Source organism: Pleurocapsa sp. FMAR1 (assembly GCF_963665995.1).
GTDB lineage: Bacteria > Cyanobacteriota > Cyanobacteriia > Cyanobacteriales > Xenococcaceae > Waterburya.
On the sequence record NZ_OY762512.1, the window covers coordinates 806,624 to 921,966 of the forward strand.

At 38.9% G+C, this 115,343-nt stretch carries 102 protein-coding genes, 1 pseudogene and 1 riboswitch (1 of these 104 cut by a window edge); of the genes and pseudogenes, 53 read left to right on the forward strand and 50 right to left on the reverse strand.

The genetic code is table 11. The features are described 5' to 3' along the window. Positions 1–1,682, reverse strand: partial view of an ELWxxDGT repeat protein gene (locus SLP02_RS03995; protein WP_319419358.1) — the 5' portion only. Its footprint begins 265 nt before the window's first position; the window shows 1,682 of its 1,947 coding nt (coding positions 1–1,682); its start codon is at positions 1,680–1,682; its stop codon lies off the left edge, out of view. 384 nt (positions 1,683–2,066) lie between these two features. Between SLP02_RS03995 and SLP02_RS04000 the strand changes: the two genes are divergently transcribed. The 7 genes from SLP02_RS04000 to SLP02_RS04030 all read left to right on the forward strand — a co-directional run bounded on the left by SLP02_RS04000 (position 2,067) and on the right by SLP02_RS04030 (position 7,210). Continuing rightward, a complete protein-coding gene (locus tag SLP02_RS04000; protein WP_319419359.1) occupies positions 2,067–2,597 on the forward strand; it encodes a peroxiredoxin in 531 nt (176 codons plus the stop codon). Positions 2,598–2,648: 51 nt separating this feature from the next. Continuing rightward, positions 2,649–3,422, forward strand: a complete 774-nt coding sequence (locus SLP02_RS04005; protein WP_319419360.1) for a ZIP family metal transporter — start codon at positions 2,649–2,651, stop codon at positions 3,420–3,422. Between the two features lie 92 nt (positions 3,423–3,514). Beyond that, entirely contained in the window at positions 3,515–4,015 is a 501-nt protein-coding gene (gene dps / locus SLP02_RS04010) for a DNA starvation/stationary phase protection protein Dps (protein WP_319419361.1), read from the forward strand. 134 nt (positions 4,016–4,149) lie between these two features. After that, positions 4,150–4,431 carry a small RNA NsiR4-regulated ssr1528 family protein gene (locus SLP02_RS04015; protein WP_319419362.1) on the forward strand — a complete coding sequence of 94 codons (282 nt, stop codon included), beginning with the start codon at positions 4,150–4,152 and terminating at the stop codon, positions 4,429–4,431. A 90-nt stretch (positions 4,432–4,521) separates the two neighbouring features. Further along, entirely contained in the window at positions 4,522–5,931 is a 1,410-nt protein-coding gene (gene gor / locus SLP02_RS04020; protein ID WP_319419363.1) for a glutathione-disulfide reductase, read from the forward strand. Between the two features lie 150 nt (positions 5,932–6,081). After that, positions 6,082–6,396, forward strand: coding sequence for an IS630 transposase-related protein (locus SLP02_RS04025; protein ID WP_319419364.1), 315 nt, complete (start codon positions 6,082–6,084; stop codon positions 6,394–6,396). A gap of 85 nt (positions 6,397–6,481) precedes the next feature. Then, on the forward strand, positions 6,482–7,210 hold the full coding sequence (locus tag SLP02_RS04030; RefSeq protein ID WP_413467326.1) for a type ISP restriction/modification enzyme: 729 nt from the start codon (positions 6,482–6,484) through the stop codon (positions 7,208–7,210). Between the two features lie 112 nt (positions 7,211–7,322). Here SLP02_RS04030 and SLP02_RS04035 read toward each other — a convergent pair whose 3' ends face one another. The 4 genes from SLP02_RS04035 to SLP02_RS04050 all read right to left on the reverse strand — a co-directional run bounded on the left by SLP02_RS04035 (position 7,323) and on the right by SLP02_RS04050 (position 10,145). After that, entirely contained in the window at positions 7,323–7,988 is a 666-nt protein-coding gene (locus tag SLP02_RS04035) for a hypothetical protein (protein ID WP_319419366.1), read from the reverse strand. 303 nt (positions 7,989–8,291) lie between these two features. After that, entirely contained in the window at positions 8,292–8,693 is a 402-nt protein-coding gene (locus SLP02_RS04040; RefSeq protein WP_319419367.1) for a hypothetical protein, read from the reverse strand. A 178-nt stretch (positions 8,694–8,871) separates the two neighbouring features. Next, positions 8,872–9,165, reverse strand: a complete 294-nt coding sequence (locus SLP02_RS04045; RefSeq protein ID WP_319419368.1) for a chaperone modulator CbpM — start codon at positions 9,163–9,165, stop codon at positions 8,872–8,874. Beyond that, entirely contained in the window at positions 9,162–10,145 is a 984-nt protein-coding gene (locus tag SLP02_RS04050; RefSeq protein WP_319419369.1) for a J domain-containing protein, read from the reverse strand. Before SLP02_RS04050 ends, SLP02_RS04045 begins: the two co-directional genes overlap by 4 nt. 290 nt (positions 10,146–10,435) lie before the next feature. Here SLP02_RS04050 and SLP02_RS04055 point away from each other — a divergent pair, with 290 nt between their 5' ends. The 9 genes from SLP02_RS04055 (at position 10,436) to SLP02_RS04095 (ending at position 18,708) form a co-directional block, all read left to right on the forward strand. Beyond that, positions 10,436–11,134, forward strand: a complete 699-nt coding sequence (locus SLP02_RS04055) for an SRPBCC family protein (protein ID WP_319419370.1) — start codon at positions 10,436–10,438, stop codon at positions 11,132–11,134. A gap of 99 nt (positions 11,135–11,233) precedes the next feature. Further along, a complete protein-coding gene (locus tag SLP02_RS04060; protein WP_319419371.1) occupies positions 11,234–12,121 on the forward strand; it encodes a general stress protein in 888 nt (295 codons plus the stop codon). Between the two features lie 361 nt (positions 12,122–12,482). Further along, entirely contained in the window at positions 12,483–13,652 is a 1,170-nt protein-coding gene (locus SLP02_RS04065; protein WP_319419372.1) for a zinc-dependent alcohol dehydrogenase, read from the forward strand. Between the two features lie 149 nt (positions 13,653–13,801). Then, a complete protein-coding gene (locus tag SLP02_RS04070) occupies positions 13,802–14,128 on the forward strand; it encodes a hypothetical protein (RefSeq protein ID WP_319419373.1) in 327 nt (108 codons plus the stop codon). A 304-nt stretch (positions 14,129–14,432) separates the two neighbouring features. Then, positions 14,433–15,284 (forward strand): manganese catalase family protein, encoded by an 852-nt coding sequence (locus SLP02_RS04075; RefSeq protein WP_319419374.1) that lies wholly within the window; start codon positions 14,433–14,435, stop codon positions 15,282–15,284. A gap of 93 nt (positions 15,285–15,377) precedes the next feature. Continuing rightward, complete coding sequence (locus tag SLP02_RS04080; protein ID WP_319419375.1) at positions 15,378–15,824, forward strand: DUF4383 domain-containing protein; 447 nt, start codon at positions 15,378–15,380, stop codon at positions 15,822–15,824. 266 nt (positions 15,825–16,090) lie between these two features. Further along, complete coding sequence (locus SLP02_RS04085) at positions 16,091–17,209, forward strand: acyl-CoA dehydrogenase family protein (protein WP_413467327.1); 1,119 nt, start codon at positions 16,091–16,093, stop codon at positions 17,207–17,209. A gap of 93 nt (positions 17,210–17,302) precedes the next feature. Beyond that, positions 17,303–18,130 (forward strand): PIG-L deacetylase family protein, encoded by an 828-nt coding sequence (locus SLP02_RS04090; protein ID WP_319419376.1) that lies wholly within the window; start codon positions 17,303–17,305, stop codon positions 18,128–18,130. Next, positions 18,127–18,708 carry a class I SAM-dependent DNA methyltransferase gene (locus tag SLP02_RS04095; protein ID WP_319419377.1) on the forward strand — a complete coding sequence of 194 codons (582 nt, stop codon included), beginning with the start codon at positions 18,127–18,129 and terminating at the stop codon, positions 18,706–18,708. Before SLP02_RS04090 ends, SLP02_RS04095 begins: the two co-directional genes overlap by 4 nt. Here SLP02_RS04095 and SLP02_RS04100 read toward each other — a convergent pair. Continuing rightward, a complete protein-coding gene (locus tag SLP02_RS04100; protein ID WP_319419378.1) occupies positions 18,655–19,980 on the reverse strand; it encodes a glycosyltransferase in 1,326 nt (441 codons plus the stop codon). The genes SLP02_RS04095 and SLP02_RS04100 overlap by 54 nt on opposite strands. Positions 19,981–20,548: 568 nt before the next feature. Here SLP02_RS04100 and SLP02_RS04105 point away from each other — a divergent pair. Then, positions 20,549–21,040, forward strand: a complete 492-nt coding sequence (locus SLP02_RS04105) for a DUF2243 domain-containing protein (RefSeq protein WP_319419379.1) — start codon at positions 20,549–20,551, stop codon at positions 21,038–21,040. A 368-nt stretch (positions 21,041–21,408) separates the two neighbouring features. Here SLP02_RS04105 and SLP02_RS04110 read toward each other — a convergent pair whose 3' ends face one another. The 3 genes from SLP02_RS04110 to SLP02_RS04120 form a co-directional block, all read right to left on the reverse strand. Next, positions 21,409–21,678 (reverse strand): hypothetical protein, encoded by a 270-nt coding sequence (locus tag SLP02_RS04110; protein WP_319419380.1) that lies wholly within the window; start codon positions 21,676–21,678, stop codon positions 21,409–21,411. 124 nt (positions 21,679–21,802) lie between these two features. Then, positions 21,803–22,126 (reverse strand): hypothetical protein, encoded by a 324-nt coding sequence (locus tag SLP02_RS04115; RefSeq protein WP_319419381.1) that lies wholly within the window; start codon positions 22,124–22,126, stop codon positions 21,803–21,805. A 402-nt stretch (positions 22,127–22,528) separates the two neighbouring features. Beyond that, the gene (locus SLP02_RS04120; protein ID WP_319419382.1) at positions 22,529–23,029 is read right to left on the reverse strand and encodes a methylmalonic aciduria and homocystinuria type D protein; all 501 of its coding nucleotides are present in this window, start codon (positions 23,027–23,029) and stop codon (positions 22,529–22,531) included. Between the two features lie 77 nt (positions 23,030–23,106). Here SLP02_RS04120 and thiO point away from each other — a divergent pair, with 77 nt between their 5' ends. Together thiO and SLP02_RS04130 are read left to right on the forward strand one after the other, a co-directional pair. Then, the gene (gene thiO / locus SLP02_RS04125; RefSeq protein ID WP_319419383.1) at positions 23,107–25,095 is read left to right on the forward strand and encodes a glycine oxidase ThiO; all 1,989 of its coding nucleotides are present in this window, start codon (positions 23,107–23,109) and stop codon (positions 25,093–25,095) included. A 126-nt stretch (positions 25,096–25,221) separates the two neighbouring features. Then, positions 25,222–26,193 carry a hypothetical protein gene (locus SLP02_RS04130; protein WP_319419384.1) on the forward strand — a complete coding sequence of 324 codons (972 nt, stop codon included), beginning with the start codon at positions 25,222–25,224 and terminating at the stop codon, positions 26,191–26,193. 54 nt (positions 26,194–26,247) lie between these two features. Here SLP02_RS04130 and SLP02_RS04135 read toward each other — a convergent pair whose 3' ends face one another. After that, positions 26,248–27,570, reverse strand: a complete 1,323-nt coding sequence (locus SLP02_RS04135; RefSeq protein WP_319423651.1) for an NAD(P)/FAD-dependent oxidoreductase — start codon at positions 27,568–27,570, stop codon at positions 26,248–26,250. After that, positions 27,507–27,887: a DoxX family protein gene (locus SLP02_RS04140; protein WP_319419385.1), complete on the reverse strand. Its 381-nt coding sequence runs from the start codon at positions 27,885–27,887 to the stop codon at positions 27,507–27,509. The genes SLP02_RS04135 and SLP02_RS04140 overlap by 64 nt, the downstream gene beginning before the upstream one ends. 198 nt (positions 27,888–28,085) lie before the next feature. Between SLP02_RS04140 and SLP02_RS04145 the strand changes: the two genes are divergently transcribed. Continuing rightward, positions 28,086–30,374, forward strand: a complete 2,289-nt coding sequence (locus SLP02_RS04145; RefSeq protein WP_319419386.1) for a fused MFS/spermidine synthase — start codon at positions 28,086–28,088, stop codon at positions 30,372–30,374. Positions 30,375–30,936: 562 nt separating this feature from the next. Next, on the forward strand, positions 30,937–31,278 hold the full coding sequence (locus SLP02_RS04150; RefSeq protein ID WP_319419387.1) for a histidine triad nucleotide-binding protein: 342 nt from the start codon (positions 30,937–30,939) through the stop codon (positions 31,276–31,278). A 35-nt stretch (positions 31,279–31,313) separates the two neighbouring features. Here SLP02_RS04150 and SLP02_RS04155 read toward each other — a convergent pair whose 3' ends face one another. Then, the gene (locus SLP02_RS04155; protein ID WP_319419388.1) at positions 31,314–31,871 is read right to left on the reverse strand and encodes an ExbD/TolR family protein; all 558 of its coding nucleotides are present in this window, start codon (positions 31,869–31,871) and stop codon (positions 31,314–31,316) included. A 102-nt stretch (positions 31,872–31,973) separates the two neighbouring features. Beyond that, complete coding sequence (locus SLP02_RS04160; protein ID WP_319419389.1) at positions 31,974–32,681, reverse strand: MotA/TolQ/ExbB proton channel family protein; 708 nt, start codon at positions 32,679–32,681, stop codon at positions 31,974–31,976. Positions 32,682–33,134: 453 nt separating this feature from the next. Here SLP02_RS04160 and SLP02_RS04165 point away from each other — a divergent pair, with 453 nt between their 5' ends. The 3 genes from SLP02_RS04165 (at position 33,135) to SLP02_RS04175 (ending at position 36,080) form a co-directional block, all read left to right on the forward strand. Then, the gene (locus SLP02_RS04165) at positions 33,135–33,995 is read left to right on the forward strand and encodes a universal stress protein (RefSeq protein ID WP_319419390.1); all 861 of its coding nucleotides are present in this window, start codon (positions 33,135–33,137) and stop codon (positions 33,993–33,995) included. Between the two features lie 285 nt (positions 33,996–34,280). Then, positions 34,281–35,453 (forward strand): cysteine desulfurase family protein, encoded by a 1,173-nt coding sequence (locus SLP02_RS04170; protein WP_319419391.1) that lies wholly within the window; start codon positions 34,281–34,283, stop codon positions 35,451–35,453. 63 nt (positions 35,454–35,516) lie between these two features. Next, complete coding sequence (locus tag SLP02_RS04175; RefSeq protein WP_319419392.1) at positions 35,517–36,080, forward strand: Uma2 family endonuclease; 564 nt, start codon at positions 35,517–35,519, stop codon at positions 36,078–36,080. Positions 36,081–36,218: 138 nt separating this feature from the next. Here the strand turns inward: SLP02_RS04175 and SLP02_RS04180 are convergent, their stop codons facing one another. Next, a complete protein-coding gene (locus SLP02_RS04180) occupies positions 36,219–36,698 on the reverse strand; it encodes a hypothetical protein (protein ID WP_319419393.1) in 480 nt (159 codons plus the stop codon). A gap of 122 nt (positions 36,699–36,820) precedes the next feature. On the opposite strand from SLP02_RS04180, the gene SLP02_RS04185 reads away from it, so the two are divergent. The 4 genes from SLP02_RS04185 (at position 36,821) to SLP02_RS04200 (ending at position 39,989) form a co-directional block, all read left to right on the forward strand. After that, positions 36,821–37,156 carry a hypothetical protein gene (locus SLP02_RS04185; RefSeq protein ID WP_319419394.1) on the forward strand — a complete coding sequence of 112 codons (336 nt, stop codon included), beginning with the start codon at positions 36,821–36,823 and terminating at the stop codon, positions 37,154–37,156. Between the two features lie 108 nt (positions 37,157–37,264). Next, positions 37,265–38,290 carry a biotin synthase BioB gene (gene bioB / locus SLP02_RS04190; protein WP_319419395.1) on the forward strand — a complete coding sequence of 342 codons (1,026 nt, stop codon included), beginning with the start codon at positions 37,265–37,267 and terminating at the stop codon, positions 38,288–38,290. A gap of 108 nt (positions 38,291–38,398) precedes the next feature. After that, positions 38,399–38,542 (forward strand): high light inducible protein, encoded by a 144-nt coding sequence (locus SLP02_RS04195; RefSeq protein WP_319419396.1) that lies wholly within the window; start codon positions 38,399–38,401, stop codon positions 38,540–38,542. Positions 38,543–38,772: 230 nt separating this feature from the next. Further along, positions 38,773–38,972, forward strand: a riboswitch (cobalamin riboswitch). Between the two features lie 24 nt (positions 38,973–38,996). Continuing rightward, positions 38,997–39,989 carry a sirohydrochlorin chelatase gene (locus tag SLP02_RS04200; RefSeq protein WP_319419397.1) on the forward strand — a complete coding sequence of 331 codons (993 nt, stop codon included), beginning with the start codon at positions 38,997–38,999 and terminating at the stop codon, positions 39,987–39,989. A 5-nt stretch (positions 39,990–39,994) separates the two neighbouring features. On the opposite strand, the gene SLP02_RS04205 is transcribed toward SLP02_RS04200, so the two are convergent. The 5 genes and pseudogenes from SLP02_RS04205 to SLP02_RS04225 form a co-directional block, all read right to left on the reverse strand. Further along, positions 39,995–41,257, reverse strand: coding sequence for a HEAT repeat domain-containing protein (locus tag SLP02_RS04205; protein WP_319419398.1), 1,263 nt, complete (start codon positions 41,255–41,257; stop codon positions 39,995–39,997). A gap of 77 nt (positions 41,258–41,334) precedes the next feature. Further along, on the reverse strand, positions 41,335–42,024 hold the full coding sequence (locus tag SLP02_RS04210) for a hypothetical protein (protein WP_319419399.1): 690 nt from the start codon (positions 42,022–42,024) through the stop codon (positions 41,335–41,337). Positions 42,025–42,712: 688 nt separating this feature from the next. Continuing rightward, complete coding sequence (locus SLP02_RS04215) at positions 42,713–43,942, reverse strand: hypothetical protein (protein ID WP_319419400.1); 1,230 nt, start codon at positions 43,940–43,942, stop codon at positions 42,713–42,715. Between the two features lie 72 nt (positions 43,943–44,014). Then, positions 44,015–44,251 (reverse strand): hypothetical protein, encoded by a 237-nt coding sequence (locus SLP02_RS04220; protein WP_319419401.1) that lies wholly within the window; start codon positions 44,249–44,251, stop codon positions 44,015–44,017. Between the two features lie 73 nt (positions 44,252–44,324). Continuing rightward, a pseudogene (locus SLP02_RS04225) lies at positions 44,325–44,402 on the reverse strand (hypothetical protein); the annotation flags it as partial. 240 nt (positions 44,403–44,642) lie between these two features. Here SLP02_RS04225 and SLP02_RS04230 point away from each other — a divergent pair. Continuing rightward, a complete protein-coding gene (locus SLP02_RS04230) occupies positions 44,643–45,329 on the forward strand; it encodes a phosphatase PAP2 family protein (RefSeq protein WP_319419402.1) in 687 nt (228 codons plus the stop codon). A gap of 144 nt (positions 45,330–45,473) precedes the next feature. Here the strand turns inward: SLP02_RS04230 and SLP02_RS04235 are convergent, their stop codons facing one another. The 4 genes from SLP02_RS04235 to csaB form a co-directional block, all read right to left on the reverse strand. Continuing rightward, positions 45,474–46,532, reverse strand: coding sequence for an anthranilate phosphoribosyltransferase family protein (locus SLP02_RS04235; RefSeq protein ID WP_319419403.1), 1,059 nt, complete (start codon positions 46,530–46,532; stop codon positions 45,474–45,476). Positions 46,533–46,614: 82 nt separating this feature from the next. After that, complete coding sequence (locus SLP02_RS04240; RefSeq protein WP_319419404.1) at positions 46,615–47,577, reverse strand: LysR family transcriptional regulator; 963 nt, start codon at positions 47,575–47,577, stop codon at positions 46,615–46,617. 143 nt (positions 47,578–47,720) lie between these two features. Continuing rightward, positions 47,721–48,725, reverse strand: coding sequence for a hypothetical protein (locus SLP02_RS04245; protein WP_319419405.1), 1,005 nt, complete (start codon positions 48,723–48,725; stop codon positions 47,721–47,723). Positions 48,726–48,950: 225 nt separating this feature from the next. Then, the gene (csaB, locus tag SLP02_RS04250; RefSeq protein WP_319419406.1) at positions 48,951–50,003 is read right to left on the reverse strand and encodes a polysaccharide pyruvyl transferase CsaB; all 1,053 of its coding nucleotides are present in this window, start codon (positions 50,001–50,003) and stop codon (positions 48,951–48,953) included. 139 nt (positions 50,004–50,142) lie between these two features. Here csaB and SLP02_RS04255 point away from each other — a divergent pair, with 139 nt between their 5' ends. Beyond that, complete coding sequence (locus SLP02_RS04255) at positions 50,143–51,861, forward strand: dynamin family protein (RefSeq protein ID WP_319419407.1); 1,719 nt, start codon at positions 50,143–50,145, stop codon at positions 51,859–51,861. A 169-nt stretch (positions 51,862–52,030) separates the two neighbouring features. Here the strand turns inward: SLP02_RS04255 and SLP02_RS04260 are convergent, their stop codons facing one another. The 4 genes from SLP02_RS04260 to SLP02_RS04275 form a co-directional block, all read right to left on the reverse strand. Next, positions 52,031–52,915 carry an alpha/beta fold hydrolase gene (locus tag SLP02_RS04260; protein WP_319419408.1) on the reverse strand — a complete coding sequence of 295 codons (885 nt, stop codon included), beginning with the start codon at positions 52,913–52,915 and terminating at the stop codon, positions 52,031–52,033. A 144-nt stretch (positions 52,916–53,059) separates the two neighbouring features. Next, complete coding sequence (locus SLP02_RS04265) at positions 53,060–55,819, reverse strand: type ISP restriction/modification enzyme (RefSeq protein WP_319419409.1); 2,760 nt, start codon at positions 55,817–55,819, stop codon at positions 53,060–53,062. Between the two features lie 404 nt (positions 55,820–56,223). Next, positions 56,224–57,309 carry a Gfo/Idh/MocA family protein gene (locus tag SLP02_RS04270; protein WP_319419410.1) on the reverse strand — a complete coding sequence of 362 codons (1,086 nt, stop codon included), beginning with the start codon at positions 57,307–57,309 and terminating at the stop codon, positions 56,224–56,226. Positions 57,310–57,359: 50 nt separating this feature from the next. After that, entirely contained in the window at positions 57,360–58,508 is a 1,149-nt protein-coding gene (locus tag SLP02_RS04275) for a Gfo/Idh/MocA family protein (RefSeq protein WP_319419411.1), read from the reverse strand. A 281-nt stretch (positions 58,509–58,789) separates the two neighbouring features. On the opposite strand from SLP02_RS04275, the gene SLP02_RS04280 reads away from it, so the two are divergent. From SLP02_RS04280 to rlmN, 4 genes are all read left to right on the forward strand, one after another. Next, positions 58,790–58,885 carry a cytochrome b6-f complex subunit PetL gene (locus tag SLP02_RS04280; RefSeq protein WP_319419412.1) on the forward strand — a complete coding sequence of 32 codons (96 nt, stop codon included), beginning with the start codon at positions 58,790–58,792 and terminating at the stop codon, positions 58,883–58,885. 290 nt (positions 58,886–59,175) lie between these two features. Then, positions 59,176–59,958, forward strand: a complete 783-nt coding sequence (locus tag SLP02_RS04285; protein WP_319419413.1) for a DUF1868 domain-containing protein — start codon at positions 59,176–59,178, stop codon at positions 59,956–59,958. 35 nt (positions 59,959–59,993) lie between these two features. Continuing rightward, on the forward strand, positions 59,994–60,617 hold the full coding sequence (locus SLP02_RS04290; protein ID WP_319419414.1) for a cobalt-precorrin-8X methylmutase: 624 nt from the start codon (positions 59,994–59,996) through the stop codon (positions 60,615–60,617). A 217-nt stretch (positions 60,618–60,834) separates the two neighbouring features. Next, entirely contained in the window at positions 60,835–61,878 is a 1,044-nt protein-coding gene (gene rlmN, locus SLP02_RS04295; protein WP_319419415.1) for a 23S rRNA (adenine(2503)-C(2))-methyltransferase RlmN, read from the forward strand. On the opposite strand, the gene SLP02_RS04300 is transcribed toward rlmN, so the two are convergent. Continuing rightward, on the reverse strand, positions 61,875–62,075 hold the full coding sequence (locus SLP02_RS04300) for a hypothetical protein (protein WP_319419416.1): 201 nt from the start codon (positions 62,073–62,075) through the stop codon (positions 61,875–61,877). The genes rlmN and SLP02_RS04300 overlap by 4 nt on opposite strands. Before the next feature lie 344 nt (positions 62,076–62,419). Here SLP02_RS04300 and menB point away from each other — a divergent pair, with 344 nt between their 5' ends. Continuing rightward, positions 62,420–63,253, forward strand: coding sequence for a 1,4-dihydroxy-2-naphthoyl-CoA synthase (gene menB, locus SLP02_RS04305; protein ID WP_319419417.1), 834 nt, complete (start codon positions 62,420–62,422; stop codon positions 63,251–63,253). Positions 63,254–63,338: 85 nt separating this feature from the next. Here the strand turns inward: menB and SLP02_RS04310 are convergent, their stop codons facing one another. The 3 genes from SLP02_RS04310 to yidD form a co-directional block, all read right to left on the reverse strand. Next, a complete protein-coding gene (locus SLP02_RS04310) occupies positions 63,339–63,638 on the reverse strand; it encodes a hypothetical protein (protein ID WP_319419418.1) in 300 nt (99 codons plus the stop codon). A gap of 290 nt (positions 63,639–63,928) precedes the next feature. Then, complete coding sequence (locus SLP02_RS04315; protein WP_319419419.1) at positions 63,929–64,531, reverse strand: DUF721 domain-containing protein; 603 nt, start codon at positions 64,529–64,531, stop codon at positions 63,929–63,931. A gap of 92 nt (positions 64,532–64,623) precedes the next feature. Continuing rightward, positions 64,624–64,854 (reverse strand): membrane protein insertion efficiency factor YidD, encoded by a 231-nt coding sequence (gene yidD / locus SLP02_RS04320; RefSeq protein ID WP_319419420.1) that lies wholly within the window; start codon positions 64,852–64,854, stop codon positions 64,624–64,626. 71 nt (positions 64,855–64,925) lie between these two features. On the opposite strand from yidD, the gene SLP02_RS04325 reads away from it, so the two are divergent. From SLP02_RS04325 to SLP02_RS04350, 6 genes are all read left to right on the forward strand, one after another. After that, positions 64,926–65,636, forward strand: a complete 711-nt coding sequence (locus SLP02_RS04325) for a diacylglycerol/polyprenol kinase family protein (RefSeq protein ID WP_319419421.1) — start codon at positions 64,926–64,928, stop codon at positions 65,634–65,636. Between the two features lie 47 nt (positions 65,637–65,683). Next, on the forward strand, positions 65,684–65,914 hold the full coding sequence (locus SLP02_RS04330) for a DUF3285 domain-containing protein (RefSeq protein WP_319419422.1): 231 nt from the start codon (positions 65,684–65,686) through the stop codon (positions 65,912–65,914). Positions 65,915–65,927: 13 nt separating this feature from the next. Continuing rightward, entirely contained in the window at positions 65,928–66,449 is a 522-nt protein-coding gene (gene ybeY, locus SLP02_RS04335) for an rRNA maturation RNase YbeY (RefSeq protein WP_319419423.1), read from the forward strand. A 110-nt stretch (positions 66,450–66,559) separates the two neighbouring features. Next, positions 66,560–67,069: a diacylglycerol kinase family protein gene (locus tag SLP02_RS04340; RefSeq protein WP_319419424.1), complete on the forward strand. Its 510-nt coding sequence runs from the start codon at positions 66,560–66,562 to the stop codon at positions 67,067–67,069. A gap of 12 nt (positions 67,070–67,081) precedes the next feature. Next, a complete protein-coding gene (locus SLP02_RS04345) occupies positions 67,082–67,678 on the forward strand; it encodes an anthranilate synthase component II (RefSeq protein ID WP_319419425.1) in 597 nt (198 codons plus the stop codon). Between the two features lie 4 nt (positions 67,679–67,682). Next, positions 67,683–68,465 carry an MBL fold metallo-hydrolase gene (locus tag SLP02_RS04350; protein WP_319419426.1) on the forward strand — a complete coding sequence of 261 codons (783 nt, stop codon included), beginning with the start codon at positions 67,683–67,685 and terminating at the stop codon, positions 68,463–68,465. A 210-nt stretch (positions 68,466–68,675) separates the two neighbouring features. Here the strand turns inward: SLP02_RS04350 and SLP02_RS04355 are convergent, their stop codons facing one another. Continuing rightward, positions 68,676–69,278, reverse strand: a complete 603-nt coding sequence (locus SLP02_RS04355; protein ID WP_319419427.1) for a hypothetical protein — start codon at positions 69,276–69,278, stop codon at positions 68,676–68,678. Between the two features lie 623 nt (positions 69,279–69,901). Between SLP02_RS04355 and SLP02_RS04360 the strand changes: the two genes are divergently transcribed. Then, positions 69,902–71,113, forward strand: coding sequence for a ketopantoate reductase family protein (locus SLP02_RS04360; protein ID WP_319419428.1), 1,212 nt, complete (start codon positions 69,902–69,904; stop codon positions 71,111–71,113). A 39-nt stretch (positions 71,114–71,152) separates the two neighbouring features. On the opposite strand, the gene recJ is transcribed toward SLP02_RS04360, so the two are convergent. The 3 genes from recJ to SLP02_RS04375 all read right to left on the reverse strand — a co-directional run bounded on the left by recJ (position 71,153) and on the right by SLP02_RS04375 (position 75,493). After that, positions 71,153–73,258, reverse strand: coding sequence for a single-stranded-DNA-specific exonuclease RecJ (gene recJ, locus SLP02_RS04365; protein ID WP_319419429.1), 2,106 nt, complete (start codon positions 73,256–73,258; stop codon positions 71,153–71,155). Positions 73,259–73,353: 95 nt separating this feature from the next. Beyond that, positions 73,354–74,865 (reverse strand): LCP family protein, encoded by a 1,512-nt coding sequence (locus SLP02_RS04370; protein ID WP_319419430.1) that lies wholly within the window; start codon positions 74,863–74,865, stop codon positions 73,354–73,356. 238 nt (positions 74,866–75,103) lie between these two features. Beyond that, on the reverse strand, positions 75,104–75,493 hold the full coding sequence (locus SLP02_RS04375) for a hypothetical protein (RefSeq protein WP_319419431.1): 390 nt from the start codon (positions 75,491–75,493) through the stop codon (positions 75,104–75,106). A gap of 30 nt (positions 75,494–75,523) precedes the next feature. Between SLP02_RS04375 and SLP02_RS04380 the strand changes: the two genes are divergently transcribed. Beyond that, positions 75,524–76,150: a molybdenum cofactor guanylyltransferase gene (locus tag SLP02_RS04380; protein WP_319419432.1), complete on the forward strand. Its 627-nt coding sequence runs from the start codon at positions 75,524–75,526 to the stop codon at positions 76,148–76,150. Positions 76,151–76,242: 92 nt separating this feature from the next. Beyond that, complete coding sequence (rodA, locus tag SLP02_RS04385; RefSeq protein ID WP_319419433.1) at positions 76,243–77,544, forward strand: rod shape-determining protein RodA; 1,302 nt, start codon at positions 76,243–76,245, stop codon at positions 77,542–77,544. 113 nt (positions 77,545–77,657) lie between these two features. On the opposite strand, the gene SLP02_RS04390 is transcribed toward rodA, so the two are convergent. Further along, on the reverse strand, positions 77,658–81,314 hold the full coding sequence (locus SLP02_RS04390) for a GAF domain-containing protein (protein WP_319419434.1): 3,657 nt from the start codon (positions 81,312–81,314) through the stop codon (positions 77,658–77,660). Between the two features lie 291 nt (positions 81,315–81,605). On the opposite strand from SLP02_RS04390, the gene SLP02_RS04395 reads away from it, so the two are divergent. Next, on the forward strand, positions 81,606–82,646 hold the full coding sequence (locus SLP02_RS04395; protein WP_319419435.1) for a PstS family phosphate ABC transporter substrate-binding protein: 1,041 nt from the start codon (positions 81,606–81,608) through the stop codon (positions 82,644–82,646). Between the two features lie 7 nt (positions 82,647–82,653). On the opposite strand, the gene SLP02_RS04400 is transcribed toward SLP02_RS04395, so the two are convergent. Together SLP02_RS04400 and SLP02_RS04405 are read right to left on the reverse strand one after the other, a co-directional pair. After that, positions 82,654–85,917, reverse strand: coding sequence for a GAF domain-containing protein (locus tag SLP02_RS04400; protein ID WP_319419436.1), 3,264 nt, complete (start codon positions 85,915–85,917; stop codon positions 82,654–82,656). 698 nt (positions 85,918–86,615) lie between these two features. Continuing rightward, positions 86,616–87,392: a DUF928 domain-containing protein gene (locus SLP02_RS04405; protein WP_319419437.1), complete on the reverse strand. Its 777-nt coding sequence runs from the start codon at positions 87,390–87,392 to the stop codon at positions 86,616–86,618. Between the two features lie 237 nt (positions 87,393–87,629). On the opposite strand from SLP02_RS04405, the gene SLP02_RS04410 reads away from it, so the two are divergent. From SLP02_RS04410 to pstA, 3 genes are all read left to right on the forward strand, one after another. Continuing rightward, the gene (locus SLP02_RS04410) at positions 87,630–90,158 is read left to right on the forward strand and encodes an EAL domain-containing protein (protein ID WP_319419438.1); all 2,529 of its coding nucleotides are present in this window, start codon (positions 87,630–87,632) and stop codon (positions 90,156–90,158) included. Positions 90,159–90,319: 161 nt separating this feature from the next. Further along, positions 90,320–91,216 (forward strand): phosphate ABC transporter permease subunit PstC, encoded by an 897-nt coding sequence (gene pstC / locus SLP02_RS04415; RefSeq protein WP_319419439.1) that lies wholly within the window; start codon positions 90,320–90,322, stop codon positions 91,214–91,216. 40 nt (positions 91,217–91,256) lie between these two features. Continuing rightward, a complete protein-coding gene (gene pstA / locus SLP02_RS04420) occupies positions 91,257–92,150 on the forward strand; it encodes a phosphate ABC transporter permease PstA (RefSeq protein ID WP_319419440.1) in 894 nt (297 codons plus the stop codon). Positions 92,151–92,208: 58 nt separating this feature from the next. Here pstA and SLP02_RS04425 read toward each other — a convergent pair whose 3' ends face one another. The 4 genes from SLP02_RS04425 to SLP02_RS04440 form a co-directional block, all read right to left on the reverse strand. Then, positions 92,209–92,796: a hypothetical protein gene (locus SLP02_RS04425; protein ID WP_319419441.1), complete on the reverse strand. Its 588-nt coding sequence runs from the start codon at positions 92,794–92,796 to the stop codon at positions 92,209–92,211. A 233-nt stretch (positions 92,797–93,029) separates the two neighbouring features. Beyond that, complete coding sequence (locus SLP02_RS04430; protein WP_319419442.1) at positions 93,030–93,533, reverse strand: hypothetical protein; 504 nt, start codon at positions 93,531–93,533, stop codon at positions 93,030–93,032. Positions 93,534–93,565: 32 nt separating this feature from the next. Beyond that, the gene (locus SLP02_RS04435) at positions 93,566–94,459 is read right to left on the reverse strand and encodes a glycosyltransferase (RefSeq protein WP_319419443.1); all 894 of its coding nucleotides are present in this window, start codon (positions 94,457–94,459) and stop codon (positions 93,566–93,568) included. Between the two features lie 296 nt (positions 94,460–94,755). Next, positions 94,756–96,396 carry a hypothetical protein gene (locus SLP02_RS04440; protein ID WP_319419444.1) on the reverse strand — a complete coding sequence of 547 codons (1,641 nt, stop codon included), beginning with the start codon at positions 96,394–96,396 and terminating at the stop codon, positions 94,756–94,758. Positions 96,397–96,498: 102 nt separating this feature from the next. Here SLP02_RS04440 and SLP02_RS04445 point away from each other — a divergent pair, with 102 nt between their 5' ends. Beyond that, complete coding sequence (locus SLP02_RS04445; RefSeq protein WP_319419445.1) at positions 96,499–96,636, forward strand: hypothetical protein; 138 nt, start codon at positions 96,499–96,501, stop codon at positions 96,634–96,636. 1 nt (position 96,637) lies between these two features. On the opposite strand, the gene SLP02_RS04450 is transcribed toward SLP02_RS04445, so the two are convergent. The 5 genes from SLP02_RS04450 to SLP02_RS04470 all read right to left on the reverse strand — a co-directional run bounded on the left by SLP02_RS04450 (position 96,638) and on the right by SLP02_RS04470 (position 103,064). Continuing rightward, positions 96,638–98,173, reverse strand: a complete 1,536-nt coding sequence (locus SLP02_RS04450) for a lipopolysaccharide biosynthesis protein (RefSeq protein WP_319419446.1) — start codon at positions 98,171–98,173, stop codon at positions 96,638–96,640. 16 nt (positions 98,174–98,189) lie between these two features. Then, positions 98,190–99,182, reverse strand: a complete 993-nt coding sequence (locus tag SLP02_RS04455) for a sulfotransferase domain-containing protein (RefSeq protein ID WP_319419447.1) — start codon at positions 99,180–99,182, stop codon at positions 98,190–98,192. A gap of 51 nt (positions 99,183–99,233) precedes the next feature. After that, positions 99,234–100,457, reverse strand: a complete 1,224-nt coding sequence (locus SLP02_RS04460) for a glycosyltransferase family 4 protein (protein ID WP_319419448.1) — start codon at positions 100,455–100,457, stop codon at positions 99,234–99,236. A gap of 3 nt (positions 100,458–100,460) precedes the next feature. Then, positions 100,461–101,510 (reverse strand): glycosyltransferase family 2 protein, encoded by a 1,050-nt coding sequence (locus SLP02_RS04465; RefSeq protein WP_319419449.1) that lies wholly within the window; start codon positions 101,508–101,510, stop codon positions 100,461–100,463. Between the two features lie 96 nt (positions 101,511–101,606). Continuing rightward, entirely contained in the window at positions 101,607–103,064 is a 1,458-nt protein-coding gene (locus SLP02_RS04470; RefSeq protein WP_413467328.1) for an NAD(P)/FAD-dependent oxidoreductase, read from the reverse strand. Positions 103,065–103,546: 482 nt separating this feature from the next. Between SLP02_RS04470 and SLP02_RS04475 the strand changes: the two genes are divergently transcribed. Both SLP02_RS04475 and SLP02_RS04480 read left to right on the forward strand, forming a co-directional pair. Continuing rightward, positions 103,547–105,133, forward strand: coding sequence for a glycosyltransferase family 39 protein (locus SLP02_RS04475; protein WP_319419451.1), 1,587 nt, complete (start codon positions 103,547–103,549; stop codon positions 105,131–105,133). A gap of 64 nt (positions 105,134–105,197) precedes the next feature. Continuing rightward, positions 105,198–106,232 carry a glycosyltransferase family 2 protein gene (locus SLP02_RS04480; RefSeq protein WP_319419452.1) on the forward strand — a complete coding sequence of 345 codons (1,035 nt, stop codon included), beginning with the start codon at positions 105,198–105,200 and terminating at the stop codon, positions 106,230–106,232. An 18-nt stretch (positions 106,233–106,250) separates the two neighbouring features. Here SLP02_RS04480 and aroA read toward each other — a convergent pair whose 3' ends face one another. Together aroA and ribBA are read right to left on the reverse strand one after the other, a co-directional pair. Continuing rightward, on the reverse strand, positions 106,251–107,600 hold the full coding sequence (gene aroA / locus SLP02_RS04485; protein ID WP_319419453.1) for a 3-phosphoshikimate 1-carboxyvinyltransferase: 1,350 nt from the start codon (positions 107,598–107,600) through the stop codon (positions 106,251–106,253). Positions 107,601–107,757: 157 nt separating this feature from the next. After that, the gene (gene ribBA / locus SLP02_RS04490) at positions 107,758–109,416 is read right to left on the reverse strand and encodes a bifunctional 3,4-dihydroxy-2-butanone-4-phosphate synthase/GTP cyclohydrolase II (protein ID WP_319419454.1); all 1,659 of its coding nucleotides are present in this window, start codon (positions 109,414–109,416) and stop codon (positions 107,758–107,760) included. Between the two features lie 340 nt (positions 109,417–109,756). Here ribBA and SLP02_RS04495 point away from each other — a divergent pair, with 340 nt between their 5' ends. Further along, positions 109,757–112,327: a DUF3536 domain-containing protein gene (locus tag SLP02_RS04495; RefSeq protein WP_319419455.1), complete on the forward strand. Its 2,571-nt coding sequence runs from the start codon at positions 109,757–109,759 to the stop codon at positions 112,325–112,327. Positions 112,328–112,441: 114 nt separating this feature from the next. Here SLP02_RS04495 and SLP02_RS04500 read toward each other — a convergent pair whose 3' ends face one another. Then, positions 112,442–114,067 carry a mechanosensitive ion channel family protein gene (locus SLP02_RS04500; RefSeq protein WP_319419456.1) on the reverse strand — a complete coding sequence of 542 codons (1,626 nt, stop codon included), beginning with the start codon at positions 114,065–114,067 and terminating at the stop codon, positions 112,442–112,444. A gap of 213 nt (positions 114,068–114,280) precedes the next feature. Between SLP02_RS04500 and SLP02_RS04505 the strand changes: the two genes are divergently transcribed. Continuing rightward, complete coding sequence (locus SLP02_RS04505) at positions 114,281–115,162, forward strand: phosphatidate cytidylyltransferase (protein WP_319419457.1); 882 nt, start codon at positions 114,281–114,283, stop codon at positions 115,160–115,162. The last annotated feature ends 181 nt before the right edge of the window (positions 115,163–115,343 follow it).

The window sequence follows — 115,343 nt, forward strand, 5'->3', positions numbered from 1 at the left end:
CCGCCATCTAGGAGATCGTTACCAGCACCTCCAGTCAAGATATCTTTACCATTACCGCCAAGGAGAGTATCATTTCCAGCACATCCAGTCAAAATATCTTTACCGTTACCTCCATCTAAGAGATCGTTGCCAGCACCTCCAGTTAAGATATCTTTGCCATTACCGCCAAGGAGAGTATCATTTCCCCCACTGCCGTCTAAAGTATCCTTACCGTTACCGCCTTCAATTTGGTCTGCACCATCTGTACCAACAAGGTTGTCAGAGCCATTCGTACCAGTAATGATATTAGTAGTAGTTGAATCATCAACAACTAGCTTAAATAGTTCCCTGCCATTTTCACCATCGTCAGCACTAAAATACAGCTGGTCGTTAAACTCTCTCAAGTCTAAGGGACCAAAACCGTTACTACCAGGATTAATATCTTCAACTAATTGAGTACCTTCTGTTGTGCCGTCGCTGACCCATAGCTCGTAGCCATTTTCACCATCTCTAGCCGTAAAATACAGCTTATCGTTAAACTCTCTCAAGTTATTGGGATAAGAACTGTTACTACCAGGATTAATATCTGCAACTAATTGAGTACCCTCTGCTGTACCGTCGCTGACCCATAGCTCGTAGCCATTTTCACCATCGTCAGCGGTGAAATATAGCTGGTTGTTAAACTCGGTAAAGTCAGAGGGAAAAGAACTATCACTACCAGGATTAATATCTGCAACTAATTGAGTACCTTCTGTTGTGCCATCGCTGACCCATAACTCTTTGCCATTTTCACCATCGTCAGCGGTGAAATATAGCTGGTTGTTAAACTCGGTCACCTTAGACGGATTAGAACCATCACTACCAGGATTAATATCTTTAACTAATTGAGTACCCTCTGCTGTGCCATCGCTGACCCAGAGTTCTGCGCCATTTTCACCATCTCTAGCCGTAAAATACAGCTGGTTGTTGAACTCGGTTAAGTAGCTGGGAAAAGAATCACCATAAGGACCACTACCAGGATTAATATCTTTAACTAATTGAGTACCCTCTGCTGTGCCGTCGCTGACCCATAGCTCGTCGCCATTTTCACCATCATCAGCCGTAAAATATAGCTGGTTGTTGAACTCGGTTAAGTTACCGGGATAAGAATACTTAGGATAACCGTAAGCAGTACTATATTCATAATAACCAAAAGGACCACGACCAGGATAAATATCTTTAACTAATTGAGTACCTTCGGTTGTGCCATCGCTGACCCAGAGTTCGTTGCCATTTTTTTCATCGAAAGCCGTGAAATACAGCTGGTCGTTTGACTCGGTAAAGTTATCAGGACCAGAACTGTTACTACCAGGATTAATATCTTTAACCAATTGAGTACCATCGCTTGTGCCGTCGCTGACCCAGAGTTCTGCGCCATTTTCACCATCGAAAGGCGTAAAATATAACTTGTTGTTAAACTCGCTCAAGTCATAAGGAGAAGAACCAATACTACCAGGAAAAACATCTTTAACTAATTGAGTCCCAGTAGCTGTGCCGTCGCTGACCCAGAGTTCTCTGCCATTTTCACCATCGTTTGCCGAAAAATACAGCTGGTTGTTAAACTCGGTCAAGTTCCTGGGATAAGAACTATTAGCACTACCGTAATCACCAATACCAGGATAAATATCTTTAACTAGTACAACTTGACTTGAATTGTTTTCCATCGATCTAATCTATGCCTCTGCGATATGTATAGTTGTTAACTGTTTGAGTTGTATCAAATAAGCTCATCGAAACGATAAGTCTTTCCCGCCAAGAACAGTTGTTTTAATTTAAATTTTCTTTACCCTGTTCGGTTAACAAGTCGAGATTATGTATATGTGATGTCCAAATCTGAGGGAATTTATCAGCAAATTGTCATAACTTCTTTTGAAACCATTTTTAGGCTAAATTTCGCTCAAAACTAATACATTACTTATTTATAATTATCATATTTTTGTCACGAGATCGCTCATATTAGTAGAAAAATTTACTTGACAACTCATAGTCGTTATGAGTATGATTTATTTATAAGAAATTTAAACTCACAATTAGGAGCAAGTTAAACAATGAGAGATACAGTACCAAGCGTAATCTTCAAAACTAGAGTTCGTGATGAATCCGTTGAAGGATCAAATCCTTTCCGCTGGCAAGATGTAAACACAGAAGAGATTTTCAAAGGTAAAAAAGTAATTGTATTTTCTCTTCCTGGTGCATTCACTCCTACCTGTTCTTCGACTCATTTACCTGGATACGAAAAGTACTACGATGAATTTAAGTCATTGGGTGTAGATCAAATTGTCTGTATTTCAGTTAATGATGCTTTTGTAATGTTCCAGTGGGGTAAACAGCAAGGAGTCGAAAACGTATTCTTGCTTCCTGATGGCAATGGCGAATTTACGCGCAAGATGGGAATGTTGGTTAGTAAAGATAATCTTGGCTTTGGTTCGCGTTCCTGGCGTTATTCTATGATAGTTAACGACATGAAACTTGAAAAAATCTTTATCGAACCAGATTTTGGTGATAACTGTCCTACTGACCCCTTTGAAGTTTCTGATGCCGATACTATGTTGGCGTATCTCAAGGGAGAAAAAAATTAGCCTAATCAAGGTAGGAACATTTAAATATTATGTTCCTACTCACAAAAAAACATGGGAACAATATATCTCGGTACTATAGCTAGCTTACTAGCAGGTTTAGCCACTGCCGTCGGCGCACTACCCATCTTATTTACTGCCAACATAAGCAAGAAATCGCAAGGAGTTATGTTGGGACTTGGTGGGGGTGTAATGCTAGCTGCAACCGCATTTTCTTTGATTATCCCAGGACAAGAAGCTGCCGTAGATTTAGGTTATTCTCGGACAAATTCTGCTTTAATCGTCAGTGTCGGCATGGCTTTAGGTGCTATTTTGCTGTTGTTAATGCACAATTACTTTCCCCACGAACATTTTAATAAAGGTGCAGAAGGAAAGATTACCGAGAACTTTGAACGTATTTGGTTATTTGTAATTGCGATTACAATACACAACTTTCCTGAAGGTTTAGCGGTTGGTGTTGGCTTTGGTGATGGAAGTATTAGTCATGGACTACCTCTAGCATTGGGTATTGCTTTACAAAATATGCCCGAAGGTTTGATAGTTGCTTTAGCATTAAGAGAGTTAGATTATTCCATCAAGTATGCTTTAGGAATTTCTTTGCTAACTGGCTTAGTTGAGCCTATTGGAGGTTTTGTTGGGGCAAGCATCGTCAATTTTGGACAAGCTTTTTTACCTTGGGGAATGGCGATCGCAGCAGGTTCAATGCTATTTGTAATTGTTGATGAGATTATTCCCGAAATAGATAGAGAAAGCAATGCCCAAGAAGGCACGCTAGGAGTTATGACTGGTTTTGTGGCAATGATGTTTTTAGATATTGCCTTTGGGTGAATCAATAAACAATTATCAATTATCAGTAACAATTGCTTAAATCTTAAAGGCTGAATTTTTTAAACTTAGTAAACGTCAAGGAGAACTAAATTATGATTTCTACTATTTCTCAAGAAAAGCTATACACTACTCGGATCGATTTATCAGAAGATGTTCGAGTTAAAGTAATCGAGACTTTGAATCAAACTCTCGCGGCAACACTAGACCTAAAAACCCAGACTAAACAGGCGCACTGGAACGTTAAGGGGATGGATTTCTATCAGCTACACCTACTGTTTGATGAAATGGCAGGGGAATTAGAAGAATATGTTGATATGGTTGCCGAGAGAGTCACTGCTTTAGGTGGTGTGGCTATGGGAACAGCCCGTATTGCTGCTAGCGATTCTATTTTGCCTGAATATGACTTAAATGCGGTTACAGGAATTGAACACGTAACGGCTTTAGCCGATCGCTTTAGTGCTTATGCTAAACACGTCCGTGAAGCAATTGATAGTACCGATAAATTAGGCGATCTTGATACAGCAGATTTATATACTGAAATTTCTCGCACTATCGATAAGCGTCTTTGGTTCTTAGAAGCACATTTGGTTTAAATTGTCTGCTAGTCATTGTTGATATTTCGGTGATGACTGGCTTTTAGCTATCAGCTTACCTTCGGTACAAATTATAGTTTTATACTTGGTTCAAGCTGCAAGATAAGCATTGCATATTTCAAGAGAGCAAAATTATGACAGATACAAAAGGTGCAGACGCGGTAGACAAGGCGATCGCCCAAGGCAAAGATCTAGATGGTTCTCCCATTCCTGAGCATAAATTGTCACTATATAACAAGGTAATGGGATTTGAAGCAGGAAGACAAAGAAGCGGAGTTACTAATACCATGCGATCGCGCATCGTCAGAATAGGTGCAAAGCATCTTTCCCAAGCTGAACTAAATCAGATGTTATTAGATGCAGAGTTTCCGCCTTTAAAAGACAAGGAAATTGCTTTTTATTACGGTGGAAAGTAGAAAAATCACTGAATTGAGGGGAAAGTTATCCCTTCAATTGCGAAGCTTCAAGCTTAATGCTTAAAGCTATAAAAAAGGAGTATAAGAAAAATGAGTTATGATTTTGATTTATTTGTGATTGGTGCGGGTTCAGGCGGTATTGCTACTGCTAGACGTGCTGCTCAATATGGAGCAAAAGTAGGAATTGTCGAAAGCGATCGCCTGGGAGGAACTTGCGTTAACCGTGGTTGTGTACCCAAAAAGCTGATGGTATATGCTTCTCACTTCCCTGCTGGATTTGAAGAGTCGGCAGGATATGGCTGGACAGTGGGAGAAAGTAGCTTTGATTGGTTAAAAATGATTACTGCTGTCAACGACGAGGTGACTCGACTTAACGGTATTTATCAGCGAATGCTGGATACTTCTGAAGTAAAGCTATACGAGGGTTATGGTAAATTTATTGACGCGCACACTATCGAAATCGGCGATAACCTCGACAGTCCCTACAACGCGGGGAACCCGCGCAACGGGCTGTCTCGCAAAGTTACCGCCGAGAAAATTTTAATTGCTGTAGGTGGTAAACCTGTCAAGCCAAAAAATATTAAGGGAATCGAACACGCCATCACTTCTAGAGAAATTTTTAATGTCAAAGAACAGCCAAAGCGTATGGTGATTATCGGCGGTGGTTATATTGGTGTAGAGTTTGCCTGTATCTTGAACGGTTTAGGCACAGAAGTCACCGTAGTTATTCGGGGAGACAAAATCTTGCGTGGTTTTGACGAAGATATCCGCGACGAGATCCAGACTGGAATGCAGAATCACGGCATTAAGTTTGTTACTGGTTGCAATTGCGATCGCATGGTGATTGACAAAACCGATTCTGGCTTAAAAATTACCGTACCTACTAATGACGGCAAAGAAGAAACTATCGTCGCTGATGCTGCTAGTTTAGCTGCTACAGGAAGAAAACCTGATTTAGCTAATTTAGGCTTAGAAAATACGCAAGTAGAAGTAGTAAAGGGTGCAGTAGCAGTAGATGAATATAATAAAACTGCGGAAGATAATATTTATGCAGTAGGTGACTGTACAGATCGCATTAATCTGACTCCTGTAGCCATTAACGAAGGTAGAGCTTTTGCCGACACCCATTTTGGCGGACAATCTCGACAAATGAGCTATGAAAACGTTCCTTCGGCTGTATTTACTACCCCTGAAGCAGCTACAGTTGGCTTGAGCGAAGCCGAAGCCAAGGAAAAATATGGTGATGCTGTTAAAGTCTATCGTAGTAAATTCCGTCCCATGTACTATACTCTGCCAGACAAACAGGAAAAAACTATGATGAAGTTAATTGTGGATACCAACACCGATAAGGTAGTTGGCGCACATATGGTAGGGGATGGCGCAGCCGAAATTATTCAAGGTGTGGCGGTAGCCGTTAAAATGGGCGCAACTAAAGCCAACTTTGATGCCACCGTGGGTATTCATCCTAGTTCTGCGGAGGAGTTTGTGACTATGCGATAATCTGATTATCTAATAGTAAAAGAGCGATCGCTCTTAAGAGAAAGGCGATCGCTTACTATATAAATCATGGAAGAAATACTAGAATTATAGTCATTCTAAATAGGAAACATATGGAATAATAGGATTGAGTTGAAAAATCAATCCTATTAGATGACTTATAGTGTAGATTTACGAAAACGAGTAGTTGACTTTGTAGCGACGGGAGGCTCAAAGGCAGAAGCATCAAGAAGATATGAGGTAAGTTTGTGGTGTGTGAATGATTGGTGTCAAAGAAAGAATTTAACTCCAACACCACAACTAGGAAGAAAGCGAAAACTAGATTGGAAAGCACTTATCCAACATATTCAAGAAAATCCAGACGCTCTTTTGAGAGAGCGGGCGCAACATTTTGGAGTCCATACGAGTGCGATTGGATCTGCTCAAAAACAAATGAAATTGACTCGTAAAAAAAACTCTGAAATATAGTGAACGTAAGCATGGTCAACGAATCGCTTTTCTGAGAAATTTGCGTGAGATTGTTGTTTTAGATGGTTCAAATAACTTAGTTTACTTGGATGAATCGGGCTTTGAAGAATATGTTTATCGCCCATATGGATGGTCAAAACGAGGACAAAAAACCTATGGCGAGCGCAATGGCAAAAGAGGAACGAGAACAAGCTTAATAGCAGGAAAAAGAGGCAAAGAATTATTATTCCATAATCATTATTGTAAGGGCGATTCGCGTTGTAAGGGCGAACGGCCGTTCACCCCTACGAAATTGGATATCTTTCATTACACCTACGCTGTTTTACACAACCCTGCATATAGAGAAAAATACGAACTTAATCTAAAACGAGAATTTCCGCGTATTCCTTTTTATGATAACTTCCGCCAGTGGACGGCTTGGGGAAAACAGCTAATGGATTTGCATATTAACTACGAAACTATCGAACCCTATACCTTGAAACGAATTGATATTCCTACTGCCGATAAAAATGCTAAATTTCCCAAAGTAAAACTACAGGCAGATAAAGATAAAGGAGTTATTACCCTAGACACCGATACGAGTCTACATAATATTCCCCCTGAAGCTTGGGAGTATAAACTAGGCAACCGTAGTGCATTGGAATGGATTTTAGATCAATACAAAGAAAAGAAACCTAAAGATCAAACAATTGCCGAGAAATTTAATACCTATCGCTTTGCTGACTACAAAGAACAAGTAACTGATTTACTTCAGCGTGTCTGTACTGTCAGTGTGGAAACAATGAAAATTATTGAAGCAATGGAAAAATACTAAGTTCTCTTTTTATAAGTTAATTGATGCTGATTTATACCATTAGGTTTTTAAGTTATAACATCGGGTTTATGTAGAGGCTGTTGGTCAACAGCCCTACAATATCTATCTAGATTTATCTAGCGAGATTTTCAGGTGTTTGAGGTTCAGGAACTGTTCCTGTACGAACAGGTCTAGGTTTTTTCGCTCCAACAGAAGCACCAATCAAAGATGCAGCTAGCCCTAGCAGCGAACCAATAATGAAAGACCAAGCTGCTTTGGCAGAATTTCCTGCTACCTCCTGTAACTTGTCCATTGGCACGCTGGGGACTTGGTTAGGAACGTCTGGTCCACCTGGTTTCTGTACCTGACTTAAAACGTCTCCTGCATTGGAAGCTGCCAGCCCAAAAGCTCCCGATACGCCACTAGCAAGTAACCAAGCACTAAGAGCTAAAGTTGTCGCCCAAAGAATTAGTCCGTGCAGCATTGCTGTTTTACCGTTCATAGGACTACAGCCAGAAGCAGTTACCCAACTACCAATAAATAAGGAAATTAATAAACTAACCACCGCCCAAATACCCACGCCAATGCCAACTGCACCAGCCTCGCTTCCTGATGCGCCGACAGTCAGACCGATCGCAGCACCCAAGGCACTAAGAATCAACTGCGTGGCGATCGCTACAAAAATCCCCGCAATAATTGGTCCCCACCTAATTCGATCTCGATCGTCCGCCATAGTAAATGTTTCTAATACTGTGTTTCTGTTTCCGGCTCTGTTTCCGACTGGATCTGTATAAGCCATAATAATTTGTTCCTTACGTTGAATTTTGTTTGGTTAAGTATAGTTAAAAGGCATTCCCACACCAGTTAAAAATTGTTAATTATCTGCTTTTCTAATTACCCTTATTTAACTACAAAAGGTTTTTGTGTATGTATTAAAGATTAAGTAGTAATAAGAAAGTTAAATAATCTTTTTGAAGATTAAAGCTGTAAATATGGCAGTTTAAATATTAAAGCAATTTTCATCGCCATAATTTTATGAGTGATGAGTACGGCGATCGACAATAATCACTTCGGGATGATCCGAAACAATTTTGTAAATAACCTACTCTCGAACACCACAGCCAGTTAAGATCTTCTCAGCACCTAATAGATCGGCTGTGTTACCTTCAACCATGAGCAGATACTCACCATGAGCAACCAAATCGTTATAGATCCGTGCAGTATCAACAGGAATATCTAGGTGAATTAAGGCATTAGCCAGACTCATTACAGTTTCATCTCCAGTAATATTCGAGTCTTGAGCAACGCTGCTAATACGAGTATTAAAGCGAGCGCGCAATGATTCGCATAGTTGAGTATCTACTATTTTCTCTTCTTTCTCTGTATTGCGAGCAATCACAAAAACTTGCTCTAGAGAAAAGTGTGACTTGTCTAGCTTTTTTAGTGCAGCTTCAGTATCTAAAGCATTCTCAAAGATGCCAATTGCCCTTTGCTGTTCTGTCATATTTATTTCTGCCCAATCTTAAAACATTCATCCAAAATGAGAATGATGAAGATGATGACTGTATCTTCTTCATTTTTTAAGCTTTTTCTATCCAGCAAAGGACAGATCTTTATTTATGGTCAAAAACCTAGATTGCTTACCGCACAAGGCATTTGGCTGTTTTAATCATAAATACTTCTCAAGGCTGACGTAAAGCATTTAATTGCGATCGCAAGCGGTGATTTTCTTCTGTAAGCTCTAATACCATTGCTGCACCTATTAAATTTAAGCCTAAGTCTCTTCGCAGACGCATAATTTTTATTACTCGCAAAGTATCTTCTTGTCTTAACATTGAGCCTTCTGGTTCAATTACTCCCAGCCGAATAAAACACTGAATTGTAGTAACCGAAGTTTGGGTAATAGTAGCGACGCGCTCAAAACTAATTAAATCGTCGCCTTGTTGGGAAATTACATCGCGGGACAAACTACTCATAATTTAATATTCTCCAAACTTTTGCGGGGTTTATAGCTACTAGCTTGCTGAATCTTCTGATAATATTCTCTTTCTGTATCGCTGATATCTTTGGGAGTAACAATTTTTAATTTCACCAGCAAATCGCTACGCTGTTGGTTAAGTTTGCGCCAGCCTTTACCTTTCAACTTCAGAGATTGTCCTGAATTTACTCCCGCAGGAACTTTCATCGTTACTTTGCCATCTGGAGTCGGAACAATAATATCTGTACCCAATACAGCTTCTTCTGGGGTAATGGGGATTTCGGCAACTAAGTTATCGCCCTTAAACTTAAACAAGGAATGAGGTTGCAGTTCAATATTAAGATATAAGTCTCCTCGCTGTCCTGAAAAAGAACTAGGTTGTCCTTTACCTTTAATTCGTAAACGACTGCCTGTTTTAGCCCCAGCAGGAATGCGAACTTTGACTGTTTCGTTGCCAATGCGAAACTGTTTCTGTGTCCCATTAAAGGCTTCCGAAAAAGTAAGGACAATTCCAGCTTCACTATCTTGGGCGGGCATATCACTGTAGCCATCAGCAAAACCACCAAAGCCACCAGGAGAAGTACGATAATTATAGCTGTTGCTACTTTTGCTGCCAGCAGTGCGACCTAATATATCATTAACAAAGTCTTCAAAGTTTCCATATTGACCAAAATCAAAACCTCCTACATCTACATTAACTCCAGCACCAGTATTTCCTGGCGGTGGAGTGCCTCCTTGTCCCATCTGTTGCGAATATTGTCCGTATCGATCGTATTTGGAACGTTTTTCAGAATTTGATAATACCTCTTGCGCTTCATTAATCTCTTTAAAACGATCTTCGGCTTTTTTATCTCCAGGGTTAAGATCGGGATGATATTTTCGCGCCAGTTTACGATAGGCTTTTTTAATCTCCTCAGCAGAAGCGTCTTTACTTATACCCAGTACTTGGTAATAGTCTTTAAAGTCGGTTGCAGCCATTTTTTAAATTGAACAATAAACATTTATCATTGAGCATTGTCCAGTCACTTCTTTAATTGTGTAACTAGAGTTAATACTGCCGAATCAATCTCTTCTACTAGGATAATTAAAAAGATCAATCGAGTGCATCTATATTTAGCTATAAAATTTCAGCGATTAACAATTTAATTGAGCTTGATTTTCCGTTTAACTGTATAAATCCTAAGCTCTGTCTTTAGATTGAAGCTAAATTAATCAAATTGTCGAAAGATAATTCTATAGCTATTGCGATCTTATTAAGATAAGTGGGTTTGGGTACATTTTTAGCACAGATAAATATTATGGAAAGAGTCGAGCGGACAAACTCAGTGAATGAAGCAATTACTAGCAAGGAAATTATCAATAGTTCATTGGTAATTAGAAATTTGCAGCAGCAGTCTTTAAAAGAGGTTTTAGCTGATTATAGCGATCGCCATCAGCTTTCAGAGACAAGTTTAATCGATCGCGCTACAGAGGCCATTGGTCTAACACCCAATCTTCAGGTAGAAAAAACCGTAACAATCGATCGCCCTGCATCTGAACTATACAGTTACTGGCGTAACTTAACCAACTTACCCAACTTTATGGGACATTTAAAGTCGGTAACCAATAAAGATGAAGAAGGTAAAATAACTCACTGGGTAGCTGATGCACCTTTAGGTCTTTGGGTTGAATGGGATGCCGAAATTATCAAAGATGAACCCGAGCGCTTAATTGCTTGGAATGCTCTTGAAAATGCAGACATCGATAACTGTGGTTTTGTGCGTTTTCAACCCGCTACGGGCGATCGCGGTACTCAAGTCAAGGTAGTTTTAGAATATCAGCCACCAGGAGGCGCATTAACTAATGCGCTCGCTAAACTTTTTGGTGAGTCACCCCAAGAGCAAATTGGCGATGAGCTAAATCGTTTTAAACAGCTAATGGAAACTGGTGAAATTGCTACCACAAAAGGACAGCCAAAAGGTTCTTGATTATAAAAATCAAATATCACTCGACACCTACAACTTTTGGGTGATGAATAAATATGAGATGGATCGAAGAATGTAGATGTCGTTTATCAAGAGGAAATAATGAATAATTATAAGCGTTCAGTAGGTTTATTTTATAGTCGTGAGGAAGCAGAAAAAGCTTTGCGCGCTCTTAAAGATGACGGTTTTGACATGAACCGAGTCAACGTCATTGCTAAAGATGCAGACCAAGTAACACAATCGGCTGGGGTAGATACAGCTTACGATGAAGGTAACAACGCAGCCGAGGGTGCTGGTGCTGGTGCAAGTTCTGGTGCTGTATTGGGCGGTATCGGTGGTTTATTAGTCGGTTTAGGTACTTTAGCCATTCCTGGCATTGGTCCGATTATTGTGGCGGGACAGGCTGCAACTACTATTGCAACTACCCTGGCTGGTGCGGGTATTGGTGCAGTAGCAGGGGGAATTATTGGCGGTTTGGTAGGTTTGGGTATTCCTGAAGACAAAGCCAAAATCTATAGCGATCGCGTTAGTGGCGGAAGTTATTTAGTTATGGTCAATGGTACGGATAATGACATTAGCCGTGCAGAGAGAATCTTGCACGACAATGGTATTGAAGAGTATGGCGTATACGATGCTCATGACATTGGCGATGACACGTATAATACAGCCCCTAGTACCAATCGCGTAAATACTAACCAGTCTGTAACTAGTATGGGAGATATAGATCGCTCTATGGTGCTTGAACCTAATACTACAGGTAAGGTTATGGATACTCGTACTGATGCTATTGACCCAACTACCCGTACAAGCGATCGCACTACTACTACAGATAGCGATGCTGATGTAATTGTGCTCGAGCCTAATACTACAGGTAAGGTTATGGATACTCGTACCGATGCTATTGACCCAACTACCCGTACAAGCGATCGCACTGCTACTACAGACAGCGATGCTGATGTAATTGTGGTCGAACCGCGAGACAATGTATAAAGTAATTCTCCCGCGTTTCTAACCAATCTATTTCTAGTTAGTCACATTAGCCGAACAACTAACACTAATTAGAAATATAAAAATAAATGTAGCAGCAATTGGATTTTATTTGGCAAAAATTAGCACACGATTTATAGTTGCTGCTACATTTGAAATTTAAAGCAAATTTGCTCAACTAAAACATTAGTAAATCAGATTTTACAACTGTCTATCGCTTTCTCTTCACCGAAAAATCAGTTCTAAAATTTAGTTCAGTTCAGCTATTTCAGGCTATCTAATAACTAACCTTGTTATTGGACATCAACAATAAAGTCATCAATAGCACAGAACAAATCTCCACACCTTAAAAACAAAATTAATTATGAAAGCTGTATGTTGGCATAGTGCCCAAGATGTACGAGTTGAAACCGTACCAGATCCAAAAATTCTCAATCCTCGCGATGCCATTATCAAAGTGACTTCCACGGCGATCTGTGGTTCAGATTTGCACCTATACGAAGGTAATATCCCGACAATGGAGTCTGGAGACATCCTAGGTCACGAATTTATGGGGGAAATAGTTGAAACTGGCAAGGAAGTAAAGAATCTGCAAAAAGGCGATCGCGTTGTTGTTCCCTTTACCATTGCCTGTGGTGGCTGTTTCTTTTGTCAAAAAGATTTGTGGTCGCTGTGCGATAATTCTAACCCTAATAGTTGGATGGCAGAGAAATTCTATGGACATTCCCCATCAGGTATTTATGGTTATTCCCATCTGCTTGGAGGCTATGCAGGAGGACAAGCTGAATACGTCCGCATTCCCTATGCTGATGTTGGTCCTTTAAAAGTACCTGATGGTTTAGAAGACGATAAGGTTTTATTTCTCACTGATATTTTCCCCACAGGCTATATGGCTGCGGAAAATGCTGATATCGAACCAGGAGACACCGTAGCAGTTTGGGGTTGTGGTCCAGTAGGTCAGTTTGCCATTAAAAGTGCCTATATGCTGGGTGCAGAACGAGTAATTGCCATCGATCGCTTTCCCGAACGCTTACAGATGGCAAAAGAACAGGGGAATGCGGAAATAATCAACTATGAAGAAATCGATCCAGGTGAAGCATTAAAAGAAATGACTGGCGGTAGAGGACCAGATCGCTGTATTGATGCCGTTGGCATGGAGGCACATGGTACAGATGCGATGGCAGCCTACGATAAGGTCAAACAGGGAGTCAAGCTAGAAACAGGTAGACCTACAGCTTTAAGACAGGCTATAGTTGCTTGTCGCAAGGGGGGAACGGTTTCTATTCCTGGGGTTTATGGCGGTTTTGTCGATAAAGTACCGTTAGGCGCAATTGTCAATAAAGCATTGACCTTGCGATCGGGACAAACTCACGTCCATAAATATTTGCAACCTTTACTCGAACGTATTCAACAAGGAGAAATCGATCCTTCTTATGTCATTTCCCACCACATGAGTATTGACGATGCACCCAAAGGCTACAAAATGTTCCGCAATAAAGAAGACAACTGCACCAAAGTTGTTCTTAAACCTTAGAGGGAATGCGCGAGGGAAGCAGTTGAAAATATACTCCAAAAGATTGAAGGAATATCTAACTGTTAGCCGAGACATCAATTTAAGCGATTTGGCAAGCTAGGAGTAAGAACCAATAAATTTTCAAATTTATTTTAGAAAGGAGAATTGAAATGGGAATAGATGATATTTTCAAAGGTGTTAAACGCGATATAGAACAAAGGGTTAGTGGCGATCGCTATAATGATGACGAACGCCGTTACCGTGATGATGATGAACGCCGTTACCGCAATCGCGATGATGACCGAGAGTATCGTAGACGTGACGATGATGACGATGACGATAAAAGACGCAGCTACCGTGATGACGATGAACGGCGCAGCTACCGCAGACGCGATGACGATGACGATGATGAACGCCGTAATTATCGTGACCGTGATTATGAAGAACGTAGCTACCGCGATCGCGATGACGATGACGATGACGACGATGATGATTAAAAGCTTAAATAAATCTTTTTGAAGTAGTTTGGCGTTAGTTCTAATCGCTAACGCCTTTCTTACCTAAATTATTAATCTTTTACTGCTTGTTTCTTATCAGACTAGCCAAAGCAGTTAATTAATACTCCATCAAAAAAAATTTGCTAACCTTTCTAGTTTGATAAGAGCAGCACTATATAACGTCGAACATTTGTTCAATGATTATTGAAAAAAGTGTTCCTCTTATCAAACTTGGGAGGATAGGAGTCTGGACAACCACTATTTCCTACCCAAGATCAAGATTTTTCAATCTCAAAAGAATTATATGTTTTATCACAAAAAAAGGCTACAGTATTTCACCAAACCAGAAAAACCCGATCCGATTCTGGCAAAAAAAATGCAGGAATTAATCGGTGGTCCTTTCGGGGAAATGACTGTCATGATGCAGTATTTCTTCCAAGGCTGGAACTGTCGTGGCCCTGCTAAATATAAAGACATGATGCTCGATATTGCCACCGAAGAAATCGGACATATTGAGATGCTAGCAACTACCATGGCTTATCTATTAGATAATGCACCAGTAGAACAAAAAGAAGAAGCAGTCAAAGACCCCATTATGCAGGGTGTTATGGGCGGTATGAAAGCCGAAGATATCATCATGTCAAGCATGAATCCGCAACACGCTACCGTTACTGGTGGGGGCGCACTACCTGCCGATAGTACGGGTTATCCTTGGAATGGTCGCTATGTAATCGCTTCTGGCAATTTGATGGCTGATTTTTATTCTAATGTTCAGGCAGAAGCACAAGGACGCTTACAGGCAGTCAGAATCTATGAAATGGCAAAAGATCCTGGGGTTAAAGATACTCTAGCTTATATGATTGCCCGCGATACCATGCACCAAAATCAATGGTTAGCTGCAATTGAAGAATTAAAAGCTGATGGTTTAGAAGATTTACCTATTCCTAGTTCTTTCCCTCAAGAACAAGAAAAACAACACGCTTCCTATCAATTCTGGAACTTATCTGAAGGAACAGAGAGTAAAGAAGGCCGCTGGGCGAAAGGACCTGCCCCCGATGGGAAAGGAGAATTTGAATATCTGGAAAATCCTGAAGGCGAGTCGGAAATGCCCGATCCTCCAGCACCCGATCCAAGATTTCACAGTACAGGGAAGTAAATAAACCTTTGGGACGAAAACCATTCGTCCTAATCTCAACTTTCAAAATCAAACAAACAAATTAACCATCAACACAATAGAGGTAACAAAATTATGCAACGTAACTGTGCATTAGCTTTAGGTATCATTTTTCTATTATTAGGCATAGCTGGCTTTATTCCTGGCTTTACTACCTTGCCTGGAGAAAGTTTCAATTCTGGTGTTCCTTTGAATGCCGACACTATTTATGCCAAAGGATTTAGCTTGCTGTTTGGTGCCTTTCCCACCAATTTTATCCATAATCTCGTTCATCTTTCTGTTGGAATTTTAGGTATTGCTGCTGCTACCACTGGCAATGCCAAGCTTTATAACCGAGGTTTTGCAATTAGCTATGCTTTGATTTTTGCAATGGGTTTGATACCCTTCAGCAAAACTGTCTTTGGGATTATGCCCATTTTTGGTAATAACATTTGGTTTAATGGATTAAGCGGTGCGATCGCAGGTTACTATGGTTTCTTTGGTAAAGGCGAGACAACTTCGACAGACCGAATTAATGCTTAACAACTTATATCAGTCTTTAGTAATCTGTAATCAATTTACGGGCTGCTAAAGACTGTTTTATAACTTGCGCGATCGCTCTTCTTTGCTTTTGATTCTTTAGATAGAAGCACTAACATAGCTTTGATTGCGACAATATAATTGAATTTAATTATTAAAGGAGAAGGGACATTACTACCCAACTATTCTCTAAAGCAGCACCGAATCAGAATTTATCCTTAGAAGCGATTGCGAAGCTAGTCGAAGACATCGCGCTTGAAGCTAAAAAAATAGCAGATTTTGCAGCAATTAATGCAGATCTGCTAGATAAGCAAGGGGTTTTTCCCGTCGAAGAGTTTCAGCAGATTGCAGCAGCAGGTTTATTGACTGCCCCTTTAAGTCGTCCCTTGGATGGGCTGGGGTTGGGTTTTGAAACGGGTTATACGGAGGAGTTATTGATGCTTCTTCAAGAAATTGGACGTGGAAATTTAGTTATTGGGCGTATTTATGAAGGTCATGTTAATGCTCTGCAACTGATACAAACCTTTGGCACTTCTGAACAAATCGAGGCTTATGCTACCGATGCCAAAGAAAATAAGATATTTGGGGTATGGAATGCCGAAGCGGAAGATGGAGTAAAGATTATCCCTTTAAATAATGGCAGGTATCGATTAGAAGGTAGTAAAACTTTTTGTACGGGCTGCGGTTATGTAAAGCGTCCCTTTGTAAATGGTAAATTACCTGACGGTAGTTGGCAAATGTGCATCGTGCCAATGGATGAAGTCGAAACGGTAGTAGATCCTGACTGGTGGCAACCCGCAGGAATGCGGGCTACGGTAAGTTATAAAGTAGACTTTACGGGCGTAGAAGTAGAAGCAAAATCTTTGATTGGTAAACCTGGAGACTATTTTCGTCAGCCTTGGTTGAGTGGTGGTGTAATTCGCTTTGCTGCGGTACAGCTAGGTGGTGCAGAAGCTCTATTCAACGCTAGTCGTCGATATTTACAGAAACTCGATCGCTGTGGACATCCTCAACAGCAAGAACGTTTTGGTAAAATGGCGATCGCCATTGAAAGCGGTAAGCTTTGGCTTCAAGGTGCAGCGCAGCTAGTAGACAACTATGCCCCCGTTTTTGGCGGTTATCCTCAAGATAACCAAGAACAAGCCCTAAAACTAGTAGCTTATGCCAACATGGTGCGAACGGCGATTGAACAAATTTGCGTAGATACGATTCAACTAAGTCAACGCTCTATCGGTACTTTAGGATTGCTACCACCCGAACCAATGGAACGTCTAATTAGGGATCTAAGTTTGTATCTGCGTCAACCTGCTTTTGATGCAGCCCTTACTGATGTCGGAAAATATGTTCTTACCGAAACAGCATCTGCCAGTCAACTTTGGTCATTTTAGTAGCAATAGACAACAGTTTATGTAAGGGCGAATAGCTATTCGTCCCTGCGTATTGCCTGACTCTATTCAAACAAAAATTATTGCTTGCTGTATATGACTGCTACAAGAGATCGCTCTTTTTTTAATACTCCAGAGTCTATACCTCTATTGCTAATAGAGGATCTGGTAAATAAGAATTCTTCTATATTAATAGTCGCACCTCATCCCGATGATGAAACCTTGGGTTGCGGGGGCGCGATCGCTTTATTACGCCAATTAAATATAGTGGTAAAAGTATTAGTTGTTAGTGACGGAACAAAATCTCATCCTAATTCTAAAACCTATCCACCTCCAACACTGAAGAAATTACGAGAACAAGAAAGTTTGGCTGCTTTGGCTGTTTTAGGAGTTGCACCCGAAGCAGTTACTTTTTTAGGTATGCCTGATGGTGCAGTTCCGTCTGTAAATTTGAATAGCAATGAAATAGTAGAGATAGACAAGGGGATAGGGAGACAGGGGGACAAGGAGACAAAAGAAAGAGGACAGGAATATCAAGATGCAATTTCACTTTGTCATCAGTATTTAAAAAACACGACACCTTCAATTGTCTTGCTTCCTTGGCGTAGAGATCCTCACCCAGATCACCGCGCTAGTTGGCAATTGTTTACAGCAGCTATTAAGAATTTAATTAACCTTCCGCGTCTGATCGAGTATCCTATTTGGGATTGGGACACTAAACAAAGGCAAGATTTTTCTGAGTCTGTAGATGCTTGGCGATTAGATATTAGTAGTGTCTTAGAATTAAAACGACAGGCGATCGCTCAATATCGTTCCCAAATTAGCGATTTAATCGACGATGACCCCGAAGGTTTCCGTTTAACACCCGAAATGCTATTAAATTTTACTCAGCCTTGGGAAATATATTTAGAAGTTAAATTATGAATAAGCCTAAAAATTCTTTACCGCCGAGTTATTTTGAAGATATGTATCGAGAAAATCCCGATCCTTGGGATTTTGAAACTAGTGATTATGAAGCTCAAAAATATCAGACGACTATAGCAACCTTACCCCAGTCTCGTTACGCTAACGCTTTAGAAATAGGTGGTTCGATTGGAGTGCTAACGGCTTTGTTGGCTCAACGCTGCGACTCTTTGCTTTCGATTGATGTTTCGGAAATAGCTCAAAAAAAGGCGATCGCTCGTTGTCAAGATTTACCCCAGGTACGCTTTAAAATTGCTCAAGTGCCACAAGACTATCCTGATGAAATGTTCGATCTAACGTTGGTATCAGAAGTTGGCTATTACCTGAGTTGGGACGATCTCAAAAAAACTCAGCAATTGATTCTCAAGCATCTCCAGATAGGAGGACATCTTCTGCTGGTTCACTGGACGCTATTTGCCAAAGATTATCCCCTTACAGGCGATGAAGTTCACGATTCTTTTCTACAACTTACTGGTTTAAAACATTTAAACAGACTGCGGGAGGAGCGATATCGGCTCGATTTGTTCGAGCGAGTTTAGACTTGAATAATAATTAGTTTGTTTTCTTAAATGATGGCGATCAATGTAAGTTTGGTTAATTAAAGCCTGTAAATCCACAATTGCCTGTTGAATCGTGACTTTTTGTGCGTATTTACTGTATAAATCGGCATTTTGTTCTTGATATTGTCCAATCTGCTCGACAACCAATCCAAAACTAGGCGATAAGCCTATCGACATGGCTTGGCTACGCCAGATAATTTCTGTTAGTAAGTCTTTATTTATGCCCAGCTTTTGAGCCACAATTGCCATTTTAACTGCCGAAGTTTTACCCGTTAAAGTTGTGTGCCACAAATAACGTAGCTGACGACGTAGACGAAAACGGGCTTCGGTGGTCAAAGCCGACTCGACCCACAAACACTGTTGCTGTTGACCTATAGTCTTTAACTGAGACAATCGATCTGCTAGCCCAGCTTTTGCTCTTCCTAAATCTCTAGCACTAGTAACTACCCGCACTGTTGGACTGTGGCGAAAACAAGCATCTACACGCATCAAAGCATTGTAAAGAGCCAAATCTTCAGAGGAAGGTAAGGGGGGTAAACCGCCAACTTTAGCGTACATTCGCGCAGTTATGGCAAAACTTGCGCCGTAATGATGATGATGTCGGGGAAGCGGATCGAAATAGGGATCGAGAAAAGCTTCTAGCTGTGAGGTTAAATAGCCATAACGCAGGTAGCGTAAAAAATATAGTCTGGTAGTCTTGTCTAGTTTACTTCTTTCTCTACTGTTGGTAATAATGCGACCGCCAACAGCATCAGCCCCAGCCTTAATTTCCGCTAAAGTTGCAGCAATCCATGTAGAAGAAACTCGCGTATCTCCATCGGTAGAGGCAATTACGCCAAAGTCGCGCTCAATCGATTTTAATCGTCTGTATGCCTCATCCATCAAGAGCTTTCGCACCCAGCCAATGTGAGCGCGATCGCTTTCTATAGTCATTTCTACAATATGAAGTATCAAACTTGGGTAAGTTCGCGCAAAACGCCTAGCTACTTCTGCGGAATTATCAGTGCAGTTATTAGCCAAAACGATAATTTCGTAGCGGTTTTTGTCTAAAGGCTTACCTGTTAAATCTACTTGATTTGTCAAAGCCAAAAGCGTAGCTTCAATATTGTCCGCTTCATCCCGCACGGGAACGATTACGCAAACTTCACAGCTAATTAAAGGCGATCGACTGATTAATGGTTGTAAATCGGCATCATAGTCTGTTTGTCCTGCTATAGGCTGAAGCAGATTTACAGCAGCAATTTGTAGCATTAATTTTTTTTATTATGTAGTGAGGTAGTTACATTTTTGCTTACTTATATCTTGCTTTGCTTCTTCACAAAGATAGACTTATATCATTAATCAGAACTTTAATTTATCTCTAAAAAAGTAGATGTTTTTGGCGATCTTTTTAATTTTTAATGTTGATAGCAAACAAGTATTAATATCTCTCTAATGGCTGAATACTTTTTAGCTAGGATGTAGATAGTTTTATTGGTATTAACTACCACACAGTAATTATAGTTAATAAGTATGTAAATGTAGTATGTGTTTACATCTAGTCAATTGTTTTTTTCGCATCTTAAAAGCGGATTATAAAATTTTAACTCACGCGATCGCTATTTATCTTTAGCCAAACTTATAGCATTAAACAGCTATTAAAATCTTAATTTTTTATTATAAAATGCTTCATCTTGCTGGCTATAAAAATTGTTTTCCTGACTTGTATAAAAACAATTTGCTATCTTTAGAATTAAGGTAGAATAGCTTTTTCTGTATTAAATAAAAGCTCGAATTTTATTACCAAAAAATAGTCATTGCAACCTTAAAACACTTACTCATGTCAACAACTAATACTATTAACAACAATCGCCCTTTAATTATTGCTGGAATCCTACTCGGTTTAGGACAAGCTGGTTTTTTTGACGGGATCTTTTTTCACCAACTGCTACAGTGGCATCATATGTTTACCAATATTGAAAGTGGCAATACTGTTGCAGGTTTAGAATTAAATACTTTAGGCGATGGTTTATTTCATGTTTTTGACTGGATAATGACCCTGGCTGGCATAATAACCCTATGGCTAGCAGTTAAGCGCAATGACGTATTACTATCTACATCGGTTTTAATTGGTGCTTTTTGTATCGGTGCGGGTATGTTTAATGTAGTCGAAGGTATCCTCAGCCATCATATTTTTCAGATTCACCATGTCAAGCCAGGAGCGCATCAGCTTGCTTGGGATTTAAGCTTTATCGGTGCGGGTATTCTATCCATAGCAGTTGGCTGGTTTATTTTGAATCGCAATAAGCCATCTAATATAGTAAGTGATTGAAATTTATAACAACATTAAGCTGACAGCTATAGTAATTCCAATTAATTTCCGCAGGTTTATTTGTAGTGAAAGGCAGAGGGCAGAGGGCAGAGGGCAGAAGGCAGAAGGTTTACGCTTAACTGCTACAGCTTTCATTATCCATCTGGTGTCTATTTGAAATAACTATATCTAAAAAATAAATTAGATAATTATCTCGTGCAAAGCGGTGAGACCCCGCGTCGGCGAAAGACGCAAGACAAAGGGCTTGCCCGCATGTACGCTCACAAAGACAGAGGCAGAGAGATTAATAAATATAAATGTCCTGACCTATAAATTCGATTGCTGTACCTAAAGATTTAGCTTTCTAACGGTAGGTCTTTTGATGTTGCCTAAGATTTATTTGAGCCTATTTTAAACCAGTTAAATCGATTTTTTGGTTGATAAACAGTATTGCTTCTTTGCAAACGCCGTAAATAAAACTGAGTTGGTAATTGAACCACGTAAGTCATAAAACTGACAACATTAATTAGAGTTTGTCGCTTACTTTGATATTTCAGAAACAAAGGTAAAATATCTTGTTCTTGAAAGCCAAACTCATTTTTAATCGAAGCATGAAGCAAAGTTTCTTTGAAAATAATAGAGCGATCGCTTTTGAGCATGATAAATTCTCTAGTGTTGTCTGACTAATGATTACTAAGGCGATCGATTAGCCAGACAATTTTATTTAATAAAGCGCGTTGCACGGTTAACATAAATGCTATTAACTATGCAATGTCCAGATGATTAACTAGCTGCTGCTTGAGAATCAGTTTCGACATCAACATTGTCGGCTGATGGCTCACCTGAACCGTGGGTGTCCAGTTGTTCTTTGGCAGAAACATCCGAGGTACCGCCTTCTTTTGATTGTGATTTAGAGTTGCCAGAATCATCGGGTACAGTATTAACGTTTTCTGGTGACTTACCTGTCTCATTGGTGTTCAATACATCTTTGACATCAACCTGAGAACTACCACCTGTAGTACTAGTTTCACCACCACTACTAGATTCGCGAGAACCTGGTTGTGCTTTGGAACTGATGTCATCTTGCTGAGTGTTATTAGAAGTCATGATTAGTTTAATATTCTTGTTGTTTGATTTTTGAACGTTGCTGAATTGTAATGCTATGAAGCATTCTTTCTTAGTCTTTAAAGTTTTATAAAACAGTATTTCAAAAGGCTGCTCCAAACATAACTATTCATTTTAGGGATCTCTTATTAAGAGAGACTTAAACGAATAAACTATTTAAGAAATGCCACTTATATAGCGCGTCAAATTATTAAATAGTTATCAGGCTTATAAATAAAATTTATCAGCCAACAATGTTGATTTAATCTTTCTTTGGTCTGATAAAAAATCAAAGTAAAAGTCTATACTTTGGCTAGTTGCTGTTATGGATTTTATATATTGTCAAAATATATTCTGTAAATAAAAGATGCGATCGCAAAAACTTACCACAATGGCGATCGCGGTTTAGGCATTAATTATGGACTCTATTAAACTGTGAGGGGCAGAAGAAACTATCGTCGAAGGGTAAATACAATTACCCCAAAGCGGATGAACGATTAAAGAGCAATTTTTATAGCTAATTACGGGATAATTTAGTAGTGCTTTGACTACCGCATTGTCATCTAGCTTTAATGCCCCTGGACGAGTCAACAGAGGATAACCAGTACGAGGATCGAAAAGATCGCTTTTGTATCCTCGATCCTGTAAAGCAAAAATTAAATTGCAGCCAAAACGAATAAACTCCTGTCTTAAAATATCTTTTTCCTGAGCAACTTCTGGGCTAGATTCTTGGAGAGAAATAGACGATCGCTGTAAAAATAGAATTAAGTTGGCTGGGGAGAGATCCCAATCAGGTAAAAGCTGCTGATGATGAGCGATTATAAACTGATGAGGAACACAAATGTAAACCTGTACTTCTTTACCTGCTTGTTTTTGCCAAGTTTTAAGGTTGATTGGCGATCGCATACTTTTTTTTAGGGATATATTCCATACTAAAGTTAAGGGGGTTTCGCGGTAAAGTTATAGGGATGGGGGTTAAGGAGATGAAAACAACCAAAAATATTCTGATTATTGGCGGCGGCATAATAAGTCTATCGATCGCTATTGAGTTAAAACGTCAGGGAGCCAAAGTTACTGTAGTTAGCAAAGATTTTATGCAGGCAGCTTCTCATGCAGCAGCAGGAATGTTAGCACCAATGGCAGAAAAACTAACTTCTGCTGCCATGTTTGACTTATGCTCTAGATCCCGTTGGCTATATCCTGAGTGGACGCAAAAGTTGGAAGAGTTAACAGGAGTAGACACTGGCTATCTATCCTGTGGTATTCTTGCCCCTGTTTACGCTCAACCAGAATCAATCGCCGAAGACAACAGCGCAGTTTGGTTAGATAAACAGGCAATTCACCTCTATCAACCAGGATTGAGCGATCGCGTGATGGGCGGTTGGTGGTATCCTGAAGACGGTCAGGTAGATAATCGCTGTTTAATGCGATCGCTGTTGCAGGCTGCTCAAACTTTAGGAGTAGAGATTAAAGAAGGAGTTGCAGTCAAAGCAATACAGCAAAAGCAGGGCAGGGTAAACGGGGTTTTAACCGATATAGGACAGCTAGAAGCAGAGGAATACGTTCTGGCTGCGGGTTCATGGTCTAGTCAACTATTACCATTGCCAGTGCGTCCAGTTAAAGGACAAATGTTGTCTCTGAGGATGCCTCAAAAGCCACATCAGCCTTTTCCTCTCCAGCGAGTCTTATACGGGGAGGATATTTACCTTGTACCGAGACAAGACGGTAGACTGGTTATCGGTGCAACGGTAGAAGAAGTAGAATGGACTCCTTTTAATACTCCTTCTGGTATACAAAGTTTGTTAGATCGAGCTACTGAACTATATCCTGCGATCGCCGATTGGCAGATTGAAGAATTTTGGTGGGGTTTTCGTCCTGGTACTCCTGATGAATTGCCCATTTTGGGTCGTAGTGCCTGTGATAATCTATATTTGGCAACAGGACATTATCGCAATGGTATTTTGCTTGCTCCCGTCACCGCTTCTCTGCTTAGCGATTTAATTCTCGAACAAAAATCTGACCCTCTCTTGGCAGAATTTAGCTATCAACGTTTTTACAATTCAACCAGCATGACTTCTTTTAGCAACTTAAGCAATAGTCCTCAAAAATCTTTTCAGATAGCATCACCTCAAGCTCCCTTGCCTCCTGCTTCTGCTTTACCCAATCAAACAATTGTTGAAGATCTAAACCAGCTAACTATCGCTGGACGAACCTTCAATTCTCGTTTAATGACTGGTACAGGCAAATATTCTAGCATCGAAGCGATGCAGCAAAGCGTAGCTGCTAGCGGTTGTCAAATAGTTACCGTAGCGGTGAGAAGAGTCCAAACCAAAGCTCCAGGACATGAAGGTTTAGCTGAAGCTTTAGACTGGGATAAAATCTGGATGCTACCTAATACCGCAGGCTGTAAAACTGCGGAAGAAGCCGTGCGAGTTGCTCGGCTTGGTAGAGAGATGGCGAAATTACTAGGACAAGAAGACAATAATTTTATTAAGTTAGAGGTCATTCCCGATGCTAAATACCTGTTACCCGATCCTATCGGTACTCTAGAAGCAGCAGAACAGTTAGTTAAAGAAGGCTTTGCTGTTTTACCCTATATCAATGCCGATCCGCTTTTAGCCAAACGTTTAGAAGAAGTTGGCTGTGCCACAGTTATGCCTCTAGGTTCACCAATTGGTTCAGGACAAGGAATTAATAACGCAGCTAATATCGCTATTATCATCGAAGAAGCCAGTGTTCCAGTGGTGGTCGATGCGGGTATAGGCACACCTAGCGAAGCTGCCCTAGCAATGGAAATGGGTGCAGATGCTTTGCTAGTTAATAGTGCGATCGCCCTAGCACAAAACCCCGCAGCCATGGGACGAGCAATGGGTTTGGCAGCAGAAGCAGGAAGGCTAGCTTATCTATCAGGTAGAATTCCTGTCAAGCAATATGCTACTGCTAGTTCTCCTTTGACTGGCACAATTAGCTAGTTATAAAAAACAACTTAATTTTTAAGAATACTGACACTAATTTGACACGAAGCCGACATGAGTGCTGCTTATATTGTGATCGTTAAATCAAAGAAAACAATTTTTACCTAAATAGGAGAAAGATTGATGACTAAGCAATATCAAGCATCAGGTGTTTTTGCCAATCGTAGAGAAACCGAAACAGCATTGAGAGAACTAATCAAAAAACATAGTTTTTCAGCAGACCAAATATCCGTTGTCGCCCAAAATCGAGAACAATCTGATATCAATGATTTGGATTATCAAAGAACAGAATATGCTAATGAAGCTCCAGTAGGTGCTGCCACAACTGGTAGTTTAACTGGCGGTACTTTAGGCGGATTAACTGGATTACTTGTTGGTCTGGGTACTATTGCTATTCCTGGAATTGGACCAATAATGTTAGCAGGAGCAACTGCTACCGCGATCGCCACTACTATCGCTGGCGGGGCAATTGGTGCAGCTACAGGGACTTTAGTAGGTGGATTAGTTGGCTTGGGTATTCCCCAGTCAAAAGTCAAAACCCATCGTGCCAAAGTAGCCGAGGGCGATTATCTAATTATCCTCGAAGGTACGCTAGATGAAATTCAATTGGCAGAAGAAATCCTAAGCCAGCACAGTATAGATGAGTGGGAAGTTTATGATGCTTTTGAAACCGAGGCAATTAAACCAAATGAAGATCATTACCTGCACATCATGGGAACTTTTCCTCATCTGAGTGAAGCCAAAACTGCTCTGATTGAACTAATTGATATAGGTTATCCTTTAAATCAAGTAACTCTATTTATCAGTGATGACGATCGCCATGACTGGTTTCCTAATTTAAAAGTTGGCGATAGTCTCGATCGCATCTTTGCTCTATTACCAGAAGATAGAAAACTATATTTCCAAGATAGTTTCGCTCTCGGTCAATACATCGTGATGGTTACAGGGAATGAATCAGAAATGCATCGTGCCGAAACTGTTTTAAGACTTAGAGGAATGCAGGGATTCTATACTTACGCTCCTCACAATCAAGAAATCTATACAAATAGTATTCTCTCTACTGCATCCCGTCCATTGGTCGAAATTAGCAATTAGGCTTGGCAAGAGCGATCGCCGTATTTAATTAAATCAAAGGTAATTTTATCGAACTCACATTTTGTCTGGAGAATTTGTCGCCGTAAAAACTTGTTGTACAGAGCGATCGCGCCAGATATAATCTTTTAACCAAGCACCCAAAAGTTTAACGCGGTTTGACAATCCTGGTAAATAGTAAACATGGATGCCCAACCACAAAAGCCAAGCCAAAAAACCGCTCAAGGGAATCTTGCCCAGTAGATAGATTACTCCTGCATTACGAGCAATAATAGCTGCTCTGCCCTTATTAAAGTAGTTAAATGCTGTTGGGGCTTTCCCTCTTAGCTGTAGCTTGATATTTTTGGCGATCGCTCCTCCTAACTGTAAAGCTTCTGGGGCAACTCCAATTAAGGGTTTACCGTTTTGTTCGACATAAGCTGCATCTCCCGCAACATAAACATGAGGATATTTTGGTAGCTGTAGTGTAGTTAAAACTTCAATCTTATTTTTACTAGCTGTAGCCACAGCTTCTTTTGGTTCGGGAAAATTGGCTTCTACTCCTGCTGTCCAGATGATAGTAGAAGTAGCAATCCTGGTGTTATCTTCTAGAACTACCTCTGTCGGGGAAACTGCCTTAACTCGGTTATTAAAATGTACCTTCACACCGCGATCGCGTAATTGACGCAAGGTATATTTAGATAGACTTTGTGGATAGGTACTAAGTAAACTCGACCCTGACTGTAATAGAATCACTTTGGCTTGGCGCAAGTCTAATTGAGGATAATCTTTAATTAAACAATCGTGGATTAATTCCTGCAACGCTCCCGCCATCTCTACCCCAGTCGGGCCGCCGCCAACGATTATAAAAGTCAGCTTTTGAGCCATATCTTCACCGCTTTGTTTTACAGCCTGCTCAAAACAGTAAATAATATGGTTGCGTAAAGTTACAGCATTTTCCAAGGTTCTCAAAGGAAAAGTGTGCTGCGGTGCGCCAGACACTTGCAAAAAGTTAGCTTGGCTTCCTGTAGCAATAACCAAATAATCGTAGGTTATCGAACAACCGTCTGTAATTAACGTCTTGCTTTCTAAGTCAATTTGTTTAACCTCTGCCATCAAAAAATCAACGTTACTAAAATTTCGTAACGCTTTACGCAGAGGGTAAGCGATTAATTCTGGTTCAATAAAACCTGTAGCTACCTGATAGAGAAGAGGAATAAAAGTATGATAATTATGGCGATCGATTAATAGTATTTCTGCTTTAGCATCTGCTAAATGTCTGACGGCTCTTAAACCCGCAAAACCTGCTCCAACAACTACAACTTTTGGAATAGCGGTTATCTCTTTTTTTTTCCATCGATACTCAATGCACCAGAACCAGCATAAATAAGCATCAATAATCCACCAATTAAACCAATATTCTTGAGAAAGTCATTGATCTGACTCGGATCGGCAATAGGGTTATGAAATACCAAAGAAGCAGGAATCAGAAAAATAATTAATAAAATTGAACCAATCTCGATTTTATAACCGATTAATAAAGAAACTGCTCCCAAAAGCTGAAAAAACACTGTTCCTGCTGCCAATACACTAGCCAGAGGTAATCCTTGACTACTTATAGTCTTGATCAACCCGCTAAAACCCGTAATGTGGCTGATGCCTGCCTTAAAAAAAATCAAACAAAGACAAATACGGGCAGCTAATGCTATATATTCCATAAAAATAATTATTTGCTTATTCGATATTAGTTATTACTATTTCCCAATTATAGAGAATCCTTTGACTGCGTTGAGAACTAAACCTCATCTACAGCGCGATCGCGCTCTGATTACGTAAATTCTTCAACGCTAAAGATGCTTTAGTTAGAATATTATTTAAGCTAACAACAATACTACTTTATAAGTTAATTAATAAAATTGATAGAAAAAAAGATTATAGATAATACAAATAAAACCACTACTGTCAAAGGGATGGAGCGACCCTGGGCAATCACTGTCGTGTTTAGCCTATTTTTTATTTCGGGCTTTACAGCACTGCTTTATCAGGTAGCTTGGCAGCGGATGTTGGGATTATTTTCAGGTTCGGATGTTCGCTCAGTGACGGTGGTAATTGCTTCGTATTTACTTGGATTAGGATTGGGAAATCTAATTAGTAGTTACAATTGCGATCGCCTAAATAATCGCCAGTGTGTTCAAGTTTATGGCTTGTGTAATTTGGGCATTGCTATTTTTGCTGTTTTAAGTCGTTTCTTATTTTATGATCTACTATTTCTCAGGTTGCAATATTTAGCTCAATCTGGTCTATTGATGCTAGCGATCGTGTTTGTGAGCCTTTTGATACCCACTACCCTAATGGGTTTATCTCTGCCTTTGTTATCCAAAGCAATCAATCGTGGTGTAGAAAACGCAGCTTCTCGAATTGGTTGGCTATACGGCGTAAATACTTTAGGTTCGGGATTAGGTACTTTAGTTTCTGGCTGGTATCTAATTGGAACTTTTGGCTATGAAAAAACGGTGTATTTGGGAGCGACATTTAGTAGTTTAGTTTGTTTAACTGCCCTAATTATTGCTCGACAATTTAAAAATACAAATCTTAGTCGGCAAAAAGATAGGGCGGATTTTGCTACTTCAGTACCAAAGCAGCAAAAATCTATTCGAGAATGGTATTTACTGGTTTTTCTCTCAGGTTTTACGGCGATCTCTTGGGAAATTATTTGGTTTCGGATTTTAGATATTGCTTTACAGTCAAATGCCTATACCTACGGTCATTTGTTGGCTTTTGTACTCGTTAGTAATGGTTTGGGCAGTATGTTGGGGTCAAAAACAATCCAGCATATTCGTCGCCCCAAAAAAACGTTTTTATTAATTCAAGGTATGGTAGCGATTTACTCAGCGATCGCTATTTGGGTTATTGCTCTTGTTTGGCAAACTTATCCTAATTTACGCTCAGATGGTGGCTATATCAACCTTGATAACATTGACTTTCCTTTAGTTTTTAAATATTTAATTGTACCTTCGGTGATGATGATAGTGCCTAATCTGCTGCTGGGCTTTTATTTTCCTTTGGTACAAAAAGCAGTTCAAAGCCAAGAACAGTCTATCGGCAAACGAGTTGGTTCGATTTTGGTTGCCAATATTCTTGGTAACGTCATGGGAAGTCTATTGACGGGTTTGGTTTTATTAAATTTATTAGGAACTTCAGGCTCGATTAAACTACTCTGTTGTCTAGGATTAGGTTTTCTGGTGGCAATTCGCCCCCGCTGGATTAAAGCTAAATTTACCAGTATTTTAGCGGTTATTGCTCTGGTGGTAATTATTGCTTTTCCTCAAAACAGCCAGTTTTGGGCAGCCTTGCAAGGAATTAACAAAAACGCCTATTTTATTGTGGCAGAAGATTCTACTAGCGTCGCTGCCATCACACAAGCAAATAAAAAGGGACGACTATTAGCCAGTGGACAGGTGCAGGCTAATTTTCCCTATCTGCACATTCATGGGCTTTTAGGGAGCATTCCTGCTTTGCTTCATCCCCATCCCACCAACGTCATGATTATTGGACTGGGTTCGGGAGGAACACCCCATAGCATCGGTGCAAATCCTCTGACTAAACAAATTAAAGTTGTTGAACTTTTGGGTGCAGAGTTAAGCGTACTCAAAAAATATGCTCAAACCCCTGTAGGCAAACCATTAAAAAACTTATTTGCCGATCCTCGTTACCAAATTATTGTTGGTGATGGACGTAGAGAATTAGCCCTCTCCGACCAAAAGTTTGACATTATTGAAGCAGATGCTATTCAGCCTTGGCGATCGCGTGCGGGAATGCTTTATTCCCAAGAATTTTTTCGAGAAGTACGGCAAAAACTCAAGCCAAGCGGTTTTTTTGTGGAGTGGAACGTTGGTTCGGGTACACAGAAAACCATGCTTAGTGTATTTCCTCACGTTACCAGTGTCGGTCTTGGCAAAAACAAAAATCTTTGGATTTTGATTGGTAGCGATCGCCCTGTTGAATTTGACCGACAGAAACTACTTGCCAAGCTAGATTTACCGCCAGTCATTAATTTTCTCTCAGAAAAAGTAGGTCTTGATGTGGCAAAAGTTCGTAACGATGTCCGAACAGCCAAGGTACAAATGTATTCTCAGGTATCAAAAGGTATACCCAAGCAGGTAAATACAGATTTATTCCCGCGAGGTGAATATTATCTCAATTGATAATTGCAAGACAGTTACGTTGCGGAGGGGCTGTGGGCGTGATTGCATCGCGCCCAGGCAAGACTTGCGTATGCTGAAATAAATTCGTGCCGAGCTTCCTTGCCCTTTACAAAGGGCTTGCCCGCATATAGCCCCGTGGTCTGTGACCCGTTGCGAGACAAAACTGTTGCGGTGAGGCAGTTGCGTTGGGCGGGTTCCCCGACTTGAGCAAAGGCACGAACCCGAAGGGGGGTTTCCCCCGTTGCGAGAAAGGACGCTTCGTCCGCATCTGAGTCCGTTGCGCGGGTTCCCCGCGTTGAAGGAACTGTCGAGGGCGAGGTACCTGCGGGGGGTACCTCTTGGTTGTCGAGGGTGAGTAAACTGTCGAGGTTGTTAATTGTTGAATGCTTTTGTCACTGTTAATTGATCGATTGCCAACTCCGTAAAACCTCGGCAACACTGCAAGTCTGAGAAAAACAACCTCTAGATAGAAATAAAAATAAATAGTATTAAGAAAAAAGGATAATAATATTACAATAATGGTTATTGTAAAAATTTGACAATTTTAATTGGCATTAAGCTTATGACAGATACTATTTTCGGTAAGATTATTCGTCGTGAGATTCCTGCCGATATTGTCTACGAAGATGATTTAACTTTGGCGTTTAAAGACGTTAGCCCTCAAGCACCAACTCATATTTTAGTAATTCCCAAAAAGCCTATCCCTCGACTGTCAGAAGCGAGTCCAGAAGATGCAGCACTGATGGGACATTTGTTAATGACGGTTAAAAAGATTGCTGAACAGGTAAAGCTTAGTAATGGCTATCGGGTAGTAATTAATAATGGTGTAGATGCAAGACAAAGCGTAGATCATCTGCATCTGCATATTCTAGGCGATCGCACTATGAACTGGCCACCTGGATAAGTAGGAAGTAAAATTCTATCTTTATCCCCGATCCTTTAAGGATTTGGGGGTGTTGGGGGATTGGGGAAAGGATCGACGGCACCAGGTAATCCTGGTAAGGCGGGATTGACTCCTGGAGTGGGTGCGACTTTGGGTGCTTCTGAACCTTCGGGTAAAGTTGCTAAAGCAACGCGATCGCCTCCTACTTCACGGAGTGTGTCTAATACCTCTACTACCTCTCTATAGGTTGAATTTTTAGCTGCATAGAGAGTCATCAAGCCATCGGGATTAGCCTGATTATATTTTTTGATTTCCCAGGCTAAATCACTACGACTAACGAGGTCTTTATCGACATATAGCTGACCAAGATCATCGATGGTCACAATTAAAATATTTTGTAGCTGAGGCGCACCTGTTTTGGCTTTAGGTAAATCTAAGCTGATTGCTTGTTGGCGGGAAAAACTGACCGCTGCCAAGATAAAAAAGGTTAAAATGCAGAATATAACGTCAATTAACGGCAGAATTTGAATATTTGCATCACTGGTTTCACTATCGTCTTCCCAGAGCTTAAAAGGTTGTAAAGGCTTTGGCTGATAGTTTCTTTTACGACTCATAAAAATATGATTATTAATATTAATTAGTGAATACTTTTGGTGGGCATTATTAGGGATTTTTTCAAATTAAGAACATAACTGTTTTTCTGCCCACCCTACAATTCATTGTTCATTGAGTGGTGGTTTAATATTAACAAAAGTATATCCTTCATTATCCACTACAATATTTTTGGGTTGATCATCGTCTTCCTGCATCCAGCGATCGCGATACATTACTTCTAAACGACTACCAGTACGGCGCAATACTCTAATTTGATTTGACCAAAAAGCCTGAAACAAACGATAAAAACTCAAGCTAATGATGGCAATCAAAAGTCCCACAGCAGTAGAAATCAAAGATTCACCAATACCTAAAGTTACTCCAGAAGTATCGGCTGTGCCTAAATCGCTAATTTTAATCGAACTCAACGCTTGAATTAGACCCCAAACCGTACCAAATAAGCCAAGTAGAGGCGAAAGAGCAATAATTGCCTCTAAGGTCTTATCTCCCTTACGCATCCGCGCTAGCTGTTCTTCTGCTGCGGATTCTAAAGCAATATGAAACATATCAGGGTCAGGATTAGATAATCTAAAAGGAGAATAAACAAAATTTCCTAAAGGATGGTTAATATGTTCCTGAGCAATTTTGCCGACTAGATCCCAATTGCGATCGGCAGCTTCCATCAGGCGATTAAATATTTTTCTCTCTTTAAAAACTACCCTAGACCAAAACCAAAGTCGCTCTAGAATTGTCGCAATAGATAACACTGACAACAAAAGCAAGGGATACATAGACGGACCACCCTTATCAATAATCTCTAGAAAGTTCACGGTAGCTAATTACCTCCAATAGAATTTTTAATTAAAATTAACTTACAAACAGCTTCGGTTATTTTGGTTTCAATATATAGATATAGATAACACAGGTTCGAGCAAAATCTAAGTCAATAAAATTTTTCTAACACGGGTTTGAATTGATGTCTAAAATTAGCAAGTTACTATAGTTTGTTCAAGGAAACACTTTTTAAAGTTTCGCAATAACGATATGATTATTGCTAGTAGTTGAGTTACTTTTCTTGGTAATCTATTCTGATTTTTGACTCTGTTTTTTAACTTTTCCTGGCATAATACGGGCTAATATGTCCTAAGAACTATTATATTTAGGTTGATGGAAACAGAGAATAGTAGTGACTCTAGCTTAAATCACGGGTTTTGTTAATCAAGTAGGTGACGATCTACACTCTCTAAGGTACGAGGTTGGGTAAACCAAAAACGAAGTGCGACATGAAAAAAATTCTTTTATGCACCGATGGTTCTGCGTATTCTCAAGTAAGCTATGAGTATGCAGCATGGCTGGCACAACGCAAGCCATTTGCTATTGAAATCCTTTATGTAACCGATCACCGTGGAGAACAAGCGACCCAGGCTGCCGATTTCTCTGGTAGTATCGGTGTTGATTCCTATCAGCAGCTTTTAAGTGAGTTGGTAGAGTTAGAATCAGCTAAAGCTAAGGTTAATCATCAAAGAGCGAAAATTATCCTCGAAGAAGCCAAGCAGTTTTTTAGCGATCGCCATATAGATGAGGTTAAACTGACTCACGAAACAGGTTTTTTGGTTGATTTATTTCACAAGCTAGAAACTAATAGTGATTTAATCATCTTAGGCAAGCGGGGAGAAAACGCTAACTTTGCCACCGAACATCTAGGCGCAAACATGGAACGTATTGTGCGCGCTAGTCATAAACCCTGCTTAGTTACTCCTAAAAAATTTAAACCAATCAAGCGCATTTTATTAGCTTACGACGGAGGTCAAAGCTGTCAAAAAGCTTTAGATTATTTGGCTAAAATGTCTGAGTTTAGCGACTTAGAATTACATATAATTTGTGTGACTAAGCGCGACCAAGAAACCGCCAGAAAACACTTATCAACCGCCTCAGAAATAGTAAAGGCAGGCGGATTTAATCCTATATGTGAAGTGCTACAGGGCAACCCAGAACCAGAAATGGAAAAGTATGTCGCCGAGAAAAACATTGATTTTCTCTTAATGGGTGCTTATGGTCATAGTCGTATTCGTCATTTAGTTATTGGCAGCACTACGGCTCAAATGCTTCGCAGTTCCCATATACCTGTTGTTTTATTTAGGTAGTTCTTAAGAAACAAATTAATCATCTTTTAGGACTGGTTAAAGAGTAAAAGATTAATTTGTTTATCATTGCAGTTCGTTGAAACTAATGATTTTTCGTCTTGCTGCGTAAGGTCAGTTAGATAACATAAAAATATTTACCCTGCTTGATGCTCTAAAAATATATCTGAGTGGGTAGTGTAAAATCGCCTTGACAAGAGAAAATAAGATTAAGCCAACAACTTAAATAGCATAACTCAGCAAAATTAAGAGTAGATCTAAAGATTTAAAGATAAAAACTATAACTGTATGCAGATTTATTTAGACAACAGCGCGACAACTAAACCGCGTCCAGAAGCGATCGCCCTAGCCCAAACTGTATTGCAGCAGCAATGGGGTAATCCTTCTAGTCTGCATAATTGGGGACAAAGAGCCGCTACAGTTATCGAAACGGCTAGATTACAGGTAGCTAGCTTACTTAATGCTCGTGATCCAGAATCGATTGTTTTTACCTCTGGAGGAACTGAAGCCAATAATTTAGCTATCTTAGGAGTTGCTAGGCAATATTCTACTCCCCAGCATCTAATAATTTCTAGCGTTGAGCATTCAGCAATTAACGAACCTGCCAAGCTTCTAGAGAAATGGGGTTGGCAGATAACAAGATTGCCCGTTAACCAATATGGTAGAGTCAATCCTCTAGATTTACAGGCTTCTCTGCAAAAAAATACAGTTTTAGTCTCAATTATCTATGGACAAAGTGAAGTTGGTACGCTGCAACCGATAGAACGATTAGCCAAAATAACGAGAGATCACGGTAGCTTGTTTCATACTGATGCAGTGCAGGTTGCAGGGCGTTTGCCTATTGACGTAGAGCGGTTGGGAGTAGATTTATTATCTCTTTCCTCTCACAAAATTTATGGTATCCAGGGCGCAGGGGCGTTATATATTCGTCGTGGTATTCAGCTTGTACCTTTATTGGGTGGCGGTGGACAAGAAAAGAATATTCGTTCGGGAACTCAGGCTTTACCTGCGATCGCCGCTTTAGGAATTGCAGCAGAATTAGCAGCAGCAGAAATGTCCGTAGAAATTTCTCGTTTGCAGAGATTACGCGATCGCCTATTTGACTTATTGGCTGACTATCCTTGCCTAGAAATTACAGGCGATAGACTATACAGGCTGCCTCACCATGTCAGTTTAATTTTAAGCGATCGCTTTGCTGCCAAAGCCAAAGACGTGACGGGAAAAACAATTGTGCGTCAGCTAAACATGGCAGGAATTGGCATTAGTGCAGGTTCTGCTTGTCATAGTGGCAAACTTAATCCCAGTCCCATTTTATTAGCAATGGGTTATGATGCTGCTGCTGCTAAAAGAGGCATCCGTTTAACCTTGGGCAAAGATACCACCGAGGCAGACATCGACTGGACAGCCATGGTTCTAAAACAAGTTATTTGCCGTCTGATGCCGCCTTTAGTGTGCTGCTAATATACGTAAAATTTAGCTGCGATCGCCTTATTATCAAACTCAATTTGATTAGGAAATGACGTTATGGTTACAACTCCCTCTAAACTCATCACTTTAGAAAATTTTTTGGCATTACCAGAAACTAAACCTGCCAGAGAATATATCGACGGCAAAATTATTCAAAAACCAATGCCTCAAGGCGAACATAGTACGATACAAGCAGAATTAATTATTGCTCTTAATGGCACGCTTAAACCCCAAAAGATTGCTAGAGCCTTTCCCGAGTTAAGATGTACATTTGCTGGGCGTTCTACTGTACCTGATGTCACTATATTTACTTGGGATCGAATTCCACGCCAGGACAATGGCAAAATAGCAAATGTTTTTAACTTGGAACCAGATTGGACAATCGAAATTTTATCTCCTGGTCAAAGTCATACAAAAGTAGTCAAAAATATTCTTCATTGTTTGGATAACGGTACACAGTTAGGCTGGTTAATCGATCCTGACGAGCAGTTAATCTTAGTCTATTTTCCCCAGCAAAAGCCCGCGTTTTTTGAAGCAGCAACAGACGTTTTACCCGTACCAGATTTTGCCAAAGCTTTTGAGCTAACTTTAGGAGAATTATTTGGCTGGCTAATGGAATAGGGTACAAGTATCGCAGTACGTTGATCGGTTAGGACAGAAAATTTGATTGCTCGTAAGTAAAAAGTAATAAGTGTCCTAATATAAATGCGTATTGCTATATTTTGCCAGCCAGATTTTTTGTCAAAGCTGTTAAAGTGATTAACAATGCTGATTTAATAAAGATGTGACTAAGGCAAAACCATTAGACTGAGTTTGGACTGCATAAGCTTCTTTTTCTACAGCTTGACTATAAGTATCAACATATCTTTTAAAAAAAGGTTGAGCTTGTTTGATGGGTTCAATATCCAAGCCGATAGGTTGTATGTTGCTATTTCCCGCGCAAAATTGTGCTGCATGAGTAGCTTCGTGAATCAAAACCCGATTGCTAATGCCTAAGTCAAAAACAATTGGGTTAATCCAAATAGATTTATTAGCAGCATTTAATACACCATAAGGTTTTCTCAGTCTTCGCCTCTGAAAGTCTATTTGCTGATTGGGTAGCCTGAAACTGGGTGGAATAGCTAGATTAACTTTAAATCCATAGCTTTCTAACTGAGTTTTTAGCTGGGTAAATTGAGGATCGGGTTTTGGTAACTGAGCAATGAGAATTGTAGAACTAAGTAATATAGATTCAAGCATTAACAATTATAATTTACGTCTAGTGTGTGAATTGAAAATTTCTTTTAACTTTGCGCTGCTGTGACCATTGGTCAATACAAAAAATTGAGGTTATCTTTTATAAAAAACAATTAATTTAACTGATGAGCATCAGTAGCTTAGAATTTGAGTTCGATCTCTTATGGTCAGAATTATTTCCCGATTTAGATTTGGAAACAGAAGTACGGCTAATTCCCAAGCGTCGCTTTAAGTTTGATTATGTTAATTTCTCTGCCAAGGTAGCAATCGAAATTAATGGACAAATTTGGCATCAAGGTGGACACACTACAGGCAAAAGCCTTATGCGAGATTATGAAAAGCTCAATTTAGCGCAGCAACAAGGCTATTGTGTATTTCAACTATCAAAGGAAATGATTACCGAAACTTGGCTACAGGCGATCGCTGATACCATTCGCGATCGCCTTAGTCAGCCAGCCTGATATTTTTTAGCTAACTCTACTAAGCTATGGCAAGGAATGATAACTAGTAATTAATCACTGATTTTCGTGGTAAAACAATAAAGTTCTCTGCAATAAAGTTTAATTGCCATGACTAAAATTGACTACGATGCCATCGCTAAACTTTCTTTGGCAGGAGAGTTAATCGATCGCACCACTGCCAAAAGCATTCTAACAGCCCCAGATTTGGTTTTATTAGAGCAATTAGCAGCAGCTTACAAGGTTCGTTATCATTATTGGTCAAATCGCGTCAGACTTCACTTTTTACTCAATGCTCAAAGTGGCTTATGTCCCGAAGACTGCAACTATTGTTCTCAATCAAAAATTTCAACCGCCGAGATTGAGAAATATCCTTTGATAGCCCAAGCAAGAATTGTCCAGGCAGCAGATAAGGCAGCAGATTTAAAAGCAGGTACGTTTTGCATGGCTATTTCAGGGCGATCGCCTTCGGAATCTGTCTTTAACAACGTATTAGATGCCTTTAAAGCCGTCAAAGAGAAACACGACTTAAAGATCTGTGCCTGTTTGGGGTTACTCAATGAATCTCAAACCCAACGTTTAGCTGAAGTGGGAGTAGATCGAGTTAACCATAATCTCAATACTTCAGAAAATCACCACGAGAATATTTGTAGCACTCATACTTTTCGCGATCGCGTGGCAACAATTAAAAACGTCCAAAAAGCAGGTATTACGACTTGTTCAGGGGGAATTCTGGGCATGAATGAAACCGATGAAGATATTATCGACTTGGCTTATTCTTTGCGAGAGTTAGACGTTACCAGCGTGCCAGTTAACTTTCTAATTCCCATTGCTGGCACACCTTTAAGCGACGTTAATCAGCTAAATCCCCGTCGCTGTTTACGAATCTTAAGCCTATTTAGATTTATTCTGCCTAAGCAAGAAATCAGAATTGCGGGGGGGAGAGAAGTCCACTTGCGATCGCTACAGGTAATGGGTTTATATCCTGCTAACTCTATTTTTGTCGGCGACTATCTTACCACCACTGGACAATCAGAAGACGCTGATTTAGCTATGATTCGCGATGGGGGATTTGTCTTAGAAAACCCCGATGGTTCAATTTTAAACGTAGAAGACAATATCATCTTAACCCGTTAACCCGAACTGACGTTCAAAACTATTAGAAAGTTATTTTGTAAATCTATTGCAACAAAAATTTATATTAATTACAATAGTAAGTGATATATCTTAACAAGGTCACAACTAATGGAAAACCAAGGAAATAAATTCGGCTTTACTAAATTCGCAGAAGACTGGAATGGTCGCCTAGCTATGTTAGGCTTTGTCATTGGTGTTGCTGTAGAGTACTTTACTGGTCAGGGAATTCTTAGCCAAATTGGAATCATGTAGTTCTCTCCAGAGACTATCAACTGCAATCATACATAAATCAAATAGATTCTAATCACTAAAGGAGTTTGGTACAACAAGCAATTGTTGTACCAAACTCCTTTATTTTGGTGTCTGAAGCCAAGTTTATGTTTAGACATCGCCAGAAACTTCGATTTTTGGTTAACAGCTTATTTTGGCTATACAAGTCTTAATTTAAGCTAAATTCCTGATTTACTTGAATATGACTAAGAGTATGATCGAGATAAGTCGGTTCTAATGGGAAACAGTCATTAGAAGTAATGGGGAAAGACTGGTGTAAATCCAACACTGTCCCGCAACTGTGATGAGGTTGACGAGCGACCCCGCGTCGCCGTTAGGCGCAAGGGAATGCGCAAGTTAAATAGTCAACAATCTCTAAGTCAGAATACCCGCCGCTCAAAATAGTTAACCTAATTAACAAATCTGCGAGGTACAGATGGTTTTTGTCAATTCTTCTCTGCAATCGAGTATTAATCAACTTAAATTACAGCCATTGCCTTATCAAAGACCTTTATTAATGATTGGTCATGGTACAAAAAATGAACGAGGTAGACAAACCTTTATTGATTTTGTCGAAGCTTATAAAAAATTGGATACTTCTCGTCCTGTTATTCCTGGCTTTTTAGAGCTTACTCAGCCGACAATTCAAGAAGCTGTAATAGCTTGCGTTGAACAAGGCTATACAGAAATTACAGCTTTGCCAATTTTGTTGTTTGCTGCCAGACACAATAAATTTGATGTTACCAACGAGCTAGACCGATCGCGATCGCCCTATCCTCAGTTAAGCTTTAATTATGGTCGCCATTTTGGGATTACTCCTAAAATTATCGAGCTATGGCGCGATCGCTTGGCAGAGTTGGACAAGCCAGAATATAACCCCCGTAATATTGACCGCGAAGATACTGTACTGCTATTTGTCGGCAGGGGTTCGAGCGATCCTGATGCTAATGGTGATGTGTACAAACTAGCTCGCATAATCTGGGAAGGTAGTGGCTACAAAACAGTAGAAACCTGCTTTATTGGTATTACTCATCCTCGTTTAGAACCAGGTTTTAGTCGGGCATATTTGCATCAGGCTAAACGGGTAATTGTCCTGCCCTATTTCATGTTTACAGGCACGTTAATGGAAAAAATTTTTGATATTACTGCCCAACAAGAAGAACGACATCCTGAGATTGATTTTGCTTGCTTACCAGAAATGGGAATTGCCCCTCAGCTATTGGAGGTAATTAGAGAAAGAGAAATTGAGGCGCAGCTAGGTCAAGTGGCGATGAACTGTGAAATGTGTAAGTTTCGTCTGGCAGCAGTAGATGAACATGGACATGGACACGGACACGGACATGAACATGGACATCACCATCATCACGACAATAGCGATCCTTATGCCAAGGTAAAAGATTATCATCAACGTATCTGGAAAACACCCTAGATTAGTTATTGTTTGTTAGCTTTAGCTTTGATTAGCGGATTTGAATCATCAGCTACCATTGACCAGCAAGGAGCTTTTAGCTGTTCTAAGGCTAACAGACAAGCATATTTAAGCTCAAAAATTGGCGTATTTAAAGTTTCTTTTAGTAAGGAAATTGCTTGAGTTGCTTGAAGATTTGCTAAAGCGATCGCTGCTGCTGCGCGGGATTTTTGAAACTGAGGCGAGGTATTGTGTAGGGCTTCTACAATTAGCTCGTAACTAGGCTGGTAATTAAGTAAACCCAACAGCTTAACCACATGGAAATGTGCGCCATAGTCGTTATGCGCTTCTTCTTGGTAGGTTTGCAATAAAGCTTGGGGTGCAAGCTCAGGGTAAACTTCTAAAAGGGTTTTTCCTGCCAGATAGCACCTGCCAAAATCGGTATGGTAAAGTTCTCTAATTAAAAACTCTATCGATGGTGGCTGATCGTACTCGTGTACCATTTCAATGTCTTGAGGGCGATCGCGGATTACTCGATCTAAGCTAGGTTCAATTTCAGCAAAAGTTATTTTACCCGCAGCTATACCCGCAGCAGCAAGTAATCTCATGCCTCGTAAGCGAAATGCTATAGAGATAGGTGCAAAAGCGATCGCGGAAATTGCCTGATAGTATTCTGTATCAATTAAATCTTGAATGCAGGCGCGTCTGGCGTTAATATCATCGTGTTGCAAAAACTCGACAACCCGATCCATCTGGCTATAGTCATTAGTCAAACGAGCTAAAGTAGCGATCGCAGCACTGGCGGTTGGTGGATCGTCGCTGCTAGTAAATGGTTTAATTCTATCTATAGCTGGCTGGTAATTAAACTTAGCTAAGGTGTGCAGAATAACGCGATAGGTTTGATTAGGCTTAGTTAGTAGTTGGGCGATCGCTTCGAGGATAGATCGATCTTCTGTGCCAATTTCGCCAATTGCCCACACCGCATTTTCTACCGTTAGGACATCTGCATCGTCTAAACAAGATGTTAGGGTTGGTAAAGCTGTTTCAGCTTTTAAACGTCCTAAACTCTCAGCTGCTTTACGCCTGGCAATACGATTTTCCAAAACAGGATCGCGATCTTCTATGGCTTCAACTAGAGCTTGAATCGATCTTTCGGTGGGAAAATTAATTAGATGTGCTGCACCAACATAACGCTCTGATGTGCCATCTTCTGTATTTAAGGGCTTTTTTAATAAGGCGATCGCCTGGTCTTCAGTTAAATTAAATATATTAGAAAATCTATTATCCATTACTCAAACTATCTTTTTTATATTCAATAGTTTATAACTTTCTGGGCTACATCTAATTTTATAGTCAAGTAGCCACACTAATCATTTATAGCATCTAAGATTTCATCAGCAGTAGGATTATAGTTAGGCTCAGACAACTGTATATTCTCTTTCCAAATATAGTAAACTTCTTCTAATGTTCCATCGTGATGACTCCAAGATCCTGTATAGTCCTTAAAATTTAGCTTTACTAATAGCCATTCTTGCTGGGAAGTATCTAATGGTTTGGTTGTAAAAATAAATCCAGCTTCATCACCATGATATTCATATAATTCTAGAGAATACAAAGATCCTTGCCAGCCATATTCTCCTGAAACTGTTGCTTCAATTGCTGCTTTTTCTGTATCATTTTTAGGAGTAAAAATAAAAGCTTCTTTAGGTCTGACAGAGTAAATCATAGGCGACCAGCTAAACTTATTAAGCATAAATTCAGATAATTTTTCTAGGGCTTGCCTATCGGTAGTCATCAGCCAAATTTCATCTTCAGTTTGACTACTAATTGTCCATTTAATTTTGCTTTTAAATTTATGTGCAACTCCAGCAAAGGCATTGTCATAAGCTAATTTATGATCTATGCCTACATATCCTTCTTCTAAAAGTTCGTCAATAGTTTTTTGTGAAGGAAAAGGCTTTTTGTAAGAAAAATCATAGTGTCTCGGTCTTGCCTGAAGACAAGACTTGACGTAGTTTTGGCTACGCTTTAGATTAACAGCTTGGTTATTTTGCATGATTAACACTATTTTCCAGAGAACTTGTACTTATTGTTCCCTAAAAAATTACTAAACGTATAGTTATGCTCTATAAAAGATGAGATCGCTTACTAGGACATAATTACATTTATTTTTTTAGGTTCTATTAGCTTCTATCAAGTTTAAATAAGTAGTTAATGAGATTTATTAGCCAAGCAAGTTAAGCGTTTTCGCGGAAAGTAATGTAAAAGCAATTTATATATAGATATAAACTATATGCTTAACTATAAAAGTTGATTTTAAACTGTTTTTTCTTACCACCAGCGTAGTTATTATTTTCTTATCAAGTGTGCTATTGTACAAAAAAAATATTTTTATTAAACATATTAATTTTTACTAAGACAACTGAGACTAAATCAATCAAAAAAATGCTGTTATGTAAAACATCATCTTTTAAACCTTCCTGGAATTTAGAGTCAATCAGGATTACTATCTTTACCTATATGCGTGTTAGCCCTTTGTACTGTCTTTTAATTTTGTCGAACCCACGTTATTCCAAGTTATTAGCAGGTAAGAGAAAGATACTCTAAAAATTATGGTCTTTTAAAGCATCTTTTCTTGATAATAGGCTAAACACTCAAATTGCGATCGCAATAGTACCAGACGGCGAAAGTGGTCAAAGGAAGTATGTAGAATATCTTTGTCAAGCTCGCGTAGATAAATTGTTTTACTTTTTAAGTTTCTGACCAATTTCTAACAAATTACCCTTAAATAAGGTTCTATCAAGACGTTTAATCATGCCTTTCAAATCTTGTTCATGGTATCGCTTGCTAATTTGCTTAATGCCATCAACTAAATCTAGGCGATTTATGTCGGTTAAAGGTTTAATCAATTCACGATAACAATTTTCTTCATAGTTATCGCTGAGATAACAAGTATTAACTAACTTTTCTTTGGAGACATCTTTTTCTTTAAAGGTAGAAATTTGCTCTAGCAATCCTAAAGATAAAAATGCCGTCATTGTCCTGACGCACTTTTCACATTTGCCACAGTTATAGTTACCCTGGCTATAGCTCTGTTTTTCATTACAAACTCTCAGATGTTTTAAAGCTACATCCCATTCTCCAACTAGCTTTGTTTTTTCTAACCTAGATAAAGCAGCATTTTCATGGCGTATTTGTAAACTAGTAGTGCTATATAAAGGATCGAGCAGAGGATGAGAACCCCAAGGTTCTAGGTTGGCAAAGTCATAGGTAGAGGCAATTGAAGCAACGCTTAGTCGAGTCACAAAGGCATGAGCGATCGCCGCGAGAAAAGAACCATGATATTCAAATCGCCAAAAGCTAAAGTCAGGATCTAAATCGCGAAAATGAGCATAGGCATTGGTATAAACTTGAATGAGTTTAATCCCTGCATCTTCTGCCATTGCGCTTACGGCATTAATTACGTTTTGAAAACTAGGATCTTGCTCGTTTTCTCCTTGCAAAACCCCATAAACTAAGATGCCATCTTTAATGTGTCGGGGGTGATCTTTGGCAAAATTGAGATGATTATCTCTTACCATCGCTAAAGCATCAATGCCACCCGAAAATAATGCGCCTGCTCTAGGTGGCTTATCGGTAAACAAAACTTCTGTTTCAATAGGAGCTTCGATCTCGATTACCTGACGACCTTGACCGTGCCAATCGATCAGGCACTTCATTGAGTTTATTAAACCATCTTTAATCTCAGGAGAAATCGGCGCATCAATGGCAATTCGCTTTTCTCCATAGCGCATGGCAGGTAGAGCGCAGGCTAGTAAAAAAGAGTTGGGATTAAGAAAAAGAGCGTCACCAAATTCACTGGTCGTTTCAAAATAAACATCTTGACTAGGGCGATCGCAATTTTCCCAAATTACCTTGGCGATTATTCTGACTCGATCTGCGTTATTCTCTTTTCTAAGATTTTCAATTTTCATAAGTTTATGTTTCCAATAAAATTAGGAGTTAGATAAGTCTGCTATATAGTGTTCCCTTTTTTTAATTGTTTATTAGTTGGTATAGTCATTAACTAGCAAACCTTGGGCAAAAATTTCTAATTGCTCTATTACAGCCCTATCTGCATCCCTATGATCATGATTACTTTTTGCTACTTGAGTGTCCTTGGCACGTTGAGAGGCAACCCAATTGGCTTGAGAAGTCTTAATTGATGCTCGTGCTACTAATCCACCTAAGCTAAAGATATTAATCAGGAACGTAGCTAAAATAGCTTTATCTAAAAAGTTCATAAGTGTTCAATTTTTGTTGGACAACTTACTTTAGAAATAAAATATCAGGAACTTTATAAGATTTAAGCAAAAATTACTCCTTCATGTTTTTGAGAGTGGCAACGGATGAAGGAGAGATTCGATTAAGGTATCTGAAGATCCAATATTTTAAATATATTTACGTAATTTTCTTGCAAACTTCTTGACATTTTTTACTTATTTTGAAAAGTAGATTAGATAAGTAGCCTTGGTACATATCTAATCTACATTTTATATTTTAAGTAAAAGAAACCCATCATGCTTAAACCAATAATTACAACTGTTGCGATCGCGCTTTTAACTCTACCAGTTAGCGCACTGCTTATGTCAGCATAGAAGTTCAATTTTTTGTGTAGAGTAGTTTACTTTCATTATGCAACCATGGTTACACAAGCTAGCTAGTTTTTGGCTTCAAAAAGTCAACCCTCAAATAGTTTCTTTAATTGCCACGATTGGCACGCTGGGACTGTTGATCTGCTTGGCAATTATTTATATATTAGCCAAACTGTCCGAAGATGTATTAGAACGAGAAGCTTTTGGTTTTGATAAAGCTATTCTGCTCTGGATACATCAATTTGCCAATCCAACATTAGATAGGATAATGCTAAACGTTACACGCTTGGGCAATCCAGGTACAGTGGTATTTATTGCCTTACTTACTTTGGGGATATTATGGTGGCGACGTTACCATCAAGAAGCTAAAATTTTCTTGCTCAACTGTTTGGGTGGTGCAGTTCTCAGTTACGGATTAAAGTTAGCTTTTAGCAGACCTCGCCCTCAACTTTGGAAGTTGCTAATATCCGAAACTTCTTATAGTTATCCCAGCGGTCATGCCTTGGGTTCGATTGTGCTGTATGGTTTTTTAGCTTATCTGCTAGGAATCCATTATCCGCGATATGTCAAAGTCTTCTACTGTATGGCTGCAATATTAATAGTCGCGATTGGTTTGAGTAGACTTTACTTAGGTGTACATTGGCCGACAGATGTGGTTGCTGGCTACAGCGTAGGATTTTTATGGATTACTTTCAACATTACAATGCTGAAATTACAAAAAGCTTAATAAGCATACATTATTTTGCCAGCACACTAAGTACACTACTTTAATACTTTCAAGCGATCGCTCTATCAAAAAGCACCTTGAGAATCCAAAAATAAAACCTGTACACTGAAAGCTTTTGAAATGATTGTGTCAAACAGCCAGCATTTAAATAAGTGTTGCAGTTTTTGCACCCATTTGTAGCTGAGTAAGTTTGGCTGCAACTTCTCCTGTAGACAATATTTTTTCGGCTAACTCAAAAGCAGATTCTAAACTAGAAGCTTGTTTAAAACGCCATAAATAAAAACCACCGTTGAGGATGGCAGCAGGAAATAGTTTACTGTTATCTCCTTGAATAACTGCTTTAATTAAAGCGATCGCCTGCTCTGTGGATTCTAAGGGAATATCAGAACCATTCAAGTCGTAGTCTTTTGGGTCAAGTAAAAGGCGTTCAAAGCTTTTTTCTGAGCTACTCATAGCAATAATTCCTGTACGACTACAAGCAAGATCGCAGCTACCTTCTAAACCCTTAACTAAAGTAAAGTCTTTAGTCTGACGAAGCTTAAAAGTTGAGCGAAAACGCTCTTCGGTTGGTGGATGGACAAACCCAGCTACCAAATGACAATCTCCCGTTACAGGACTCCAGACTAATTCCGCAGTGGCGAAAGGAGGACGCTTGCCGATTTGTTCACGAAAGGTCACAAAATCATGAGCAGCCTGGAAGTGTTGTGGCAGGTAAATAAAGCCCACGTTGCTTTGGTTATAGATCTTCTGAGCTTGAGCTAGGTTGAACTCAGAAAAATCTACTCCTAGCTGTTGCCAAATTTCGCTCAGGGGAATGCCATATTTGGTGGGCATACAGTCTCCTCCGTGCATGACGACAGGGATGTCCGCAGCAGCTAAAATTAAGGCGGTAATTGTGGTAACTGGCACAGTTCGCGATCGCCCATCATAAGGAGTGCCTAACACCACTGGCTTATAAGAGTGTTTTGGGTTGATTTCTATCTTTGAACTTAATGGATCGAAAGCGTCGAGGATTCCCGCTAATTCTTCTGGAGTTGGACGCTTGATTCGATGAGCAATCATAAAAGCTCCAATTTGCGCAGGAGTCGCTTCTTGCAACAACATCATCTTAGTAGCTTTTGCGGCTTCAGCACGAGTAAGATTTTTGCTCGTATGAGTACCGCTACCAACTCTTTTTAATAATTCTCGAAACTCATCGCTCATGATCTGTCTGGGTTCATTTTTAAATTGAGAATGATTTTGTTTTAAGCTCTAAGCTATAAGCTTTTTGACCCTGTTAGTTTAATTACTTACTGATTAGCTGCATAGTAGACTGGTTGGCAGATTTTGCCATATCTTTGACTAGTTGGTAAAAGTGAGCAATGGGAGGAATCATCAGGCGATCGCGAGTTGTCACCATCACTACCTGGCGGGTTAAAACTGCATCTATTTCTCCAGTGATGCTTGTGGCTATATCAGGTTGAGAAATAGGTCTGATGGCTAGGGTGGGGTCATTATAGGAATCGATCAGAGCTTTGTTGGGCAAAAGAGCAATCATTTCTCCCTGGCGAATTACTCCTCGAAAAGCATCAAGAGTATTTAACTCCATAGCAGTTTTAACTTGCACATTTTGCTCTTTAAACCAGTCTTGAACTAATCTTTGCATACCATAGCCATCTTTAAACACGATCTGGGGGTACTTAACTAATTCCAAAAGGGGAATAGTTGTTAGCTTGCTCAAAGGATGGTCGGCAGCCATCAAAACATCTATCTCTTCTTCGTAAAGTACAGTCAATTCAACTTCAGCAGAAGCAGTGAGAAAACGATTGTTCATCACAATTGCCAAATCAATCAAGCCATCCCGCAAAACCTTTAAAGCGCGATCGCTACCTAGAGCCGTAACTCTCAACTGGACTTCAGGGTAGTCTTGACAAAATTGTTGCAGAATTGGCGGTAAATAATGAGCGCAAACCGAATGAATAGCTGCAACACAGAGTTCAGGCTGCTTACCAGCAATTAAATCTGCACATTCATTAGTAGCTTTGCTCCATTCCTGGCAAATTTTTTGCGCCCTAGGCAACAACTTTTCCCCGCCTAAGGTTAACTTGGCTTGGGTGCTACGGTGAAATAAGGATAAACCCAAATCTTGTTCTAATGACTGTATTTGACGGCTAATAGTAGACTGGGTAATGCCACATCTTTTAGCTGCATGCCCAAAATTTCCTGTTTCTGTAATCGCAATAAATGCTTGCAACTGCTCAATTCGCATACTTATCTAAACGCAAGCAACCATACTTTACTGTTGACTTACCACTCTAAATGAAGATAGCTGATTTGCTCAGCAACTTTTCGTATAAAAGACGACATTAATTGATTACAGATTATATTGGGAATTTCTAAGCATGAACAGATTTATGTACGTCGAGGAAAAGTAGGTAAATCAACCGCTGCTAAAGACTGTGGTTTTTTGCTTAAAGAAGACTTAGCTGCTGTTTTGGGTTTAGCTACTTGCTGCGAGGTTGATGCTGACCAAGTTGCAATTTCTGCTGCCGTCTTAACGGTTTGATTAGCTATTACCGAAGGCTTAGTTTGAGGTAAAGAAAGTTTCGTTTCTGAGGTAGCGTAAGCTGTCCAAGGCTTGATGGATTTACGATGCAAATCAGTTTGATTAGAATCAACTACTGGATTTTGATCGACGCTCTGATTAGACTCAGCAACTTTTTCGGTATAGTGTTTTAGTTCGGCTTTATGCTGAATTGTATGACGCTGTTGCTGACTAAGTTTTGCCTTTAAATCTTTTATTTCTTCATCTTTAGCAGTTAATTCATAGGCTTGATTATTGCAGCTTTCCTGTAACAAAGTACATTCTCTTTCTAACTGAGCAGTTTGTTGTTGAAATAATTCATTTTGCTGAACTAAATTATCAATAACAGCTTTTTTCTTTTCTGTTGTTTGTAGAAATCCCGATAATTTCTGGGTAATTTGTTGATTTAAATCGGCTATCTTTACCTGATAGGTTTCAATTTCTTCCGCCTGTTGGGCTACAAGTAAATCGCTACTACGAGCTTTTTCAATCTGTTTACTAAACTTATTATTTATATCTGCTAATTCTTGTTCAAGTCGAAATACGTTTTTTAATAAATTACGAGAATATTCTCGTAATTTGTGAGCAACTTTTTGCCAGTTCATTTTTGTTTGCGAAGATTTCTGCTGCTCTACAGAGTTGCTCTTGAGTGGATAATGCTCGTCCTGGTTAAAATTACTATCAGATGAATTAGAATCATTTTCGATAGCTTGGCTACTGTCTATTTGCCTTACTTTATTGCGATCCTCTGCTGGATAATCATCTGTAAAGTAAATAAATTCAACATCAGATTCTGAGTTGACTGAAGCAGCATTATTGTTAACTTCGCTCATAATATTTATATCTAGGTTGGTCAAAATATTGCAGCCATAAAATCTAAATAACCTAAGCAATTACTCATAGATGAGTATGCCATAATTGTTGGCTAGACAATCATTGCTGTTTTGTTATTTTCTAAACTTTAGTATAAATGTCAATTAATGATGTTTATTGGTTTACTTAGCTTTAGATTTAGCTAAATATAGCTTAAACGTTGCGCTAAAAAATGCCAAGGTTCGTTAACTATTAGTAATCACTTGACTCAACAATTGCTGATGAATTAATGAGCGATCGATTATCGATTGAATTTGAACCCTATCTAAAGCTTCTCCATGATCATAGTGTTCTTGCCAAGTACGGCTAATTTCTTGAGGATCGTCAGGTAGATTAGTTAACTCATATCCTGGTAAATCGATCTCAGACATTAAGTAGCTGACTTTGGGATCATAGCTGAGGGCAAAACAGTTACAGCCTTCTGCTGCTGCCATGATTAAACTATGTAAGCGCATACCGATCGCCATTTTTACTTGCTTAAATAATCCTTTTAATTCTTGAGGATCGGCAATTGACATTACTGTATAATTTTGCTCTAGCTGTGTTGCAATTTTATCGGCGATCGCCCGATCTTGAACAGGCTGGAAGGGAATTAGTAATATAAAGCTATTAGTTTGCTTCTGAAAGTCTCCCAAAGCCTCGATTAAAGTTTGTAAACGGTTGGCTGTCAGTAGAGGATGCGATCGCAAAACAACTGCTACTTTTGGCTGGGATACATCTTTTAAACTGGTTACTGGCTTACTTTGCAATGCCCATACAGGATCGGGGGCGATTACAGAATTTATTTGCCAACTGCTGAGTAATTTTGCAGAAGCTGTATCCCGAACGCTAATCGCATCACAGCCCAATAATGTTTGTTTTGTCAGCCAGCGAGTCAAGGACTTATTTAATGGCCCAATTCCTTGCGCCCAGGCGATCGTTTTTAAGCCTTTTTGTTGAGCTAGAGCCATTAAGCCTGCATAATATATGGGGCTAGCAATACTAGTAGAGTCCTGCATCAGACTGCCACCACCCCAAATAAAGATATCAGATTGTTTTAGAATATTAAGAATCGCCAAGGTTGACTTACGACGATAGCTAAGAACTCCGTATTGTTTTTTGGTTGCCTGGGGATTTCCTGATAAGACAATAGGCTCAACTGATTTGGGCAGCATTTGTAACAAAGACATTAGTAATGCTTCGTCTCCCGCATTACCCATGCCATAATATCCACACAATACTGCTCTAGTCTGATTCATTATTTTTAGCTAATGTTACTGTTTTAGATATAGTTGATTTTGACATAGCTAATTTTAAATGTACTGAATTGAAAATGTTCAGTTTTAGTAGATTATAAAAGATTAATACTTATTATTTATTACTTATTACTTCTGCAAAATGGACGATCTTATTGTTAATCAGGAATTGGCTCAATATCAATCAGGCTTAGATAGTTTATTAAGTCAGCTACAGGTTTTTGCCACAGATATAAATAATCAGCGATTACAAATAACGGTTCGTAATCTACAGGCAAACATCAACGAGCCATTTTTGTTTGTGGTGGTGGGAGAAGTTAAGGCGGGAAAAAGCAGTTTTATTAACGCCTTACTTCAGTCAGATATCTGTAAAACCGCAGCCGATCCCTGTACGGATATTATTCAGCAGATTATCTATAGTGAAAAGAGGTTTGAGCAGCCGATTAATCAATATCTACGTAAAATTGGCTTACCTAACGAAATTCTAAAAACCTTATCTGTTGTAGATACTCCTGGGACAAATACTGTTGTTGATAATCATCAGGAGATTACTCAGGAATTTATTCCTAATAGCGATCTAATCTTTTTTGTTTTCTTTGCCAAAAATCCTTATACTCGCAGCGCGTGGGAATTGTTAGATTATGTTAATACCGAGTGGCGCAAAAAAGTCGTGTTTGTACTGCAACAGGCGGATTTAGCTAAACCCGAAGAATTAGCCAAGAACAAAGAAAAGCTGACAGAGTTGGCATTGCAAAAGGGTATTAGATACCCGATGGTCTTTGCTACTTCAGTCGAGTTGGAAGTAAATGGAGATCAGCAGCATAGTGGCTTTACAGAAGTAAGAAACTATATTCAGCAGACGCTTCAAGATGGCGGGACTAAAAGGCTTAAGCTACAGGGAGTAGCAAAAACTAGCGATAAAATTATTGATTTACTAGGAAAAGACTTGTTAGCGATTGAGCAGCAATTAGTTAAAGATCGACTAGTAGTCGGCAAAATCAAAGCCAAATTACAGCAAAATAAAAGACAGTCAGGTTTTGAACTGGAATCTTTAATCAATCGTCTACTGACTAAATACGATTCAATCACCGCCAAAGTAAAAGCAGACTTCCGTGAAAAACTATCTCTATTAACGATGGTTAAAGGTTCTTTTGCTGTTTTGTTTCGGACTAAAAAATCTGCGCCAAGCTGGATGGATGAATTAAAACAAAGCTGCGAAAACGAGCTAAAAGTTTCTTTAGGAGAAATATCCCAAGATGGCATCAAGCATTTTGTCGGCGGAATCAAAAGACTTTTGCAAAGCCTAGTCAATGATTTACATGATATAAAAGTCAATCAGATTAGCACCAATACGATTAATGTTAGTACTCTTGAAAGTCGTCAAGAGATTGTTGAGGAAGTACAGCAAAAAGTAGCTACCTTACTTAATGACAAAACCTTTCTTTATTCAATCGAATCACTTAATGCTTGTGTTGCTCCTAGGCTTGTGGGTGCTGGTGCAGCTACGGTTGCGGGTACGGCGATCGCAGCTTTAACCGAGATTGTATTATTAGATATCATTGGCACGGCTTTTGCAGGGGTGGGTATTCTCTTTGCTGGCGGAACATTGGTGTTCAAAAAACGCAAAATGATTCGTCGATTTGAAGACCAACTCGATCGGGAAAAGGCTCGTTTTAAAAGGGAATTATCGGCTAAATTGAATTCTAAATTGGATATTATTTATGAAGAAATTGAGCGTAATTTTGCCAACATTTATGATTATGTGGAAAATGAAGAACAAAAGATATCGCCTTTAATTAATCGGTTTGAACAAATTGAACTAAAACAAAAGCAATTGGCGGATAACAAAGCTATCAAATAAGCGTTGTCTTTTTGCAGTCTGATTTTAGGTTATCTGCTGGGCAACCCCGTTATACTAAATCTTGTTCGTATAGGTAAGTTATTTATTTTAGAGGTCAGGGGTCAGAGGTCAGAGGTCAGAGGTCAGAGGTCAGAAAGTTGATAACTACCTTTGTCAATCGGATTTAGCATTATCTGGCTAGCTTCAAGATTTCCTCAGCCGTAATTTGGGGCTGTTCTAAATGGGGAACATGACCACAATTATCAATCCAGATAAGCTGGCTGTCAGGAATAGCCTGGGCAAACTTAGCAGCGTCTTTTGTACCCAAGATTTTGTCTTGCTTACCCCATAAAATCAAAGTTGGCTGCTGTATCTGGGATATTCGAGTTGCAAATGAACCATAGCCACCGTTTTTAGTAAAGGCAATTAAAGACTTATTCCAGTTAGCGCATTTTAAATGAAGTGCAGCACACGCTTGAGCATCTAAACTGGCAAAGTTTTTATCAAAATAAGCTGCACGACTAATGCTTTGACGAATTTTGGGATTACGCAGAAACTCGGTGGCAAAATAATCTAGAGGAGAAAACATAAACTTGCCCATAGCTGGCTGCTTGGCTAAACCTGCACTGTCTATCAAGACCAGTTTTTTTACCGCTTCAGGATAGGTCAGGGTAAAATCTATTGCTGCTGCACCACCCATAGATGCACCTACCAAGATAACAGGCTGCTTGATAAAAGTCTGCCAGAAGTGATATAAATGGATTTTAATGTTTTGGGGATTGAGGGGAATATCTAAATTTCGTTGGGTAAAGCCAAATCCTAATAAATCTACCGCCCAAGTTGACTGTTGTTTTGCTAGCAAAGGTAGTAAGCGGCGAAACTCGAATAAAGAGCTATCAAAGCCGTGGATTAATAATATTGGTGTGCCACCCTGTCCTAGATTTGTATACGTAGTTGCAATACTATCTTTGGATAAAGGTGTGGAGATAGAGTCTTGTTGAATCTGTTTTGCCAAAGCGATCGAGGTTGATTCAGTTAAACTACTAGCGTTAGAAGGTAACCAACTGGGAAACATGAACAAGAGATAATTGAATGGTAAATGCAATGCTCTACTCTAATTATCGCAGTACGTTGACTGGTTAGGACAGAAAAATGAACTGCTCGTAAGCAACGGCGGCGAACTCCAGTTCGCGTAGCAAGTGTCCCAATATAAGTATAGTCATTCTAAATAATTTGCGTATGATTTAAGGATGTCATCCAAAGAAGTACCAGGAGCGGAATAAATACGTCTTTTTTTGAGGATGGCAAAGTCTTGTTCGATACGATTAAAATCGGCTGAATAGGGCGGTAAAAACAAAACTTTATGACCCGCTTGTTCGGCAATACGAAATACATCATTTTGCCGATGAAATGCTGCATTATCAAGAATAAGAGTAGAGTTCGGATTCAATTCGGGAATGAGATGCTCTTCAAGCCACTGATTAAACCATAAAGCGTTAGTACTTCCTTTAAAAAGAACTGGTGCTTGTTGTAATCCCCAGTCAGTGATGTTTTCAATGCGATTTCCTAAGTCATCGTAGCTGTAAAGAGGAAGGCATTGAGTTTTTTCAAGAGTGTCTAAGCCAATTAGTAGATTTGATACTAGGCAATGAAAAGGTTTATTAGAGTTTATACCTGAAAACGCAATAACCAAATTGTTCTTTCTAAGATTTTTTGAAAACATTTCGTAATGGTTATTTGTAAGTCTGTGATTAAATAACTTTTCAGTATAGTGATTTAATTTCACATAAGGTCTATAAAGCGATTTTAAGATTAAATCGTTATTGCAATCAGCTTTTATTCCTTTCTTAAAATAAGATTCTAAAGAAGAACTCCACTTTATTGAATAATCTTTTTTCTTATCTTTTACAGAAGAATTATAAATTTTGGTAAAATATGAAATTTTGTCTAATAAAAATAGCCTATCAAAATCATATATCCATTCATCTCTATTTGTAGTTACACCTAATGAGTACAACTTTAATATTGATTTCTCAGATTTACCAGCTTTAACATCTTTATCAATCAACGGTAACAGTTCATCAAAATCATTATCAGTTTGATTAATCCAATTATTTTGTTTATCGGGTATCGTATGAATAAAATCTACATCAGTAAATTTAGTGGTAGACAGAAACTCTAATTTATCCCTTGCAACTTCCAATTCTGGACGACGAGAATAAAATATTTTACAAGGCGAAGTATTTTTATTTTCTTTCTTGACCATAAAGAAAATAGCGACACCTGTTTGAATACCAAAAACATTATGAGTAGTCCCTGATAATTTAGGATTAGCTCGTACATCTCCACCTAAATCTAGTATATAAAGATCGCTAAATTCATCTGCAACAACTTTTCTGAATCCGTCGTAAATTCTTTTATCTATATACGATCTATTGACAATATAAGCTACAATTCCATCATTATTAAGCCTATCTAAAGCCCAACGAAGAAATCGAGTACAAGGATCGTAAACGCTATTCTGATTCTGTGCTGTACCGTGTTTAATATACGTCTCTTTTATTCTTTTATCTATGCCGTCTTTATAGCTACGATTGGCATTATCATCATTAAAATTTTCCTGTTTTGCATTATATGGTGGATTGCCAAGTACTACCGATATATAATTCTTATTTTGTCTGTCAATTCTTTCGGTATTTTCAACACTTAAATGAAATAAATTACCCTGCTTACCTTCAAAGTAAGTATGCTCAAGAGTATCAACTAAACATATATTATTAAACTCTTCATACTCACCCATTTTTTGCTTATAAGTATATTCAATATTAAGGTTGGCAATATAGTAAGGAAGAATTGAAATTTCATTACAGTTAATTTCATTTTGATATTTATGCTTGAGTTTGTGTTTAGGAATATGCTCAATTAGTTCAGTAATGAAAGTGCCTGTACCGACTGCTGGTTCAATTATATGAACGTCTTTATCTTCAAGTAATTTTCCAAAGTGTTTATGAGTTAAATAATCAACACTATTTACCATAAAGCGAACAATTTCATTAGGAGTATAAACTATTCCTAATCTATCCGCAGCCTTTGGATTATAAGCCTGATAAAAATTCTCGTATATAGCTTTTAAAAATTTTTGCTTTTCGTGATGGTTAGCAATATTTGCTGCGGTGCGTTTAATTACTTCGTAGTAGCTATTTATTTTAGAAAACGTATTTCTTTTAACATTGCCAGTGAAAAAAGTATTAACTACTAAATGCAATTCTCTGGCTATATTATTCTCTCTATGAAATTGCGTCTCATTAAAAATGCTAATAAAAATATCTTCAGTCAGAATATGCTGAATAATCATTTCTCTTATATCGAGTAAACCGATCTCAGGATTAATCGACTGTCGGCAAATAGCTAAAAATTTATCTCTAGCATCGCTAAATTGCTGATTTGTTTCTGTTTGTATATCAATTAAATTTCGTAACGCAACTAAAATTTTGGGTATATCTTCCCGAAATGATGCGATCGCCTGACGGAAATTAGTTACTTCTGGGGGAACATAGTTGACAAATTCACCGATTAAACCATCTAAACCAGACGTATCTTTCATGTCAATACGACCTGTTTCAGATCCATGCTGAATTAAAACGGCAGTTAGAGAATCTTCAAACAGAATATTTTTGTCGGGATATCCTTTGGCAAATTTCTTTTCTATTTCTCGGTCTAAATTGTCATATTTATCTTTCGCTTCCCAATAACCATAATCAAGTCTGATAGCGTCTTTAACTGTGCCATCAGGTCGTATTGTTGTTCCTGTTTTGGTTTTATAATCTAGTTCGGGAATTAATAGATAGTCTTTAGGTTTACAATACCCGTTGAGCAAATTTTGAAAAGCCGATCTAGTTGCAGTTTCTTTGCTTTTTCCACCGTACTGAATTAGTTTTTCTACTTCTTGATGATATTGCGAAACTAAAAGCTTAGACATAATTATCAAAGAAAGAATATAAAACAGTTTTTATAAACTTATTCTTCCCTTAACAATTGTCTTTACTGCCCAGCAATTATCCGTAAATGGATGAAGTTTAGGTGAAGATTTACAGATTCAGTTAAATAGTATCAGATTATCAATGATTTTTTATTCAACTCCAGATGTAGCGTAAATAATTAAAACGAATACTTTTGCAAATGTTCTCAGTTAATAAAGACGTTAAATCTACCTATATAAATATCAGTAAGCTGATGCTCATAAGATAAAAAATGCAGTATTATAACTTACGTTTTTTTATTTAAAATACGCTTTGCTCGGTATAATTATTGATTAAAATAGATTGATAATTTGCTTTGTGTTGATTAAGTAACTGTATTTTTCAAGCTCAATGGCATTGCTCACTACCACTGGCTACGAATGCGATCGACTGCTTCCATAATTTTGAGAGTTTCATTTAAAGGCATGACTTCACTTTCTAATTGCCCATTTTTAAGGCAGTTCATAACTTCTAATGCTTCATAGTTATAACCATTGCCTGTTATGAGTTCGACTGTTGTTTGGTCAGACACAAGCAGGCTGGAAATAAACATATACCCGCGCTTAATTAGTCTGTTTTGTTTGGCAGCGGCAACCAACCTCTGTTTAAAATTGGGAGGTATCAAAGGAGAAGGATAAGATTGAGTCAATTGCGAAAACTTGCTGACAGATATTTTTTCAGGTTTAATAAAGAGTTCGTGAATAATAATTTTGCCCTTAGTACCCATAATTACTGCTTGGTTAGAACTATAGGTACAAAGGGATTGAGATAAGGTAGCTAGTTTTCCTTGAGGATAATTTAATAAAATTGTAGACTGTTCATCTACACCAGAAGGAGCGATCGCCCCCTGAGCGACTATCTGTGAAGGCTCTCCAAAAAGATAATAAGCCAAAGACAGTCCATAAACACCGCGATCTAATAATGCTCCACCTCCAAATTCTGGTTTAAAAAAGCGACTATCAGGATCGTAAGCAAAAGGATAGCCAAAATCAGCACTCAGCATTTTAAGATCGCCTATTTCACCTGATTCAATTTTTCTTTTTACTGCTTGAATCAAAGGCATAAAACGCATCCACATTGCTTCCATGCAAAACAGCTTTTGGCTGCGCGCTACTTGAATTATCTCTTGAGTCTCTTGGGCATTAAGAGCAAAAGGCTTTTCACAGAGAACGGGCTTGCCAGCTTTTAAAGCTAAAATACACAAATCCTTATGGGTATGATTTGGGGTAGCAACATAAACAACATCAAGATCGGGGTCATTGACTAATTGTTCATAGCTTTCATAAGCTCGTGGTATACCTAATATTTGTGCAAAAGCTTGAGCTTTAGCCTGTTTTCTAGAAGCTACACCTAATAATTGTGCATTTGGGACAGATCTTAACCCTTTGGCAAATTCTCCTGCTATAAAACCTGTACCTAATATTCCCCAGCGTATAAATTGTGATGACATTACTCAGATTTAAATTGCTTTGTTCAATGCTTTATTTAAAAACTGTTGCTTTATTTAGCCCAAGGCATGGGTTTAATAGGTTCAAAAGAAGACTTGATTTTGTAAGTGCCATTGGTTTGTCTAGCATCATGTATTGCTAAAGCTAACTCGTTAACATGAAGAGAATATCGAGCCGAAAGGCGACAAGGACGATTCTCTCTAATTGCATTGGCTATTTCAGCAATGCCTCTAGCAAAATCCATTTGAAAAGCACCGCGATAGTTGAATTTTTTGGATTTGTGACTATTTTTAAGCTTGTATTTCTGCTTAATAGGACTTATAAATCTCTTGCGTCGCAGATTAAACATTCGCCTGATATACACAGGAGAATTATAAAACCAACAGTCTTTAATGCTGATTATTCCCTCCTCTCCAAAAATTCGCAAACTATGGTCGTGAGGGGCAATAATACTACAGGTCAACCTAACCACTACTCCTGAAGCAAATTTGATGCAGGCTACAGAAAAATCGGGGGAGTCTATCTCCAAGGATACATCTGTTCTCTTGTCCTTAATTTGAGTAGAACCAAAGGCAGTAACGCTTTCTGCTCGTCCAAAAAAGGCAGGAAACCAAGAAAGATAGTAACCAACGTGTTCTAAAGTGCAGCCTACTTCAAATTCGTCTATGTATGGCCAAGGAATACCCGACTCACTAACCCAAGATTTGTAGGGCATCTTGTGAATTAATCCATCATCCATCTCAGCATAAACTAAGAAAACTTCCCCTACTACTTCTTCTCGTAGTGCCTTCCACATTGTTTGTGCGGTTTCGCTTAAAAGATTGCACGGGGCTGAGGCTAAATATAGTCCTTGTCGTTCGGCGAAATCAACCAATTCTTCTGCTTGCTCCATTTCCATTGCCAAAGGTTTTTCTGAGTAAACGTGCTTATTCGCCTTCAGACAAGCAAGGGTTATTTCATAGTGACTTTTGGGGTTTGTTAAATTGACAACCAGCGTTACATCTTGGTCTTCAAGCAATTCTTCTAATGAGGCGTAAACCCGAAGGCGATGGTATTGAGCAAAATGTTCCGCTTTGGTTTGCTTCCAATCATATACTCCTGCTATTCTCAATTCTGAATAGTTTTGCAAGGTTTTTAGGTAATAATCAGCTACAAAACCGCATCCAACAATGGCAATATTAATGGTATTAGTATCAGGCATTTTTGAGTTAGTTTCAAATTCTCAGCCTGATTTTAGCTTACAATTGAGAAATTTAGTTCATAATTATATAAAATGATGTTAATCTCTTTAAAATGCTCTTTCAATGCTGATTTTTAGAAATTACATTACCAAATTTAGGCGTATCAATCTTTGCTCAATTTTTAGTAATGTATGATTTCTTTCAAATTGGCACAAAATAGACTTAACTCATAAGAGCCTTAGACAATCAGGTAAAATAATCAGTAGTTATAAATTTTAAAAAATCTTAAAGGAGATATTCAATGGGTGGCGTAATTGCTTTTGTATTAATTATTGGCTTGTATACAGGAATTGCTTTAGGTCTATACTTTGGTTTGCGCAAATTTAAAATTATTTAATCTACTCATCAACTGACACATTCAAAGCATCGCCAACCATGACGATGCTTTGAAATTTAGCTCGAATTCTTTAATTATGACAATGTTGACCATACAGCTAGTTATTTTGCTAGCCGATAGGCTAAATTTAACCAAGTCAACCGTTTTCCGCCTTCGGTGGTTACAATTGCACATGGTTTTGTGATCTCATTCTGCTATTTAAACGGCACAATAAATATATATGAGACTTAATGGTAATAACAGCAATGCTAGTTATTTAACCAAAATAATTGAATCAGAGGTAAGTTAGATTGGACGAATCATATCAAGACTATATCAACCGAGTTGCTAGGTTAACCTTACCCAGCGCTTGTTCGATGCAATTACAAACTGTTCAACACTCTCCCAAGTATATCGACGGCAAGCCAGTATCATTTCCTGGGTACAGTGTAATTACTCCTCCTGCGAAAGAAGATACAGCCAACGAAGGTTTTTATAAGCAGGTAAAAAACCTACAGCAGCAATTATCTCAGCAACTAGAGCCTGGCTTTTTTATTCCTTTGCCGTCAACAAGTTTCCATTTTACTTTGGCAGACTTAGTTTGGGATGATAATTATCGGCAAATAGCAGCAGCAAATCCTAGTTTCGATCAAGAGTTACGCAATCAAGTAGCTGTTAGTTTTGAGCAGTATAAAGATTCTATATCGGCTAATCAATCTCTTTCCTGGCAATTATGGGGAATTATCACCAGACCTAGAGCAATTATGGCTTGTTTAGTCCCTAAAGACCAAGAAAGCTATCAGTTGGTAGTTAAATTGCGACGCTCTCTTTATCAGAATTCAGGATTGATTGGTTTGGGAATTGAACAGCAGTATGACTTAACGGCTCATATTACTTTAGGATATTTTGGTGATATACCTTCTAGTTTAAACCGCGATCGCCTTTGTATTGTTCTATCGCAAATTAACGATTATTTAGTGGAAAGTGAACTACCCGAATTTGTGATTGAACAGGCACAGCTAAGGAAGTTTGAAGACATGGTTCATTATCATCGTGAACCTGATTGGGCTGCCGTTCAATTCAATGAACAATAACTGTATTAAACAATATTTACAATAGTTGAGCAGTATTGAGTTTTAAAATTAAAGAGTTAAATCATCCAATTGTTGAACAAAGTTTTGCCATCATCGACCAGGAGGTAGGAGAGCATAATCTTAGTCTAGAAGAATATGCGATCGCTCGTCGGGTAATTCATGCTACTGCGGACTTTGAATATTTGAACCTGTTGCAGTTTAGTCCCAAGGCGATCGCTTCTGGGATTTCTGCACTCAAAGAAGGTGCGCCAATTGTGACAGATGTAACGATGGTGCAGCGGGGAATTACTAGTTTAGTGGCAAAAACTTTTAAAAACCCAGTTATTGCTGCTATTGAACAGGTGCAGATAGCCGAATCAGGAAAAACTCGCACCGAAACAGGCTTGCTTAAATGTTGGTCAAAGTATCCCCAGGCTGTGTATGTTATTGGCAACGCGCCCACCGCCCTGCTTGCTCTTTGTCAGCAGATTGCTAATTCTGCCTCAAAAACCATACCAGCATTAATTATCGGTGTTCCTGTAGGTTTTGTCTCGGTAATTGAATCTAAACAAGCCCTAACAGAGATAAACGTACCGCAAATTTTAATAAAAGGTAGAAAAGGAGGCTCTCCCGCAGCGGCTTCTATTTTAAATGCGTTATTGATTTTAGCATCTGAGTAAAAGAGTAGGCTTTAGCGATCGCCCTAAACGATCTAATTTCTAAATCACAATCAGGTCATTTGGACGAGCATTCTTTAACATTTCATCTAGATTAGGACGACTCGGTAAAGCTAAACTAAAAATATCGGCAAAAAATATTGCGCATCCATGCGAATGCAGAAAATCAACTTGTAAATTTAATCATCCCCTTTCTACTCAGGCACTTAGTAAAGACATAATGACACTTCAAACAATAAAAAAATCAGACAATTCTAAAGTTCTCTTGGGCAAATCTTTGGCTGAGTTAACCGCTTGGGTAGAAGAACATGGGCAACCTGCCTATAGGGGAAAGCAACTATACCAATGGTTATACCAAAAAGGAGCGCGATCGCTTTTGGATATTTCTGTATTCCCTAAAAAATGGCGCGAAGAGATGGCTGATTATCCTTTGGGACGCTCTACAATTCATTATCGTAGCGTTGCTGCCGATGCTACCCGTAAATATCTGCTGCGTCTTGGAGATGGGTTGATTATTGAAGCAGTTGGCATTCCCACCTCTAAACGTTTGACTGTGTGTGTTTCTTCTCAGGTTGGCTGTCCGATGGACTGCGATTTTTGCGCCACAGGTAAAGGCGGTTTTACTCGCAATCTCAAGGCTTATGAAATCGTCGATCAGGTGCTGACGGTGCAAGAAGATTTCCAACAGAGAGTAAGTAACGTGGTGTTTATGGGTATGGGAGAACCTATGGCAAATATTGATGAGGTTGTAGCTGCGGTTAAATCTCTCAATCAAGATGTCGGAATTGGAGCGCGATCGCTTACTGTCTCTACAGTGGGTATTCCTGGTAAAATCCAACAGTTAGCTCAACATCAACTACAGATTGTACTAGCGGTCAGTCTTCATGCCTCTAATCAAGCTTTGCGAGAACAATTAATCCCTAGTGCTAAGAAATACACTTTAGATAATCTATTGGATGAATGTCGCGATTATGTTCAGGTTACGGGGAGAAGAGTAACCTTTGAATATGTTCTACTGGCAGGAGTTAATGACCTATCAGAAAATGCCAGGGAATTGGTTCAGTGTCTTAAAGGCTTCCAAGCCCACGTCAACCTTATTCCTTATAATCCCATTTCTGAAGTTGATTATCAAAGACCAGATAAACGCCGCATTCAAGCATTTACTGATATTCTAGAAGAGGCAAATATAGCCGTTAGCGTTCGCTATTCTCGTGGCTTGGAAGCAGATGCAGCCTGCGGACAGCTAAGAGCCTCAAAAATTTAGGCTGAAACAGAAAAAGAAGAATTGACGCGGTGACATTCGACACCTGGAGCGTAAGCTTCAATCACTTTGCCAGTTTTAGCGCATTGAACTAGCAGATAGTCACAGCTACGACACGAAATGCGCTTAATCGAATCATTGATAGTTTTTACAGCGCGATCGCCACAGTTAGAGCAAGGAATTATTTGTGTCTTAGTCATTTTTACTTCCCAGAACCTTGAGACTTAAATGATCGAGTCTGAAATTCTGTTTGCAGGTAAAGTTTTAATTTTAGTTTACATAAATAAGTGTAATTACCTTTTAAGTATTACTCTTCAGTCTTTAGATATATTTTATATCTTTCTATATTGATCCCTGATGACCATAAGTCTAATTCAATCTATATGTTCTGTCTCGAAGGTATTTTTAGCTTATTTTCAAATATTAATTATAAAAACACAATTTATCTTTATCTCTTTCTAAGCTTTTATTTTTTCTGCGTCATTATGCTAAATAATGATTTAATTTTAGAAAACAATTATTTTGCTTTATATGGCAATAATCTATGCAAGTTGAATGGCAGACAGTTAAAAGTTACGAAGATATTTTTTATCAAAAATGGAATGGTATTGCCAAAATCACCATTAATCGTCCTCACAAGCGCAATGCGTTTCGACCCAAAACTATATTTGAAATGTATGATGCTTTTATCGACGCTCGCGAAGACAATACTGTAGGGGTAGTCTTGCTTACAGGTGCAGGACCTCATACAGACGGTAAATATGCTTTTTGTGCTGGTGGCGATCAAAGCATTAGAGGAAAAGCAGGATATATAGATGAACAAGGCACACCAAGATTAAATGTCTTAGACTTACAGCGTTTGATTCGCTCATTGCCAAAAGTAACCATCGCTTTAGTAGCTGGTTATGCGATCGGTGGAGGTCATGTACTTCATGTTTTATGCGACTTGACTATTGCAGCAGATAACGCCATTTTTGGACAAACAGGACCAAAAGTAGGTAGTTTTGACGGTGGATTTGGCTCTAGCTATTTAGCAAGAATTGTCGGTCAAAAAAAAGCTAGAGAAATTTGGTTTTTATGTCGCCAATATAACGCTACAGAAGCTAGGGAAATGGGCTTAGTTAACTGCGTTGTACCGATAGATCGCCTAGAAGCCGAGGGGATTAAGTGGTCACAAGAGATTCTATCCAAAAGCCCCATTGCCATTCGCTGTCTAAAAGCTGCCTTTAATGCTGACTGTGATGGACAAGCAGGTTTACAAGAATTGGCTGGCAACGCTACTATGCTCTACTATATGACAGAAGAAGGAGCAGAAGGAAAACAAGCCTTCTTAGAAAAGCGATCGCCAAATTTTCAACAGTATCCTTGGCTACCTTGAAAAACAAAAGTGCGTCCCCATAATCTTAGGACGCACTTTTTTGGTAGGCAAAAAAACATAAATATACCAAATTGCCAAGTTTTAATTAACTCAAAGCTTCATCTTTATTTTTTACAAATTGTGTCCTGCGCGTAGCTACGATCTCGATTTCGGATACTTTTGAGGTCAATTGACTGGTTGATATCGGTTCTACAGAACTTGAATAGTGAAAAATATCTTCTAATTTTTTTAAAGTTGTTTTAAAAGGATGAGAAGCAAGTGTACAAGCTTTCCAACTGCCTTGAACAGGTACTCCTAACCTTTGGCAAGAACCACCTCTACGCCCCTCTGGCTTATATGAATGACAGAAGCGACAGGCTGAAGTTGAAAAATTTATTTCTTCCATTTAGGTTATGTAGGACTTCGGTTTAATTCCATCTCCGTTACTTCTATTTTGTGCTTACTTCATAAACCGCTAAATTCAATTGCAGCCATTATCTATTAAGGCTTAGAGTGATCCCCAAGCATTATTAAGCCTTAACAATCTCTTTATAATTGAGTAACGAATGGAAACAATAACTTTATAAAACGGTATCAAAAATAGATTTATTCTCAGTAATTTACCTAAAATTACTGAAAAACCTACAGGGATCGTGAATAAGAAGCAGATAAACCTTTATAGTTTTTTCATTAAAACTAGGAAGAAGTTGAGGGAATATATTCTGAACACCATTTTTGAGCAATGCAGTGATAACATGAATTCCACCGTTCAATCTCCTCTATTGGTGTAGAAGCATTACATTGAGGACAACAAGAAAAAGATGATGATTTCTTTTTGATAGTTTCTAACCAGCGTCTAGCTGCAAGTTTTGCATCTGTAGAAGAATATATACGATCTTCCTTACTCTTGAAATTTGAGGCTTTATATTCAACAGAATGATGTTTGAATTTCGGCTGCTCACTAATACTAAATAAGTTGGTATTAATAGTATTTTGAACAGTTGCTTGATGCCATTGGGAAGATGAAAAGCGGACATCTTTAAGTACAAAAGGCAGTTGATTGTTAAGCTTTTTGAGTAGAGTGTAACGTTGAAAAGAAAGCTCTTGCGCTCTTGCTGCACTCGATGTTGCCACCCAAAGCACTTGCCTACTAATGTAAAGAGGGCGGGTATGTTGAGCCGTATTTTGACTGACGGTATCGTGCCAGCATTTTAAGAGTTGACGATGTTCACGAAGTTTCTCCCAACCTGGCTGTTGCTCAAGTTGAGCTAGTATTTGTTCTACTGAATCAAAAAACAAAAAATCTAGGGATCTTTAGATCATAAATTTACCATTATTATCAGCATAACCTTTAAATTTGCCTAAACTAACTTAACCCGATCTGGCGTAAATTAGTCAGAGTTCTTTTTGGGTGCAGGTACAGGATCGTAGCCACCTGGATGAAAAGGATGACAGCGTAATATACGATTAACCGCCAGCCAACTCCCTTTAATAGTTCCATAGAGAGCGATCGCCTCAATGGCATATTGTGAACAGGTGGGTTGAAAGCGACAGGTGGGAGGAAAAAGAGGAGAAATAAAGCGACGATAACCTTTAATTAGCCACAGCAGTAAAGTTTTCATGATTTCTTACTCCACAAATGTTCTAATCAACAGACAATAAAATAAATTCAAGCACATATCTTATTTTATATATGGGTAATTTAGAATCATCTTCTGCACAAGACGCTATCGCCCTTTTTTTGTATCCCTTAGGAACTGTTTTTGCTTACTTAGCAATGTTAGTTATTGTAGCTGACGTTCTTAGTCGCTTCATTGTCGATGATCCCGAATTAACCCGCAAAGTTGTTCATATTGGCAGTGGCAACGTCATCCTTTTAGCTTGGTGGCTGGATATATCCTCGGCGGTAATTATTGGTGCTGCCATAATTGCTGCGGCGATCGCCATTACATCTTATCTTATTCCTATTCTTCCCAGTATTGAAAGCGTTGGGCGCAAAAGCTTTGGTACGTTATTTTATGCCGTCAGCATTGGTGTCTTGGCTGCCTGTTTCTGGCAAGATAGCCCTCAATATACAACAATTGGCATTTTAATTATGGCTTGGGGAGATGGCATGGCAGCCATTATTGGTCAGCGTTTTGGCAAACATCCCTATCATGTCGGTGGGATAACTAAAAGCTGGGAAGGCTCTTTGGCGATGCTAGGGGCAGCTTTTACCGTTACTGGGGCTATTTTATTATTTGTAGAGGGGAATAGTTGGCAGGTATGGTCAATTTCTCTAGTGGTTGCTGTAGTTGCCACAATATTAGAAGCTTTCTCTAAGCTAGGTGTAGATAATTTAACTGTCCCTATAAGCAGTGGATTTTTGTGTTTTTTTTGTGTTCAGGTACTATCATTTAGTTAAATGTTATTTAACCATACAAATTCAAAATTAATTAATAACTCTAGATAATGACTAATTCTGCGCCTAAACAAGCACCAGAAACCACTATAACCCCTGAAGCTACGTCAGACGGGACTAGAGATAATATCTCAGAAAGTTCCAAGCCCAAAGATAGCTACGTTAAGTTAGCAATGCGGAACATGGTTCGCAAAGGAGGACAATCTTTGTGGCACTTTTTTCTGACTACTGCTGGTTTAGTGGGGGTTTTGATTGGTCTAGCTTACCTGACAAAACCATAAATCAAGCAAGTCTATGGACATAAATGTTAAGCAGCCTATAAATGCTCTAATCTACGTCGAAAATGTATATGAAGGGAACTTATCCCCAAATAGTTTAAAAGCTATTGAATCTATTCCTTGGGACGACTGGATTAAAGCTTGGTTTGACTCACTTGAGTCTATAAGTAATTTAAAGCAAGACTGCGAAATTGGGTTGAGATTAACAGGCGATCTCCAAATTCAGGCTCTTAACTGTCAGTATCGCTCAATAGACAGCCCTACAGATGTTTTAGCTTTTGCAGCTACCGAGGCTGATATACCTTTACCTTTAGATATTGCTGAACCTCTTTATTTAGGAGATGTTATTATTTCACTTGACACTGCTAAAAAACAAGCACAGGAGCAAAATCATTTATTAACAACGGAGTTGGCTTGGTTGGCTAGTCATGGCGTGTTACATCTGTTAGGTTGGGATCATCCCGATGAGATTAGTCTAGAGAAAATGTTGAAGCAACAGTCTAAACTGGTTCATTTATCAAAAGTTCGGCAAAATTAGTGAGTAATGTTAAGTGGTTATACTGTTTTATTTGAACATAGTTGTATGTAATTGTTGAGTTACTATTACATTATAAATAAGTAAATATACGGATCGAGTTTGATATCAATATGATTGAACCAAACAAGACAAATAATCCGACCTTACCTTTATTAGATATAAATATGAAATCCTCTATTATTGCTTCTACTCCTAACGAAGCTTCTACAGCCAGTAAGAAAATAATTCGTGATTTAGCTTGGCAGGTAGCACCAAATTTATTTTTGAGCTTTAAATATGCCTGGGCGGGAGTGCGTTACTCATTTGTTACCCAGAGAAATTTTCGTATTCATACTATTATTGGTACCCTGGCGGTTTGCTTGGGTATTTTTTTAAAAATTCAGGCTATGGAAATGGCAGTAATCGTCATGACCTGCGCTATGGTAATGGTTCTAGAATTAATTAATACGGCTCTTGAGGCAGTGGTCGATCTGACGGTTAAGCAAACTTATCATGAGCTAGCCAAAATAGCTAAAGATTGCGCTGCTGGTGCAGTTTTAATTAGTGCGATCGCTGCGGTGATGGTAGCATCTCTTATTCTGCTTCCCAATCTGTTAAAACTGATTGTACCTATGTTGTAATGGAGATTTGACTTGATTTTAGTTATTGATAACTATGATAGTTTCACCTATAACTTGGTGCAGTATTTAGGGGAGTTGGGTCAACAACTGCCTATAGCATCAGACATTCGCGTCTACAGAAACGATGCAATCGATCTTAAGACGATAAATCAGCTTAAGCCAGACGGTATTGTAATTTCTCCTGGTCCTGGTCGCCCTGAAGATGCGGGAATATCACTACAGTTAATTGAAAAACTTGGTTCTCAAATCCCTATTTTGGGGGTTTGCCTCGGTCATCAAAGTATTGGACAAGTTTTTGGCGGTCAAGTTGTCTCTGCACCAGTTTTAATGCACGGCAAAACATCCCCAGTTCATCATCACAATACGGGAATATTTGCTGGGCTAGAATCTCCTTTTACCGCCACCAGATATCATAGTTTAGTGATTGAGCGTCAAACTATTCCTGATACCTTAGAAATAACGGCTTGGGTAGAAGACGGCACAATTATGGGAGTCCGTCATCGCGATTATCATCATCTTCAAGGAGTGCAGTTTCATCCTGAAAGCATTTTGACGGATAATGGAAAATTATTGTTACGCAATTTTTTAAATTCTTTAGGTAGTAAATAAATATATGAAACGGCGACAGTTAATCCGCTATGGTGGAGTAGGTTTGACAACGGCGATCGCCACAAGTTTAATTCCCCGTCAGTTTTCCTTGGCTCAGGAAGTTACCGATGGAGTGACTGTTCAATATCTGGGACATACCTGCTTTTTATTTACGGGTGATGGTTTAAAAGTTTTGGTTAATCCCTATGATTCGGCTGGCTGTACCGCTGGCTTGAGTCTGCCTGACGTGCAGCCAGACGTAGTGCTAGTTAGTAGCTTTCTTTTAGATGAAGGAGCAGTAGACAAAGTACAGGGCAATCCTCAAGTTATTACAGAGCAAGGTGTTCATCAGTTTAAAAGTATTAAGTTTCAAGGATTTTCTATGCCTCACGATCTTCAAGGAGGTAAACGCTTTGGCAATAATATCGCCTGGCGATGGACTCAAGGAGGGGTAAATATTCTGCATCTTGGCGGTGCTGCTGCGCCTCTAACTACAGAAGATAAAATATTGCTAGGTGGTGCAGATATACTGCTTGCTCCAGTGGGAGGTGGTCCAAAAGCCTATGATGCGTCCGAGGCAAATCGGGTAGTAAAAGTTCTCAATCCAAAAATGGTGATTCCTACCCAATATCGAGTTGCCACAGCCGACAAAGCAAGCTGCGATCTTGCTCCTGTGGGTGACTTTTTGGCTTTGGTAAAGAGTGAGAATATGGAAGTCGCCCAGGTAGGCACAGATCGCTTTGAAGTCAAAAAATCTTATTTAAGGGGCGATCGCACTTTAGTCAGAGTTCTAGACTATACCTCATGAGCTTTGTAGTTTTTTGGGGATTAGGATTAGGCGCGATATCTTAGTATCGTTTCGCTTAAGTAAGAAGTAGTAAGTAGCAAGCAGCAAGCTAGATATTATCGAGTTTTCAAGTTAAATAAATGGTTACTTTATTTACGCCCACTCGAAGAGCTAAAAGCTAGAAACCAGTTAATTTGAACGGAAGCTAATTCACACGCTTGCGGTGAATAGTTAATTGCTGTTTTTCTTTTCCGCTTGAGGATCGACACCTTGTTCAAGCTGCCAGGCGATCGCATTTAGAACTAAGCTACCATTACCTGTACAAGTCTCTTGGTATTCTTCCTGTGCTGCGACAATAGAGCCTAATTTTTCGATGGTTTTACCGTACTTTTTATCTTTAGCTAGTTCTTTTTCTTCAGCAGTCAAAGGACGCGATCGCTCTAAAACAACTTTGATAATCGGTATATATTGCTCTGCTTCTTCTGATGCCTCTTGCACATCTAATTGCAGCTTAGTAAGCTCAATAATTTCTTTTGCTCCCTGAACAATGGGCAATAATTCCTGGTTATCTGACACGGTTTGAGTGGATTTTACTGGAGGACTAACCGATGGTACATAAAAAATGTGGTCTGGTGTTAAACCATCAGGAAAACGATTAACATCAATCTCTTCTTTTTCCCACATTTCTTGCACCATCTCTAAAGCTTTGGCACGATTTTTTTTGGTATCCCCTGTTGTACCAGACACCTCTACCAAAATTCCTTCTTGCTCTTGAACTGGTTTAGAAAGATCGCTGACTGCAACAAAATGAGAGACTGCTGGGGTTTTTGTCATCTTGAGAAAGATTTGAATTTTTCAATATTATTGTACTATTTTTACTTTATCAAGAATTTATTAATTTAAGAACAAGGTATCACTGTCATTTAAAGCGCGATCGCCTTTAACCAACTGATGCCGAATTTTTAATCCTTGAAGATAGATGTAGAAAGCTTGAAAAAGATAAAGTATAAAGGCTGAAGAATTAACTGCTATTTATTTTACCAAAAAATTTAACAACAAATTAATCTATAAAAATTTAATTAACTATCCAGAAAACTGTCAAATACGCAGCCTTAAATCATAACAAGATTGATATTATATTGCTAGCTTAAGTTGGTCTTAATATAACAATTATCTTGTTTAAGACGGTTAATAATTTTCTCTTATAAGCTCAAGTTTAACCAGTTTAAGTTACTTATTATATAGCTGTGAATAAATTAGTTCGTAAGGCAACTAGTAAAAGAGATATCTATATATTGTTAGACATAAAAATAGACTAATAGCACGCCAGGGGAATAACAGTAAAAATATTAATTTTTTGACTTTTGGAAAAGCTGTTAACTTAAAATGTTTTCTCAGCTAAATCTTAGTAGTATAGCGGTTAATAGCTACTGAAATATATAAGAAATAAATTAATTATGAATAATATTTTAGTTATAGGTGCTGGCTCTGTTGGCGCACTGATGGGAGCTTCCTTGTTTAAAGCGGGTTTAAAGATAACTTTTGCGGGAAAGCCAAATAGTGATTATACAAAACAGCTTAAAAATAAAGGCTTACAATTATCTTGTGCTAATAGTGAAAGCTTGTGGATTTCCCCATCACATCCACGAGTTAAATTTGTTGATACCGCAACAGATTTGAGCGAAAAATTTGAGATAATTATAGTTGCCGTCAAGAGCAATAATTTAAGCAAAGTTGCCTTTTATATCAAAGCTCATTCAAACCCAGACACAATTCTAATTCATGCCCAAAATGGTATTCCCTACTGGTGGTTTAATAATGATAATTACCTCTCGACTCTTGACGAAAATCTGTTTGATAAATTAAGTTCTCATCGTTATTTAAATACTGTTGATAGTAATGGTATTTTGCAGAAAAATTTAGGCGATCGCACTATAGTAGGATGTGTAGTTAAAGCTCCTTGTCAACGAACAAAACAAGGAAAAATTCAAGTTAACAAACCGCCTCGATTAATTTTGGGTTTAACCAAAAGCGATCGTCACAACTTAAAACAACAGACTATACAAAGCCTATGTGATACATTTTCTCAACATGGTATAGCTGCTACCTACACTGATAAGATACGCGCCGCCGTATGTAATAAGCTAGCCCTTAATATAATTACCAATGTTCTTTCAGCTTTGACTGGGAGGGTAATTGGCGATTTAACCACAAACTACCATACCAACAGTCTAATTGAAACCGTTATTGCCGAGGCTAATCATATTTTTTGCTGTTATGGCATCAAGCCTGAAGATTTACCAACCGAACAAGCAATTTATGCTTATATCAAAACTCCAGGCAGCCAAAGCCATCTACCTTCTCTGGCTCAAGATTTTTCTCAGCGCAAACCTGGAGAAGTAAGTTTAATTACCGCGCCTGTAGAAATGGCAGAAATTGCCCAGCTTAAAGTACCAACTTTATTTAGCCTGAGTGAGTTACTAAAAATATGTCAGACTTATAGCCTCAAAAATCATAACGGCAAACCCTATATTCTTACCATAGATCATTCTGCAAATTGCTATATGTTGACCGATGATCTTTGCCAGAGCAATTTAGTAGATAAATGGCAAATATCTAATCTACAGGCTCATCTAGCTCAAGTTAACGTATCGGCTTTAAATAATTAACTGGCAGCTAATTTGTGATCCTTCTGCCCTCTGCCTTTTTCAATTCTTATATTCATCTTCAATTGCCTGTAGCGCAGCTTTAATCAATTGGAAATAGGGTGATTGAGTTACATTAACCTGTTTAGCGACTTCTCTACTTTTACCTAGTAACCCTACCGAATTTCCTTGACTGACGGCTAAAACATTACCGCGATCGTTCCTAATCCGTAGTTCGGTAAGAGTTTTACTACACACATAAATTCTGCCACTGTGGGTAAACACAGCTTTTTGAACCTTATCGTTAATTCTTTTATTTAAAACAGCAATATTATTACTGGATTGAGTTTGAGATAACTTGACACCAACTATTTCTAGCTCAATATTGGTGCTGCCTTGCCAATGGTTTTCTTTTAGTTTGTAGGCGATATCCAAATGTTCTGGTAGAGGGCAATATTCTCCCCATCGCCATGCCAGGGCTTTTATTTGAGTAAATGTATCGGCTTCTTGAATAGTTAATTTTAAATGAGCCTGGCTTTTACCGATCGCTCTTTGTTCAATCACTCGCACATTGGGAGTCCAGAATACGGGGGTACTATTACCAATTCCCCAAGGCTGTAAACCTTCTAGCTGTTCGTAGAGGGTAAAATCTACCTGTCCTAAACTGGCTTGAGCATCTATTTTGACTAGAGGTTTAAGATGTTCTACTTCTAAACATTTATGGGCAAACTCACTCAATCTTTGCTTTATTTGTTCCAAATTAGCTGCCAGGAAGCTAAATCCCCCTGCTGCACGATGTCCACCAAATTTACCTAATAAATCGCTGCAATAGTTAAGAGCATCAAAGACATTAAATTCATCAATACTTCTGGCAGAGCCACGAATCATGGGCGGAGAAGTGGCATCGGAGGATTCTGACTGCTCCTCTTCATAAGTACCAATAAACACAGGTACACCATAGCGTTCGACTAAACGGGATGCCACAATGCCAATTACGCCGTGATGCCAACCAGCAGAGACAACAACTAAAATGCGATCGCCTTGCCAGGGAATTGGCGTAGATTCTACTAAATTAATTGCCTCTTTTTCTATCTGTTCGCAAAGTAAGCGACGATGTTGATTTATTTGTTCACACTGCATTGCTCTTTCTAGAGCCACCCCAGGATCGTCGGTGGTTAATAGTTCAATCACCATTTGCGGATCGCCAATCCGTCCTACCGCATTGATGCGAGGACCTAAGCGAAAGCCAATATCATCGGGCTTTAATTGTTTTTGTGCTTCGTCAATTCCTGCCACCTGCATCAATGCCTGAATGCCCACTAACTGAGAATTAGGTAAGGCTCTTAGTCCGCGCTTGAGCCAACGACGATTTACGCCAATCAAAGGAGCAAGATCGGCAATTGTTCCCAGGGTAAATAATTCTAAAATAGGGTTGGTTAAACCTTTGAGTTGTCCCAGACTTTGAGCCGTAGCGATCGCCAATATATATGCCACTCCTACCCCTGCAAGTCCTTTATAGGGAGAAGTGTCTGCCAATAATTTAGGATTTAAAATAGCGTCCGCTGGAGGAAGTTGGGCTGGCAAGTCGTGGTGGTCAGTGATAATCACGCTCAAGCCCAATTCTACCGCTCTAACAATGGGTTCATAAGCAGAAATACCGTTATCTACCGTAAGAATTAAACCGACCCCGTTTGACGCAAATTCTTCAACGATGCGTGTATTAATACCATAGCCATCCTTCATACGGCTAGGGATAGCATAATCTACCTTGGCACCTAGGTGTTTTAACGCCCTTAATAATAAGGCAGTACTAGTCATGCCGTCGGCATCATAATCGCCACAGATGGCAATTTGTTCTTCTTCGGCGATCGCTTTTTTAATTAGTTCGACGCTTATCCATAAATCCTCAAACTCATCTAGAGGCGAGGGCAAATCCTGAGATTCTGGTTCAATATAGGTATGAGCCTGTTGGGCAGTAGCAATATTCCGATTAATAATTACCTGAGCTACCAAGGGCAATAAGCCTGTAGAGATACTCAACTCCTGGACTGCTTCTGGCTGAGATGGTGCAATGTGCCATCTTTGATTGGGCAATCGTTTGCGGGTAGAGCGATTATTGTCTATAGAAGCTTGGCAATTACGCTGTGCGTAGCCTTTGGGGTCGCTCATACTAGAATTAAATATCTATAAATGTGGGCAACCAAAAGTATATCAGCACCTAAATTAAAACATCAATCGGCAGTGGGCATCTAACCCTTTACTTACTAGTTACTACTTATCCCTGGCGACTCTTTTGATTCAATTAATCTCCTAACTTGTTTTTCCCAGTCTCTACCAATTTGGATGGTAATGTCAGATCCTAAAACTCCAGTGCTTTCTACCACAACATCTCCCACACCCAAAATCGAGCGTACTTCTTTAGCAGCATCATCATCTCCTGACTGAGCAATTACTCTAGTTTGCCCTAAGGGTTCTTGCCAATTCTTACTGGCAGATACTCTTGTATAACCTGCTTCTCTAAGGGTATCCAAAGCAGACTGCAATGCCTTTTGGTTGCCGATACTATCCTGTACATAAATTCTTAGGCGAGGATTAAGGATGGTAAGAGTATTAGTATTGTTTAGACTAGCGTAGCGATTATTGGAAAGTGCATTATCTTCTTCATTCTTCGGCAGATTAAAATGCTGAGTCATCAACTTGTGGATACTTCGATCATTAGGCAACCAATAGCTAACGGGTTCATTTGCACTATTAAAATCTCCTGGTAACATCATCATTTTGATGTTATGTCTGTCAATTTTGGAAGCAAAATTAGATAGAGCCATTAGTTCTCTAACGCTGAGGTTAGTATCCAAATGGGATTGGACTACAGAAAGTAGTTTGGGTATCTTGATTACTGTAGCAGGCTTAAGAGTTTGCTCAACCGCAGCGCGCATCAGCATTTGCTGACGCTGTACCCGAGAAATATCGCCAAACTCATCATAGCGAAAACGTAAAAACTGCATCGCCTTATCGCCGTCTAAATGCTGAACTCCTTTTTTTAAATTGATATAAAGATGCTGGCTAAAGTCTGTATACTTCATGTCTTTAGGCACATCAACCGTTACGCCACCCAAAGCATCAATTAATTTTTCTACTCCCTGAACATTAACCCGTACATAGCGATCGATCTTAATTCCACCTAGCAAGTCACTAGCAACCGCAGCAGTTAAGGCAGGACCACCATACTTATTGGCGTCGTTTATTTTTCTGACTCCATGACCATCGATATAAACGCGAGTATCTCTGGGAATAGAAAGTACAGAAACCTTTTCTTTCTTAGGGTCAAATCTTACCAGTAACATACTGTCACTCAGACCGTCAAAAGAGTTAACCAGATGAAGATAGCCAACATTTTTTTTATCGTATTTTATGCCTTGATCATCAAGATCAGAGGTAATTACCTTAATACCCATAACCAAAATATTTACAGGGCGAGATAATTCTGGCAGGTTAAGATTTTCGGCAGTTACGGTTTCTTCTTTACCAAAAACCTTTTGCTCTTCGTTGCTCAATTGTGCTTGTTGTAGTGGCGAAGCAGTAGATAAAGCAACAGCTAAAAACGCCCCTACGGCTGCTGAAACCATAGAAACACCAGCTAAACCAAGTCCAACTAAAATCGCTCTTCCTTTATTCAATTTTCTTTTATGGCTTTTAGAGTGGTAACTAACAGAACTGACCTGACCAGTAGGCTCTCCTCCTGAAGGATTAGACCGATAAGCTTTTCTAACTGACACTGAATACCCTCACACTAAATAAAGAAATATAGAATACACTACCAAAAAATTCAAATATATATAAATATAATTCGATCAATGTTAACAGGTATTTGCTATAAAAAAACTTGTTACAGAATTGCCTTTAGTTAGTTACCTAATCTTATTTGTCCCACTACTTACTATTTTAGAAAAACTTTTTGGTTTCAGCTTCCTCATTAGGGTAACGATAGTTTAGATAAGTGGCAATTTTTAGGATTTATTTTCTAAAGATGGGGCTGAAATTCATTTCCTTAATTTCAGCCGTTAGTGACAAACTTTTTTTACTAAGACGAGTCATTAAGAAAGTACAGGTTACAAAATATCCCGTAGTCAGAATGGCGTTGGTATAAAAAAAACGAAAGGACATAAGATCTACAGCATTAGCTGCACCCAAAGAAAGTAAAGAATAAGAACTTAACCAAACTAAAATTAAAGAAATAGCTAGACGACTAACTTTTTGTTGTTCACGATTTACTCTGCTTTGTATCTGGTTTTGAGGGTGGTATATAGTCCAAAGAGCAGGAATTACCCCCACAATGGGTAATAAATAAATCCATAGTTTAAGATGCCGCTCTATTTGTCCTGGGGAAGGATGTGGATGATTCATAATTGTCTTTCCATATATAATCAAAATTTGGTGAAAAGATCGATTAAAGACGAGATTACAGCACTTGTTTTGGCTGGAGGCGAAAGTTCTCGTATGGGACAAGACAAAGCCTTGCTAGCTATCAAAAACAGAACTTTACTGTCTCAAATTTGTTTAATTGCTGGTGAATGTGTTGCTCAAGTTTATGTAGTCACACCCTGGATTGAAAAATATCAGGGAATTTTACCTCCAGGCTGTCAGCTAATTGAGGAAAAGCTAGTTTTAAATGCTAAATCCAACACGCCTTTAATTGGCTTTGCTCAAGGATTAAAGATGGTTAATACAGAATGGGTATTGTTATTAGCTTGTGACTTACCTCAGTTGTCTTCGTCTCAAGTAAAACAGTGGTCGCAAATTTTGGCAACAGTATTACCCACAGAAATTGCTTTGTTACCCCGCCACTCCAAAGGTTGGGAGCCTTTGTGTGGTTTTTATCGTTCTAGTTGTTTGTCGTTGTTAGAATCTTATCTTGAGGATGGTGGTCGATCTTTTCAATCCTGGCTTAATAAGTATCCTGTTGGAGAATTACCGATTGGCGATCGCACTTGTTTATTTAACTGCAATACTCCTGATGACTGGGAATTATTTAAAGAAAAGGATCGAGATATTTTATTCTAGTCAAGGTTGCAAAAGTTAAAATAGTCGATAGAATCGGGAATAATATTTTTCTGATGAGATATTCTCTTTATTCTTAATTCTTACCAACCAAAGTGATTAAATCTCGCTCCCAACTTAGAACAACTAATTCCCCTAAATTTAAGCTCAAATATTTGGGACGGCAAATATTAGATTCGCTTTATGACTGGCGACGGCTAGACTGGCTTTTACTCTTATCAGTAGTTAGTCTAGCTATTTTTGGTGGTTTTACTATTTATAGTACAGAATCTTCAACTCATAGCTATAGTTATCAACATTGGACAATTAGCCTCTTAGGTTTGGGATTAGTATTGTTTTTGTCCCGTTGGCGTTATCAGTCTCTATTGCGCTGGCATTGGCTGATCTATGTCCTGACTAATCTTTCTTTGATTGGGGTAATGGTTACTGGGGTAAGTGCAAAAGGAGCGCAGCGTTGGATTACGGTAGGGGGATTTAATGTTCAGCCCTCAGAGTTCGCCAAAATCGGTATGGTAATTACTCTTGCTGCCCTGTTACATAATCAAGATAGAGCTAACTTAAAAACGGTTTTACGTACCTTAGCAATTACGGCTATTCCCTGGGGACTAGTTTTTTTACAGCCAGATTTAGGTACTTCTTTGGTGTTTGGCGTAATTGTATTAACCATGCTGTACTGGGCTAATGTTAATATAGGTTGGTTGATTTTAATGATTTCTCCCTTAGTTTCAGCTATCCTATATCATCTTTACCTGCCTGGATGGCTGATTTGGGTTCTAGCTGTAGGAGGAGTTGCCTGGCTAACGTTACCAGCAAAAATTGTTTCTACCCTCAGTGCGATCGCTATAAATTTGGGCGCGGTAGAATTGGGCAACGTTTTCTGGGGACTGCTTAAGGATTATCAACAAGCTAGACTGATCATGTTTCTCGATCCCGAACAAGATCCTTTGGGCAATGGCTATCATCTGATTCAGTCTCGAATTGCGATCGGCGCAGGTAAACTTTGGGGACAGGGATGGCATCAAGGAACACAAACAAACCTTAATTTTATTCCCGAACAGCATACTGATTTTATTTTTTCGGCTGTAGGAGAACAGTTTGGTTTTATTGGTAGTATTCTATTGCTAGCAGTGTTTTGGTTTATCTGTATGCGTCTAATGTGGATTGCTTCTACCGCTAAAGATAATTTTGGTTCTTTATTAGCCATAGGTATTCTCAGTATTATCGCTTTTCAGACCGTAATTAATATTAGTATGACTATCGGACTTGCACCCATTACAGGAATTCCTTTGCCCTGGATGAGCTATGGACGATCCTCTTTGTTATCTAGTTTTATTAGTATTGGCTTGGCAGAGTCAGTAGCTAATCATCGAGAAGGCAAAACCAGAAAATCTTACTAGAAAATCGACGGGAGTGGTATATTCCACTCCCGTGTTGACCAATTATTATCAGTTTGATAGAAACTCAGATCTACTCTTACAGTTGTATTATATCTGGCTAAATTTGAATCTCATTATAGTTTTTGTACTAATACTACTAATTGATTAAAAGATTGAGTTATAGTCATAGACTGTGCCGAAATCCGCTCGGCGATGCTTGCCACTTCCTGTACAGAATCTTTGGCAAAGGTTGAACTCTGCGTCTGATTTTCTACAGACCTAGAAATATTTTCAATCAGAGAATTCACCTTGTTGTATAAGGTAACAACTCGATCTAACTTTTGACGAACCGCTTGAAACTCTCCCACGCCATTAATTAACTGCTGTGTTCCTGAGTCTAGAGTAATTGTCTTTTCTCTTATCTCTGTCTGAATATTGACAAACAGTGGTTCGACTTTAGCGGAGGCTTCATATAGCTGCTGCATTAAAGAGAAAATAGTATCAGACAAATCCATAACTGAGTTTTGACTACTTGCTTCAATCTGACTACGATTTACTGCTCTAGTTATACTCATTGAATGCTGAACTATTTGCTTACTCAAATCTCTGATCGTATTAACTGTCTCAGCCAGCTTCTCAGAAGAATTACTGAGATTGTCAAATCCAACTGCGACACCTTGAACTTTGCGTTGAATATTAGAAATGCTGTCTACAGCACGATCTAAACTTGCTTGGGTATCATGTACCGCTAATTCATTTTGCTGTTCTTGGAATTTAACCTGCTGCACATTTAACGCTATGCCGTTGAATGAATCAGCAACCTTTTGGATTTGATGGAGAACGTTAATTGTAGTCTCTGATTGACGCATAGCCTCCTGAGAAAGAGTTTGATAAGCGTCTCCATTGTCTACAAGGATCTCAACTACCTGATTTTTAAGAGTTTCTGTTTGCTCGTATTGCTGATGGGATATTTGCTTGTTTGTTTGAGTAGATTCTTGAAGCTGTTCTAGGAGTTTAGCGTTATCAAGAGCAAAACCAACTTGCATGGCAATTTGAGCTATCCAACGAATTTCAGCTTGCTGCCACTCACGGATATCAGAACATTGATGAGCCACCAACAAGCCAAACAGTTTGCCTTCATTGATGATTGGCGTTACAAGACTAGCCTTAACCTCTAATTTTTTGAGCTGTTCGATATAGCATTTAGTCATGCCCGCTTCATAAATATTGTTCCAAGCGCGGACGCGACCATTAAGATATTTGTCTCGATAAGTAGGTTCAAAGCAAGGATCGTCTATTTTTTGACCTAAAGCTCGTGTCCATCCAGGGGCAACGGATTCAGCTAGTACCGTACCATAGCGCAAATCCTGGTTTAGACTATAAACTACTACGCGATCGCATTCTAAGATTCGGCGCACTTCTTGGACGCTGCTTTTGAGTATATCTTCGGTTTTAAGGGATTCTCTAATGTGCCCGATGGCATCGGTGAAGTACTCTGTCCATTTGTTTTCGTCCTCTACCTGCTGCTGTAGACGTTTGGCTTCAGCTAACGATTTGGCATTATCAAGGGCAAAAGCCACTTGAGTGGCAATTTGAGTCACCCAGCGAATTTCAGGCTGCTGCCAATTACGAAAGTCCGAACACTGATGAGCTACCAATAAGCCAAACAGCTTACCTTCGTTGACAATCGGCGTTACTAAGTTAGCTTTTACCTGTAGATCTTCTAGCTGTTCGATATAGCATTTAGTCATGCCTGCTTCATAAATGTTGCTCCAGGCCCTAACTCTACCGTTACGATACTTTTCTCGATAAGTGGGTTCAAAACAAGGATCGTCTATCTGTTTGTTCAAAGCTCTCGTCCAACCAGCCGCAACGGATTCGGCAATTACTGCACCATAGCGAAGCTTTTGATTAAGACTATATACGACCACGCGATCGCAGTTCAAAACGCGACGTACTTCTTCTACACTAACTTCGAGGATATCTTCTTGGTGCAAAGATTCTCGAATATAGCGGACAGCATCGGTGAAATACTGCGTCATTTTGGCTTCATTTTCTAACTGATGTTGAAGTTGTTTAGCATCAGCTAGTAATTTGGCATTATCTAGAGCGAAACCGACTTGAGTGGCAATTTGAGCTACCCAACGAACTTCAGGCTGTTGCCAAGTACGAAAGTCCGAACACTGGTGAGCTACCAATAAACCAAATAGTTTGCCTTCATTAATAATAGGGGCTACGAGATTAGCTTTAACTTCTAACTCTTCTAACTGCTCGACATAGCATTTAGTCATGCCCGTTTCATAAATGTTGTTCCATGCCCTAACTCTACCGTTACGATACTTGTCTCGATAGGTAGGTTCAAAACAGGGGTCGTCTATCTGTTTGTTTAAAGCCCTTGTCCAACCAGGAGCAACAGATTCGGCAATTACTGCACCATAGCGGAGATCTCGGTTCAGACTATAGACTACCACGCGATCGCATTCTAAAACCCGGCGTACTTCTTTGACGCTGGCTTTCAAAATATCTTCTTGGTTTAGAGACTGACGAATATATTGAATTGCATCGGTGAAATGGTGATTCCATTTATTTTCACTTGCAGCTAATAATTTTTGTGATTCAGAGTCATTATCGGCAATTGTTTCAGTATATTCGAGCATCAGACCTACCTGATCACCGATTTCAGTTATCCAGTTAATTTCTTGTTCTTGCCAATGGCGGGGGTTGGAACAATGATGGGCAATTAATAGACCAAATAATTGATCCTCACTGACAATTGGTGCAACTAAGTTGGCTTTTACCTGTAGTTCTTCTAGCTGTTCGAGATAACAAGGGGTAATACTCGCGCTATGAATATCATCTATAGCGCGGACTCGACCATTTTTATATTCTTCGATATATCTAACCGCCAAACAGGGGTCATCTATCACTCTGCCCTTAGCTTTGTTCCATTGGGGCGCAACGGATTCGGCTGCTACCACTCCATAATTATCTTTATCTAAACTGTAAACCACCACGCGATCGCACTCAAGCAGATAACGTAGTTCATTAACTGTAGTGTTAAAGATATTTTCTTGTCCCAATTGAGCGGCTATTCTGTCATTAATATCAGAAAACAATTTAGTTTTGTTCTCCTGAATCTTTGTCTGTTGTTCTGAAGGTAGAATATTTTCGTGACCGTTTTTTTCTCGATCCATTCTTAAAGAAGAGTTGTTGTTTTGGTTTTTTATTTGTTGTGCTGCTTCTAAAACTTCATTGTTAGAAGACGGACTAAGGGGTATACTTTTATTTTCGCTTGACTCAGACTTTTGAGCTTTGACAATATTAGAGAGAGCAAAGCCTGTCATATTAGCTTTCTCGGTCAAAAATTTGCTAGTTTCAGAATTCCAAGCGCGAAATTCAGAGCATTGATGAGCGACTAAAAAAGCTAATAATTTTTGATTGACAGAAATTGGTGCAACTAGTAGACTTTTAATCTTAAGTCTTTCTAAGTCTTCCAATTTGCTTTTGCTTATATGTGTGTCATAAATATTATCTATAGCTACAACTTGACCATAGCAATACAGTTCTAGATAATCTCCTGCTAAGAACGGGTTGATGATCGTTTTTCCGACAATAGAAGCATATTGAGAATCAACAGACTCGGCTATTACTTTTGATTTGAGCAGTTCACTAGCATCATAAATAATGACGCGATCGCATTTGAGAGTTTTTCTAGTTGTCTCAACAGTAAGCTGGACAATTTCTTCAAGATGCTGGTAATTATTTGTTTTTAGATTAGGAGATTGAGTCATTGATTGCCTGGGTAGATAGCTTTTAAAATATTTGAATAAATCGACAATTAAAATTAAAAAACTCGTTTAGCTGTCTAAAATAAAATTTCAGCGGCAGAAATAACATTCTAAAACAATTATTTAGGTAAGATTACTTAATATTATATAAATATAGCTTATATAAATCGCTAAAATAGCCTGAAAATTTTTTAGGCACAATTTTAGACGACTTTCCCTGGCACAATCTTTGGTCAGCATTTTCACTTAATATGAGTAGAAAGTAAACACATCACTGACTTTAAAATTGATTTTATGGGCGCTCCGCATGAGAAAAGTTATGAGAAGTTAACTTTAGTTGCTGTAGGTATAGCAGCCTTTGTTTCTCTAGCATGGTCAGTAGGATTAGTCGGCAAAGGAATTTGGCAATTGTCCCAATCCAGAATTGAAGCTGGGTCAAACAGCAAAAATATTCCTGATTTTTCTCGTGTGCCAAACGTAACTACTGGAGTCTTCAATTATGGCGGTAGCACTGCTTGGGCTTCTCTTCGTTTAGCCGTAGACTCAGTTATTCAGTCAGAACGACCTGAAATACAATTTCGCTATGTTCAACCCCAAAATGAGCCACCAGGTTCTAGCCCAGGAATTAGAATGCTGCTCAAAGGTCAAGTAGATTTTGTCCAATCTTCTCGTTCTCTACGTCCAGAAGAATATCAGCTAGCTAAACAAAAAGGCATAAAGCTCAAACAAGTGCCAGTGGCTGTCGATAGTATCGCTGTGGCAGTAAACCCCAAGCTTGACATTCGGGGTTTAACTCTTAGCCAACTCCAAGCAATCTACACAGGAAAAATAATCTCAAATTGGCAAGAAATAGGTGGACCAGATCTACCAATTACCGTCTATTCTCGTCCTGCCAGTGCGGGAGAAAGAGTCGATTTTATTAATTCTAAAATCTTTCAAAATAGGGAAATGGGTTCAAACGTTAAATTTATGCCGACGGCTACTCAAGCTCTTCGCCAATTAGCTAATAATCCAGGAGGCATTTACTATGATTCTACGGCAACAATTGTGCCTCAATGTACTGTCAAACCGTTGCCTCTAGGGAAGCAAATGAATGACTTGGTTGCTCCTTATCAACAGCCTTTAGTACCTGCTTCTGAATGCCCACAAAGGCGCAACAGACTAAATGTTAAAGCTCTACGTACTGCGAAATATCCATTGACTCATTATTTATATGTGGTATTTCGACAAAGTGAAAACGGTAAGTCACAAATTGGTCAGGCGTATGCTAATTTCCTGCTTACTCCTCAAGGTCAAAAGCTGATAACCAAGGCTGGCTTTGTTCCTCTTGACTAGTTGGGTTTTAAAGTTCTTTAGGTTCTGATAGCTGTTGAGCAAACTCAGCTAACTTCCGAAAAGAATCAGTGACAATTAAAGATTGCTGGGAGATCTTATCTGACAAGTCAGTAATATCGCCGATAAATTGATTCGTTAAAAGCAAACTTGGTGCTGATTCTGAGTCTTTAGTTAGCTGCCCTGTAATCACATCTAAATCGTAATCATAGCTATCCATTGTCTCTAAAGTTACTTCCCTAGCTTCTATGGTGATTTCTCCCATTGGTAAGGCTGGTTGATTCGATGCTGATAAGAGATCGCTCTTTTCTTTCATGTCATTGATTGGATTTACCATTTGGTAAAAATATTGGTGCGACTGATTTAGTATTTCAACTTTTTTGGCAGCATTAACATCATTTTCTATTTGAGTATTTTTTGATTTACTAACCTTTCCTTGTGTTGCTGAGTGGTGGCTAATTTTTGCTCCGAGATCCTGCAATGCAGCTTGGTTTTTTGTCAGTAGCTTGGAGATCTTTTGATTAAGACTTTGTTGTTCTAAGTGTTGTTTGTCAGTCTCATTTCTTTGGACATTTTTCGCTGCATTTAATGCCTCTCTTAACCCGACTCTATCTAAAGCTAATCCCAATTGCAGAGCTAGTTGAGCAAACAGATCTATTTCCGACTGTGACCACAGGCGAGGCTGTTGGCATTGATGTCCAATAAGTAAACCAAACAATTGCTCGTCCTGTACAATTGGTACTATCACGCTTGCTTTGACTGATAAAGATTCAAGCTGTTCTAAATGATAGGCTGTTAGATTAGCCTGATGAATATTAGCGATCGCCTCTGTTCTACCTTGACGATATTTTTCGCCATATTCTTTAGCAAAGCAGGGATCTTGGCTCTGGGAATTTAAAGCTTTAGGATAACCAGGGACAACTGATTCGGCAACAATATTTCCGTTTAAATTGTCATCAAATTGATAAAGGATTACGCGATCGAGCTTAATTACTTTACGAGCTTGTTCGACGGCAATTTTTAGCAGTTGCGATCTGTTAACTTTTTCACTGATACCAAAACTGAAATTGTTTAACAGTTGCATTGGCAGACCGTCATTTTTTAATTTTTTCAGCAGTGTGGCATTATCGAGAGCAAAACCTACTTGTGTGGCAATCTGTGTCATCCAGCGAATTTCATAGTCCTGCCAGTTGCGAGGTTCACTACACTGATGAGCTACCAGTAAACCAAACAGCTTTCCTTCATTAAGGATCGGCGTAACTAAATTGGCTTTTACCTCTAGGTTTTCTAGCTGTTCGATATAGCATTTACTCATGCCTGCTTCATAAATATTATTAATGGCTCTGACCCTGCCATCACGGTATTTGTCGAGATATTTGGCTTCAAAACAGGGATCTTTAATGGTTTTATTTAATGCCCTAGGATATCCTGCCGATACGGATTCGGCGATTACTACGCCGTACTTGTCTTGATTAAGACTATAAACCACTACGCGATCGCATTCTAAGACTCTTCTAACTTCTTCGACGCTGGTATCTAGGACATCTTCTTGTTTGATTGAGGCGCGAATGTACTTAGTGGCATCGGTAAAGTAATTAGTCCATTTGCGTTCTTTTTCTACTTGAATCTGAGCAATCGCTGATGCTGCTAATACCTTGGCATTATCGAGGGCAAAACCTACTTGTGTGGCAATCTGTGTTACCCAGCGAATTTCATAATCCTGCCAGTTGCGAGGTTCTCTACACTGATGAGCTACTAGTAAACCAAACAGCTTTCCTTCATTAAGGATCGGCGTGACTAAATTGGCTTTTACCTCTAGGTTTTCTAGATGTTCGATGTAGCATTTAGTCATGCCTGCTTCATAAATATCATTAATGGCTCTGATCTCACCATCACGGTACTTGTCGAGATATCTGGCTTCAAAATAGGGTTCTTCAATGGTTTTATTCAATGCCCTAGGATATCCTGCCGATACCGATTCGGCGATTACCACACCGTACTTGTCTTGATTAAGACTATAAACCACTACGCGATCGCATTCTAAGACTCTTCTAACTTCTTCGACGCTGATATCTAGGACATCTTCTTGTTTAATTGAGGAGCGAATGTACTTAGTGGCATCGGTAAAGTAGTTAGTCCATTTGCGTTCTCTTTCTGCTTGAGTTTGGAGATTAACCATATCATCTAATAACTTAGCGTTTTCCAAAGCCAAACCAGTTTTTTTAGCTAGCTGGTGTAAAAACTCAATGTCCCCCTGCTGCCAATGTCTCGGTTTATCACACTGATGAGCTACTAGTAGACCAAATAACTTTCCTTCAATAATAATAGGCGTAACTAAATTGGCTTTTACCTCTAGCTTTTCTAACTGTTCTCTATGGGAAGGGGTCATTTTTGTCTTATAGATATTGTCTATGGCTCTGACTTTGCCATCACGGTATTTATCCAGATATCGAGCTTCAAAACAGGGATCTTCGATTGCTATACCCAACCATTGAGTATAGCCAAGAGCAACTGATTCTGCTATGATTTCGCCGTATCTATCTTGGTCAAGGCTGTAGACTACAGTGCGAGCGCAATTCAAATAGTTGCGTGCCTCTTCGACAATGGCTTTAAGAGTATCTTTTTGTGAAACAGACTGGCTTAAATTATCAATAAACTCTCTATATACTTGAGTGTTCGCTTCTTCAGCGATTCCTGAGCTTGACGTTTGAGACATCGAATCCAAAAGCCGTTTTGTCCCCAAGGCCGCGATCGCACCAGCCAGTAAAGCTGTTATTCCACTACCAATTAATAGAGCAGCCAGTAGTTCTTGTTGTCGTGCTAACTCTGTTTCAGCCAGATCTATATTATCAGATCGTTTTGCTAAGATTGCCTGTTTATTAACAGCTTGGCTACCAAAATAGTAGGTTGCAGTTCCTATTGCGAGTATAGGTAACATTATCGCACTACCTACCAATGCTGCTGCTGTTTTGGCTTTCAGCCTTTGAAAAATTGATTTGCTTAGGTTTTTGCTCGGTGATTTTGTCTCTACCCTGATTAGTTCACCTCTCTTGTCAACATTCTGTGTATGGGAATTAGCTTGCTCTTTTGCTGGTTTAAAGACAAGTGATTTAGAGGCTTTAACTGATGTAAGTTTGCCTTCTGCGTTATTCGATAAGACGGAACTCTGAGAAATATCAGTTAAATTAGCTTGGCGATTAATATCAGTTTTAAGTACCTGAGAACTAATTTTATCTTTGCCGTTATTGGTTTTACTGCTAGGCGTTTTAGTCATTATTAATCCAATAAAAAATGGAATAAATTCTTTTTTAATCAGGTGTTGAAAGCAAAATATTCTGAAAATAAGAGAATCTATGACAAGCAAATAACTTTTGATATAAAAATACCAAAACTTTACGTATTTTTACTTAATTTATAATACTACATTAACTCAAGAAAACTATCGGCTTAGTTATGTCATCTGAAGGGTTAAATTGAAAAATGCGGTTAGCACCACAAAGATAAAATTTATAGATTTTACAGCCATAGATATTCAAACTTCACTACAAAATATCAAGACTGAATAATTCCATTGTCTATTTTGCTGACGCTTTCTGAATATTGTCTGGCTACATAATCATACTAATTGCTGTTCGTATAGGTGAGTTATCTATTTCAGAGGTCAGAGGTCAATTCGAGCATTATATGCGGACAAGCGCGAAAAGCGAAGCGAGGCGGTCTTGGGGGTTTCCCCGCAGGGCTGGGTACAGCCCAGAGCGTCGCTGGACGCGACTCAACGCTTCGCGTTGTGCAGCCATCGCTTCAAGAAGCCGTTGCGGGGGTTTCCCCCGTTGCGAAGCAAAGCGTTGCGGAGGTTCCCTCCGAGTAGCGCTATTGCTGAGGGCGAGGCTCCATAAGCAAGAAAGGGCTAGATGCGGACAAGTCCTTTCTTGCATCTAGTCCTTTCCTGCATCTAGTTCTTAGATCGCTAATTCATCGAGAATTTGCAGATGTTTTAATCATTTTACTTTTGATAAAAGGTTCAGAAGCCAAGTCCTCTAAACCAACCGTCCCTAATAATTCTGACCATTTCTTTCTAACTGTAGATTGTTTAGCATTAAAGTCTTGCTCGTGAGCTAGTGTAGCTATAGCATCATACCAAAAACCTTGTTCACTATATAATTCAGCCTTTTCTACGGAGGTAGCAAATTGAAGTTTTTGTTTAATAGCCCGATCGATTTCCTTCTGATGCAGCCAGCCTTCAACCACTACATCACGTGAACGCTCTTGAGGATTACAAATCATTGATAGATACCAATGATAATTTTGCTCGGTTTCGGGTTGATTTGAATTAATTACAGCAGGAATTTTGACGCTCATAATCCCTTTTCCTGGAGTAGTCAAAAATGCTTCATATATCAATTCATCCTGTTCATTACGCAGCACAAACTCAATAGTTTTTTGCTGGCTAACTTCTGGGACGTAAAAGAAAAGTGTAGGAGAGGCAGAATTCTTGATTCCTACGGTTTCATTAGGAATCAAGGCGATTAAATTGCTATTACTAACATTTGCTAAACAATTATCACCACTTCTACTTCCGCCATCTCGACGATTAGTAGGTAAACCATAATTAGAATTGGCGGACTTACTTTTTTCTGATTTTTGTTCGGCTGTAGCTGGATTAACTAAACTTAGCTGTAACAAATTTACAATAATTAATAAGCCAAATAATCTATTGAATTTACTTAGTATGAATTTAATATTTAACATTATTTATTTGTTGACAAATTAATTGATAATATATAAATATATTAATCTTATTTGTCAACAAATGTCCATGTTTGTAAACTTTAACTATACTTATTTAAAACAATATTTTATTGGCTAATAAATTAACTGGTTTTACTGAATATTTTGCTAATTGTGCTTTTCTATTAGTAAATTTACTTAATTAATAATATATTTTTTACTCTTTAAACTCTCGATTATGTAGGAATTAACTAGTCAATGAATAATGATAATGCCAAAACGGTTTATAAATACTTTAATTTTAAAAAAGCCAAAAATTGGATTGGGGCATATAGTTTTTCTTTATTGTTATTAACGAGTTTTGTTACCTTAATAGTATTAGGAGCTAGGCAATTTAGTGGGTTACAGGGATTAGAATTATTGGCTTACGACTGGATGATCAATTTTAAAAGCAAAAACGAAATTGATCCAAGATTATTAGTAGTTGAAATTACGGACAAAGATATTGACTCACAAAATAGCTGGCCAATCACTGATGAAACGATTGCTCAGTTGCTTAAAAATATACAGCAGTATCAGCCAAAGGTAGTTGGCTTTGACCTTTATCGAGAAGTGGCTTATCCTCCAGGTACAAAATCCCTCAGACAAGAATTACAAAAAGATAATGTAGTCGCCATTCAACTATTAGGAAATGGAAATAATAGTGTTTCTGCACCTCCAGGGCTAAAACCTGAGCAAATTGGTTTTAATGACATAGTTATCGACGAAGGAGATGATGTTCTGCGTCGTAATCTTATGTATGTTCAATTGGGTAAAAAAGAAGAGGAAAAGATGTATGCCTTTTCTTTGCGCTTAAGTCTTAAATATTTGGCAGAGCGTAATCTTTTATTCCAAGTTCATGATGATTCTCTGCAAATCGGTAATGCAGTTTTTCCTGATTTAAAAGCAAATTCAGGTGGTTATCAGCTAAAGTCGTCTGAGACTGCGGGTTGGCAAACTTTAATTAACTATCGTTCTCCTAATATTGCCCAAAAAGTAACTTTATCGGCAGTATTAGAGGGGAAAGTTCCACCCAATCTAATCAAAGACAAGATAGTTTTAATTGGTACGACCGCCCCTAGCATTAAAGATATTTATCCTACTCCCTATAAAGGTGCTGAAGGGTCTATGCCAGGAGTAATAGCTCATGCTCAAATGGTCAGCCAAATTTTAAACGTAGTTTTAGATGATAAGTCTCTATTTTGGTTTTGGCCTGAATGGCTTGAAGGAATATGGATTTGGGGGTGGGCATTATTAGGAGCAGCGATCGCCTGGAGACTGAGACACCCTTTATTAATTGTCACTGTGGGTATAGTTAGCATAGGCGGTTTATGGGGAATTTGCTTTGTTACCTTTACTTTTAACGGTTGGATTCCCTTTGTTCCCGCTGCTATTACCTTGGCGTTAACTACCGCCAGCGTTTTAGGCTATAAATCTCTATATAACCTGTTTTATGATTCTTTGACAGGACTACCCAACCGTACTTTATTTACCAAAAAACTTGAGGAACTAAAACAGAGAAATCGCTTTAAATCAAAAGGATTAATTGCAATTCTCTGTCTCGATTTAGACCGTTTTAAATTAATTAATGACGGCTTAGGATATCAGGCGGGCGATCTCATTTTGATCGAGACGGCTCAACGTTTACAGGACAATTTGGATTCTAAAGCAATTCTTGCCAGGGTAGGGGCTGATGAATTTGCGATCGCTATTAGAACTACCGAAGAAACTACAGAAGCGATCAAAATAGCTAATAAATTAAATAAAGTATTATCTATTCCTTTTAAACTTAGTCAACAAGATATCTTTACCTCTGCCAGTATCGGTTTAGCACTCAATCGTCTGGGGGAAGATTTTCAACCAGAAGAACTATTGCAAGCATCTCATACCGCTATGTATAAGGCTAAGGCATCAGGGAAAAGCCAGCATGAGGTATTTGCCATCAAGATGCACGAACAGGCATTAAAGCGACTGCAATTGGAAGCAGATTTGAACCAGGCGATTACTAATCAAGAATTTGAGCTTTACTATCAGCCAATTATCTCTCTGGCTACAGGAATGCTTAGTGGTTTTGAGGCTTTAGTGCGCTGGCAATCTCCCGCCAGAGGTTTTATATCTCCTGGGGCTTTTATTCCCGTCGCCGAAGAAACAGGTTTAATTGTGCCAATGGGAAAATGGATCTTAGAAACAGCCTGTAGTCAGATGCAGGCATGGCGCAGAGAATTTACCCAAGCACAATCAGTAGTTATGAGCGTCAATCTTTCTAGCCGACAGTTTGCTCAACCCGATCTAATTGCTCAAATTCAGGAAGCTTTAATTATTACAGAATTAGATCCAGCTAATCTGAAGCTGGAGATTACCGAAAGCATGGTGATGGACGATGTGGAAAATACAATTATTTTACTCAATCAGTTAAAAAAATTAAATATTAAAATCAGCATGGATGACTTTGGTACAGGGTTTTCTTCTTTTAGTTATCTCCATCGTTTTCCCACGGATACTCTTAAAATAGATCGCTCCTTTGTCAGTAATATGAGTCAGGGAGTTAAAAATTTAGAGATTGTTAATACCATAGTCATTTTGGCTCACAAACTGGGTATGGATGTCATCGCTGAAGGCATTGAAACCGAGTCAGAAAGAAAGATTATTCAAGACTTTAAATGCGAATATGGACAAGGTTATTTCTTTGCTAAACCTTTATCCAAACATGATGCTACAGAGTTATTTGTTCAAAATAGGCAGTGGTAATTTTAAAGCTGCTTTGATTTGGAGCGAACAGATAACTTATTCTTTACATATCCTTAATGAGGTTAGGGTAAATAAATACTAGTAGAATATTTACTGATAACTATTTTAATTTCAATCATTATCCTCAGTACCAATAGAATAAAAAGCAATTTAATTAAGTTATGAATAATAAATATGAGCCAAGGATCGAACCCCGTTCGGGAATTGAAAGAAGTTTAGATACTAGTTTTTATTGGATATCAAAGATTTTGGCATTTGCGATCGCCGGTGTTTTAGCTTGGATTACAATTCAAGTAGCCATTAAAGCTATGCCTGCAATAAGTGAATTTGGCTTAGGCTTTCTGACTAGCAGTAGCTGGAATCCTGTTAATAGCCAATATGGAGTTTGGCCAGCAATTTACGGCACATTGGTTAGCTCATTTATCGCCCTGGCGATTTCCGTACCAATTGGTTTAGGGGTAGCTATTTTTCTGAGTGAAGATTATTTGCCCCCTATAGTGCAAAGAATTATTGTTTTTTTGGTAGAGTTATTAGCAGCCGTACCCAGCGTAGTCTATGGCTTGTGGGGAATTTTTGTTTTGATTCCCTTTCTCAAAGGTTTTACACCCCTAAGAGGACCTGGAATGTTACCTGCTGCTCTAATCTTATCGGTGATGATTTTGCCTACCATTGCCGTTATTTCTCGCGATGCAATTATTAATGTAGACCAAGGTATGCGTCAAGCTGCTGTAGGCTTAGGGGCAACTCGCTGGGAAGCTATTTTACAAATCATTTTACCTGCTGCCTCTTCTGGTATTATCGGCGGAATTATGCTGGCTTTGGGTCGAGCTTTAGGCGAGACAATGGCAGTAACTATGTTGATTGGTAACTCTAATAAAGTCGATGCTTCGGTTTTTGCTCCCTCCAATACAGTTTCCTCTCTTTTGGCAAACCAGTTTGCCGAGGCTAGTGGTTTACAGGTAGCAGCTTTGATGTACGCTGCTTTAATTTTGTTTTTTATTACCTTGGTAGTAAATATTTTGGCACAGTTATTAGTTACTAGACTCCAAAGAATTTAAGAGATTATCAGAAATCAAGCAAAGCAAGTTTAAAAAAATAATGACCATAAACACTTCAAAATCAGGTTTTGACGTTGTAAGCCTCAATCGGAATCCTTCCTCTCCCCGTACTCTGTTTGGTTTGATTATGAGTGGTATTGCTGGCTTTTTTACCCTGCTGGCAATAATTCCTTTATTTATCATCCTCACTTATTTAATCACTAAAGGAGTTAGCTCTATTTCTGCATCTGCTTTTACTGAGCTACCCCCTCCGCCAATGGTAGATGGCGGTGGTTTTGGAAATGCCATTTTAGGTACGTTAATCATGGTCGGCATTGGTGCATTAATTAGCGTGCCGATAGGAGTTATGGCTGCAATTTATCTCTCGGAATTTTATGAGGGTAAAGCCGCCGATTTGATTCGCTTTGCGACGAATGTACTTAGTGGCGTACCTTCAATTATTGTTGGTGTATTTGCCTATAGTGCAGTTGTTTTAACTTTTGGAACATATTCTGCCTGGGCAGGGGGATTTGCTTTGGCAATTTTAATGCTGCCAATTATTGTCCGCACTACTGATGAATCTCTTAAGCTTGTTCCCCAAGAAGTGCGACAAGCATCAGTAGGTATTGGCGCCAATACCTACCAAACAGTTTTGCAGGTAGTTTTGCCCGCTGCCTTACCTGCAATTATTACAGGTGTTACTCTAGCGATCGCTCGTGCTGCTGGGGAAACCGCCCCATTGCTCTTTACCGCCCTGTTTACTCAATTTTGGCCTAATTGGGGTAATGGTTTAGCTGAACCCACTGCTTCTCTGGCAGTACTTGTTTATAATTTTGCGATCGTTCCTTTTAAAAACCAGCAAGAATTAGCTTGGGGTGCAGCATTTATTTTGGTACTGATGGTTTTAATCACCAGTGTCGCTTCACGCTTGGCAACTGCAAAGAGGACTTATTGATTTTCTGATATTGTAAATCAAAACACGGTCTTCACTTTATAATAAAACATCTAAAATTTTAAATTCGTAAAGAAGTATTTTCGCTTTTATTACGTTGTTTGAGAATAATAAGAGATGTAATTATAATATATAACATTATCAAAAATACGCTGAAAAATAAGGCTCTAGGTAAAATAATAAAGCCAGCTATACTCAATAGTATTCCAGACAGAAAAAGAATAATTATCTTATTACTAATTAGATCTTTAGCATCTATTTGGCTAATTATAATTAATAGAGGCAAAATCATTTGGATATCATAATAAGAATATCTACCGACTGGAATAAAAAAGTCGCCGATTAAACAGATCAAAGTTCCCAATAAAAATAGATGAGCCATATTCTTGTTTTTCCAGGAAAACTTTAAAACATATAGAGAGAAAAATACTAGAGTAATCACAAATCCAATTAACAAAATATCTCGCTTGTTAGGTATGTCTAAAGCATTTAAAACATCATATAAAGAAGTATTGTCAAGATAGTATTCTAAAGGGTTTCTAACGGTTGTATCGAATCCTTCAATCATTTTTGGATAGACAATATCTGGACTAGGAAGAGTTCTTTCTGAGGGGGGCAAATATGTATTTAAATCTATAACGCCAGTCATTCCTAACATAGTCAGGACGTATTTTTTCCAAATAAAAACACTAGCCACCGTAAAAGACAAAGATACGCTAAATACTAAACCAAGAAATCCTCCTAAAAGAAAAGAATATCTCTGGCAAATTAGAAAAGGAATAAAGAATAGGATAAAAGAGGGTCTTAGGCTAACCGTTATGCCTACAAAGAAACCACTAAGAATATTATTAAATTTTGATGGTTGATTTAGAAAAAACCAGGCTATTGATAGCAGAAAAACATAAACGATATATATTTGACCTGAGTTAACGTGAAAACGCCAAAACAAGCTGTTGGCAAAAAAAAACTAACAACAAGTATTAAATTATTTTCCGACTGAGAATTGCTAGTTTTTAGAAAGATTAGTACAGTGCCTAATAATGCTGCCCATTGAACTATTAGCCAAATTACTTTTTGCTGTAGATAAGATAGTCCCGCAATCGCTGAATGCAAAGCTAAGACAGTAGGTGGAACACTAACTTTGGACAATAATTCTGTTGAAATATCTAACGGATCGTAAAATCTTGCTGATAATCCTGGATGCCATTTAAAAAAATAAGGATCTATTCCTTCCAGCATTAATCTTGCGCCTACAATCCTATTTCTTAAATCTGTACCTGGATATATAAGAGTATTTCGTAGATCGACCAGAAAGCCAATAATTGTAATAACTATTGCTACGATTACCAGTAAATTTATTATTTTGTTGTTTTTAGTTAATTCCATATTTTTGATTTTATTATTTTGCTTAAAAAAAACTAAACGGTACGAGTTGAATTAAAATTAAATCTTTCCCAGAAAAAGCCAGCAACATTGGCTACCTGAGAAATAAAAAATAAACCAGAGATAAGTAATTTTGGTTGCCGAGAAGCTTGAGAAAAAGGATAGGAAAGCAAATTAAAATAAAAGGATAATGGTTCGACTTCTATATCTTTTGCTACCCGTTTAGAACGCAATTGATGAAAACAAAAAGCTCCTCTGCCATAGCCAAAATGCTGCTTCCAGAAGGTCGTTAAACTAAGCTTATGATAGTGATTTACCTGTGCCTGGGAAACATAAAGCATGGGATAACTTAAATTCCAGCGATCGCAAAAGTCTCGATCTTCCGCAGCAGCTAGAGGGAAAGATACATCAAAACCATTTAAAGCTTTGAAATTGGCAGCAGGCATGGCAATATTGTTAGAGGCAAAAAAAGCGTCCTTACCTTTAGCTGGATTGTAATACTCATAGAGATAGTCAATCAGCTTTTGAGATGCAGCAGAAAAAGGATTTTTATCTAGGGCGTTAATTGTCTTACCGCCAATCATGGCTCCTCGATTGTTATTGAACCCAGTCGCAAACTGAGTTAGCCAATCAGGGGTTGGCTGACAATCATCATCAGTAAAAGCTAAAAACTCTCCTGTTGCCACCTCTGCGCCCTTATTTCTGGCAGCAGCAGGACCAGCATTTTCTTGACGTAGCAACTTAATATTTATTTTGTTCTGTAAAGGTGCAACTATTGAATCTAAAGGTGTTTTGCTGCCGTCATCGACTACAATCACTTCAAAACGATCGCGAGGATAGTCTAAAAGAGCGATCGCCTGTAAACAGCTTGCTAGTCTTTCTGGACGATTGTAAGTCGGAATAATAATCGAAAAAAAAGGCTGATTCATTATATTCTTGATATTAAATAAAGTAAGCTCTAAGTATTTACAACTATTGATGGTATCGAGCTAATTACCTATTGTAACAATAGCTAATTAGCAATAAAAAAAGACCCATAACTGAGATACAGCCAATCATAACAATTATAATTAGCTGTCGCTAATTATCAAAGGTAGGAAAGGAGTAAAAGATAATATTGTTATAAATAAAATCAAAGAAATAAAGCGATTGAAGTATCTATTCTTTTGCCTAAAATGCTGTTGATTTCTCAGAACATAAACAACTAAGCTGTACAAAGCAAAAATTAATTAACATAGTAAATAAAGTATTTTTCTTCTGCAACTATAGAATCTTCATAAGATACAAGAAAGTTAATATCTAAGGATGTGGATGTTTCACGCAATCTATGATCGAGTATCAAAAGCAAACTATCAGAATTATCGACCTTTAACTGTTCAACCTGTCTAAGAATATCTAGCTGAGTTATATCTGTATTGAGTCTTACGTTTTTTGATGTCCAAACAGTAAATGTTCCAAAATCTCTAATTTCTGGATAATATATTTTGCGATTTAGCCAAGCAGAAATAGGAGCCACTTTTTTATAGTCGCTGCCGACAATAGTTAATTTTTCTAATTGATTATCTTTGATAAATTGAGCAGCATTTTGGCTATTTGAGAACAATCTGATTGAATCTACGGCATACATTCCAATCCCAGCATAAAGTTGTATACACAATATGATAGTTAAAAATAAGCTTTGGTATTTATGAATTAAACTAGTAACATGATTTTGATTCAGGTTGTAGCGCTTTCTCCTTGATTCGTAAATATGTATCCAAAAACAAGCGATTAGCAAAATAAACAAATGCCCATTATGTCTTATTCGTGGTGTCGTAACTACCAAACCAAAAAGCGTAATTGACAAGGTGCCAAAAACATAGATGAACAATACTTTATAGTTATAAATAAAGATAAAGGCGAAAATTGAGAATAATATTATTGATAAAAATGCAGCTATAAAAGAGCCTAAATTTATATTGGCTATTTCTGGTAACTGAGTGTTACCTGTAAGAATATTAGACCCCCAACAGTGATCCTTGGAAAAATTAGGAATAGGAACATAACTACGCCAGATGCCTGTAACAGCATTTTGTAGAGATTTGATAAATTTTGATAGTTCACCAGAAGCTTGAGCTATGTCAATATTACTTTTATTTCTCAATACATTTATGTTGACTTCACTATTGCCATCTGAAGGAGGGATTATTTGAATAACAGATGCTGATAAACCTAATAAGTAAATAGTTATGCTAATAGCTAATTTACTTGCTAAATCTCGTTGTTGCAAAAGAGTTTTTTTGAGAGATATTTTCTTTACTATCGTAAAAATAAGCACGACTGCAAAAACAAAGCTGATAATCAAACCGTATACACTAGTGTTAGATAATAGAGCTAAAATAACAGCTAAGTATATATAGTTATGTTTTTTACGACAAAATAAGGTACAAAAGCTAAAAATAAACAGTACGCCAAGACTGTAACTTCTACTAATTATTCCATATTCATATAAAGGAAAATATCCAAAGCAAAACAAAGCTTTTTGTAGTTTATTAAATGTAGAGTAATAGATAAAAATGAATATTACGACCGTAGCAACAATCAAATGGAACAACTGTATGATTAGAGGATTGTCGGTAACTTTTGATAGCAAATACAAGCATAGATACCACAAAGCAGGATGACCTGTATATTTTAGATTATCCAACAAATCATTAACAGATATGCTATCTCTGGCGATCAACCAAGCCTCTAATTCATCTCGCCACATTTCATGATGAATTAGACCAAACGCGGCAACAATAAAAAAGGTCAACAATAAAAAAAGATTGAAATTGCTTCGCTTAACATTTTTAAATCCGAACTTAGAAACATTGTCAGCTTTCATAATGTTCATATCTTTAATTTTTTAAGCTCAGATTATATTTAGGATTATCAATTATGCTGTTTTGAATTACCTAAAATTTATATCTCCAATTATGATTTTGTAATGTTTGCCTGTATACATAATTCAGGGCAAAATTTTCCAGATATGCTGGGAATTAATAATGCTAATGCCCTACGCCAAAGTCTAAGAAGTCAAGATTTCTTGGAAGTTGCAGCACGTTTTTTATACGTCAAACAATAAGCTAATTAGGTGGCTTAACTACTCCCCCTTTTATCCCTTTTATATTTTTAATACCTTTGACGATCTCTAATGTTGATCGCCAACCTCCTGGTAACAATAACCAAAAGGCTATATAAATTAAGCCATAGGTAATAGATCTGCCTAAAAATTCTAAGAATAGGCGATCGCTCGTTATCAAACCTCTACTAAAATAGAGACAAGCTGCTGCAATAATCGAAGCTACAAAAGGTCGCCAAATTGCACCCATAAAATCACTCCAGCCAAGAGGAGAAAACTTAAGACAATAGTTAACCGCAGGATAAGTCAACAAACAAGTTCCAATCATATATCCCATCGCTACACCATAAGCACCCCATTTTGCCCCAATGACTACCGCAACAATCATTACTGGAGTGTGAATCAATGCCCAACGAAACTGTCTTTGAGTTTGACCAGCAGAGACATAGAGCCATTTGGTGACGCGGTACATACTGACAACGTATACTGAAATAGCTAGCAATTTAAATAGAGGCACAGCTTCTAGCCATTGCTCTCCCACCAATAGCAAAATCACGTTGCGCGCTTCTACAAAACAATAAGCCAAGGCGGGTAAACAAAAAGCAAAAATCGGCATTAGCCCGTGGCGAGAGTAAGATCGATACAAATCAGGGTCATGCTGGACGCGACTGAGGCTAGATACAGCAACGTCAAACATGGGAAAGTAGACTTGTTCAAAGGGAAAATATGCCCATTTATAAGCTATATAGTATAAACCTAAAGCGTTAGCATTGCTGACATAACCAATCAAAACGCGGTCTAGGTGCATTCCAATGCGAGTAAGAAAGCGAAAGCCAGTTAAATGCTTGCCATAGCTCAACATTGAATCTAATTCGGTGTTTGAGTTATCATCTTTAATATATTTGCTGGGTCGCCAGTCACAAATCCACCATTGAGCAATGCTTTGAGTCACCTGCATTACTGATAATTGCAATACTAATGCCCAGTAACCCCAGCCGACTAGAGCAGCAGCGATCGCAGCTATCGTACTCAACAATAGAGCAACCAGTTCAATGATGGTTAAAGTTCCAAAGCGCATCTGTCGCTTTAACAAGGAATTATGCTGAAAAGCCAGGCAGACACTAAATGCACCTACAGCCAGACCCAAAACTATTCCTGTTAGCCTTGCATCATGGTAAAACATGGCAACAAGGGGAGCAAACAAGACCGTTATCCCAATCAGTAAAGTATTAATTTTTAGCGATCGCCAGAATACGGCACTAGCTTGTTGCTGATCTAAAAAATCTTTTTGCACTACCGCCGTTTCTAAACCAAAGCTGCTTAAGCTGTCTACCAGTAAAAACACGGGGGTAGCCATAGCCAATAGTCCAAAGTCTCCTGGAGTAAGTAAACGAGCCAAAACAGCGGTCGAGCCAATACCCAGAACTAACTTTAGAGGCTGAGAGGCAAAGGTAATCATACCTGAGCGGATTGACTTCTGCTTTAAATTGGCAGATAGATCGTCAGTATTAAAGTGCTGCTGGGAGGATTTCTGGGTCATGATCAGTTTATCTCCTCTATGCTTTTACCAAGCGTTTAATTTTGCCTAACGACCAGTCTTTTGCTAGATTTGCTTTCGCCGAGATAGTTCTTTGACTATTTAAAAAGCCGTAAAAACGTTGAACCTGATCTAAAGGTGAACGATGAGAAAAAGCGATCGCACTTTCCCATGCTGCTCGATCTATATCTTTAGATAAGTTAGGTAAATCCTGCTGTGTAGGAGGATATCCCAGCAAATCCAGCATTGGTGCTGCAACTTGTTCTACTTTTTGTTTCTGGCGATCGCTTAGTTTCGTTTGCCATTGACCCGAACTACCTTTTCGTAGGTGCTTTGGGCTTTGCTGCTTCATGGTTTTAAAGGCAACATTATGTTTAATTTGAGCGATCGCATCTGGGGATAATTCTATTTCTAAATAAGCCAGTAATCCTTCTAACTCACTGTCAAATGAATGTAGTAATCGCTCATAAAAAATAGGATAAATATTTAATTCTGTCTGATATTTTAAATAAACGCCTACGTGCTGCACCCATTGGCGCGTCATCTCTTCAATCCTGTTTTCTAAATAGGTTTCGGGGTTTTGTTCGTAATGGGGCGAACCGTTTTTAAGTTTATGTTCGGTAAAGGCAAATTTAGAATAAGAAATCGCTACGTCGCGAGGATCGCGAATAATATAAATAATTTTATTAAATTTGGGTAATATAGACTTTGCTAGGGGATTTAAATTTGAATGAGTCCAGACTTGACTAGATTGCTTAATATAGCTATCTATATCGGTAATTTCTTCGCGAAAAACTCCACTAAGGCGACAGTAACAACGCTCTTCTATAGATAAAAAATCCATTGAACTTTGACCTGCAAAGCTTAATTGCCAATTCTTAGCTTGCTCTTGAATTGGGTGCTGTTGAATATAGCTGTGGTGTTCTTCTCCTGCTGAAGCAAGAATATTTTTGATAATGGAGTAAAGCCAATAATTACCGCTTTTAGGAACTCCTGCTTGTAATATGGTCATTTTTTTCATTTATCATTAAACATTTATCATTGGCGAGATGGAAATCTATTTTCAACTAATGGATCTATTAAGGGATAGATCGCCAATTGCATATTTCTCTTGGAGGCGATTATAAATCTCCAGGAAGCTTTGATTACGGTTATTTTCGCTGAATTTAGCAAGAGCGCGATCGCGTCCCATATTGCCCATTTTGGCTGCTAACTGACAGTCAGACAATAACCGAGTTAAATTTGCTGTCCAAGAGTCAACATCTCCAGGAGATGAAATCAAAAATCCCGTTTCGCCATCGACGACAATTTCTGGTTGCGCCCCTACAGCCGAGGCAATTACCGTCGTTCCGCGCATCATCGCTTCAGTGGTAACATTTCCAAATGGTTCTGCCCACTGAGAAGGAACTGCCTGCACCCAAGCACCTGCAAAATGCTTTTCCATTTCTGACTGCGGTAAATAGCCTAACCAAGTTACAGCATCGGCAATGCCTAAATCTTTGCTTAAATCCTGTAAGCTGTCTTTGGCTGCACCATCACCAGCAATCATAAGCTGAGACTGAGGTACTTGAACTAAGACTTTAGCAAAGGCTCGTAGTAGAATATCTACACCTTTTTCTGACACTAAACGTCCTGCATACACTACGGTAGGTATCTGACTTAAAGGCAGTTGCTCTTCTCTAATTGGCACACCGTTATAAACTACTTCAACGGGTCTAATTCCCGCCTCTTCTAATTTTATTTTCATTCCTTGACTTAAAGCAACCACCACATCAAAGGCATCTCGCCAATACTCCCATAGCTTATGCTGCACCATCAGCATCGCCCAAGACTGAGGAGTAAGACAGCCATTGCTTAAACAAACTGTTCCAGGTTTACTGTGGCAATCACTACCGTCGGGTAAGACTTTAGTTCCTGCGGGGCAGATTGCTTTATAGACTGCCGTTTGATATATGCAGGGGATATTTTTAAGTAAGGGCAAAATTGCTGGCGACATCTGCCACATAAACATTCTGACGTGGACGACATCGGGTTTAAATTTCCGTAGAATTTGACGCAGCTTTAAATATGCACTGGGGTTAATAGTCTGGGACAATACTTGCAATAAAGTGTTAGTACCAAAACAGCTATAGTCAGCTAATAATTTGCTGTCCTTTACTGGTGTCGCCAAGCTAGAAAATAATCTGACATCGTGACCCAAATCCCGCAATCCTTGGCGCAACGAAAGCATTTGTAATTCTGCTCCTCCCGTTGCCGTGCCGATATCGTGAATCATCAGAATTTTCATAGATCAACGATGAACTAGTTCTCTAGTATCAGCTTGTTTGGTAGGAGAACTTTTTTGTCTCTGCTGATGTGCCTGTTCGTGGCGGGATGTCAGATAGTGATTTAGGGTTTTTTCAACGGGTGCTAATAAACCAAACATCACTAGTTTTTTAAAGAAACGATTATTTATACCCAAAGTTAGTTTATTAACTATAGGAGACAAGATCGTATCTCTGCGTCGCCAACCTAATGCTTTGTGCTTTTGCTTAAAGTAGCTGTCCTCTGCCAAATCCCATTTTTGGCGCATCCGAATCAGGCTTTTGGTTTCCCAGTCATTGCTCCAGCGCAGCATATAATAATGTAAGTCGCTCCACTGCAAAGGAACTGCGGCAACATAGGTTACTAGGCTATCTGGCTCAAAATAAACTTTGTAACCTGCTTGCATTACGCCAAGGCAAAAATCAATATGTTCTTTGGTATTAAGCATTTGTTCATCAAAATAGCCCAATTCCTCAAAGATGCTGGTGCGGACAAGCATACAGTGAAATTCACACAGTTCGGTTTCGCAACGCTGCATTTGCGATCGCATTTTTCCCGTTGCATGACCCTGCTTATACATTTTTTCGCGCATCCGTCTTCTGCCCTTGGCATCAACTACAATGCGAGACTCGCCACCTGCACAATGAATTTCTTCATGGATTGGTTCGTATTGACACATCAACGGACCAACAACTACTGCATCAGTCGTTTCGGCGCAGTCTACTAGCGTTTTAAGCCAGCCTGGCTGCACTACTATATCGTTGTCGGCAAAAACCACATATTTGGTATCAACTTTAGCCAAGCCCAAATTGCGCGCCTGATTGGGATACAGGTAATAATTAGTTCTAATAAGCTCAAACTCTTTTTGTTGGGCTTGAGCTTCCAGATATACTTTAATTGCTTGGGGAGAATTACCGTCTACGTAAATAAGCTTGAAAGGTAATTCGGTATTTTGATAAATACTTTCTAATGATTCACGAGTATAGCTAAAGCGTTCACGAGGAACGACAACTATCGTAACTAAAGGATTATTCATATTGTAATCTGAGTCGATTAATTTTTTAAAGCTTAGAGCAAGCGAGCTTAAAGCTATGAACCAATATTTAAACGAAGCTAATTGATAACCAGAGGGTTAATTAGAGACAGCATAAGCTTGGTTTTTTAGATTGGAGTAAGCTTTTTTGCTATCGGTGAAATCTTCGTGATAGGAACGCTCAACGTTTACATTCCAGAGATCGTGTTTTTCACCCAGAATGTTTTTCGCTGCCAACAAACCAGTCAACATAGAGTGGTCGCTATTGTTATAACGGTGCATACCATTTCGACCTACCGTTTGTAAGTTCTCAAATTTCTGGATGTATTCCTGAATTATTTCCACGTTTTGACGATACTCGTCATCATAAACGGGATAAGCTTTAAACTGGCGAATGACCGTACCGTCTTCAATGTTAACTTCTGGATCTACTAGCCCTAAAGCTTTAACTTCACGACTAGCTAATTCGACTAATTGCTCGTTAGACATTTGCCAAATGCGATCGCCTTCGTTACAGAAGTATTCCATTCCCAAACAGGTTTTACTCTGATCAGGCACCATTGCTTTACTCCAGTTTTTGAAGTTTTGAATTCTGCCTACCTTAAATTCAGGACTATGAATATAAATCCAGTTATCAGGAAATAGTTCAGCCTTGTCTACTACCAAAGAAACAATCAGGAAATCGCGATACTTAAGGCTGCTAGCAGCTTTCAAAATTGCTTCTGGGGGTGCTGGATTCATTTTTTTTAGCAACAAAGATACAGGCATACTAGATACAAAGTTCTCTCCTGCAACTTTGCTAGTTTTACCGTCCTGTTTTATGGTGACGCTATTGACTCGGTAACCATCCCGTTCTATTTCAACAACCTCAGTATTGAGATGTACGGGTGAACCTTTGCTATCTAGCTTTTGTTGAAAACGTTCCCACATTTGCCCAGGACCATATACGGGATAGTTAAATTCTTTGATTAAAGTCTTAGTATCATTACTGCCAAAAAGAGCGTTAGTAATAGCTGTTTTAAGAGATAATCCTTTAATGCGCTGTGCTGCCCAATCTGCTCTAATTTCTGTACAGGGTATACCCCAGACCTTTTCTGTATAAGTTTTAAAAAAAGTTTCAAATAAACGCTTACCAAAGCGATTAGAAACCCACTGCTCAAAGTTTTCCTCTACAGGGTTGGGACTTACTTTGGCTTTAAAATAGCTCCACATAATTAGGGTACTATTGATTAGACCTAAATTAGATAAGGCATTATAAGGTTCTAACGGATAGCTAAAAAATTTATTTTTATAATAGATTCTTGACATCCGAGGAACTTTAATAAATTCCTTTCCCATCACTTCTTGCCAAAGCTGTTCTACTTCTCCAACTTTAGTAAAAAACCGATGTCCACCAATGTCAAAACGGTAGCCTTTATAAGTTTCGGTGCGCGAAATACCACCAACTCGATCTGCTTTTTCAAACACAACTGATTTTTTACCGTGCTTACTTAGTTCATAAGCAGCAGTTAGACCAGCAGGACCACCACCAATAACAACTGTCGGGATTTGATTCATATTCATAATAATTTGCCTGTAAATAATTTTGGCTCGTTTCTGTATACGTTTAACCTGTCTTGAAGGCAATCATTGATTTGGCAAGAAAACTTTCAAGGCAAAGATGATGATTGGCAATTTGAACAAATATTTATTGCAGTTGAGCATTAGTATTTTTGTTCAAACTTGCTATACGATATAGGTATTTTATAAATGTTTTTAGTGTTGCCATGATGATGTTGTGAGCAATATTACCATGTAACCAAGCATTTTTACTCTTAACGGTAATTATAAATTCCCAAAAAATATTACGTAAGATACGCTGTGCAAACTTCATATAACTTTTACATGAAAAGCTGCTTTAGCCTGTACAAAATAAAGTTGGCGTGAAATAAAATATCTTAGATGCAGTTTAAGCTTTTAAGTTAGTGTTATTTTAACTAAAACTAAAGTTGAAGATGCGATCGCATTTTATGAATAAAGATTTGCAGATCTAAGCAAATATGAAGACGGCGCACAGAGTAACCGTAATAGCATTACTGTGGTTAATGTTCGTTAATCCTGGTAGCATAACTAATCTTGATACTGAGCGCAGATTAAATATGTCTCACGCTTGGTGGACCAGAACTGAAGAAAGTTTTTCAGGAAACAAGGTAGTGATTAACATTAATGGGAAAAACTATGTTCCCTATGATTTGGGGCAGTCAATGCTAATGCTTCCAGGGGATTGGCTGGGAGAGAAACTGGGTCAAAATATTGACAACGAAAAAGAACGTCAATATTTTAGGGAAGCAGTTGTCAGCTTCTTAATTTTCTTACCAATAAATTTGCTAGCTGTACTAACTTGCTTTAAATTTTTACAGCTTGTTGGTTATTCAGAAAGAATTGCTGGACTATCTAGTATTGTCTGGCTTCTAGGAACTAGCGTCTTATTCTACTCTAGTTTTCATCAACAAAATAACCAAATACTGCTGTTTGTCTTAATTAGTTATCAAGCTGCTTTAGCTTATGTTCTCAAAGATAAGAAATCCCTGGCGATATTGAGCGGAGCAAGCTTAGGAGTTGCTTTTCTCATCAGAATTACTAGTATTTTATACGCAGTCAGCGTTCTGATATTTTTAATAGGATGCGTCTTTAGTAAACGTAAGTTGAAGTCATCATTTTCTAGAGCTTTTAAAGCTTTGACTTTGTGGATGACTGGTTTTGTTCCGTTTATTTTATTAGAAAGAATTTTAACCTATGTCCGTTATGGAGATTGGACAGCAACCAGCACTTCGTTACATCTACAAATATACTCAAAAGCCAGTAGCTTGGGCGATCCCAATGCTATAGTCGAGGGAGCAAATAAAGGCTTTTCCTTTTTGAAGTTGTTGACAAAGGTTCAACCAGAGGCATTGTTAGCACCTTTATTTTCTCCAGAAAAGAGCATTTTTCTTTACGATCCGCTGGTGCTGCCATGCTTAATTCTATTTTTCATCTGCCAGAAATTTTTATCTCAATACATCAAATGGTATGTTACAACTGTAATAATCAGTTTTATATTACATACATATATTTACTCTTGGACTTCCAATTGGATAACAGACGGAGTTTGGGGAGCTAGATATCATATAACCTTAGTTCATTTGCTGCTTGTTCCTCTTATTCCTTTACTGGTTAGAGGTGCTATGAAACAAGCAAAGAATATAAACATAAATTCAAGTCAGTTGGCTTTACGCTCGATTGCGAGGATTATAATTGTGGTAGCTATCTTAATTCAATTTGCCTCTATTAGTCTAGACTTTAGCTTAGAGGCAACTCAACATACGTTAGGTGTTGGTTCTCGATTTTATATAGTCCAACGATTTGATAATATTTTTGCAAAAATAGATCGTGCTGATAAAAACAGTCTCCATCTACCAAAAATTAAAGACAGTGCAGATAAAACTGCTTTAAAAAATAAACTACGCTGGGATTTTTTACCGTTTCTGTATCAAAATGATTTAAAAAATGATTCTTCCCTAAACAAATTTATGCCCGTATTATTTGGAGTTTGGGCATTAATTTTTATATTTGCAGCTATTACTACAGCTTGGATATTTTTTGAGTAATAATATTAGAAACTAGCTCAAATTATTTAAAAAATTAAATTACTTAAAATCAAATTAAAATACTATGAACAAATCTCCTTTAATTTCGATTATTACTCCTGTATACAACGGCGGCTATCCTTTTATTTACTGCTTATTAGCCATGTCTAGAACGCAATTTACTGACTATGAGCTAATAGTAGTAGATGATGGCTCTACAGATGAATCAGCAGCGATCGCTCATAAATTCGGCGCAAAAGTGTTACAAACAAGTGGCAGAGAAGGTCCTGGTGCAGCCAGAAACCAGGGAGCAGAGGTAGCAAAAGGAAAGTATTTATGCTTTATTGATGCCGACTGTGAAGTCTGTGAAAATGCGATCGCCGATTTGGCTCAAAAACTCCAGTCACAACCACAGATAGATGCGTTATTTGGCTCTTATGATGATGCACCCGCAGCAACTAATTTTATAGCTCAATATAAAAATTTGATGCACCATTACGTCCATCAGCAAGGTAGCGAAGATGCTTCGACGTTTTGGTCTGGTTTTGGTGTAATTAAGCGCGAACTCTTTTTACAATTGGGTGGCTTTGATATTGAACGTTATTCTCGTCCTTGCATCGAAGATATCGATCTAGGTTATCGACTAAAACAAACTGATGCAAAAATTCATTTGGCTAAGGAATTACAGGTAAAGCATCACAAAGCCTGGAAGCTATTTGGCTTGATTAAAACAGATATATTCGATCGGGGTATTCCCTGGACAATATTGCTTCTTAGCAACAAATCAAATCGGATTAATGATTTAAACCTGCAAACCAATAGTCGTATTAGCGCAATTGCCACCTATAGTTTGCTTCTTTGTTTATTGGCTAGTATTTTCTATGCTGCTGCAATTATTCCCAGTCTGATATTAATTATGTTGCTTTTGATTCTGAACTGGGATACATACCTGTTTTTTTATCAAAAACGTGGTTTTTGGTTTGCTTTGAGAGTAATTCCCCTGCATTGGCTATATTACTTTTATGCAGGATTATCTTTCGTCATCGGCACTTTAGCATATTGGAAAACTAACTTATTGAGCAAAGACACAATTTCTGTCGAATTTCCAGCTTCATCTTAATAGGATATTACTTAACGTTTATTGCAAAACTTGGGTCAATGTCTCGACAAAGTTAGGATAAGAAATTGAAGCTGCTTCGGCACGGTGAATGGTGGTTTTGCCTGTAGCATTTAAAGCTGCGATCGCTAAACTCATGGCAATACGATGATCCGTAAAGCTATCAACTTCTGTTCCTTTAAGTTGCCTCCCGCCAGTAATTTCTAAACCATCACTTAATTCACTGATATTTGCCCCCATTTTGCCTAATTCTGTTGCCATTACCGCTAGGCGATCGCTTTCTTTAACTCTCAATTCTGCTGCATCTTTAATCACCGTTGTTCCTTCGGCAAAGGCAGCAGCCACGGCTAAAACTGGTATTTCATCAATCAGACGGGGAATGATATCTCCCGATATTTCACAGGCTTTTAGCTGACTGTATTTAACTCGCAAGTCTGCCACGGGTTCACCTGCCACAGTTCGCTCATTCTCACGCCCGATATCTGCTTCCATCATTGCCAAGGCTTCTAATACTCCCGTGCGGGTAGGATTTACTCCTACATTGGTAATCAGCAAATCTGAACCAGGAACAATTGCCCCAGCTACTAACCAAAAAGCAGCCGAACTTATATCTCCAGGTACAATAACCTGTTGTCCTTTTAGTTCTGGTTGTCCTGTCAGGGTGACGCTATGGGTATCTGTATCAATATTTAGGGTTGCGCCAAAAGCTTGCAGCATTCTTTCACTATGATCGCGGGATAAAGCAGGTTCGGTTACGGTAGTTTTGCCCTCTACCATTAATCCTGCTAATAACACACAAGACTTAACCTGTGCTGAGGCAATGGGAGAATGATAGTGAGTTGGTTTTAGCTGTTGTCCTTTTACCGCTAAGGGCGCAAGAGAATTGCTTTTTCTGCCCCAAATACTTGCTCCCATCTGCTCTAAAGGTTTAATCACCCGCGACATGGGACGCGATCGCAATGAGTTATCCCCTGTCACAGTAAACAAGCGATCGGGGTGAGAAGCTAGTAGCCCTAACATCAAGCGCATAGTAGTCCCTGAGTTGCCAGCATCTAAGATATCTGAAGGCTCTTGAAGATTGCCTAAACCTACTCCTCTCACTACTACTCGTTGAGAATTCAATTCTGATATCTCTGCCCCCATTGCCCGAAAACAGGCTGCTGTGCTGCGGGGATCTTCTCCTAAGAGTAAACCTTCAATTACTGTTTCCCCTTGGGCGATCGCTCCTAGCATCAAGGCACGATGCGAAATAGACTTATCCCCAGGAATGGTAATACTACCTTTGACTGTAATCCTTATACTGTGAGGATCGATCGATAACGTTTGCGAATTTGGCGCGCTGTTTTGAATGCTTACAAGAGGAGAAGACATAAAGTAATAATATCAGGCTTGGTTGAATAGTTAAATACTTTAGAGATTAGGGAATACTGACCTATCAAGACAAAGGCGCCGAAGTGCCTCATGTACGCGCATCGGGTATCGAGCTATTTTCTCTTCTGACCAACGGTCAATTAAGAAGTGAGCATTTTCATTCAAAGCTATAAATAGTTTGGCTTTCGATTTTATCAAGGCTTGAAGGTTTTTGCTCCAGACTGTAATTTTGACGATCTAATTTGACCTGTAAACCAGTCATCGGGTCATCTCCAGAAGCAATCAAAAATTCTAAACGACTAACATTTTGCCATTGCGCTAAAGTATCTAAAATTTTGATTACCCCCCATAGATAGGGATGGTTATCTTGATACCAATCTGAACTAGCTAAATTAGGTTGGTCTAAACCAAGATGAAAAATTAGAGAAGATCTGCTAAACAAAGCGATCGCAATCGGTCGAGCCTCTTGCTGGACTAAAAAGTTATCTTCTTGAGCAAGATAGCGAATTTTATCAAGCTTTTCATATTGAACTTCAGGGGTAATATCCTCTTTCCAGGTAATTCCCACGGTAATTAAATAAGTCTGCAAGAGCAGGTGACCCAGTTTTTTAGCTTTAGTAGCCAAGTATCCAGAGTTGTAGTCAGTGGCTTCAATCAGTAAAGGCAGACGATCGACCATCTCTAAACCATAACCTTTTAAACCAGCTATTTTCCTAGGATTATTAGTGATCAGGCGAATCTGTTTAATACCCAAATCATTAAGAATTTGCGCTCCCATACCATAGTCTCTTAAGTCAGCAGGAAAACCTAGCCTCTCGTTAGCTTCTACCGTGTCTAGACCCATATCTTGTAAAGTATAAGCTTTGAGCTTATTTACCAGTCCAATGCCTCTACCTTCCTGGCGTAAATAAACCACAACTCCTAATCCGTGTGCCTCGATCATCTTTAAAGCAGCCTGTAGCTGCATCCGACAGTCACAACGCATCGATCCCAGAGAATCTCCCGTTAAGCATTCAGAGTGCATCCGCACTACGGCAGGTTTAGTTCCTAGTTCAGCTAAATCTCCTTTGACAATTGCCAAATGTTCTGTATTGTCTAAAGTGTTACGGTAAGCATAAATTTGAAAGTCGCCAAACTGACTGGGAAACTTGCAGACTGTCTCTCGATAAACAAAGCGATCGTGCTTCAGACGATAGCTAATCAAGTCGGCAATGCTAATCAGTTTTAGCTTATGTTCACGGGCATATTCGACCAATTCTGGTAACCTTGCCATCGAACCATTTCGATTTTGAATTTCACAGATAACTCCTGCTGGATATAAACCTGCTAATCTTGCCAAGTCTACTGCTGCCTCTGTATGCCCTGCCCTTTTTAAAACTCCCCCATTTCTAGCTCGTAAAGGGAAAATATGCCCAGGACGAACCAAGTCATCGGGAATACTGGCGGGATTGATTGCCACTTGAATAGTACGGGCGCGATCGTCGGCAGAAATACCTGTGGTTACTCCCAATTTGGGAGAAGCGTCAATACTAACCGTAAAGGCAGTTTGATTGCGATCGGTGTTTTTGCTAACCATTAGAGGTAAATCTAAGGTATCCAAGCGATCGCCCGTCATTGCCACGCAAATTAACCCCCTGGCTTCTACTGCCATGAAGTTAATCATGCTAGGAGTAGCAAACTGGGCAGCACAAATGAGATCCCCCTCATTTTCGCGGTTTTCATCGTCGACTACAACTACTGAGCGACCTGCTTTAATTTCAGCTAAAGCTGAATCGATAGAATCAAAATTGACGGAACTAGTTTGAGGCGTTTGCACTACAAAAACTCAAATTAAATTAAAGTACCTGAAAATAAATTCTGAGTACTTAAACAATTGTAACTTTTTTCTCTCATAGTTTTCGCTTACCCCCTAGGCTAAAATAATTCAATGGTTTCACGCTTTAAGCAATATTTGTTAAAAGTTTGTTGAATTATCTGACAAACTAGTCAATCAATAATAAACTGAGTTTTAATATAAGGTAAGCAAGTTCGCTGCACTCAAGCTAAAACAATATTTATCAAATTACTGAGTTTTCCCTCTCTCTTCAAACCCTCAACTGGGTCTATTTAGTTTTTCAACATCTAGCTAATCTTTTATTTATAGAGAATATTCGACTATGGTATCCAGTCTACCCAGCAAAACTATTGCCCCTGTTCAGGCAACAACAAAAACTAAGCACGATCCCCTCAAAACTGCTCAAGGAGTATACGTTACTGTTCACGGACATTTTTATCAGCCACCGAGGGAAAACCCCTACCTCAATACAATTGAGAGGCAGCCTAGCGCGCACCCATATCATGATTGGAATGAACGCATCCATCATGAATGCTATCGTCCTAATGCTTTTGCCCGCATCCTTAATCATCAACGAGAAGTAGTGGGGATCGTTAACAACTTTGAATATCTCAGCTTTAATATCGGTGCGACTTTGATGTCGTGGTTAGAAAAATACGATCCCGAAGTCTATCAACGCATACTAGAGGCGGATCGCCAAAGTTGCCAAAGACTAAACGGACACGGTAATGCGATCGCCCAAGTTTATAATCATATTATTCTTCCTTTGGCAAATCAGCGGGATAAAATTACGCAAATTCGCTGGGGGAAAGAAGATTTTTGCGATCGCTTTGGGCGCGATCCCGAAGGGATGTGGCTAGCGGAAACTGCCGTTGATTACCAAACTTTAGAAGTCTTAATCCAAGAGGAAATCAAGTTTATTATTCTTGCTCCTTCTCAAGCACAAAGATGTCGCTTGATGTCTACCAAAGAAGAAACCAAATGGCAAGAAGTAGGAAGTTCGCAGATAGATCCTACTTGTCCCTATCGTTGCTTTGTAGATGAAAATCGCTATATTGATATTTTCTTTTACGATGGTCCAATTTCCCGCGACATGGGCTTTAACGATGTTCTCGAAACAACAGATAATTTTATTACTAGACTAGGACAAGCCATAAAAACAGATGAGGATCAGCGTCCTTCTCAACTAATCAACGTTGCTACCGATGGTGAAACCTTTGGACATCACAAAGGTGGAACAGAAAAATGTCTTGCCTATGCCTTTAAACAAAAATTTGCCAACTATGGCTGGACGGTTACTAACTATGCTCACTATCTTAGTATCTGTCCTCCTACCTGGGAAGTTGTACTCAAGCCTGTAACAGCCTGGAGTTGCGCCCATGGAGTCGATCGCTGGCAAGATGATTGTGGCTGTGCTAGTGGTGGCGGTTGGCATCAAAAATGGCGTAAACCGCTGCGAGATTCTTTAGACTGGCTACGGGATCGATTAGTAACCATATATCAAGAGACAGGAAGCAAGTTTTTCCGCGATCCTTGGCTTGCTAGAAATGAATATATTGAAGTATTGCGCGATCGCTCTTCGGCAAATATCGAGCAGTTTTTACAAGGTCATCAGCAAAAAGAATTATCACCCACAGAGAAAATTGACGCTCTGCGCCTACTAGAAATGCAGCGTCATACACTGTTGATGTATACAAGCTGTGGCTGGTTTTTTGAAGAGATTTCTCGTCCTGAAGGTACCCAAATTCTGCGCTATGCAGCACGGGCTTTAGAGTTGGCCGGAGAAGTATCAGGGATCGATCTCAAGCAAGAATTTGTGCGTCATTTGGCTAAAGCTCCTAGTAATGTTATATCCTTTGGGAATGGCGAGAAAGTATATCAGGAGCTAGTTATCCCTTCTCAAGTTAGTTTGCAGCAGGTAGCTGCTCACTATGCTATTAGCTCTCTATTTACTAACTATCGGCAACAAAAACAAAAACGCATTTACTGTTATGAAGTAGAGCAATTAGATTATCAAAAGCAAGAGCTAGGGACGCTGACTCTTTCTGTAGGACAGGTGCGTTTAACTTCCGAGATTACCTGGGAAAGCCAGCATTTTGTCTTTGCGGTGCTGCATCTTGGAGGATGGGATTTTCATTGCTGCATTAATAGTTTTGATGGTCGTTTGGCTTATGCAGAATTAAAACAACAGCTATTTACTAATATTCAACAGGCGAGTGCTGCTCAAGTGATTTTAACCATGAATCGTTTAATGGGGAATCAATCATTTAATCTCAAGCATTTATTTGCTGAAGAAAGACAACGTATCATTAGACTTCTGACCACTAAAACTAAAAAGCACTTAGATCAGCTATACACTCAGGTATACCGTGAAAACTATAGTATGCTAGCAGCTTTCCACAGGGAAGAATTACCTGTTCCCCAAGAATTAAAGGTGGCTGCGGATGTTGCCCTATCCTATCGTTGTCTAGAAACAGTTAAGAATTTAGAAAAAGTGATTGAAGATCCTCTTGCCGTAGATAGTTGTTTGGCAGAATTAACGGCAACAGCAACGGAAGCTTACTATCTTCAATGCCAGCTAAATATTGACGAAGCTAAGAAAATTCTCGAACAAACGATCTTACGCTTGCTATGGAAACTACTTTACAATGGCGATCCCGCAACCTTAGAAGCAGATATATGCAGATTAGAAAAAGCGATCGCCGTAGGTGAGCAATTGAACCTTGGTTTAGTTTTAGACCGCGCCCAAGAAGTTTACTTTAACTGTTTGCATCAACGTATATTACCCGACTGTTTGCTTAACAACCATAGCTGTCGTTGGGAAAGTGGACAATTAAAGCCTTTGCTAAAACTAGGACAAAAACTAGCAATTAACGTTAGTGGTTGGGTGTAGTTTCAACCTTCTCATCTCTGTACGGGCGAACGGCCCTTCGGGTTCGGCAGTCGCTTCAAGTCGGGAAACCCGCCCAATGCGCTGCCTCACCGTTCGCCCCTAACTGACTCCTACCTATTTTTCATCTTGAAGTGAATTAAAACGACTTAGCCAAATCTGTTGTTGAGGTATGGGTAAGGGCATATCTGCTGCTTCAAAAGCATTTTTGAGCCGACGGCGAAATTCGCGAGAGATATCCCACTGTTTGAGGGGTTCGGTTTTAAACCAGATACGAATAACAAAGCCTCGCTCGGCGAAATCTTCTACACCTAATACCTCTGGCGGTTCGAGAATGTTATCGCGACATTCACAGTCTTGATACATTTGCGTTGCTACCTGTTCAATTAAGGCGATCGCTCGATCCACATCGGCTTGATATGCCACATGAATCTTTAAGTCAGATCTCGACCAGCCATTAGAATGATTGGCGACAATGTTAACAGAACTATTAGGAATAGTAATCAAACGTCCTTCTCCATCCCGAAGCTGAGTAATCCGTAAATTCAAATTTTCAACTAATCCTCCTACTTCGCCAATAGTTACCACATCACCGACGGCATATTGATCTTCCAAAATAATTAGCAAACCATTGATAGTATCTTTAATCAGGTTTTGCGAAGCAAAAGAAAAAGCTAAACCCAAAACTCCCGCACCAGCTAGCAAAGGAGCGATGTTCAGACCAATAATGGTCAGGGAGATAAATAAAGCAATACCCGCCCAAAAGCAAGTGACTATGCCTCTAAACAGACGAGAAAAAGTATTAACCCTAACCTGGAGTCGGTGATTTGTATCGGGGCTTAATACATAGTTATCAGTAAAAGCTTTACCCGTGATAACTGTATTAATTCTAGCGATCGCAGCGAAGCTGAGACGAATTAAAACATAACAAATCCAGACAACAACTATCAACCGCAGCGGAATCCTGAGAATGGTAACGATCCACAGTTGAGTCAAGCGAGTGTCAGGAAATAAGCCCAAAATAAGCAACATTCCGCCAACCCAGATAGTTATCTGAGTCAGTTGTAATAGGCGGTGCTGTACTTCTTTGAGGTTAAATGTTTTTCTTTGCTCTAATTGAGATGATAAAGACTCGGCATCTAGGCTCAAGGTAACTTTGTCTTTGGTTAGGCGTTTGCTCCAGCGCAATAGAACAAAGTTGATCAGCACCATCAGCAGCAAGACAACTGCTGATAATTTGGCTTGCTTGAGTAAAAATATAGGCTGTCTTTCTAACTTGGCTTTTTCCAATCCTGTTTCGATGCGATCGGCTATTTGCTGTGCCTGAGATTCTAGATTGACATCGCCAACAGCTACATCACTACTATCAAGTGTCAAAACAGGGATCTTTTTGTCGCCTACTGCCACATCAAGACTTTGCTTATTTTGATCTCCTTGAGCAGAAACGTTTAATCGGGCATGATTAGACTTGAGATATACACTTTTGATATCGGCTAACTTTTCTTCTGTATATTTAATTCGTTGACCTAAATCTGCTTTTTGGTCTGATAATTTAAATACACAACGACCATCCAAATATACGCAAGCTGAAATAGCAGTATCAGTTGAATCACTATCTAGCTTGAGGGTTTCTAAATTCAGTTTGGGCAACAGTGGCAACTGCGCCCAAACTGGACTAGCAAAAAGATTAATAAAAATAACCGTGCTGATTAATACCCATAAGAGAAAATTCTTTTTAGTCATGCTACCCATAAACTAATCTGCCAGCAACTGGCGATCGCCGTCAATAATATAAATAACTTGTCTTATCTACTTGTGATTTGACTTACGTTTGATTTTTAATCATTTATAACTCAACAAATATTAGAACTTAATCCAGTAATTTGTTAATCTTTCATAAAGTCGTCTTAAACTTAATTTTTCACCTTAACTCAGCGTTTATAGCAGCAACGCCTTATGCCCTTGTCTCGTATAATAAGCTCAGTAGTAGCGATCGCCCTGGCTTTGGGAATGATTATTCTCGGAGGATGGTATTTTACCCTTGGTATAGGTATTTTAATTGTCTTGGCACAATTAGAATACTTTCGATTAGTTCGTGCCAAAGGAGTAGAACCTGCTGCAAAAACCACTTTAATTGTGTCTCAACTTCTGCTGATCAGCTCTACCATTGCGCCGAGCGTAACTGACGCGATGTTTTGCTTGGGAGGAACAATTATTTGTTTCTATCTGCTGTTTCAACCTAAAATGGCAACTATTGCCGATATTTCAAGCTCTATTTTAGGCTTATTTTACACAGGTTATCTGCCTACTTTCTGGGTACGGTTGCGAGTTAGCTTACCTAATACAAACAACGGCAGCAACCTACCTTTAGACGGCTATTGGCCCGACTCTTGGCTCAATCCTAGCCAGTTTCCTACCGCTTTAACCCTGACGTTTTTAGTGATGGCTTGTATTTGGGCAGCAGACATTGGCGCATATACTATGGGTAAAAGTTTTGGTCGTACCAGACTTTCAGATATTAGCCCGAAAAAAACCGTCGAAGGTGCTGTATTCGGGGTAATTGGTAGCTTAATAGTGGCAGAATTGGGAGCTTGGTATTTTGATTTTCCTGCATGGCAACTTAGTGGAGTTATGCTAGGCACGCTGATTGGTATTACTAGCTTATTGGGAGATTTAACCGAGTCAATGATGAAGCGAGATGCTGGGGTAAAAGATTCAGGACAGTTAATTCCTGGGCATGGAGGTATTTTAGATAGAACCGACAGTTACGTTTTTACTGCTCCTTTGGTATATTATTTTTTTACTTTATTATTACCTTTACTCTCAGCTAATATCTAAACATTACCAACATCGTTAACGTTACGCAAAATAAACTGCTGCGCCGTAGTCCCTGCGGGGGGTACCCCTTGGCTAGTTATTAGTTCCTGTGGGGATTATCCCCCTTGGCTATTTATTGGTGCAGGGCATTCGCTTGGCGCGTTTTGGGTGGGAAGATTCCTACCCAAAAGCCGCCAACCAG

Coding starts and splice junctions, on each gene's coding strand:
- SLP02_RS04000 (WP_319419359.1), top strand. CDS start 2,067: ATGAGAGATACAGTACCAAGCGTAATCTTCAAAACTAGAGTTCGTGAT.
- SLP02_RS04005 (WP_319419360.1), top strand. CDS start 2,649: ATGGGAACAATATATCTCGGTACTATAGCTAGCTTACTAGCAGGTTTA.
- dps (WP_319419361.1), top strand. CDS start 3,515: ATGATTTCTACTATTTCTCAAGAAAAGCTATACACTACTCGGATCGAT.
- SLP02_RS04015 (WP_319419362.1), top strand. CDS start 4,150: ATGACAGATACAAAAGGTGCAGACGCGGTAGACAAGGCGATCGCCCAA.
- gor (WP_319419363.1), top strand. CDS start 4,522: ATGAGTTATGATTTTGATTTATTTGTGATTGGTGCGGGTTCAGGCGGT.
- SLP02_RS04025 (WP_319419364.1), top strand. CDS start 6,082: ATGACTTATAGTGTAGATTTACGAAAACGAGTAGTTGACTTTGTAGCG.
- SLP02_RS04035 (WP_319419366.1), bottom strand. CDS start 7,988: ATGGCTTATACAGATCCAGTCGGAAACAGAGCCGGAAACAGAAACACA.
- SLP02_RS04040 (WP_319419367.1), bottom strand. CDS start 8,693: ATGACAGAACAGCAAAGGGCAATTGGCATCTTTGAGAATGCTTTAGAT.
- SLP02_RS04045 (WP_319419368.1), bottom strand. CDS start 9,165: ATGAGTAGTTTGTCCCGCGATGTAATTTCCCAACAAGGCGACGATTTA.
- SLP02_RS04050 (WP_319419369.1), bottom strand. CDS start 10,145: ATGGCTGCAACCGACTTTAAAGACTATTACCAAGTACTGGGTATAAGT.
- SLP02_RS04060 (WP_319419371.1), top strand. CDS start 11,234: ATGAATAATTATAAGCGTTCAGTAGGTTTATTTTATAGTCGTGAGGAA.
- SLP02_RS04065 (WP_319419372.1), top strand. CDS start 12,483: ATGAAAGCTGTATGTTGGCATAGTGCCCAAGATGTACGAGTTGAAACC.
- SLP02_RS04070 (WP_319419373.1), top strand. CDS start 13,802: ATGGGAATAGATGATATTTTCAAAGGTGTTAAACGCGATATAGAACAA.
- SLP02_RS04075 (WP_319419374.1), top strand. CDS start 14,433: ATGTTTTATCACAAAAAAAGGCTACAGTATTTCACCAAACCAGAAAAA.
- SLP02_RS04080 (WP_319419375.1), top strand. CDS start 15,378: ATGCAACGTAACTGTGCATTAGCTTTAGGTATCATTTTTCTATTATTA.
- SLP02_RS04090 (WP_319419376.1), top strand. CDS start 17,303: ATGACTGCTACAAGAGATCGCTCTTTTTTTAATACTCCAGAGTCTATA.
- SLP02_RS04095 (WP_319419377.1), top strand. CDS start 18,127: ATGAATAAGCCTAAAAATTCTTTACCGCCGAGTTATTTTGAAGATATG.
- SLP02_RS04100 (WP_319419378.1), bottom strand. CDS start 19,980: ATGCTACAAATTGCTGCTGTAAATCTGCTTCAGCCTATAGCAGGACAA.
- SLP02_RS04105 (WP_319419379.1), top strand. CDS start 20,549: ATGTCAACAACTAATACTATTAACAACAATCGCCCTTTAATTATTGCT.
- SLP02_RS04110 (WP_319419380.1), bottom strand. CDS start 21,678: ATGCTCAAAAGCGATCGCTCTATTATTTTCAAAGAAACTTTGCTTCAT.
- SLP02_RS04115 (WP_319419381.1), bottom strand. CDS start 22,126: ATGACTTCTAATAACACTCAGCAAGATGACATCAGTTCCAAAGCACAA.
- SLP02_RS04120 (WP_319419382.1), bottom strand. CDS start 23,029: ATGCGATCGCCAATCAACCTTAAAACTTGGCAAAAACAAGCAGGTAAA.
- thiO (WP_319419383.1), top strand. CDS start 23,107: ATGAAAACAACCAAAAATATTCTGATTATTGGCGGCGGCATAATAAGT.
- SLP02_RS04130 (WP_319419384.1), top strand. CDS start 25,222: ATGACTAAGCAATATCAAGCATCAGGTGTTTTTGCCAATCGTAGAGAA.
- SLP02_RS04140 (WP_319419385.1), bottom strand. CDS start 27,887: ATGGAATATATAGCATTAGCTGCCCGTATTTGTCTTTGTTTGATTTTT.
- SLP02_RS04150 (WP_319419387.1), top strand. CDS start 30,937: ATGACAGATACTATTTTCGGTAAGATTATTCGTCGTGAGATTCCTGCC.
- SLP02_RS04155 (WP_319419388.1), bottom strand. CDS start 31,871: ATGAGTCGTAAAAGAAACTATCAGCCAAAGCCTTTACAACCTTTTAAG.
- SLP02_RS04165 (WP_319419390.1), top strand. CDS start 33,135: ATGAAAAAAATTCTTTTATGCACCGATGGTTCTGCGTATTCTCAAGTA.
- SLP02_RS04170 (WP_319419391.1), top strand. CDS start 34,281: ATGCAGATTTATTTAGACAACAGCGCGACAACTAAACCGCGTCCAGAA.
- SLP02_RS04175 (WP_319419392.1), top strand. CDS start 35,517: ATGGTTACAACTCCCTCTAAACTCATCACTTTAGAAAATTTTTTGGCA.
- SLP02_RS04180 (WP_319419393.1), bottom strand. CDS start 36,698: ATGCTTGAATCTATATTACTTAGTTCTACAATTCTCATTGCTCAGTTA.
- SLP02_RS04185 (WP_319419394.1), top strand. CDS start 36,821: ATGAGCATCAGTAGCTTAGAATTTGAGTTCGATCTCTTATGGTCAGAA.
- bioB (WP_319419395.1), top strand. CDS start 37,265: ATGACTAAAATTGACTACGATGCCATCGCTAAACTTTCTTTGGCAGGA.
- SLP02_RS04195 (WP_319419396.1), top strand. CDS start 38,399: ATGGAAAACCAAGGAAATAAATTCGGCTTTACTAAATTCGCAGAAGAC.
- SLP02_RS04200 (WP_319419397.1), top strand. CDS start 38,997: ATGGTTTTTGTCAATTCTTCTCTGCAATCGAGTATTAATCAACTTAAA.
- SLP02_RS04205 (WP_319419398.1), bottom strand. CDS start 41,257: ATGGATAATAGATTTTCTAATATATTTAATTTAACTGAAGACCAGGCG.
- SLP02_RS04210 (WP_319419399.1), bottom strand. CDS start 42,024: ATGCAAAATAACCAAGCTGTTAATCTAAAGCGTAGCCAAAACTACGTC.
- SLP02_RS04215 (WP_319419400.1), bottom strand. CDS start 43,942: ATGAAAATTGAAAATCTTAGAAAAGAGAATAACGCAGATCGAGTCAGA.
- SLP02_RS04220 (WP_319419401.1), bottom strand. CDS start 44,251: ATGAACTTTTTAGATAAAGCTATTTTAGCTACGTTCCTGATTAATATC.
- SLP02_RS04230 (WP_319419402.1), top strand. CDS start 44,643: ATGCAACCATGGTTACACAAGCTAGCTAGTTTTTGGCTTCAAAAAGTC.
- SLP02_RS04235 (WP_319419403.1), bottom strand. CDS start 46,532: ATGAGCGATGAGTTTCGAGAATTATTAAAAAGAGTTGGTAGCGGTACT.
- SLP02_RS04240 (WP_319419404.1), bottom strand. CDS start 47,577: ATGCGAATTGAGCAGTTGCAAGCATTTATTGCGATTACAGAAACAGGA.
- SLP02_RS04245 (WP_319419405.1), bottom strand. CDS start 48,725: ATGAGCGAAGTTAACAATAATGCTGCTTCAGTCAACTCAGAATCTGAT.
- csaB (WP_319419406.1), bottom strand. CDS start 50,003: ATGAATCAGACTAGAGCAGTATTGTGTGGATATTATGGCATGGGTAAT.
- SLP02_RS04255 (WP_319419407.1), top strand. CDS start 50,143: ATGGACGATCTTATTGTTAATCAGGAATTGGCTCAATATCAATCAGGC.
- SLP02_RS04260 (WP_319419408.1), bottom strand. CDS start 52,915: ATGTTTCCCAGTTGGTTACCTTCTAACGCTAGTAGTTTAACTGAATCA.
- SLP02_RS04265 (WP_319419409.1), bottom strand. CDS start 55,819: ATGTCTAAGCTTTTAGTTTCGCAATATCATCAAGAAGTAGAAAAACTA.
- SLP02_RS04270 (WP_319419410.1), bottom strand. CDS start 57,309: ATGTCATCACAATTTATACGCTGGGGAATATTAGGTACAGGTTTTATA.
- SLP02_RS04275 (WP_319419411.1), bottom strand. CDS start 58,508: ATGCCTGATACTAATACCATTAATATTGCCATTGTTGGATGCGGTTTT.
- SLP02_RS04280 (WP_319419412.1), top strand. CDS start 58,790: ATGGGTGGCGTAATTGCTTTTGTATTAATTATTGGCTTGTATACAGGA.
- rlmN (WP_319419415.1), top strand. CDS start 60,835: ATGACACTTCAAACAATAAAAAAATCAGACAATTCTAAAGTTCTCTTG.
- SLP02_RS04300 (WP_319419416.1), bottom strand. CDS start 62,075: ATGACTAAGACACAAATAATTCCTTGCTCTAACTGTGGCGATCGCGCT.
- menB (WP_319419417.1), top strand. CDS start 62,420: ATGCAAGTTGAATGGCAGACAGTTAAAAGTTACGAAGATATTTTTTAT.
- SLP02_RS04310 (WP_319419418.1), bottom strand. CDS start 63,638: ATGGAAGAAATAAATTTTTCAACTTCAGCCTGTCGCTTCTGTCATTCA.
- yidD (WP_319419420.1), bottom strand. CDS start 64,854: ATGAAAACTTTACTGCTGTGGCTAATTAAAGGTTATCGTCGCTTTATT.
- SLP02_RS04325 (WP_319419421.1), top strand. CDS start 64,926: ATGGGTAATTTAGAATCATCTTCTGCACAAGACGCTATCGCCCTTTTT.
- SLP02_RS04330 (WP_319419422.1), top strand. CDS start 65,684: ATGACTAATTCTGCGCCTAAACAAGCACCAGAAACCACTATAACCCCT.
- ybeY (WP_319419423.1), top strand. CDS start 65,928: ATGGACATAAATGTTAAGCAGCCTATAAATGCTCTAATCTACGTCGAA.
- SLP02_RS04340 (WP_319419424.1), top strand. CDS start 66,560: ATGATTGAACCAAACAAGACAAATAATCCGACCTTACCTTTATTAGAT.
- SLP02_RS04350 (WP_319419426.1), top strand. CDS start 67,683: ATGAAACGGCGACAGTTAATCCGCTATGGTGGAGTAGGTTTGACAACG.
- SLP02_RS04355 (WP_319419427.1), bottom strand. CDS start 69,278: ATGACAAAAACCCCAGCAGTCTCTCATTTTGTTGCAGTCAGCGATCTT.
- SLP02_RS04360 (WP_319419428.1), top strand. CDS start 69,902: ATGAATAATATTTTAGTTATAGGTGCTGGCTCTGTTGGCGCACTGATG.
- recJ (WP_319419429.1), bottom strand. CDS start 73,258: ATGAGCGACCCCAAAGGCTACGCACAGCGTAATTGCCAAGCTTCTATA.
- SLP02_RS04375 (WP_319419431.1), bottom strand. CDS start 75,493: ATGAATCATCCACATCCTTCCCCAGGACAAATAGAGCGGCATCTTAAA.
- SLP02_RS04390 (WP_319419434.1), bottom strand. CDS start 81,314: ATGACTCAATCTCCTAATCTAAAAACAAATAATTACCAGCATCTTGAA.
- SLP02_RS04395 (WP_319419435.1), top strand. CDS start 81,606: ATGGGCGCTCCGCATGAGAAAAGTTATGAGAAGTTAACTTTAGTTGCT.
- SLP02_RS04400 (WP_319419436.1), bottom strand. CDS start 85,917: ATGACTAAAACGCCTAGCAGTAAAACCAATAACGGCAAAGATAAAATT.
- SLP02_RS04405 (WP_319419437.1), bottom strand. CDS start 87,392: ATGTTAAATATTAAATTCATACTAAGTAAATTCAATAGATTATTTGGC.
- SLP02_RS04410 (WP_319419438.1), top strand. CDS start 87,630: ATGAATAATGATAATGCCAAAACGGTTTATAAATACTTTAATTTTAAA.
- pstC (WP_319419439.1), top strand. CDS start 90,320: ATGAATAATAAATATGAGCCAAGGATCGAACCCCGTTCGGGAATTGAA.
- pstA (WP_319419440.1), top strand. CDS start 91,257: ATGACCATAAACACTTCAAAATCAGGTTTTGACGTTGTAAGCCTCAAT.
- SLP02_RS04425 (WP_319419441.1), bottom strand. CDS start 92,796: ATGACTGGCGTTATAGATTTAAATACATATTTGCCCCCCTCAGAAAGA.
- SLP02_RS04430 (WP_319419442.1), bottom strand. CDS start 93,533: ATGGAATTAACTAAAAACAACAAAATAATAAATTTACTGGTAATCGTA.
- SLP02_RS04435 (WP_319419443.1), bottom strand. CDS start 94,459: ATGAATCAGCCTTTTTTTTCGATTATTATTCCGACTTACAATCGTCCA.
- SLP02_RS04440 (WP_319419444.1), bottom strand. CDS start 96,396: ATGAAAGCTGACAATGTTTCTAAGTTCGGATTTAAAAATGTTAAGCGA.
- SLP02_RS04445 (WP_319419445.1), top strand. CDS start 96,499: ATGTTTGCCTGTATACATAATTCAGGGCAAAATTTTCCAGATATGCTG.
- SLP02_RS04450 (WP_319419446.1), bottom strand. CDS start 98,173: ATGACCCAGAAATCCTCCCAGCAGCACTTTAATACTGACGATCTATCT.
- SLP02_RS04455 (WP_319419447.1), bottom strand. CDS start 99,182: ATGACCATATTACAAGCAGGAGTTCCTAAAAGCGGTAATTATTGGCTT.
- SLP02_RS04460 (WP_319419448.1), bottom strand. CDS start 100,457: ATGAAAATTCTGATGATTCACGATATCGGCACGGCAACGGGAGGAGCA.
- SLP02_RS04465 (WP_319419449.1), bottom strand. CDS start 101,510: ATGAATAATCCTTTAGTTACGATAGTTGTCGTTCCTCGTGAACGCTTT.
- SLP02_RS04470 (WP_413467328.1), bottom strand. CDS start 103,064: ATGAATCAAATCCCGACAGTTGTTATTGGTGGTGGTCCTGCTGGTCTA.
- SLP02_RS04475 (WP_319419451.1), top strand. CDS start 103,547: ATGAAGACGGCGCACAGAGTAACCGTAATAGCATTACTGTGGTTAATG.
- SLP02_RS04480 (WP_319419452.1), top strand. CDS start 105,198: ATGAACAAATCTCCTTTAATTTCGATTATTACTCCTGTATACAACGGC.
- aroA (WP_319419453.1), bottom strand. CDS start 107,600: ATGTCTTCTCCTCTTGTAAGCATTCAAAACAGCGCGCCAAATTCGCAA.
- SLP02_RS04495 (WP_319419455.1), top strand. CDS start 109,757: ATGGTATCCAGTCTACCCAGCAAAACTATTGCCCCTGTTCAGGCAACA.
- SLP02_RS04500 (WP_319419456.1), bottom strand. CDS start 114,067: ATGACTAAAAAGAATTTTCTCTTATGGGTATTAATCAGCACGGTTATT.
- SLP02_RS04505 (WP_319419457.1), top strand. CDS start 114,281: ATGCCCTTGTCTCGTATAATAAGCTCAGTAGTAGCGATCGCCCTGGCT.